Source organism: Providencia sp. Je.9.19 (assembly GCF_051129765.1).
Classification (GTDB): domain Bacteria; phylum Pseudomonadota; class Gammaproteobacteria; order Enterobacterales; family Enterobacteriaceae; genus Providencia.
This window is the reverse complement of record NZ_JBCPSS010000001.1, coordinates 346,029-461,371: the sequence shown is the minus strand read 5'-3', so window position 1 is coordinate 461,371 and position 115,343 is coordinate 346,029. Positions and strand designations below refer to the sequence as shown.

At 37.5% G+C, this 115,343-nt stretch carries 108 protein-coding genes, 3 tRNA genes, 1 pseudogene and 1 other annotated feature (2 of these 113 cut by a window edge); of the genes and pseudogenes, 47 read left to right on the top strand and 65 right to left on the bottom strand.

Annotated features, from left to right (window positions below; genetic code table 11):
• A protein-coding gene (locus AAZR93_RS02270; RefSeq protein WP_294110712.1) for a PLP-dependent aminotransferase family protein crosses the window boundary here: on the bottom strand, nucleotides 1-1,361 show its 5' portion. Its footprint begins 64 nt before the window's first position; the window shows 1,361 of its 1,425 coding nt (coding positions 1-1,361); its start codon is at nucleotides 1,359-1,361; its stop codon lies off the left edge, out of view.
• Between the two features lie 250 nt (nucleotides 1,362-1,611).
• On the opposite strand from AAZR93_RS02270, the gene AAZR93_RS02265 reads away from it, so the two are divergent.
• The 5 genes from AAZR93_RS02265 to zinT all read left to right on the top strand — a co-directional run bounded on the left by AAZR93_RS02265 (nucleotide 1,612) and on the right by zinT (nucleotide 5,962).
• The gene (locus tag AAZR93_RS02265; RefSeq protein WP_336431056.1) at nucleotides 1,612-2,949 is read left to right on the top strand and encodes a cytochrome ubiquinol oxidase subunit I; all 1,338 of its coding nucleotides are present in this window, start codon (nucleotides 1,612-1,614) and stop codon (nucleotides 2,947-2,949) included.
• On the top strand, nucleotides 2,939-3,949 hold the full coding sequence (gene cydB, locus AAZR93_RS02260; RefSeq protein ID WP_434718846.1) for a cytochrome d ubiquinol oxidase subunit II: 1,011 nt from the start codon (nucleotides 2,939-2,941) through the stop codon (nucleotides 3,947-3,949). Before AAZR93_RS02265 ends, cydB begins: the two co-directional genes overlap by 11 nt.
• Nucleotides 3,906-4,085: a DUF2474 domain-containing protein gene (locus AAZR93_RS02255; RefSeq protein ID WP_434718845.1), complete on the top strand. Its 180-nt coding sequence runs from the start codon at nucleotides 3,906-3,908 to the stop codon at nucleotides 4,083-4,085. Before cydB ends, AAZR93_RS02255 begins: the two co-directional genes overlap by 44 nt.
• Before the next feature lie 162 nt (nucleotides 4,086-4,247).
• Nucleotides 4,248-5,087 (top strand): siderophore-interacting protein, encoded by an 840-nt coding sequence (locus AAZR93_RS02250; protein ID WP_434718844.1) that lies wholly within the window; start codon nucleotides 4,248-4,250, stop codon nucleotides 5,085-5,087.
• 221 nt (nucleotides 5,088-5,308) lie between these two features.
• Entirely contained in the window at nucleotides 5,309-5,962 is a 654-nt protein-coding gene (gene zinT / locus AAZR93_RS02245; RefSeq protein ID WP_434718843.1) for a metal-binding protein ZinT, read from the top strand.
• A gap of 92 nt (nucleotides 5,963-6,054) precedes the next feature.
• On the opposite strand, the gene phoH is transcribed toward zinT, so the two are convergent.
• From phoH to AAZR93_RS02225, 4 genes are all read right to left on the bottom strand, one after another.
• A complete protein-coding gene (phoH, locus tag AAZR93_RS02240; protein WP_294110722.1) occupies nucleotides 6,055-6,840 on the bottom strand; it encodes a phosphate starvation-inducible protein PhoH in 786 nt (261 codons plus the stop codon).
• 588 nt (nucleotides 6,841-7,428) lie between these two features.
• Entirely contained in the window at nucleotides 7,429-8,412 is a 984-nt protein-coding gene (locus AAZR93_RS02235; RefSeq protein WP_434718842.1) for an endonuclease, read from the bottom strand.
• A gap of 293 nt (nucleotides 8,413-8,705) precedes the next feature.
• Entirely contained in the window at nucleotides 8,706-9,176 is a 471-nt protein-coding gene (locus tag AAZR93_RS02230; RefSeq protein ID WP_336431058.1) for a threonine/serine exporter, read from the bottom strand.
• Nucleotides 9,167-9,976: a threonine/serine ThrE exporter family protein gene (locus tag AAZR93_RS02225; RefSeq protein ID WP_434719618.1), complete on the bottom strand. Its 810-nt coding sequence runs from the start codon at nucleotides 9,974-9,976 to the stop codon at nucleotides 9,167-9,169. The genes AAZR93_RS02230 and AAZR93_RS02225 overlap by 10 nt, the downstream gene beginning before the upstream one ends.
• Before the next feature lie 197 nt (nucleotides 9,977-10,173).
• Between AAZR93_RS02225 and AAZR93_RS02220 the strand changes: the two genes are divergently transcribed.
• Nucleotides 10,174-10,803 carry a TetR/AcrR family transcriptional regulator gene (locus tag AAZR93_RS02220; protein ID WP_434718841.1) on the top strand — a complete coding sequence of 210 codons (630 nt, stop codon included), beginning with the start codon at nucleotides 10,174-10,176 and terminating at the stop codon, nucleotides 10,801-10,803.
• Nucleotides 10,804-10,811: 8 nt separating this feature from the next.
• Here the strand turns inward: AAZR93_RS02220 and AAZR93_RS02215 are convergent, their stop codons facing one another.
• Nucleotides 10,812-11,213 carry a hypothetical protein gene (locus AAZR93_RS02215; RefSeq protein ID WP_434718840.1) on the bottom strand — a complete coding sequence of 134 codons (402 nt, stop codon included), beginning with the start codon at nucleotides 11,211-11,213 and terminating at the stop codon, nucleotides 10,812-10,814.
• A 238-nt stretch (nucleotides 11,214-11,451) separates the two neighbouring features.
• On the opposite strand from AAZR93_RS02215, the gene AAZR93_RS02210 reads away from it, so the two are divergent.
• A complete protein-coding gene (locus AAZR93_RS02210; RefSeq protein WP_434718839.1) occupies nucleotides 11,452-11,745 on the top strand; it encodes a DUF5339 domain-containing protein in 294 nt (97 codons plus the stop codon).
• A 75-nt stretch (nucleotides 11,746-11,820) separates the two neighbouring features.
• Here the strand turns inward: AAZR93_RS02210 and AAZR93_RS02205 are convergent, their stop codons facing one another.
• The 6 genes from AAZR93_RS02205 to AAZR93_RS02180 form a co-directional block, all read right to left on the bottom strand.
• The gene (locus AAZR93_RS02205) at nucleotides 11,821-12,258 is read right to left on the bottom strand and encodes a universal stress protein (protein ID WP_294110732.1); all 438 of its coding nucleotides are present in this window, start codon (nucleotides 12,256-12,258) and stop codon (nucleotides 11,821-11,823) included.
• 171 nt (nucleotides 12,259-12,429) lie between these two features.
• A complete protein-coding gene (locus AAZR93_RS02200; RefSeq protein ID WP_294110736.1) occupies nucleotides 12,430-12,768 on the bottom strand; it encodes a hypothetical protein in 339 nt (112 codons plus the stop codon).
• A 140-nt stretch (nucleotides 12,769-12,908) separates the two neighbouring features.
• The gene (locus tag AAZR93_RS02195; protein WP_294110738.1) at nucleotides 12,909-13,337 is read right to left on the bottom strand and encodes a universal stress protein; all 429 of its coding nucleotides are present in this window, start codon (nucleotides 13,335-13,337) and stop codon (nucleotides 12,909-12,911) included.
• Nucleotides 13,338-13,496: 159 nt separating this feature from the next.
• Nucleotides 13,497-13,946, bottom strand: coding sequence for a glyoxalase (locus AAZR93_RS02190; protein ID WP_294110941.1), 450 nt, complete (start codon nucleotides 13,944-13,946; stop codon nucleotides 13,497-13,499).
• Nucleotides 13,947-13,962: 16 nt separating this feature from the next.
• Nucleotides 13,963-14,877, bottom strand: a complete 915-nt coding sequence (locus tag AAZR93_RS02185) for a Gfo/Idh/MocA family protein (protein ID WP_434718838.1) — start codon at nucleotides 14,875-14,877, stop codon at nucleotides 13,963-13,965.
• 372 nt (nucleotides 14,878-15,249) lie between these two features.
• Nucleotides 15,250-16,044, bottom strand: a complete 795-nt coding sequence (locus AAZR93_RS02180) for a YaeF family permuted papain-like enzyme (protein ID WP_336431059.1) — start codon at nucleotides 16,042-16,044, stop codon at nucleotides 15,250-15,252.
• A gap of 362 nt (nucleotides 16,045-16,406) precedes the next feature.
• Between AAZR93_RS02180 and AAZR93_RS02175 the strand changes: the two genes are divergently transcribed.
• Nucleotides 16,407-19,661 carry a M66 family metalloprotease gene (locus tag AAZR93_RS02175; RefSeq protein WP_434718837.1) on the top strand — a complete coding sequence of 1,085 codons (3,255 nt, stop codon included), beginning with the start codon at nucleotides 16,407-16,409 and terminating at the stop codon, nucleotides 19,659-19,661.
• A 56-nt stretch (nucleotides 19,662-19,717) separates the two neighbouring features.
• Here the strand turns inward: AAZR93_RS02175 and AAZR93_RS02170 are convergent, their stop codons facing one another.
• Entirely contained in the window at nucleotides 19,718-20,128 is a 411-nt protein-coding gene (locus tag AAZR93_RS02170) for a hypothetical protein (RefSeq protein WP_294110852.1), read from the bottom strand.
• A 212-nt stretch (nucleotides 20,129-20,340) separates the two neighbouring features.
• Here AAZR93_RS02170 and AAZR93_RS02165 point away from each other — a divergent pair, with 212 nt between their 5' ends.
• The 4 genes from AAZR93_RS02165 to ttcA all read left to right on the top strand — a co-directional run bounded on the left by AAZR93_RS02165 (nucleotide 20,341) and on the right by ttcA (nucleotide 24,167).
• Nucleotides 20,341-21,036: an aspartate/glutamate racemase family protein gene (locus AAZR93_RS02165; RefSeq protein ID WP_434718836.1), complete on the top strand. Its 696-nt coding sequence runs from the start codon at nucleotides 20,341-20,343 to the stop codon at nucleotides 21,034-21,036.
• 347 nt (nucleotides 21,037-21,383) lie between these two features.
• Nucleotides 21,384-21,626, top strand: a complete 243-nt coding sequence (locus AAZR93_RS02160; protein ID WP_434718835.1) for a helix-turn-helix domain-containing protein — start codon at nucleotides 21,384-21,386, stop codon at nucleotides 21,624-21,626.
• Between the two features lie 355 nt (nucleotides 21,627-21,981).
• On the top strand, nucleotides 21,982-22,623 hold the full coding sequence (gene catA / locus AAZR93_RS02155) for a type A chloramphenicol O-acetyltransferase (RefSeq protein ID WP_294349912.1): 642 nt from the start codon (nucleotides 21,982-21,984) through the stop codon (nucleotides 22,621-22,623).
• A gap of 629 nt (nucleotides 22,624-23,252) precedes the next feature.
• A complete protein-coding gene (gene ttcA, locus AAZR93_RS02150) occupies nucleotides 23,253-24,167 on the top strand; it encodes a tRNA 2-thiocytidine(32) synthetase TtcA (RefSeq protein WP_294110857.1) in 915 nt (304 codons plus the stop codon).
• Between the two features lie 318 nt (nucleotides 24,168-24,485).
• Here ttcA and zntB read toward each other — a convergent pair whose 3' ends face one another.
• Both zntB and AAZR93_RS02140 read right to left on the bottom strand, forming a co-directional pair.
• The gene (gene zntB / locus AAZR93_RS02145) at nucleotides 24,486-25,469 is read right to left on the bottom strand and encodes a zinc transporter ZntB (protein WP_294110859.1); all 984 of its coding nucleotides are present in this window, start codon (nucleotides 25,467-25,469) and stop codon (nucleotides 24,486-24,488) included.
• 389 nt (nucleotides 25,470-25,858) lie between these two features.
• Nucleotides 25,859-27,478 carry a peptide ABC transporter substrate-binding protein gene (locus AAZR93_RS02140; protein WP_434718834.1) on the bottom strand — a complete coding sequence of 540 codons (1,620 nt, stop codon included), beginning with the start codon at nucleotides 27,476-27,478 and terminating at the stop codon, nucleotides 25,859-25,861.
• 771 nt (nucleotides 27,479-28,249) lie between these two features.
• Here AAZR93_RS02140 and tpx point away from each other — a divergent pair.
• Nucleotides 28,250-28,753, top strand: coding sequence for a thiol peroxidase (tpx, locus tag AAZR93_RS02135; RefSeq protein ID WP_434718833.1), 504 nt, complete (start codon nucleotides 28,250-28,252; stop codon nucleotides 28,751-28,753).
• A 92-nt stretch (nucleotides 28,754-28,845) separates the two neighbouring features.
• On the opposite strand, the gene AAZR93_RS02130 is transcribed toward tpx, so the two are convergent.
• From AAZR93_RS02130 to pspA, 8 genes are all read right to left on the bottom strand, one after another.
• A complete protein-coding gene (locus AAZR93_RS02130; protein ID WP_336431075.1) occupies nucleotides 28,846-29,220 on the bottom strand; it encodes an ATP-binding protein in 375 nt (124 codons plus the stop codon).
• Nucleotides 29,221-29,514: 294 nt separating this feature from the next.
• Nucleotides 29,515-29,946 carry a hypothetical protein gene (locus AAZR93_RS02125; RefSeq protein ID WP_294110866.1) on the bottom strand — a complete coding sequence of 144 codons (432 nt, stop codon included), beginning with the start codon at nucleotides 29,944-29,946 and terminating at the stop codon, nucleotides 29,515-29,517.
• A gap of 5 nt (nucleotides 29,947-29,951) precedes the next feature.
• Nucleotides 29,952-31,511, bottom strand: coding sequence for a transcriptional regulator TyrR (gene tyrR / locus AAZR93_RS02120; protein ID WP_294110868.1), 1,560 nt, complete (start codon nucleotides 31,509-31,511; stop codon nucleotides 29,952-29,954).
• Between the two features lie 238 nt (nucleotides 31,512-31,749).
• Nucleotides 31,750-32,805: a YcjF family protein gene (locus tag AAZR93_RS02115; protein WP_434718832.1), complete on the bottom strand. Its 1,056-nt coding sequence runs from the start codon at nucleotides 32,803-32,805 to the stop codon at nucleotides 31,750-31,752.
• Complete coding sequence (locus AAZR93_RS02110; protein WP_434718831.1) at nucleotides 32,802-34,199, bottom strand: YcjX family protein; 1,398 nt, start codon at nucleotides 34,197-34,199, stop codon at nucleotides 32,802-32,804. Before AAZR93_RS02110 ends, AAZR93_RS02115 begins: the two co-directional genes overlap by 4 nt.
• A gap of 414 nt (nucleotides 34,200-34,613) precedes the next feature.
• Nucleotides 34,614-34,970 (bottom strand): envelope stress response membrane protein PspC, encoded by a 357-nt coding sequence (gene pspC, locus AAZR93_RS02105; protein WP_294110876.1) that lies wholly within the window; start codon nucleotides 34,968-34,970, stop codon nucleotides 34,614-34,616.
• On the bottom strand, nucleotides 34,970-35,200 hold the full coding sequence (pspB, locus tag AAZR93_RS02100) for an envelope stress response membrane protein PspB (RefSeq protein ID WP_294110877.1): 231 nt from the start codon (nucleotides 35,198-35,200) through the stop codon (nucleotides 34,970-34,972). The genes pspC and pspB overlap by 1 nt, the downstream gene beginning before the upstream one ends.
• Before the next feature lie 86 nt (nucleotides 35,201-35,286).
• Nucleotides 35,287-35,952: a phage shock protein PspA gene (gene pspA / locus AAZR93_RS02095; RefSeq protein WP_294110881.1), complete on the bottom strand. Its 666-nt coding sequence runs from the start codon at nucleotides 35,950-35,952 to the stop codon at nucleotides 35,287-35,289.
• 254 nt (nucleotides 35,953-36,206) lie between these two features.
• Between pspA and pspF the strand changes: the two genes are divergently transcribed.
• The 6 genes from pspF (at nucleotide 36,207) to sapF (ending at nucleotide 42,951) form a co-directional block, all read left to right on the top strand.
• Nucleotides 36,207-37,202: a phage shock protein operon transcriptional activator gene (gene pspF / locus AAZR93_RS02090; RefSeq protein ID WP_294110883.1), complete on the top strand. Its 996-nt coding sequence runs from the start codon at nucleotides 36,207-36,209 to the stop codon at nucleotides 37,200-37,202.
• Between the two features lie 426 nt (nucleotides 37,203-37,628).
• Nucleotides 37,629-39,314, top strand: a complete 1,686-nt coding sequence (gene sapA / locus AAZR93_RS02085) for an ABC transporter substrate-binding protein SapA (protein WP_434718830.1) — start codon at nucleotides 37,629-37,631, stop codon at nucleotides 39,312-39,314.
• Nucleotides 39,311-40,276, top strand: coding sequence for a putrescine export ABC transporter permease SapB (gene sapB / locus AAZR93_RS02080; protein ID WP_294110886.1), 966 nt, complete (start codon nucleotides 39,311-39,313; stop codon nucleotides 40,274-40,276). Before sapA ends, sapB begins: the two co-directional genes overlap by 4 nt.
• Entirely contained in the window at nucleotides 40,263-41,153 is an 891-nt protein-coding gene (gene sapC / locus AAZR93_RS02075; RefSeq protein WP_294110888.1) for a putrescine export ABC transporter permease SapC, read from the top strand. Before sapB ends, sapC begins: the two co-directional genes overlap by 14 nt.
• The gene (gene sapD / locus AAZR93_RS02070; protein ID WP_336431078.1) at nucleotides 41,153-42,148 is read left to right on the top strand and encodes a putrescine export ABC transporter ATP-binding protein SapD; all 996 of its coding nucleotides are present in this window, start codon (nucleotides 41,153-41,155) and stop codon (nucleotides 42,146-42,148) included. Before sapC ends, sapD begins: the two co-directional genes overlap by 1 nt.
• On the top strand, nucleotides 42,145-42,951 hold the full coding sequence (gene sapF, locus AAZR93_RS02065) for a putrescine export ABC transporter ATP-binding protein SapF (protein ID WP_294110890.1): 807 nt from the start codon (nucleotides 42,145-42,147) through the stop codon (nucleotides 42,949-42,951). The genes sapD and sapF overlap by 4 nt, the downstream gene beginning before the upstream one ends.
• 35 nt (nucleotides 42,952-42,986) lie before the next feature.
• On the opposite strand, the gene AAZR93_RS02060 is transcribed toward sapF, so the two are convergent.
• Entirely contained in the window at nucleotides 42,987-43,799 is an 813-nt protein-coding gene (locus AAZR93_RS02060; protein ID WP_434718829.1) for a DUF817 domain-containing protein, read from the bottom strand.
• Between the two features lie 368 nt (nucleotides 43,800-44,167).
• Between AAZR93_RS02060 and gstA the strand changes: the two genes are divergently transcribed.
• Nucleotides 44,168-44,773, top strand: a complete 606-nt coding sequence (gene gstA, locus AAZR93_RS02055; protein ID WP_294110894.1) for a glutathione transferase GstA — start codon at nucleotides 44,168-44,170, stop codon at nucleotides 44,771-44,773.
• A gap of 75 nt (nucleotides 44,774-44,848) precedes the next feature.
• Here the strand turns inward: gstA and pdxY are convergent, their stop codons facing one another.
• From pdxY to anmK, 4 genes are all read right to left on the bottom strand, one after another.
• On the bottom strand, nucleotides 44,849-45,712 hold the full coding sequence (pdxY, locus tag AAZR93_RS02050) for a pyridoxal kinase PdxY (RefSeq protein WP_434718828.1): 864 nt from the start codon (nucleotides 45,710-45,712) through the stop codon (nucleotides 44,849-44,851).
• Nucleotides 45,713-45,815: 103 nt separating this feature from the next.
• Entirely contained in the window at nucleotides 45,816-47,090 is a 1,275-nt protein-coding gene (gene tyrS, locus AAZR93_RS02045; protein ID WP_434718827.1) for a tyrosine--tRNA ligase, read from the bottom strand.
• A gap of 155 nt (nucleotides 47,091-47,245) precedes the next feature.
• Entirely contained in the window at nucleotides 47,246-47,899 is a 654-nt protein-coding gene (gene pdxH / locus AAZR93_RS02040) for a pyridoxamine 5'-phosphate oxidase (protein WP_294110900.1), read from the bottom strand.
• A 34-nt stretch (nucleotides 47,900-47,933) separates the two neighbouring features.
• Complete coding sequence (gene anmK, locus AAZR93_RS02035) at nucleotides 47,934-49,055, bottom strand: anhydro-N-acetylmuramic acid kinase (protein WP_294110902.1); 1,122 nt, start codon at nucleotides 49,053-49,055, stop codon at nucleotides 47,934-47,936.
• Between the two features lie 521 nt (nucleotides 49,056-49,576).
• On the opposite strand from anmK, the gene AAZR93_RS02030 reads away from it, so the two are divergent.
• On the top strand, nucleotides 49,577-50,044 hold the full coding sequence (locus AAZR93_RS02030; protein ID WP_294110904.1) for a glycine zipper 2TM domain-containing protein: 468 nt from the start codon (nucleotides 49,577-49,579) through the stop codon (nucleotides 50,042-50,044).
• Nucleotides 50,045-50,545: 501 nt separating this feature from the next.
• Here AAZR93_RS02030 and slyA read toward each other — a convergent pair.
• Both slyA and AAZR93_RS02020 read right to left on the bottom strand, forming a co-directional pair.
• Nucleotides 50,546-50,980 carry a transcriptional regulator SlyA gene (gene slyA, locus AAZR93_RS02025; RefSeq protein WP_294110908.1) on the bottom strand — a complete coding sequence of 145 codons (435 nt, stop codon included), beginning with the start codon at nucleotides 50,978-50,980 and terminating at the stop codon, nucleotides 50,546-50,548.
• 537 nt (nucleotides 50,981-51,517) lie between these two features.
• Nucleotides 51,518-51,757, bottom strand: coding sequence for a DUF1289 domain-containing protein (locus tag AAZR93_RS02020; protein WP_294110910.1), 240 nt, complete (start codon nucleotides 51,755-51,757; stop codon nucleotides 51,518-51,520).
• A 172-nt stretch (nucleotides 51,758-51,929) separates the two neighbouring features.
• On the opposite strand from AAZR93_RS02020, the gene gloA reads away from it, so the two are divergent.
• Both gloA and rnt read left to right on the top strand, forming a co-directional pair.
• Complete coding sequence (gloA, locus tag AAZR93_RS02015; RefSeq protein ID WP_294110912.1) at nucleotides 51,930-52,337, top strand: lactoylglutathione lyase; 408 nt, start codon at nucleotides 51,930-51,932, stop codon at nucleotides 52,335-52,337.
• 125 nt (nucleotides 52,338-52,462) lie between these two features.
• A complete protein-coding gene (gene rnt / locus AAZR93_RS02010; protein ID WP_294110914.1) occupies nucleotides 52,463-53,113 on the top strand; it encodes a ribonuclease T in 651 nt (216 codons plus the stop codon).
• 77 nt (nucleotides 53,114-53,190) lie between these two features.
• Here rnt and AAZR93_RS02005 read toward each other — a convergent pair whose 3' ends face one another.
• Nucleotides 53,191-53,538 (bottom strand): Grx4 family monothiol glutaredoxin, encoded by a 348-nt coding sequence (locus AAZR93_RS02005; RefSeq protein WP_294110916.1) that lies wholly within the window; start codon nucleotides 53,536-53,538, stop codon nucleotides 53,191-53,193.
• A gap of 665 nt (nucleotides 53,539-54,203) precedes the next feature.
• Here AAZR93_RS02005 and sodB point away from each other — a divergent pair.
• Both sodB and purR read left to right on the top strand, forming a co-directional pair.
• Nucleotides 54,204-54,782, top strand: a complete 579-nt coding sequence (sodB, locus tag AAZR93_RS02000) for a superoxide dismutase [Fe] (RefSeq protein WP_294110918.1) — start codon at nucleotides 54,204-54,206, stop codon at nucleotides 54,780-54,782.
• Nucleotides 54,783-55,213: 431 nt separating this feature from the next.
• Entirely contained in the window at nucleotides 55,214-56,239 is a 1,026-nt protein-coding gene (gene purR / locus AAZR93_RS01995) for an HTH-type transcriptional repressor PurR (RefSeq protein WP_434718826.1), read from the top strand.
• A 1-nt stretch (nucleotide 56,240) separates the two neighbouring features.
• Here purR and punR read toward each other — a convergent pair whose 3' ends face one another.
• Nucleotides 56,241-57,146, bottom strand: coding sequence for a DNA-binding transcriptional activator PunR (gene punR / locus AAZR93_RS01990; RefSeq protein WP_294110921.1), 906 nt, complete (start codon nucleotides 57,144-57,146; stop codon nucleotides 56,241-56,243).
• Between the two features lie 123 nt (nucleotides 57,147-57,269).
• On the opposite strand from punR, the gene punC reads away from it, so the two are divergent.
• The 3 genes from punC (at nucleotide 57,270) to AAZR93_RS01975 (ending at nucleotide 59,927) form a co-directional block, all read left to right on the top strand.
• Nucleotides 57,270-58,493 (top strand): purine nucleoside transporter PunC, encoded by a 1,224-nt coding sequence (gene punC / locus AAZR93_RS01985; protein ID WP_434718825.1) that lies wholly within the window; start codon nucleotides 57,270-57,272, stop codon nucleotides 58,491-58,493.
• Nucleotides 58,494-58,871: 378 nt separating this feature from the next.
• Nucleotides 58,872-59,627 carry a helix-turn-helix transcriptional regulator gene (locus AAZR93_RS01980; RefSeq protein ID WP_434718824.1) on the top strand — a complete coding sequence of 252 codons (756 nt, stop codon included), beginning with the start codon at nucleotides 58,872-58,874 and terminating at the stop codon, nucleotides 59,625-59,627.
• Between the two features lie 24 nt (nucleotides 59,628-59,651).
• The gene (locus AAZR93_RS01975) at nucleotides 59,652-59,927 is read left to right on the top strand and encodes a putative quinol monooxygenase (protein WP_294110927.1); all 276 of its coding nucleotides are present in this window, start codon (nucleotides 59,652-59,654) and stop codon (nucleotides 59,925-59,927) included.
• A 177-nt stretch (nucleotides 59,928-60,104) separates the two neighbouring features.
• On the opposite strand, the gene AAZR93_RS01970 is transcribed toward AAZR93_RS01975, so the two are convergent.
• Complete coding sequence (locus AAZR93_RS01970) at nucleotides 60,105-60,773, bottom strand: riboflavin synthase subunit alpha (RefSeq protein WP_294110929.1); 669 nt, start codon at nucleotides 60,771-60,773, stop codon at nucleotides 60,105-60,107.
• Between the two features lie 418 nt (nucleotides 60,774-61,191).
• On the opposite strand from AAZR93_RS01970, the gene AAZR93_RS01965 reads away from it, so the two are divergent.
• The 6 genes from AAZR93_RS01965 to AAZR93_RS01940 all read left to right on the top strand — a co-directional run bounded on the left by AAZR93_RS01965 (nucleotide 61,192) and on the right by AAZR93_RS01940 (nucleotide 65,520).
• A complete protein-coding gene (locus AAZR93_RS01965; protein ID WP_434718823.1) occupies nucleotides 61,192-62,565 on the top strand; it encodes an MATE family efflux transporter in 1,374 nt (457 codons plus the stop codon).
• A 175-nt stretch (nucleotides 62,566-62,740) separates the two neighbouring features.
• Nucleotides 62,741-62,817 (top strand) — tRNA-Val (locus AAZR93_RS01960).
• Between the two features lie 48 nt (nucleotides 62,818-62,865).
• Nucleotides 62,866-62,942: transfer RNA gene (locus tag AAZR93_RS01955), tRNA-Val, on the top strand.
• 42 nt (nucleotides 62,943-62,984) lie between these two features.
• Nucleotides 62,985-63,061: transfer RNA gene (locus AAZR93_RS01950), tRNA-Val, on the top strand.
• A gap of 396 nt (nucleotides 63,062-63,457) precedes the next feature.
• Complete coding sequence (pykF, locus tag AAZR93_RS01945; RefSeq protein WP_294107362.1) at nucleotides 63,458-64,870, top strand: pyruvate kinase PykF; 1,413 nt, start codon at nucleotides 63,458-63,460, stop codon at nucleotides 64,868-64,870.
• Nucleotides 64,871-65,283: 413 nt separating this feature from the next.
• Complete coding sequence (locus AAZR93_RS01940) at nucleotides 65,284-65,520, top strand: major outer membrane lipoprotein (RefSeq protein ID WP_294107364.1); 237 nt, start codon at nucleotides 65,284-65,286, stop codon at nucleotides 65,518-65,520.
• A 107-nt stretch (nucleotides 65,521-65,627) separates the two neighbouring features.
• On the opposite strand, the gene AAZR93_RS01935 is transcribed toward AAZR93_RS01940, so the two are convergent.
• The 9 genes from AAZR93_RS01935 to ydiJ form a co-directional block, all read right to left on the bottom strand.
• Nucleotides 65,628-66,689, bottom strand: a complete 1,062-nt coding sequence (locus AAZR93_RS01935) for a L,D-transpeptidase family protein (RefSeq protein WP_294107366.1) — start codon at nucleotides 66,687-66,689, stop codon at nucleotides 65,628-65,630.
• A gap of 277 nt (nucleotides 66,690-66,966) precedes the next feature.
• Nucleotides 66,967-67,383, bottom strand: a complete 417-nt coding sequence (sufE, locus tag AAZR93_RS01930) for a cysteine desulfuration protein SufE (RefSeq protein ID WP_434718822.1) — start codon at nucleotides 67,381-67,383, stop codon at nucleotides 66,967-66,969.
• Nucleotides 67,384-67,421: 38 nt separating this feature from the next.
• The gene (gene sufS / locus AAZR93_RS01925) at nucleotides 67,422-68,663 is read right to left on the bottom strand and encodes a cysteine desulfurase SufS (protein WP_294107370.1); all 1,242 of its coding nucleotides are present in this window, start codon (nucleotides 68,661-68,663) and stop codon (nucleotides 67,422-67,424) included.
• Between the two features lie 7 nt (nucleotides 68,664-68,670).
• Nucleotides 68,671-69,978, bottom strand: coding sequence for a Fe-S cluster assembly protein SufD (gene sufD / locus AAZR93_RS01920; protein ID WP_294107372.1), 1,308 nt, complete (start codon nucleotides 69,976-69,978; stop codon nucleotides 68,671-68,673).
• Entirely contained in the window at nucleotides 69,953-70,699 is a 747-nt protein-coding gene (gene sufC / locus AAZR93_RS01915; RefSeq protein ID WP_336430817.1) for a Fe-S cluster assembly ATPase SufC, read from the bottom strand. The genes sufD and sufC overlap by 26 nt, the downstream gene beginning before the upstream one ends.
• Nucleotides 70,700-70,744: 45 nt before the next feature.
• Nucleotides 70,745-72,244 (bottom strand): Fe-S cluster assembly protein SufB, encoded by a 1,500-nt coding sequence (gene sufB, locus AAZR93_RS01910; protein ID WP_336430818.1) that lies wholly within the window; start codon nucleotides 72,242-72,244, stop codon nucleotides 70,745-70,747.
• Between the two features lie 15 nt (nucleotides 72,245-72,259).
• Nucleotides 72,260-72,628 carry a Fe-S cluster assembly scaffold SufA gene (sufA, locus tag AAZR93_RS01905; protein ID WP_434718821.1) on the bottom strand — a complete coding sequence of 123 codons (369 nt, stop codon included), beginning with the start codon at nucleotides 72,626-72,628 and terminating at the stop codon, nucleotides 72,260-72,262.
• A 391-nt stretch (nucleotides 72,629-73,019) separates the two neighbouring features.
• On the bottom strand, nucleotides 73,020-73,436 hold the full coding sequence (locus AAZR93_RS01900) for a hotdog fold thioesterase (RefSeq protein ID WP_294107380.1): 417 nt from the start codon (nucleotides 73,434-73,436) through the stop codon (nucleotides 73,020-73,022).
• On the bottom strand, nucleotides 73,414-76,488 hold the full coding sequence (gene ydiJ / locus AAZR93_RS01895) for a D-2-hydroxyglutarate dehydrogenase YdiJ (protein ID WP_434718820.1): 3,075 nt from the start codon (nucleotides 76,486-76,488) through the stop codon (nucleotides 73,414-73,416). Before ydiJ ends, AAZR93_RS01900 begins: the two co-directional genes overlap by 23 nt.
• A gap of 305 nt (nucleotides 76,489-76,793) precedes the next feature.
• Here ydiJ and ydiK point away from each other — a divergent pair, with 305 nt between their 5' ends.
• Nucleotides 76,794-77,909, top strand: coding sequence for an AI-2E family transporter YdiK (gene ydiK, locus AAZR93_RS01890; RefSeq protein WP_294107384.1), 1,116 nt, complete (start codon nucleotides 76,794-76,796; stop codon nucleotides 77,907-77,909).
• Nucleotides 77,910-78,627: 718 nt separating this feature from the next.
• On the opposite strand, the gene ppsA is transcribed toward ydiK, so the two are convergent.
• Nucleotides 78,628-81,006, bottom strand: coding sequence for a phosphoenolpyruvate synthase (gene ppsA / locus AAZR93_RS01885; RefSeq protein WP_434718819.1), 2,379 nt, complete (start codon nucleotides 81,004-81,006; stop codon nucleotides 78,628-78,630).
• 275 nt (nucleotides 81,007-81,281) lie between these two features.
• Here ppsA and ppsR point away from each other — a divergent pair, with 275 nt between their 5' ends.
• From ppsR to AAZR93_RS01845, 8 genes are all read left to right on the top strand, one after another.
• A complete protein-coding gene (ppsR, locus tag AAZR93_RS01880; RefSeq protein ID WP_294107388.1) occupies nucleotides 81,282-82,142 on the top strand; it encodes a posphoenolpyruvate synthetase regulatory kinase/phosphorylase PpsR in 861 nt (286 codons plus the stop codon).
• Nucleotides 82,143-82,269: 127 nt separating this feature from the next.
• Nucleotides 82,270-83,319, top strand: coding sequence for a 3-deoxy-7-phosphoheptulonate synthase (locus AAZR93_RS01875; protein ID WP_294107390.1), 1,050 nt, complete (start codon nucleotides 82,270-82,272; stop codon nucleotides 83,317-83,319).
• A 528-nt stretch (nucleotides 83,320-83,847) separates the two neighbouring features.
• A complete protein-coding gene (locus AAZR93_RS01870; protein WP_434718818.1) occupies nucleotides 83,848-85,995 on the top strand; it encodes a TonB-dependent hemoglobin/transferrin/lactoferrin family receptor in 2,148 nt (715 codons plus the stop codon).
• A 212-nt stretch (nucleotides 85,996-86,207) separates the two neighbouring features.
• On the top strand, nucleotides 86,208-87,257 hold the full coding sequence (locus tag AAZR93_RS01865; RefSeq protein ID WP_434718817.1) for a hemin-degrading factor: 1,050 nt from the start codon (nucleotides 86,208-86,210) through the stop codon (nucleotides 87,255-87,257).
• A gap of 17 nt (nucleotides 87,258-87,274) precedes the next feature.
• Nucleotides 87,275-88,108 (top strand): heme/hemin ABC transporter substrate-binding protein, encoded by an 834-nt coding sequence (locus tag AAZR93_RS01860; protein WP_434718816.1) that lies wholly within the window; start codon nucleotides 87,275-87,277, stop codon nucleotides 88,106-88,108.
• Nucleotides 88,105-89,106, top strand: a complete 1,002-nt coding sequence (locus AAZR93_RS01855) for a FecCD family ABC transporter permease (RefSeq protein ID WP_294107398.1) — start codon at nucleotides 88,105-88,107, stop codon at nucleotides 89,104-89,106. The genes AAZR93_RS01860 and AAZR93_RS01855 overlap by 4 nt, the downstream gene beginning before the upstream one ends.
• A gap of 4 nt (nucleotides 89,107-89,110) precedes the next feature.
• Nucleotides 89,111-89,932, top strand: a complete 822-nt coding sequence (locus tag AAZR93_RS01850; protein ID WP_434718815.1) for a heme ABC transporter ATP-binding protein — start codon at nucleotides 89,111-89,113, stop codon at nucleotides 89,930-89,932.
• A 606-nt stretch (nucleotides 89,933-90,538) separates the two neighbouring features.
• Nucleotides 90,539-90,904: a helix-turn-helix domain-containing protein gene (locus tag AAZR93_RS01845; protein WP_294107403.1), complete on the top strand. Its 366-nt coding sequence runs from the start codon at nucleotides 90,539-90,541 to the stop codon at nucleotides 90,902-90,904.
• 101 nt (nucleotides 90,905-91,005) lie between these two features.
• On the opposite strand, the gene AAZR93_RS01840 is transcribed toward AAZR93_RS01845, so the two are convergent.
• From AAZR93_RS01840 to btuC, 11 genes are all read right to left on the bottom strand, one after another.
• Nucleotides 91,006-92,022 (bottom strand): lipoate--protein ligase, encoded by a 1,017-nt coding sequence (locus AAZR93_RS01840; RefSeq protein WP_434718814.1) that lies wholly within the window; start codon nucleotides 92,020-92,022, stop codon nucleotides 91,006-91,008.
• Nucleotides 92,023-92,096: 74 nt separating this feature from the next.
• On the bottom strand, nucleotides 92,097-92,585 hold the full coding sequence (locus tag AAZR93_RS01835; RefSeq protein WP_294107407.1) for a C40 family peptidase: 489 nt from the start codon (nucleotides 92,583-92,585) through the stop codon (nucleotides 92,097-92,099).
• Between the two features lie 95 nt (nucleotides 92,586-92,680).
• Nucleotides 92,681-93,088 carry a 4-amino-4-deoxy-L-arabinose-phosphoundecaprenol flippase subunit ArnF gene (gene arnF, locus AAZR93_RS01830; RefSeq protein ID WP_294107409.1) on the bottom strand — a complete coding sequence of 136 codons (408 nt, stop codon included), beginning with the start codon at nucleotides 93,086-93,088 and terminating at the stop codon, nucleotides 92,681-92,683.
• On the bottom strand, nucleotides 93,085-93,432 hold the full coding sequence (gene arnE / locus AAZR93_RS01825; RefSeq protein ID WP_336430820.1) for a 4-amino-4-deoxy-L-arabinose-phosphoundecaprenol flippase subunit ArnE: 348 nt from the start codon (nucleotides 93,430-93,432) through the stop codon (nucleotides 93,085-93,087). The genes arnF and arnE overlap by 4 nt, the downstream gene beginning before the upstream one ends.
• Nucleotides 93,429-95,087, bottom strand: coding sequence for a lipid IV(A) 4-amino-4-deoxy-L-arabinosyltransferase (gene arnT, locus AAZR93_RS01820; protein WP_336430821.1), 1,659 nt, complete (start codon nucleotides 95,085-95,087; stop codon nucleotides 93,429-93,431). The genes arnE and arnT overlap by 4 nt, the downstream gene beginning before the upstream one ends.
• A 7-nt stretch (nucleotides 95,088-95,094) precedes the next feature.
• A complete protein-coding gene (gene arnD, locus AAZR93_RS01815; protein WP_434718813.1) occupies nucleotides 95,095-95,988 on the bottom strand; it encodes a 4-deoxy-4-formamido-L-arabinose-phosphoundecaprenol deformylase in 894 nt (297 codons plus the stop codon).
• Entirely contained in the window at nucleotides 95,988-97,973 is a 1,986-nt protein-coding gene (gene arnA, locus AAZR93_RS01810) for a bifunctional UDP-4-amino-4-deoxy-L-arabinose formyltransferase/UDP-glucuronic acid oxidase ArnA (RefSeq protein WP_294107417.1), read from the bottom strand. Before arnA ends, arnD begins: the two co-directional genes overlap by 1 nt.
• Nucleotides 97,973-98,965, bottom strand: a complete 993-nt coding sequence (gene arnC, locus AAZR93_RS01805; protein WP_294107419.1) for an undecaprenyl-phosphate 4-deoxy-4-formamido-L-arabinose transferase — start codon at nucleotides 98,963-98,965, stop codon at nucleotides 97,973-97,975. Before arnC ends, arnA begins: the two co-directional genes overlap by 1 nt.
• On the bottom strand, nucleotides 98,965-100,110 hold the full coding sequence (gene arnB, locus AAZR93_RS01800; RefSeq protein WP_434718812.1) for a UDP-4-amino-4-deoxy-L-arabinose aminotransferase: 1,146 nt from the start codon (nucleotides 100,108-100,110) through the stop codon (nucleotides 98,965-98,967). The genes arnC and arnB overlap by 1 nt, the downstream gene beginning before the upstream one ends.
• Nucleotides 100,111-100,237: 127 nt before the next feature.
• Complete coding sequence (locus AAZR93_RS01795) at nucleotides 100,238-101,020, bottom strand: vitamin B12 ABC transporter ATP-binding protein BtuD (protein ID WP_434718811.1); 783 nt, start codon at nucleotides 101,018-101,020, stop codon at nucleotides 100,238-100,240.
• A gap of 3 nt (nucleotides 101,021-101,023) precedes the next feature.
• Nucleotides 101,024-102,025, bottom strand: coding sequence for a vitamin B12 ABC transporter permease BtuC (btuC, locus tag AAZR93_RS01790; protein ID WP_294107425.1), 1,002 nt, complete (start codon nucleotides 102,023-102,025; stop codon nucleotides 101,024-101,026).
• A 121-nt stretch (nucleotides 102,026-102,146) separates the two neighbouring features.
• Here btuC and AAZR93_RS01785 point away from each other — a divergent pair, with 121 nt between their 5' ends.
• From AAZR93_RS01785 to AAZR93_RS01775, 3 genes and pseudogenes are all read left to right on the top strand, one after another.
• Nucleotides 102,147-103,334 (top strand): hypothetical protein, encoded by a 1,188-nt coding sequence (locus AAZR93_RS01785; protein ID WP_434718810.1) that lies wholly within the window; start codon nucleotides 102,147-102,149, stop codon nucleotides 103,332-103,334.
• Between the two features lie 193 nt (nucleotides 103,335-103,527).
• Nucleotides 103,528-105,087: pseudogene (locus AAZR93_RS01780) on the top strand (replication endonuclease); the annotation flags it as partial.
• Nucleotides 105,084-105,302, top strand: a complete 219-nt coding sequence (locus tag AAZR93_RS01775) for a hypothetical protein (RefSeq protein WP_434718809.1) — start codon at nucleotides 105,084-105,086, stop codon at nucleotides 105,300-105,302. The pseudogene AAZR93_RS01780 and the gene AAZR93_RS01775, both read left to right, overlap by 4 nt.
• A 32-nt stretch (nucleotides 105,303-105,334) precedes the next feature.
• On the opposite strand, the gene AAZR93_RS01770 is transcribed toward AAZR93_RS01775, so the two are convergent.
• The 4 genes from AAZR93_RS01770 to AAZR93_RS01755 all read right to left on the bottom strand — a co-directional run bounded on the left by AAZR93_RS01770 (nucleotide 105,335) and on the right by AAZR93_RS01755 (nucleotide 109,623).
• Complete coding sequence (locus tag AAZR93_RS01770; RefSeq protein ID WP_434718808.1) at nucleotides 105,335-106,747, bottom strand: KAP family P-loop NTPase fold protein; 1,413 nt, start codon at nucleotides 106,745-106,747, stop codon at nucleotides 105,335-105,337.
• Nucleotides 106,748-107,420: 673 nt separating this feature from the next.
• Nucleotides 107,421-107,846 (bottom strand): arsenate reductase (glutaredoxin), encoded by a 426-nt coding sequence (gene arsC / locus AAZR93_RS01765; RefSeq protein WP_434718807.1) that lies wholly within the window; start codon nucleotides 107,844-107,846, stop codon nucleotides 107,421-107,423.
• A gap of 10 nt (nucleotides 107,847-107,856) precedes the next feature.
• Nucleotides 107,857-109,146 (bottom strand): arsenic transporter, encoded by a 1,290-nt coding sequence (locus AAZR93_RS01760; RefSeq protein WP_434719617.1) that lies wholly within the window; start codon nucleotides 109,144-109,146, stop codon nucleotides 107,857-107,859.
• Between the two features lie 138 nt (nucleotides 109,147-109,284).
• Nucleotides 109,285-109,623, bottom strand: a complete 339-nt coding sequence (locus tag AAZR93_RS01755) for a metalloregulator ArsR/SmtB family transcription factor (protein WP_434718806.1) — start codon at nucleotides 109,621-109,623, stop codon at nucleotides 109,285-109,287.
• A 163-nt stretch (nucleotides 109,624-109,786) separates the two neighbouring features.
• Between AAZR93_RS01755 and AAZR93_RS01750 the strand changes: the two genes are divergently transcribed.
• Nucleotides 109,787-109,966: an ogr/Delta-like zinc finger family protein gene (locus AAZR93_RS01750; RefSeq protein ID WP_434719616.1), complete on the top strand. Its 180-nt coding sequence runs from the start codon at nucleotides 109,787-109,789 to the stop codon at nucleotides 109,964-109,966.
• A gap of 188 nt (nucleotides 109,967-110,154) precedes the next feature.
• On the opposite strand, the gene ihfA is transcribed toward AAZR93_RS01750, so the two are convergent.
• The 7 genes from ihfA to infC all read right to left on the bottom strand — a co-directional run.
• On the bottom strand, nucleotides 110,155-110,451 hold the full coding sequence (ihfA, locus tag AAZR93_RS01745) for an integration host factor subunit alpha (protein WP_294107444.1): 297 nt from the start codon (nucleotides 110,449-110,451) through the stop codon (nucleotides 110,155-110,157).
• Between the two features lie 4 nt (nucleotides 110,452-110,455).
• Nucleotides 110,456-112,843, bottom strand: coding sequence for a phenylalanine--tRNA ligase subunit beta (gene pheT / locus AAZR93_RS01740; protein WP_434718805.1), 2,388 nt, complete (start codon nucleotides 112,841-112,843; stop codon nucleotides 110,456-110,458).
• Nucleotides 112,844-112,857: 14 nt separating this feature from the next.
• Nucleotides 112,858-113,841: a phenylalanine--tRNA ligase subunit alpha gene (gene pheS / locus AAZR93_RS01735; RefSeq protein ID WP_294107448.1), complete on the bottom strand. Its 984-nt coding sequence runs from the start codon at nucleotides 113,839-113,841 to the stop codon at nucleotides 112,858-112,860.
• A gap of 120 nt (nucleotides 113,842-113,961) precedes the next feature.
• Nucleotides 113,962-114,086, bottom strand: a sequence feature (Phe leader region).
• Entirely contained in the window at nucleotides 114,036-114,080 is a 45-nt protein-coding gene (locus AAZR93_RS01730; protein WP_434719615.1) for a hypothetical protein, read from the bottom strand. It overlaps the preceding feature by 45 nt.
• An 89-nt stretch (nucleotides 114,087-114,175) precedes the next feature.
• Nucleotides 114,176-114,532, bottom strand: coding sequence for a 50S ribosomal protein L20 (rplT, locus tag AAZR93_RS01725; RefSeq protein WP_067398290.1), 357 nt, complete (start codon nucleotides 114,530-114,532; stop codon nucleotides 114,176-114,178).
• A gap of 43 nt (nucleotides 114,533-114,575) precedes the next feature.
• Nucleotides 114,576-114,773 (bottom strand): 50S ribosomal protein L35, encoded by a 198-nt coding sequence (gene rpmI, locus AAZR93_RS01720; protein ID WP_294107462.1) that lies wholly within the window; start codon nucleotides 114,771-114,773, stop codon nucleotides 114,576-114,578.
• Between the two features lie 91 nt (nucleotides 114,774-114,864).
• Nucleotides 114,865-115,343 carry the 3' portion of a translation initiation factor IF-3 gene (gene infC / locus AAZR93_RS01715; RefSeq protein WP_294107862.1) on the bottom strand. Its footprint extends 61 nt past the window's final position, so 479 of the gene's 540 nt are visible here — the last part of the coding sequence; the start codon falls outside the window, past its right edge — the gene reads right to left on this strand; its stop codon occupies nucleotides 114,865-114,867.

The following is a 115,343-nucleotide window of genomic DNA, read 5'->3' as shown; positions in this document are numbered from 1 at the left end:
ATACGCTCATTCCAGGTAAAAGATACATTAAGACGAAATGCATGATTAAACTGTTCACTCGTAGAAAACATGCTTCCCGGCGCAATACTAATACCTTCTTTAAGTGCAAGTTGATATAAACGAAGTGCATTAAAGGGCGGTTCAAATTCTAACCAAAGAAAATACCCCCCTTTTGGCGTGTTCACCTTGACGGACGAAGGTAAATATTTCGCTATTGCACCCAACATTTGATGTTGACGTTGCTCCATTGTTTGGCGCAATTTTCGCAAATGATTATCGTATCCACCTTGCGTTAAATATTCAGCAATCGCAAGTTGTGTTGGCACGCTAGCTGATACGGTACTCATCATCTGTAAATGTTGAATTTTAGATGCATGATGCCCAGCAGCAACCCAACCTACTCGATAACCAGGTGCTAAACATTTTGAAAATGAAGAACAATGAAAAAAATTACCCTTGCTATCTAATGCTTTCGCAGGGATTGGCTGTTTATTACCGAAATAAAGCTCGCCATAAACATCATCTTCAATTAATGAAATTTGACGTTTATTTAAAATATCCACCAGTCGTTTTTTATTAGATTGTGGCATAGTGCCACCTAATGGATTTTGAAAGTGAGTCATTAACCAACATGCTTTAATCGGGTACTTATCAACAATATCCTCTAATGCGTCAAGATCGATACCAAATAAAGGATCTGTTTTGATTGCAATCGCTTTAAGTTTCAAACGTTCAATGGCTTGTAATGAGCCATAAAATGCAGGTGATTCAATAACAACCCAATCACCAGGCTGCGTCACTGATTGTAAGCTCAATACTAACGATTCCATTGCACCCGCAGTGATAACAATTTCATCAGGGGCGACATGAATACCTTGCATAGCATAACGTTGAGCTATATTACGTCGTAATTGTTCATTTCCCGGTGGTAAATTAGCCGTGGTATTAAATTTTGCTAATCGCCTTGCTACCGACGCCAGCGATTTTGCTAATTTAGGGTCATCTAATAGAGCAGGTTCTGGAAAAGCAGAGCCAAAAGCAATGATATCAGGATCTTTACAAGCCTGTAATACGCCAAAAATAGAAGCATTAATCTCTACATTCTCATTCAGATGTAGCCCTTTACCACCTTTTGCCGCAGCAAATGCATTATTACGGTTCGCGACGTAATAGCCCGATTGTGGACGCGCAACAACCCATCCTTGGCTTTCAAGGAGTTGATACGCTTGTACAACGGTCATTAAACTCAGACCCGATTGTTTTACGCTTTCCCTAAGAGAAGGCAATCTGTCCCCAACTTGCCAGATATTGTCTTCAATTTGTTGACGAATTTGTGCTGCTAATTGTTCATATCTCGTCATCGTCGCCCCAACTGTTATAGTTAATGTCTCAATAATTGTTACTATTATAGTTTATCGTCTCATGTTCTACTAATCCACACTTTCACCTGACTTTTTTTAACTATAAGCACAAAACGTTTTGAATGAGGCTGTGCTTTTTTAACAGCCTAACGAATGCAATGAACCTTTATGCTAGGGATGAGCGACGGCATTGCTAACGCAAACATTTTAAATGCCGCGTGCACATTACCAATACCTTTCAGGGGTCAATATGTTTGGACTTAGTGCGCTGGAGCTAGCCCGTATACAATTCGCTTTTACGGTCTCGTTCCATATTATATTCCCAGCTATTACCATTGGGCTTGCTAGCTATTTAGCAGTGCTTCAAGGTTTATGGCTAAAAACTCGTGATACTGACTATATAAAACTGTTCCATTTTTGGTCAAAAGTTTTCGCTGTAAATTTCGGAATGGGTGTTGTTTCTGGATTGGTCATGGCATACCAATTTGGCACCAATTGGAGTTTCTTTTCCGATTTTGCAGGCAGTGTAACCGGACCATTATTAACCTATGAAGTTCTCACCGCCTTCTTCTTAGAAGCTGGTTTTCTCGGTGTAATGCTATTTGGCATGAATCGCGTTGGCGAAAAACTTCATTTCTTTGCAACCTGTATGGTGGCACTCGGAACGATAATTTCAACATTCTGGATATTGGCATCAAACAGTTTTATGCAAACACCACAAGGATTTGAAATTATTGATAATCGCATCGTTCCTGTAGATTGGATTGCGGTTATTTTTAACCCTTCATTCCCTTATCGCTTGCTGCACATGACAACAGCTGCATTCTTAGCTGCCGCCTTTTTTATTGGTGCATCCGCTGCATGGCACTTGCTAAAAGGCAACAAATCATCAGCAATGAAAAAAATGTTCTCCATGTCATTATGGCTGATCCTTGTATTAGCACCATTACAAGCACTTATTGGTGATTTCCATGGCCTTAATACCCTAAAACATCAGCCCGTAAAAGTCGCTGCGATGGAAGGACATTGGGAAAATAAACCGGGTGAAGCAACACCGCTGATCCTATTTGGTATTCCAAATCAACAAACGGAAACCACAGACTACGCCATTAAAATACCTTATCTTGCTAGCCTTATTTTAACCCATAGTATTGATAAACAAGTACCTGCGTTAAAAGAATATGCGCCAGAAGATAGACCAAATGTATTTATGGTGTTCTGGTCTTTCCGCGTAATGGTCGGTCTTGGTCTATTAATGATAGCTGCTGGTGTGTGGAGTGTTTGGCTGCGTTATCGTAAAAATCTATATGAATCGAAAACATTTTTACGTTTTATGTTTGTCATGGCGCCATCTGGACTCATCGCTATCCTAGCAGGTTGGTTTACGACTGAAATAGGAAGGCAACCTTGGGTAGTCTATGGATTACAACGGACCTCTGATGCGGTAAGTGCTCATGGGGAAATGCACATGAGCATTAGCCTAATCGCTTTCTTTGTGGTTTATGGCGGTGTTTTTGGAATTGGCTACATGTACATGATGAAATTAATTCGTAAAGGTATCGCGGAGGATCAACCCCATGGGCATTGATTTACCACTTATTTGGTTTGTCATTATCGTATTTAGTATGTTGATGTATATCGTCATGGATGGATTCGATTTAGGCATTGGTATTCTCTACCCTGCACTAAAAGATAGTCAAGACCGTGACTTAATGATGAATAGCGTTGCGCCAGTGTGGGATGGCAATGAAACCTGGCTAGTTCTTGGCGGTGCTGCCTTATTTGGCGCTTTTCCATTGGCCTATGCAATTGTACTAGATGCGCTATCAATTCCCCTCACTTTCATGTTACTAGCGCTGATTTTCCGTGGCGTAGCATTTGAATTTCGCTTCAGAGCTGATGAATCTCATCGTCGTCATTGGTACCATGCTTTTATTTGGGGTTCGATTATTGCCACTTTTATGCAAGGGATCGTTGTTGGCGCATTCATTCAGGGATTCCATGTCGAAAACCGCGTATTTATGGGTGGATATTTTGATTGGTTCTCACCATTCCCATTATTTTGTGGTTTAGGTTTAGTTGTCGCTTATGCCCTACTTGCTTGTGGTTGGCTGATTATGAAAACTGAGGGGCATTTACGCCGTACAATGTACCGTGTTTTACGCCCATTAACCTTATTCATGGTTACAGTGATCGCGGCAATTAGTTTATGGACCCCCATTGTCAATGAGGCGGTGTTTGAACGTTGGTTTTCATTGCCTAATCTGTTTTTCTTCTTACCAGTTCCATTATTGGTTATAACTTGTACATGGCTAATATTCAAAAGCGCAAAGCGTCAACAACATGATAGCATTCCTTTTTTAACCGCATTACTATTGATTTTCCTTGGTTTTACAGGTTTAGGTATTAGTATTTGGCCAAATCTTATTCCACCAGCAATTAGTTTCCGTGATGCAGCAGGGCCATCAGAAAGCCTAGGCTTTATGCTAGTCGGCGCATTATTTATTATTCCTGTTATTTTGGTTTACACCTATTGGAGTTACTATGTCTTCAGAGGAAAAATTACCCCAGATCAAGGCTACCACTGATAATCTAGTCATCTCCCCCTGGTGGAAGAAACTGGGCTGGATGGTGGCAATTTGGCTAGGCAGTGTATTAGCACTATTTGCATTTTCTTCCGCATTTAGATTACTGATGACCGCCGCTGGAATGAAAGTAAAATAAATATTCCTGATAAATACCGCACTCATAAAAGGTGCGGTATTTTTATCTGAAAATACATATAGTTCTTTTTTAATTTGAATGGTTATACTATTTCAATTCATGATATGATAATGATAACAATTACCATATAATAATATTATCATTTGAAAAAGGAGACCGTCCGTGGCTACAGAAAACCCCGTCGAAAAAAATATATACCGCCCGGCGCCACCACAGCTCATTCAAGTTAAATCCATTATTGATGTAAGCCCTTCAATCCGCAGCATTACCTTCACGGGTGAAAAATTAGCAAACTATCCGACAGATTGTGAAGGTGGACACCTTAAAATTTTTCTTGCCCCCGATTTAAAAAGCAAACCGACATTACCTGTCTTAACAGAAAAAGGTCGCAGTTGGCCAGAAAATGAACCTCGCCCTCTCGTACGCACTTATACCGTTCGGGCCATTCGTCCACAAGTTAGTGAAATTGATATTGAATTTGCAATGCATGATGGCGCTACTGGCCCTGCATATCTTTTTGCCCGTGATGCTAAACCGGGAAATTGGATGGGAATAAGCAATCCTGGTGGGCCAGATCCACTATTACCGATTAAATCTCAATATTTTATGGCTGGCGACTCAAGTTCTTTACCTGCTATCGCATCGTTACTAGAGAAAATGCCTGCTAGTGCACAAGGAAAAGTTGTTTTACGTCTCGACAGTCAAGGAGATGTACGTGAATTAACCAAACCTGCCGCTGTTGAAGTGATTTGGATTTGTGGCAATATCAGTAAAACAGCTGAGCTAATTAGTACATTTAAATCATGGGATATTCCCACTAGTGATGCTGCATTTTGGATCGCAGGTGAAGACCAAATTATTCGTGAGTTACGCCGTTTTATTCGGCGCGAAAAAGGGTTTGGTCGTGACGATATTTACGCTATTCCATACTGGCGCCATGGTTATGATGAAGAAGGTTATCACAACCAACGTCATGAAGTTATGGATAACCCTGACGACTAGCCTACATCAATTTAACGTATCAATTAATCGGCCGTGTTTATCTCGGTCGATTATCTTTCATTATCTTCTAACTCTATTTTAATCCAAATCTATTCTTCCCTATTTTAATTCAATAGCCATTTCATCAATAAAAAACTTTCCTTATACGCAATTGTTATGTTATAACGTTTCAATTAATTATCAACATAACAAAATCATTTCAATAGACGGGGAAAATATCAGTGCCTAAAAATAAACTGTTAAATATCACACTAAGTGTCTCTCTAGCCCTTGGTAGTTTTAGTGTATTTGGTCATGGATCACATAGTCATACACATCCTCAATCTGAAAAGGCGATACAGGCATCGAAAGGAATTTTTGAAGAAAGTGATGTAAAGGATAGGCAATTAAGTGACTGGCAAGGTGTCTGGGAGTCAGTCAACCCATTACTACTTAATGGAAAACTTGACCCTGTTTTAGAACTCAAAGCAAAAAATAATAAAGACAAAAGCGTTGAGGAATATCGTCAATATTATAAGCAAGGTTATGCAACAGATATCAGTAATATCGGCATTGAAAATAACGTCATTGAATTTACCGAGAACGGTGTAGTAAATTCATGCCATTATACTTATTCAGGGTATAAAATACTTAATTATATCTCTGGTAAAAAAGGGGTGCGCTACCTATTTGAATGCCAAGATGCAAATTCAAAAGCGCCTAAATATATTCAATTTAGCGATCATATTATTGAGCCTCAGCAATCAGGTCATTTCCATCTTTATATGGGAAATGAATCACAAGAAAAATTATTAAATCAGCTTGATAATTGGCCAACTTACTACCCCTACTCTCTTACGGATGAACAAATTGTTCATGAGATGCTATATCATTAATTAAGCAACACCCCATAATAAATATGCCCCTATTTATTTACTAGGGGCATATAAAAGTAAAACGCTGCTGTAGTAGATTAGATCGTTATAAATTAGTTGTTATAAGCTAATAACGCCTTATGACAAAGTTGCGATCTGACGCAATCATCAATAGTGAAGTTCACCATTGATACCATTTCATCACTGCTAAAACGTTGCAATGCATCAGCAAGCCCCGATGATACACCTTCAGGTAAATCACATTGAGTCACATCGCCGTTTACAATTACCGTTACGTTCTCTCCCAATCGAGTTAAAAACATTTTCATTTGGGTCACAGTGACGTTTTGTGCTTCATCTAAAATCACTATCGCATTTTCAAACGTTCGCCCTCGCATATAGGCAAAGGGAGAAATTTCTACTTTAGCAATTTCAGGGCGTAAACAATATTGTAAAAATGAAGTTCCTAATCTTTTCACCAGAACGTCATATACAGGGCGAAAATAAGGTGCAAATTTTTCGGCCATATCCCCCGGTAAAAAACCGAGATCTTCTTCGGCCTGCAAAACGGGTCTCGTGACAATAATTTTACTGATGTCCTTATTAATCAGTGCATCTGCCGCCAATGCGGTACTGATATAAGTTTTACCACAACCAGCTTCACCATTTGCAAAGATCAGCTGCTTATGTTTAATCGAATTAATATAGAGCTTTTGCGCTTCATTCCGTGGAATTATTGGGCTACCATCACGGCGTTCTTTTGCCATACCAATAGGCTCAATGCCTGTGAAATCAGCAAAAGAAGTGACGTTATTCATATCAAACCTACCTGAACGTTCTTTACGTGATGTACGTTTTGTTTCGCGACGTGCCTTTATTGCAGCTTTTTGTCTACTCATAATATTAATCCTTTCATGTATCAGTGATAGTCAATTCAAATGGTGAACGATTAAAAACACTGAGGAGCTCCCTTCAAGCTCATGATGTAAGACATAGAGTTTAAAAAAACCAGTTTGCAGATAATAAAAAAACCGGTTAACAATCTCACCATGACAATTCCATGATGGAGTGATAACCGGTCTTGCTTGTTAGCTAACAAATACCTAGTTTCCATTAGTTTCTCCTTGAAGGTGATACCCGTAAACTAAAGAATCTGTATGACATTACTATGACAAAATAAATTTTTTTATCACAAAATACTGGCTTAACGATTATTTAACTGAAACATAAGCCACAGTACGCATTGATTATAAATATAGCGCAATATATTTTTTTAATGCAACATTTTTTTAACAAAAAACATTATTTATGTTCATATAAAGCTTAATCGTTCAAATAAAATACATAAATAATAGCTAGATTAAAAAATGTCTATTGTTTGACAGCGCTATGAAGTAAATAAAAGATAACAAATCGAATACCTAAGCTGATTAATGCGCCTAGGTAATTTTATCTATTACCTACTTATATTTTTTATAACGTCACTATTAACGCGGCTTACAATTACCTGCTAATTGATATCCTGCTTTTTGTGCCGCTAATTCGTTATCAAATAATACCGCATTTTTCTCAGCTGTTGTTTTAAAGCCACCACAATGAGACAAATGGTATTTTTTTGAGTTTTGATTTCCTTTCACTTGATTATTTTGTGGACTAACTTTATTAAGTTGAGTTGTCTTAGGCTTTGCAGTCACTAACGTATTTTTCACGCCTTCACCACTATTTTTATGCCCAATTGACCATATTTTATCGCCTGTTACAAAGCCATTATGATGCCCCATAACTTTTGCAATGCGCTCATCTCGCAGCGTTTCCCATTGATTAACAGGATATTGATTATTCCATGCCATTAATAATTGCTGTTGTTGCCGTGACATAGATAAATTATAGCGATCATGCATATAAAAATAGACCCGTGCGACTTGCCCTTTCACTTCATCACGTGGCTCAAATACTTTTTCTTTAAAATCAACTCGACTACGACACATTCCATACGGATACGATACATTCGCCGCTAATTGTGCAAAACTAAAATTACTGCGATCACCATTAACCTCTCCGATTGAAGGTGCCAGATTATACATATCCGCCTCCATTTGACGGAAAGTCTCATCAGTAGATACACAATTTTTACGTCCACCATTTTGCCAACACTGTCTTTGATGACCGAATACCCACGCAGGGACAATATGTTCCCATTCTATTCGTTGAGCACGGCTTTGCTGTTTACGTACCTGATAACCACAAGACGCTAAATCGACATGTCCGCCACTTTTTCCGACCCACTCCCACTGACAGCCACAATACAAAGTACCTTCCCCTTGATTATGTTGATCAAAATACACTTTAGTTTTACTTAAAACTTTAGCGTCAGTGAACGAACTCGGGGCTGCATTCAAAGAAAATGAAAATAAAAACAATAAGATAGATAGCCCCGTATTGAGGCATTTAAGCAAACTCAGCTGTTTCAAAATAACACCATTAATCAGAAAAAAAGCACATAATTAAGTTGAAGCGTTACATTTTCATATAACAATACAACGACTGCCATAAGATAAACGCTATTTTTATGAAATATAAGCTTTTTTGATATTAATGGATACTCAATTTTATTAAATAAAATACACTCTCAGAATATGTCCATCTTAAATAGAAAAAGTAAATAAGCATTGTAAATAGAATACATAACAGCCTAACTAAAAATAAAACAAGACCGTAAGACTTCTAAATGTTTAATATAAATTGATGTTTATAAGCATAAAAATCATACGCTTGGTCTTTTACGATATATCCACAAACCCGGAAGCGATATTCCAATTGATAGCGCTCCTACAATAAACGAGGCATTCAAAAAGTTAGTGACTAATGTTTCAACAAGTTCAGGGCTATAGCCAAAATGTGATATTTTAACCACAGAAATCATTGCTACATAGGCACTTATCCCTGGAAACATAGGTATAACAGCAGCGACGGTAAAAACTTTTGGGTGCGCAAGCCACCATCGAGACCACTGAATACCAATCATTCCAACGAGAATTGCTGACAAAAAACTCGCCCACTCAATGTGCAACCCTAAGGTCATTAGCACCATTCTTGAACCGTGGCCAATCGCACCGAGCAACGCGCAATATTTTAAGGCTCTAATTGGCACATTAAATACCATAGCAAAACCAACTGCGGGTATTGCTGCCAAGAACATATCAGCCAATAATGCAAAAATGAAATTCATGCCCATTCCCTTAAATTCCACACAACCATAGCCAATACAACCCCAATACAAGTTGATAATGTTAATAAGCTCGCCATTGCCCAGCGCGCTAATCCAGTATTAACATGGCCTTTAAACATGTCAGCGACTGCATTAATTAAAGGAAAACCCGGTACTAGTAGCAGTACACTTGCAGCCATTGAAATCGTTTCTGTTAATACAAAATAAGGAATTTTCAATAATAAGCCGGATACCGATGTCGCAACAAAAGCGGTAATACAAAAATTAATTAATGGATTCATTTGGTGAGATGTTAAAACTTGCCTTATATACATAGCACAACTACTTGCAATAAAGGTAATCAAGGCGCTCTCCCAACCGCCACCATTTAACTGACTAAAACAAGCGCAAGATAAGCCAACCATTAATACCATAAGCCAACGTGGATACCGCAACGGCTTAATTGATGCTAATTTCTTTTTTAATTGTTTCCGGTCAAGCAAATGATGCTCAACTAAAATAACCGCATGCTGTACTTCAGTAACCACATGCATATTAATACCGCGATCAATAATACGACGAGTAGAAGTTAAACAGCGCCCGTCAATAATCGTCGTTAATACGAGTGAGTTAGATGAAATTGCACTATCAACTTGGCTCGCGCCTAATGCAATCCCCAAACGCGTGGTTAGTTGCTCAACCAGCATACTCTCAGCACCATGCTGCAGTAGAAGCAGGCCGCATTCAATGCACAGTCGAGTGATTTCTCTTTGTACATCAGTAACAATATCATTCGCTCTTTCCGGCTCTAATACACATTCCTTCATCATACCCCCCAAAGTTAACAAAATTCTGATATTCTCTTAAACATGTTAGTCTCTATATGTATCATAGAACTAAATAACAGCTTAGATGATGATCTCTTTCAGGTAAATTAATCAATTAAGCGACTATTTCTAAACTATTTTGCTAGACTAAGCAGCACTATTTTCTTCATAAATTAGCATGCTAGGATAAATATTCCATGAGTAGCCTATTAACCGCCAAAACCCCTAAAGGTCAGCGCCGAAATAAAGCATTAATCACTGCCGCCGCTGAAGTGTTTCTACAATATGGGTTTGAGGGGACGACTCTGGATATGATTATTGAACGTGCAGGAGGTTCACGCTCAACGTTATATAAAAATTTTGGGGATAAAGAAGGGTTATTTGCTGCCGTTATTGCGCATATGATAGATGAAATTTTTGATGAGCCAGAAACTAAAGCGCCTATTTCAAAAAATATTGAAAGCGTACTCTCCTTTTATGGTTCCCGATTTTTACTCAATGTTATTAAACCCCAATCTATCGGCCTTTATCGCCTTATTCTTGGCGAATATAACCGGTTCCCAGAAATAAGCCATGCTTTCTTCGAACAAGGCCCAGTCAAGAGCTATCGATTATTAACACAAAAGCTTGCCACACTACCCGATGTCAATATTGATGAAAATACATTATTAAGTATTTCATCTCGATATTTAGAAATGCTTAAAGCAGATGTATTTATTACCACTTTTTGCGTTGCCGATTTTACGCCTAGCGATGAATTTATCGAACAGCAAATAGCCTTATCTGTTGATATCATCGCCAGCTATATTCGCAAAATAAGCAGTTAATAATTTATTTATGAAAGTAACTTTCTAGCACGCTCCTGCGCCATTAATGCATCGGTTTCAAGAAAAACCTCTGGCCCATATAATGCAGATAACATAGGAGCAAGACGTTCCATTTCGTCCTTATCACTCCCATCTGGCTGTAAAGTCACTACCATCGCTCGGCAATATTCCATCATTGGCTCTTTCGCCTGTTTTAACCAACGGCGTACATACTTCATTCCCTCCATATCTTCAGCTGACGGTTTACCTTTTGGAGCAACGGGTGGATAAACAAGGGCAAACTGTTCTCTTTTTGATAATAAAAGATCTATTTCTTCTAACCATAAACGTGTTTCATCCATAGAAGATGGGAAAGAATTTAATGTACATATAGGCCAATTATCCGTATTGACAATAACTTTATTCGACATGATAAATCCTAAAATCATAAAAGTGTACTACAATGTACACTTTTATGATTTCAATAGTCAATAATCATTCTCATTTAAAATTTGCAATTTATGCTATTTGTGACTTTCTTTTTAGACAGAAGATTCTCAATATGTTGTAAATATTCATCACATAAAACATTAATAATGCCTTGATGATGCGTTTTTTTATACAGAATGTTATTCTGACCCTATTGTGTCTTTATAAAGTGAAAATATTATGAATAAAATTTTTCCTGTGGTATTTGGATTAATCATGGCAGTAACCGCATTTAATGCAAGTGCGGGTAAAACATGTGATACCTATTTTCAAGAAATGAATGAACTCGTCAAACAAGCTGAAGAGCAATACAAGAATGAACCTAATGCAGGAGAGCAGATTACGATGATGAAATCGCAGTTAGAAGAAGCGAAGAAAACATTAGCAAGCTATCCTGAAGATGCTCAAGAACAAGCATGTAGTCAAGCTCTTAAAGCTATTGCACAAGCTAAAGATGCGGTAGAAACAAAATAACCATGCTCTGTAAAAAACAAAATCTATCAATAAATACAGCCTGATATTTCAGGCTGTATTATAAAATGGATTATTTTAACGAACAACTAGTACTGATATTTTCGCGTACGAAACAATACCTGATGCATTTGACCCTAATAAATGGGTCGAAAAGCTCGGATTTCGTGAACCGACAACGATTAAATCTGCATTAATATTTTCTGCTTCCGACAACACTTTATCTCTTGGTGAGCCAATTTCAACTCTGTAGGAAATTTTATCTGATGGGTAATCAATTTTATCGATAATTTCTTGTAATTGCTCTTCAGAACGCTCAATTGCCTTTTTTGCAAAAGAGGCTAGTAGATCGTAATGATAGCTATAACTCATCGAAAATCTTGAAACATCAGGTATTGAATGGAATAAATGAATTGTGGCATCAGAAATTTTCGCTAAATAAATAGCATGCTTAAGTGCATTATCTGTTAACACATCTTCCGATATATCCACGGGAACCAAAATAGTTTTATACATATGATACCCTCTTTATTAGATTTTCTTTCTTTTCAAACCGTGACGTTATTAGTTTTACGATTCGACAGTTTAAGAATGGCTGGTGAATGTTTGTTATTTTCTCTAAAAGTATAAACCTAAGCTTATAAAAATGTCGTGAGCATTCCAACGTTATTTCAATACGCCTCAAGCTTAACTTTCTTCCAAATGCCATTTATGTAATAAGCGATGAATAAATGGAGTGACTATCAGACCGATACTAATGATAAAAACGCTTTGTAGGAACAAGCCATAAATTGCGATAAAAAAACGTCCACCACGGGTAATTGGGGCTGGTTCTATTGCTTGTCCACTTAACATTGATAACGCATTCAACATCGACTCTACAATTGAATGCCCTTCTATAAAGTAAAAACCAAAAATACCCGGCAATAGACCAAGGAAAAAAACCAAAAGTGCGATAAGATAAAAACGTAACACTCGAAGAATAAAATACTCAACTCGTATTAATTCTTTTGAAAATTTTTCCATAAATAACCTAATAACACGTTATTACTCATACAATTGTTCGATCAAGCTATACAACAATGAATATGCAACTACACATACGCACATTTATGATACTAGAAAAGAACCTACATCATAAATCGATATAGGCCCTATTTAATCTGTTAGCGTACGACTAAAACCGATGTTTCTGCGTAACGTACGATCCCAGCAGCAGTTGAGCCTAAAAGATGAGTTGTAATATTTGGTCGACGAGAGCCAATCACAATAATATCTGCATTAATATCTTTAGCTGTATTAATGACTTCATCACGAGGTGAGCCAAATGTAATGGTATAACTCACATCTTCATGAGGTAAATTAATTGAATCCATTAACATTTTCATATCTTCTTCCGCTTTCACCGTTGCTCTATCTTTTATTTCCATATAGCCAAGAGCATAGGCATTAATAATTGCTGAAGATATTGGTAATACGTGGATCAAGTGAATTTTAGCACTCGATTGTTTTGCTAAATTAACCGCGTGACGAACAGCTTTACTCGTTAGCTCTTCTTCGGTTAAATCTATAGGGACCAGAATCGTTTTATACATAACCCCTCCTAAAAAATTAAAAAATAATGTTAACGATAAAATTATAAACAATTAGCTGTGAATGTCTCTCGTTCAAAAAGATAAATGAGATCTCTAGCCACAAAATATTAATTATTGAACAGTTTTTATCTTTATTTTTAATATCAATAACTCAACTGGTTATTCTCTTAGCCATGGTGTAACCGTCAACCCAACGAGCATACCTTCAGGGCTTAATAATCGGGTTACCGTTTGCCCCCAAGGCTCAATTCTATTTTGAACCAATAATAAATACCCCTTATCAGTTAGATTCTGAGTCATCCTTGCGAGATCAGAAACTTCAAATTCAATCCAACTTTGTGGGATTGTTAACTCTTCAGGCCATTCATCACGCAAAAAACAAGATTGTGCAGCTTGGTTTAATGGCCAAAGAGCAAAATGTTTAACGCCACCTAATGTATCTTGCTCACAAACTAGATAGTCACTATTTTCTTCCATTGGTTTCAATGGTAAACCAAGTGTTTTAAGATAAAAATCGCTACTATTTTGGGTATTTAACGTCACAGGACCAAAACCGGCGACAAATAATACATCAGAGTTATCTTGTAGATTAAACATTGAATATTCCATTTTAGTTAGGAAGTTATTAATTTTTATCAAACATTTTTTCAATAATTCTTTGAGCGGCAATCGCGTTTTCACCACTGGTACACGGCTGAGATTGGTGACTGACAGACTCAATAAAATGACGAATTGCACCATCAAATCCACGCTGTACCAATATCGAATCCCAACTTGATGGGTATTTATCATTAATACCCCGAAGGTTTTCACTACGCCACTGATTCATGTTAGTTATTTGATAAATAGCATCTTCATCCACGGCAATGACTTGCTCTTGCTGACTACCCGCCTTTCGGTGCATCGATGTTGTTACCCAACCATTTTCCGTTTGGAAATGATGTTCTGCATAAAACAATTCGCCTTGCTCAGTCGTTTTTACCCCACCGCTAATTAATTTCAACTCAGTCCCAGCTATCCATAGAACCGTATCAACGACATGTAAATAATCATCGAGCAAAGTAAAGCGCGCATCTTTAGGCCCTACACTGTCACTTCGATGCTTATCCATCCTCAAAGAGGAAAACAGTGTCATATTTTGTTTTAACGAAACATAAAAAGGCGCAAATCGACGGTTAAATCCCACCATTAACATACGCTTTTGTTTTATTGCTAATTCAATAAGTTGCTCTGATTGTTCAATATTATCAGTAAGCGGTTTATCGACATAAACATGAAGTCCCATTTCTAATAGCAACTTAACAATTTCGAAATGAGTGGTCGTTGCGCTATGAACAAATATGGCATCACATTGGCTAGCAAGACTTTTAATCTCTGCAAATAGTGGGATCCTATAGCTATCACAAACTAGTTTTGCTTTGGATTGATTCGGGGAATAGGCGCCAACGAACTCCCAATCATCTTCTTTACAAAGAATAGGCAAATATGCTTTTTGAGCGATTGAGCCTAAACCGACAACACCGATGCGCAATTTTCTCATGTTATGGAACTCTTCTAATATATTGATAAGGAAATTATTGAATATATTTATATAAATAAAAAATATTTTTTCTAAATGTATGGCGATAACAGAAGAATAATGAGGAAAGATATAATTTAACACCTTGTTTTTAATGGCTTTAGTAACCTAGAAACAATCTTTAGGTCAAAAAAAACAGTATAAAAAAGGGGTTGATTTCTTAAATGAGAATGGTTATCTTTTACCTCATGGAATACCTGAGTAAATTACTCAAGAATTTCATAAACGACATTGCTCACATTGCTTCCAGTTTAGCAGGCCAACTTTATAAGTTGGCCTTTTTTTTATTCTCAATATTATTAAACGATTACCAAATATTACGAATTTAATCGCCTATTTATTACGTATTGCGCTCGCAAAACTCCATGATTTTAAATGACCAACATAGGTTAATCTATGTGTCGGTTCAAATGTAGGCACATCCCCAGTACGCATATGCAAAATATCAGCCGGTGTTATCCATGATGAATTACCTTCAAACAAAGGCATTCCTGCATATTTATAAGCATCTAGGACAAACTGCGAACAAAAGAATCCATTCGCTTGGTCTATATCATCACCTAATTGAACAGTAGCAAGTGCTTTTAAGCAAAAATTTCTAACCGTTTCACCAATTAGAGGTAACTCACAAATTCGTTTCGTGAGCATCCATGGCGCGATCATAACAATACCTTTATAATTATATTTATTACCATCATTTTGTACGGAAAACTCACGTAGCTTGTCAGCATGCAAAGACGTTAATCCTGACTGTCTTAAGACCACCATATTATTCGAGTCACCAATTGCTTTATCTAATGGTATAATTCGAACACCACTGCCAACTGATTCAGCAACCTCTCCTAACCCTAAATAGATTGATGCATGGCTCACACCACTCACACTGAATAAACGTATCCCCCAAGAATTAAGACCCGTCGCAGACGATAACAAAATATCGCCAGGCAACATATCAGAAACTGAGAGTACTTCAACTGAGTCTTTTATAGGAATTGTATTTGCTTGCTGCATACTGAATTTTAGGCGATTTGTTTCTGCATCTGATTTAAATTGAGTTGAGCATCCCGCTAAAAAAAAGAATCCAAAGTACAACAGCCAGATTTTAAAGTTCATCCCTAAATTACTCATCTAATTACACCAATTATATTTAATTTGATTGTATACGGATTTTATCTGCTCATTCCCGTAATGACTACCATTAATTTACTCACTATCAATATGAGTAAAAATACCTTTTTCTATAAAAAACTCGAATTGTCTAGCTTTAGTCTAATAGACAAGAAAACGCTCAGCTCAAGTGATAATTCCAATTAATTTCGCTATAAATTAGAGAAAACTAAATTTTCAGACTAATTTTTACTAATTTAAATATAATTAATATTAAATTAATACTAGATTAACTAATGGTGAAATAATTAACTCACCTAATAAATATAGTTAATGTTTCAATTATAAAACCCAATAAATAAATTGCAAAAGGAAAAATACATATGGACATAACCAATCTAAATAGGGAATTCATACATCAGGAAAACTCAGTAAATATAAATAATAAAAACATAATAGATGGTAGTGATGTTTCCATTAGTTTTAACTCTCTTCCCAATATAACTGAGACTTGGCATATTATGAATGAATATAATCATAATATGGGCGAAAACCATACAAGTTATCATATTAGTAAAACACAAGCAGACAAAATAAATCATACTAAAAATATTTATTTCAATGAAAACAGCTTTCCAAGTGACTTACAAGGCGAACTAAAAGGCAATGTATTTTATGCACAAAGCAGTATTATCCCAGCAATAAACAATATCAAAGATGATATTCATCCTAATTTGGTCACTGGACGTAAAACTTTATTATTATTTAAACCCCATGATATTATTCAAAGTGATACGGAAATTAAATTAAACGTTTATGATAATAAAAATAATCTGCTACATTCAAGTGTTATGCTCTCCCCGGAATATTTACCTAAAATTGCGGGAGTAGAACCATATTATACTAATATTTCACCCGAATATTTTGAGCGGCCAATATCATCAGATATATGCATTGATGGAAAAAATGAGTTAGAGCAAATAATAAACGATAAAATAAAGTTGAAAGAAATAATTAAAATGAATGAAACTGATATAACTCACATTGTTTTTTCTGATGTTATATTAAAAAAACCATTTATTTTAAACTCTGACCCTGATCTTTCGAATAAGTCAGTTGCATTAACATCTTTCATTAATGATGAAATAGAAATTAATTATGGTATAAAAAAAATATTACTACCCCCTAATGAAACAATCCATTTTGTTTGTGATAACTCTGGACAATGGGTGACTTATCAAGATGTATTATTATCAAAGCAACATTTCTCTTCATTATTAGCTAGTTCAAAATCATCAGTTAAGCCGTCATTACATATAAATGAAAAAGCGGAAATTAAAAAAATATCAATAAATAATTATTATTTAAACTATCTGATTTCAGAGAATGACACAATAAAAATATCAATTGATAATTCCAACTGGGTTAAAAATATAACTTTAACAACAAATAGAGACTTTAGTTCTAAAAAAATTATATTTACCTCAAAATCACAATCTGTAAGTGAAATACTCCATGACAATAAAATCACTCACTTAAAATATAGTGATGAGATATTATTTGAATGTAACTCGAATGGTAAATGGTTAAAAATGGAGCCTAATATTAATGAGCCTTCTATTATTCTAGATATTGCATACCCCGAAAAATTCTCTTTAACGTTAGATACAAATGAAAAAATAAAAAATTTTGCTACTATTAATAAAACTTTTATTGATTTATTAAATAAGAATAACTCTATTAAAGTTGCCACTAGCAATTATAACTGGGCAAAAAATTTCTCATTAACAGAAAATGACTCTTTTCATAACAAGAAAATATTATTTACATCTACCGCAGCCTATACTAGCACTATAAAATATGGGAATAAAAATATAAATCTGAAAAGAAATGAAAGTGTGCTTTTTATTTATGACTACTATCATAAATGGATGACCATTAATGATTATTCAATAATGCGTGAGTTAGCGAATATTCAATATATTGAACATGGTTGGAGTACAACCCTACCTGCTAACATTATTAAGCCTGGTATTAAATTTGAATTTAACTCTCAAAATAAAAAAGGAATACTTAAGAATATTCAAATAGATGCACCACATGAATTATTAATGAATACTATTGATATTGGAATGCTAACCCCTCCAAGAAATAATTTTAAATTTCAAGATAATCCAGAACTTAATCGTCAATATTTTCAAACTATTCCTGTTAGCCAACTTATAGTTTCGCGTTTTGAACCACTCCATATTACCAAAGTAGTAATGCCTGATGGCTCAATATTCACTGAAAAATCAAGTGGAGATGGTGGTTATCATTCTGGAAACATGAGAGAATCTATTGGTAAAAACTTTATTTCTGATGGAATTAATCTTGCCAATTATGGGATAAATAGCTCTTCTTCCTTTTCAGAAACATTCTTACCTACATCTCAAATTACACTCCATAATTCAATTGGTTCATATAAAAATGGAATTATTGTACATGGTCTATCAGGCGGAGGCGGTAAAGCGACATTAGAAGACTCGGATGGCAATGAGTTTAGTCATGAAATCGGTCACAACTTTAATTTAGGTCATTATGAAGGGGGATTCAATGGTGGTATCCATTCAGCTCCAGATAAGCGAAATTCAACCTGGGGTTGGGATTCTCTCTACAATAACTTTATACCTAATTTTGAAGTTAAAAAAACAGACAAAGCAACATATCTTGAAGTAAAAAAAAACAATAGCCAAGCCCAACCACCTTATAGAGGTCGGTCTTTTAACCGTGACGCCATGTCAGGAGGCAAACCTTATGACTTTAAATATAATCGCTATACACTCTATACGCCATATACTCTTGCTTCCATTCAAAAAGATATGACTAAAAGACATATCTTTAGCATAGATTCTAATACCGGCTTTAAAAAATGGAATTATAAAACTGCTCAGATGGACGATAGTAGTTTCGATATCACTGATCTTGACAGCCTAGATATGCATTTCAAAAATGGAGTAGATATACAAAAAAATGATCTTGAAAAACTTTTAAGTAAAAGCAATTTAATCCGTATCACCATCGGTAATGGTTATCATACCTCAAATATTTACATTCCAAATGCAAATGAAAGTAATAAAAATTCAGTGATAAAAATAAATTCCTATGCAAGCTGGGATAGCCAAATACATTTGACTAATGGTATTCAAAAAACATTAAAACAAAATGACCAACTTTTTTATATTTCTAACGGCTTTTCATGGCAGGAAATTAATGAATACCGTACTTATAAAAAGCCGGATAAACAAGGTATTCCTATTGTTACATTATTAGGTTATTACGACCCTGAAAATAAAATAGATAGTTATATTTATCCTTCCCTATATGGGTCTTATGGCATGACATATAACCCTAATAAAAATGCTAAAAATAAAAATGTATACATCGATGTTACTTATCATGATAACACTCATAGTCAACATCAACTTATAGGATATCGGAAAGATAAAAATTTAATGAATAAATTTCATATTAATTTGGAGCGAGATCGTAAACCCACCAAAGCAAATCTTTATATTGATGGAAAAATAATTTATAGCCGCGATATTGAAATAAAGGAAAATAGACTCCCTACAACGATCAATGGAATTATTGTATAAAATACGTCCACAACATGCCCTATGGTCAATGTTGTGGACCATTGATTAACTCCAATTTATTCAATTGGTGATGCAGGTGTTGAACATTTTTCATCCCATATTTGATTAACTTGTGTAGGAAGTAAAATTTCATGGCCACCTTCCACAAACGGAATGGATATATCGGATCGCCCATTATCATTGGTGTATGCTTTAATAATAAAACGCTTAAAACCATCAGGTTTATCGCCTTTATATCTGAATACTTCACCACAAACGTATCCAACCTTTCCATTATCGCTTGTGTATTTTGAAAAATGATATTCAATATTTTTAAACTCAGCGGCTTGTGGATATGCAAGAACATCATTCACATTTTTTTTTACTTGCTCAATCAAACTTAATGAAGGCGGCTTCATATATAATGCACCTAACAGAAATGCGGCACCAAAAATAAGTATTGCTATGATTATTTTAAAAAAATTCATTCAAATCACCACTATAATCGTACATGAAATATCAAATTCTAATAACAGATAATAGCTTTATATTCATCAAAATCCACCTTTAAAAATAATTTATAACAATAACTATTAACAAAAGAAATTCACAGTCTGTTTAGCCTATTCTTCATGTTGACTCTGAATAAATAGACTCAGTATAGTAAGATAAAATTCAGACTAAATTGGACGGTTAAAAAATGAAGACTATTGGGTTAATTGGTGGAATGAGCTGGGAATCAACTCTACTTTATTATCAGCAAATTAATGAAGGTATCAAAAAACATTTAGGTGGCTTACATTCCGCTAAAATTGCTATGTATAGTGTTGATTTTGCAGAGATAGAGCATTTTCAAGCTACGGGCCAATGGGAACAAGCAGCCGACTATTTAGCTAAGGCAGGAATAAATGTAAAATTAGCAGGTGCTGATTTCTTAGTACTTTGTACAAATACCATGCACAAAGTTGCTGAGCAAATTGAAAATCAAACAAAACTACCTTTACTTCATATTGCAGATGCAACTGGTGAATGTATAGTGAATGAAGGTTTTAAAAAGGTAGGTTTATTGGGTACAGCATTTACAATGGAACAATCATTCTACAAAGACAGACTCATAGATAAATTCAGTTTGACTGTAATAACACCAAATTCTAAAGATAGAAAAATAGTTCACGACATTATTTACCAAGAACTCTGCTTAGGTGTGATAAATGAGCAGTCTAAAAAAGAATATCTGCGTATTATAACGGAACTTATCAGCCAAGGTGCTGAAGGTATTATCCTTGGCTGTACAGAGATAACGCTACTTGTTGATAAAAATGACGTTGATATTTGTTTATTTGATACAACAGCTATCCATGCCCAAAAAGCAGTCGAGGTTGCATTAAGTCTCTAAACTATTACATTATAACTATCTAAAAATTAAGGCTAATTATTGATTTCCCCTATTAGTAATAGCCTTAAATTCAATTTATTAGTGGTGATTAATTGCTAACTCAAATTTAATTTCTATTTTTTATCTTATTAGATTGCTTAATTATTCAAATTCACTAAATTAAAATTTATTGATTACTCATGAAGTGTATTATTAGGGTTTTATCCTGTAAGGTTCAAATACTTAATACTTTATTATATTTTAGCTATCAATGTACCTTAATCTTGCATTTACAGATTTTTTACCATTGAATATAAAATTTAATCGGTGATAATTTACACTATAACTTTGCCTCAGAATTGGATATTATGAACGGAAAAAGATTAAATAATGAAACATTAGGACAATTTATAAAAAAGAATAGAATTGCTCTTAATATGACAACAAAAGATGTTGCAAGTGCTGCATCTATTCCTGAAAGTACATATATTCAATACGAAAATGGTACTGTATCAGTATTTATTGATCATCTCGTGATTTTTACAAGAATATTCAATGTTGAGCTAAGAACTTTTTTCGATATATATATCAACCCAGAAAAACACGGCTAAAACATAGCTTGTTATTTTTAGTTAAATAAATCAGCAATAAGATGAGTTTTTATTGCTGATTTTTTAACATACATCAAATTGAAAATGAAATTATGATAACCGAAAATTATTTTTTATTAATTAATAACTTAACAGTTTTTTAAAATCGACTATTTTCATATTACCATTATGGTACTTATCATTAACCTCAATGTTTTCATGCTATTATCCTCTATTTTACTAGACAAAATTCAAGACCTTACGTACACTAAATTTTCACTTAAAAAATGATAAGGAGTCCTAATGGTATTTTCTAAAGCAGAAAGAGCACCCTTCTAATAAATTTATTTTTTTATTAATTAGAAGGGATTAAACAATGCAATACATTAAATTTAATATTGAAACTTGGCAACGCAAAGAACATTTTCAATTATTTGAAGACCAACTAAACTGTGGATTTAGCTTAACCACAAAGATAGATATAACTCACTTAAAAAAATTCATACAATCTAAAGGTTATGGATTTTATCCTACTATCATTTATCTACTATCTAAAACCGTAAATAGATACGCTGAATTTCGGCTAGCAAAAAAAGATACTGAGCTAATTTTATGGGATATTGTTAGTCCAAACTTTACTATTTTTCATCAAGATACAGAGACCTTTTCATCTTTATGGTGCGAATACTCTGATGATATTGATATTTTTATGATGAATTATAATCAACAAATATCACTTTATAGTGACGACCTAAGCTTGTCACCACAACCAAAACAGATCGATAATATTTTCTACGTATCATCTCTACCATGGTTAACTTTCGATAGCTTCAATCTAAATATCGCGGATATTACAAAAAATTATGCCCCGATTTTTACGATGGGAAAATTTTTTTTAGACAATGAAAAATATTTATTACCGCTAGCGATCCAAGTTCACCATGCAGTGTGTGATGGCTTCCATGTAGCGCGATTTATTAATCAGCTACAGCTATTCTGCAATGAATTAACCGATTAATATTTAACTTATAAAGGGCTGGAGACGTCAACCTATCCCTCCCTTTTTTTGAAATATGAATTACATAAACAAAACCCATGACATAAAAAATATATCTCCCACTATCTCATTTTGGATGACATACTCCAACGGAGTGATTACCATTTTAATGGTACTGACAAGCGTCAGGGAGAATATATCAACTGTGTTTATTATTGGCATTATCTTTCCTTTTTCTATAAAAAAATAAAATATATTATGAGTAAATTCAATAAGATAAACAAAGTCCTTTGAAGGTTTATTAACTTATTACATTCTCTATAAAATGTATTTTGTCTATTTTTATTGGTGATACTCGTACAATTCACCGATCAAGTTTATTTGCTAAGCAATGCTCTGTTTCTTTTTACTTACTAGTATCGTAACCCCCTATGCTTCTGCTATTATATGTCCCCTTTTCAGGTATTTTCACCGAAAATAATTTTTAGTTTTTCATCTGTGAATTGTTCGATTACAGCGCTACTTCCAATTACAGCGTTCTATAGAGCTAAAGAGAACTACTGTACAACTACCGATAACAATTAAAACCTAAAAATACATTATTTTCAGAAACTTAAACAATAACTGACGACATTACCGAACAATAGAAAATGAATACTCAAAAAGAACAATATAGCTTTAATAAATTACAAAAAAGAATACGCCGTGATGTAGGTCAGGCTATTGCTGACTTTAACATGATTGAAGAGGGTGACCGCATCATGGTTTGCCTATCCGGCGGAAAAGATAGCTATACGTTACTTTCAATTCTACAAAGTTTGCAAAAAAGTGCGCCAATTTCATTCTCTTTAATTGCCGTTAATTTAGATCAAAAACAACCGGGATTTCCTGAGCATATTTTGCCTGAATATCTCAATACACAAGGTGTCGAATATAAAATTGTTGAAGAAAACACCTACAGTATCGTAAAAGAAATCATACCTGAAGGTAAAACCACCTGTTCTTTATGTTCACGTCTACGCCGTGGTATTCTATATCGTACAGCAAGTGAGCTCGGCGCCACAAAAATTGCACTTGGCCACCATCGCGATGATATATTACAAACAATTTTTTTAAATATGTTTTATGGTGGCAAACTAAAAGGAATGCCACCTAAATTAATGAGTGATGATGGAAAACATATTGTTATTCGCCCTCTTGCTTATTGCCGCGAAAAAGATATTGAACGCTTTGCTGAAGCAAAAGAATTTCCAATTATTCCTTGCAACCTATGTGGTTCACAACCTAACTTACAGCGCCAAGTTATTAAGGAAATGCTGAGAGATTGGGACAAAAGTCACCCTGGACGCATTGAAACTATGTTCCGTGCGACTCAAAATATCGTTCCATCACATTTATGCGATACTGAATTGTTTGATTTTAAAAATATTTCACATGGTGATGACATTATCAATGGTGGCGACCTTGCGTTTGATCGTGAAGAATTTCCAGTGCAAGCCGTAATCGATGAGGATGATAAGCCTAATTTTAATGCTGAACGTCTCAATGTAGTTGAAATAAAATAGCTTTCTAGCCATTCGCACTACTCTAGGTCTCACTAATAGCTTCTTATCTAGAAGCTATTATGAGTCAACAATACCACTTTTAATTGCTGATAATTATTCTCAAATTTCAGGCAAAAAAAAGCCGACATAATTTTGTCGGCATTACAGTGGTCAATTATTCTGTATAAAAACTCAATATGAGAAAAACTACAATTATGGAGCACAACGTTCATCGCTCAACGTTGCATTCACCTGCGGAACTAATAATGCACTAAAACTCTATTAGTTTTATTGATTTATCTCAAACTAGTTCCGTTTACCAAAAATAACTCGTCTTTTTTAGAGCCAACGACTTTTTCTTAGCCACCAAAATACAGTACCAATAAGACAGGCTAATAAAATACAAAAAGCACTAAAAGCAAATCTAAATTCACCACCAGGAATACCGCCTAAATTCACGCCAAATAATCCAGTCAAAAAAGTAGTCGGTAGAAAGATCATCGCCATTAATGACATCGTATAAATTCGTCGATTCATCATTTCTGTCATCATATTCGTGATTTCATCGGACATAATCGCCGTTCTAGCAATAAAACCATCTAAATCTTCAATACAGCGACCTAATCTATCTGAAATTTCTTGTAGTCGACGTCGGTCATCATCATCAAGCCATAATAGTTTTTCAGCCGTTAATCGCGACAACATATCTCTTTGAGGTGCCATATAACGGCGCACAACGATAATCTGTTTTCTCAACAGCGCTAATTCCCCTCTTTCCGGAATTTCGCCACGTAATATGTAATCTTCCATCTCGATTAAACGTTCGTGCAATGAATCAGTAAAATCACTAATTTCATCTGTAATTGCATCAGTGACCTCCACTAACCAATCACCCGTACTCTGAGCACCAATACCTTCTTTTAAATCGCCAATAACACTATCTAAGGAATTAACTTTTCGATGTCGACTAGATACAATTAAACGACTATTGATAAAAACGCGAAAGGCGACTAATTGCTCAGGGCGTTGCCCCATATTCGTATTCAGTGTTTGTAATGTAAGTAACACACCATCACCAACACGGATAATACGCCAGCGACCTGAATGACCTGAAAGCGCAGATTTAACCTGTTCGTTAAATAAATCTGATTGTTGTATCCATTGAAAACTATCTTGGTTTTTATAATCGTAGTGTAACCAAAATGGAGATTGCTGCGTTGCGCTCGCATTCACATCAATGGGAAGTAATCCACCGTCACCATTTAACTGAAATGCATGTACAGGATTTGAGTTTTGAAATAAAGAACCATAAACCAACGCCATGCAAATATCCCTTTTTATTAACAATAAGTTATTAATAATAGAATAAAAGAAAGATTGCAATATTTTCAACAAAAGGTTTTTTATCAATGCCTTTTTTTTGTGCTAAAAATAAGCGTTAACTGGCTGTTGAGTTAATAAATACACAGCAAAATCGTTAAAATCGCCATTTTTGCTAAAAATAATCACACTTTTTGACACAAACGAACAATAAAACTCAGAATAATTTCCTTATCATTCATATTGTAGTGTTTATTCCTTTTAGATTCTCCTTCCTTCTCTCCAGTGGGAGGAGCTTTTTTATCCTTATATCCTTATTTATCAAAATATTACTTTCTTTTTATTCTTTATTATAAAAATCAGCCCATACAAATATGGACTGAGTAGCACCATTAATGTTGAATAATATAAAAACTATGACTATAAGCAACATCCTCTGGATTCCCAATCGGATACCCTTTCAGCCATGGCTTAATTAAGCGTGCATTTGTATATTGGTAAATAGGTGCAATAGGTGCATTTTTTGCAATAATAGCTTCGGCTTGATTATAGTAGCGATTACGTAGACCTTCATTCGTTTCAATACTTGCGGAAGAAATCACTTGGTCATATTGCTGGCTATTATACTTAGGAATATTGCCAGTATGTTTAGATGTCAATAATGATAGAAATGTAGAAGGCTCATTAAAATCGCCAATCCACGATGCACGAATCACATCAAAGTTTCCCGTATTGCGGCTATCTATATACGTTTTCCATTCTTGATTAACGAGTTTAACCTGAACACCAAGCTTTTTTTTCCACATAGATGCAACTGCAATAGCAATTTTTTGATGGTTCTCCGAACTATTATACAATAATGTTAATTCTAAAGGATTCTGTTCACTATAGCCTGCCGCTTTTAATAACGCTTTGGCTTGCTGATCTGATTCTTTCTGTGAAAACTGAGAGCCTTTTAGCTGAGGTTTAAATCCATCAGTTACATCTGGTGTAAAATAATAAGCGGGTTTTTCACCCGTACCCAAAACTTTAGCCGCAATTAACTGACGATCAATCGTCATCGACAATGCTTTACGTACCCGTACATCATTAGTCGGCGCACGCTGAGTATTAAAGGCATAATAATATGTACCTAACTGATCCGGCGTAAACACTTCGTTAGGAATATCTTTCAATAATTTTTTATATCGTTGTTTCGGAAATGATTCCGTAATATCTAAGTCACCAGCTAAATAACGGTTAGTCGCTTGAGATTCTTGATTAATAGGAACAAATATCACCTTAGTAATAACTGTATTCTTATGATCCCAATATTGACGATTGGGCGTTAAAACAATTTTTTCGTTTACAACACGATCGGAAAGTTCAAATGCGCCATTACCAACTAAATTACCGACCTTAATCCAATCAGCGCCAAACTTCTCAATGGTTTCACGGTGAACTGGAAATAGACTAAAGTTTGCCGTCAATGAAGGAAAATATGGCACAGGTTTATTTAAAACAATTTTTAATGTGTATTTATCAATAGCTTCTACACCTAGATTTTCTGCAGGTGTCTTACCATCAATGATTTCTTGTGCATTATTGATACCTGCAAGTGCGGCAAACCATGCAAACGGTGACGTGTTCGTTGGTGTAACAAGCCGACGCCAACTATATACAAAGTCATCTGCTGTAACTAATTCACCATTAGACCAACGGGCATCAGGGCGTAATTTGAAGATCCATACCTTATTATCTGTTGTAGTCCAGCTCAATGCTGCACCAGGAATCGGTTTACCTTGACTATCCTGATTAACTAAACCTTCAAATAAATCACGCATCACCTGTGCTTCTGTTAAGCCTACTGACTTAATAGGGTCTAATGACGCTGGTTCATCTTTGATATGACGAGTGACTTGCTGAACAACTGCCAATCGGGTGCCTTCGGGGACAATAGCGCCAATCGCAGGTGTAGTACCAATAATTGATGCCAATAATACAGCTAATGAGGTAAAAGTGTGTTTATGCATTTTATTTTTCTATATTGTTTTTGTTGTCAAGAGTCAGCTAAATATTCGACACATAAACATGAAGAAAATCAGCTAAGTAAGAAATAATAAAATTATAATTATCTAGCGACAAAATTTGACCAAATACCCAGCCTCGCGATCAAACTATAATTTATCTCTTTAGCATCATATGCTTTCGTTTATTAAAAATCCATATACGCCGCCTAATTTTTGGCTCACATAAACAAACATAAATAAAAAATTAAATAAATAGAATTCAATGTATTACATGCGATAAAAATAATAACCTCTTGTATCCATATCCTCATTTTTTGACGTACTTATTCGATTAAGTGAATTGAATGCAAAGAAACTAATACATAGGAAGACTCATTTTGTTACACTAGCTCTTAGAGTGCGACACAATAGCAACATAAGCATAAACACTAATTATCCTTAGGTACTGTGGCTCCAGACGATACCTAATGGTGTAATAGTTAATATGTATTAGCTATTCACATTGTCATGATTTACGTTATATAAATTATTGATGTAAGCGTTGTTCTTCCTAAGCATCTTGAGTTGCTGATTTATTAGGGGTCAGGTGACAACGCTCTATGTGAATTATTTTTAAGTGTAAGAATCGTATTAAAAGCACTCAGTTTGGTCAATCATAAATGTAAACTACGCAGTAATACTACTTAATCTGAATAAATCCCTATAATCGCAAAGGTTTTATTCAATCAAAGGGTTAAGTTGTTAATTACTCAACTTAGAACGGGAGAAAAATTCATGTCACAAACAGTTAAGTTAAAAGGAAATGACATCACAGTTAATGGTGTTTTTTTACAGCCTAGCGCACAAGCTAAATCATTTACTTTAGTCGCTAAAGATCTCTCTGAAGCAACACTTGAAAGCTTTCAAGGGAAACGTAAGATTTTAAATATTTTCCCAAGTGTCGATACAGGTGTGTGCGCTGCATCAGTTCGTAAATTCAATCAATTGGCAAGTGAATTAACCAATACGGTTGTACTATGTATTTCTGCTGATTTACCATTTGCTCAAGCACGTTTTTGTGGCGCTGAAGGTCTTGATAACGTAGTCACTTTATCTACATTCCGCAGCCCATCGTTTGCAGATGATTACGGTGTCGCAATTTCAAGTGGCCCATTGAAAGGTTTAACCGCTCGCTCTGTTGTAGTACTTGATGAAAACAACAAAGTGATTTATAGCCAACTAGTTCCAGAAATTACTGAAGAGCCTGATTATGACGCAGCTCTCAATAGTGTGAAATAATACAATACTTAGTGTATGACGATATTTAAAGTCATTCACATTTAAAATAAAACAAAGTAGCAGTTCAATAATTGTCTGCTACTTTTTTATTATCAATCTATATGGGCCCAGTATAATGGATGATGATTTTTTGCATTAACTACATTAGCAAACAGTTTATTTTCACTCATCATGCTAATAAGTGAATGAGAGAGTGTACCTAATATTTTTAATGCTTGATCCTGTGTTACAGGGCAACAAGAAGTCAATATATCAATGATTAAATCTCTTGGTTTTCGGCCATTTTTAACCAATGCTTCCCAAGTAAACCGATTTTTTTTAGTTAAATATTTTACAGCCGCTTTATTCATTAAATAAAGTTCAGCAGCAGATGCCGCAGATTCAAACATATCACTTTTATAATGACGCTGATTCATGTATTCACGTAATTTCAGGTTTACAATAAAATTAATAGTGAATTGATCCATTGCAACTCCTTGTGGGCTCATCGCCAACTTTACGATATTGATTTTAATTTATTGAAATATATACCATTCATGATCTGCGTGCTTTTTATTAAATGACAATTAAATACATTCTCCCTCTTCTCATATAGCTATAGCAGAAAAAATAGGCTATTAGCAACAATCTTATTAGGGTTTTGTCGGTTATCTACAAGAAATTAATACGTAAAGAGGATAGAAAGGCTAAGTGGCATTCTCATATTTCATAGTACCTATAGCCTTGTTGAATAAATTAAATATATTTAAACGATATCAAAATTAATCAGGGAAATATCTGATCTCTAGACGTGTTCCTTTTTTATCTTGATTAAATTCTAGATGTGTTTCACCACCAGCAAATACTTGTTCTATATTTAATTTCTCAATGCCATCCCAATTATAATTAACTGAGATGCAATTATCATTGCTGCATTTGGTTTCTAAATTTTTATTTAAAACTAGCTTACTACTAAGAAAAGATTGGTCGTCTTGTCCTAGCAAACTTCTGTATTTTTCATAAGCTTGAAGCAGTGATGCATTTTTAAAATAACATTCTGTCAGTGCACCATTTTCATAAACATCCGCCATTTCTTGTTTTTGGCTCTTACACACTTTATCCAGCTCATGAGAGGGCTGACTATTTTGTGCCATAGAATAAAAACTAAAACTGAAAGCTAAAATAGTAATGCCAAATTGAATTTTTTTTCTCATTTTATTTACTCTTGCTCTTTTTTTGCACTTAATCCATATTCTCTTAATTTATTTGCTATAGCGGTATGGGATATATCAAGGCGCTTAGCAAGCTTACGAGTACTTGGATAATCTCGATATAAACGTGATAAAACAGAAGCTTCATATCGCTTAGTTATTTCATCTAAAGAACCATTTAATGAGTCAAGAGCAACATTCGGTACATTACCAACATCCGGTAATTGAATATCATCAGCCTCAAATAAATTTCCCTCTAACTGACTTAATCCTTGATAAAGTACATTACGTAATTGCCTAACATTACCGGGCCAATAGTAACGATTTAGAGATTCAAGGAGTGATGAAGCAAGTTTTGGTTCTGATATATTTAACTCTTTAGAAAAGCTTGAAACAAAGACTTTTGTCAGTGGAAGAATATCTTCTTTGCGTGAGCGTAACGGTGGAATTGTTAATGTTAATACATTAAGGCGATAATAAAGATCTTCCCTAAATTTTTTCTCAGCAACTAACTCTGGTAAGTTTTTTTGTGTTGCACAAATAACCCGCACATTAACTTTAACTTCACGCTCTTCCCCTACCCGTCTAAAAGTACCATCATTAAGAAAACGCAGTAATTTTATTTGCATTTGGGATGACATTTCAGCAATTTCATCAAGTAAAACGGTTCCACCATTTGCTTGCTCAAAAAAACCTTTTTTTCCCTCAACAGCATTCGGGTATGCTCCGGCTGCATAACCAAATAACTCGCTCTCAACGACATCATCAGGCATTGAGGCGCAGTTAAGGCCAAGGAACGGCGCATTGCCGCGTGAGCTATGTAAATGGCATGCTTTAGCTAATATATCTTTACCTGTCCCTGTTTCTCCGACTAACAATAAAGGCTCATCTAACAAGGCCACGCGCTTTGCTCGTTCAACAACCTGAGCCATCACGGGGCTAACAGCCACTATTTGTTCAAAACCATTATTATCAGCCTCAACAACTTGTTTACGCTGCTTTTCTAAAATAGCTGCTGACTTCAATAATAGAACAGCGCCAGTACAATGCGATTTACCATTTTCATCAGCCAAAATAATCGGTGTAACTTGCATTAAGTAATCGAAACCTTTTATCACTATTTTTTCCGTATATGGTTCTGGTGATTCACGTTCAAACCAACGCAGTAACCCATGGCTAGTGACCAGCTGTGAAAATGTTTTTTGTCTTATTTTAGCTTCATCATAACCAAATAATTGCAGTGTCATTGGATTAACCAGTTCAATGCTTAATTTATTATCAATAGACAAAACAGGTTCTGGAAATGAATTAAGTAACGCCCATACTGCTTTATGTTCCCGCTCTGATGGCATGAAAAAAATCCGTCGGACATCAATTACACCATTGATCCGACGGATTTCAGCCATTAACGTACTAAAAACTTCAAAGTCAACGGGGGTAAAATTAAGGTATATCTTGCGCTCGACGGATATTTCGATGCCTTTTAGGTCGATATTTTGTAGCACTAAAAGATCCAATAATTCACGGGTTAGACCGATACGGTCTTGGCAAGTAACTTCGAGGCGCATGGGCATAAACCTTTCAAGAAAGAATATTGATTGGAGGCATTTTAGCGCCAAATAGAGTTGGAATACAGTAGTTGTGTCACATATTGTTGACAGTTTGTATTACGGGAGCTAACGAGATGCTTAAACTGATAACTTGTGATGATTTCACGAGTTAGAGCTGAAATAAAATTCAGGATCTATACGAAATAGAGCAGGATGAGAAAAACTGTCAACTCACCCTGCCAATCTCTTTTACATCTTATGATTTTTCTTTTTTACTTGGGATGGCATTTTTTAACTGTCCAATTAGTTGGCGACGAAAATCGGCTAACCGAGGTTTATCTTCAATCCACGGCAGTGGACGACAAAGCTCCATCGCCTTAATACCCAAGCGCGCTGTTAGCAGACCCGCACCAATACCTTGGGCTGCACGAGTTGATAAACGCGCAGTAATATCTTGAGACAGCCAATCCATTCCCACTTCGCGAATAAGCTCTGAAGCACCTGCAAAAGCGATGTTAATCAAGACCATACGGAATAATCGAATGCGGCTATAATAGCCTAATTCAATTCCATATATCGCGGCAATACGATTAATTAAACGAATATTACGCCAAGCAATAAATGCCATATCAACCATCGCTAATGGGCTAACCGCAATCATTAGTGCCGATTCAGCGGCTGAACGACTAATTTCTTTTCGTGCATGTTCATCAAGAACAGGCTGAACTAATTTACTATATAACTCAACTACTTCACGGTCATTATGGGTATCAAGTACCGTTGTATGCCAACGTTGAATAGCGGGATGCTCCACAGAAAGTGCTGATTGTTTAGCCAATTTTTCACAAAAAGCTTTACCTTGACCCATGCCATGGCTATGAAGCAATTCACGCGCAAAATCACGCTCTTGTGCTCGTTCTCTTAATCGATATAATCGTCGCCACTCGCCTACAATCGAACCAACGCCAGCCACAATAATTAATCCACCCGCAGCCGCGGTACCTAATGCAGTCCAATCTTGCGTTATCCACGATTGATGGATCCAAATACCTAATTGAGCAACAACGCTAACCCCAAAAATTGCAGCGGATGTGGTGACTAATTTACGCCAAAAGCTACGTTTAGGCTTTAATGCATCATTAATTAAGCTTTCAACTTCGCCATCTTGGTTATCTTGTTCAGCCTCAATATCCACCGGAATAAATTTTTCGAGTGTTTGTTCATCAAAAATTTGTGCTTTTTTGAGTATATCTTGCTGTTTTGCCTCATCAAGGTCTGCAAAATCAATTCGCTGTTTTAGTGGCTCACTCATTTCAATTTATCTCCCAATAAAAACTCAAGGGCACTATCCATACGAATGTGTGGTAATGGCTGATCAAGTGAAATTCGACGAGGTCTAAAGTTTTCAAACTGAAAACCTTGCTGCTGCCAAAAATGTGCATTGGGTAAACGTTTAGGCACTTCTCCTGGGTAAAACGTGATCGGTTGTCCATCAATTAAACGTTCACCTTTTAGCGCCGGCAGTTTTTCACCTTTATAATCAACAAGACCACTTTCTGTTGCTTGTATTGACGCCAACCCTACGCAATCCATACTAATCCCTTCAAATGCGGCATTTTGCCAGGCTTCTTGGACTAGCTGTTGCAATAAAGAAACTAAATTTGCATGTTGATCCGAAGTCACATGGTCTGACTTGCTTGCGGCAAACAAGAGTTTATCAATACAAGGCGAAAACATACGTCTTAGTAAAGTTCGTTTACCGTAATGAAAACTACGCATGAGCTGAGTCAATGCCATTCTCATGTCATTAAACGCATCTGGGCCACTATTTAAAGGCTGTAAGCAATCTACTAAAACAATTTGACGGTCGAAACGTTGGAAATGATCTTTATAAAAACCTTTAACCACATGTTCACAATAATATTGATAACGACGTTGTAGCGCACCAATATTGGTATTTTTACCCGCCTGAGCCAGTTTTTTTTCACCGTACTTTTCGATATCTGGCCAAGGAAAAAACTGTAATGCTGGCGCACCCGCGAGCTCACCTGGTAAAACAAATCGACCGGGTTGAATAAAATGTTGCCCTTGTGATTTACACTCTTGCAAATATTCAGTATATGCATTTGATATATCAGCTAAAAGGCTTTCATCTACAGGTGCTAATGGATCACATTTTTTACATAACTGTAGCCACTCATTGGCTAAATGTGCCCTTTTCCCCTTCAATAAAACGTTCATTTGACTCGACCAAGCCAAATAACTTAAATCAAGCATCGGTAAATCTAATAACCACTCGCCCGGATAATCCACAATTTCTACGTATAAAGCTGAATTATCAACAAAGTGACGAATGAAAGAATCATCCGAACGGTAATGTAACTTCAATCTAATTTCACTAACGCCACGAGTTGGTGTTGGCCATTGAGGCGGCGAGCCATAAAGTGAAGCAATACCTTCATCATAAGCAAAACGAGGCACCGATAAATCACGATGAGGAATACGTTTTACACCTAATATTCGTTTATCCCTTGCCGCTGAAAATAAAGGCAGACGAGCGCCTGTATTCACATTAAGAAGTTGGTTAACAAGGGATGTGATAAATGCCGTTTTTCCGCTACGACTAAGTCCTGTTACTGCAAGTCTTACATGGCGATCCACACCGCGATTCACCAAATCAGTCAATTCATTCTGTAGTCGTTTCATGATCGTCCCATTTTTCAATACTTTTATCATTCAATATAGCGACTTACTGAACTATTTCTATCACTTAAATCAGATTGATTTATTTTGTAGCTATAAATATTTTTCAATATTGGCTTTTTATGAACAAAATAATTAGCAATATATCTTTTATCTTATCATTCGCTTAGTCAGCCGATTTAACAACCATTTACTACCAATAATCTTTAAAATTTTTCCGAAAATCCCACCTGGTCCATAAGTAATTAATAGTGTTAATACCCATTTTAGACTCTTGCTAATAACTATTTTTTTCGTATGTTGCTTGAGCTTGTTTTTTGCATTTATTAACATTATTCACAGTCCCAATTGGACAATAAAAACATAGGGAATACGGTATAAAACCCTATTCCCATAAATGTGATGGTGATACTATTTTTACAGATTACGGAATTTACTATTTACCGTATAAGTATCAGAGGTGACATAACGTTCGATTTGTCGAAGTTTCATTTCCCCTGATTTTAGTTGTGAATCTATTTGATTTAGTAAACTACTCACTTCTGGCCCAATATCTTGTTCAGCACGATAACCGCTCGGGGCTGTCTCCACAACAAAACACATAATGATGTACACTATTAATGTAAGGCCAAAACTCATAAAAAGCGCTAACACCGCTAACGCTCGAACTAAAGCAACTGGTACATCTAAATATTCTGCGATACCTGAACAAACACCGCCAAAAACGCGTCTATCTGTTAAGCGATACAGTTTGCGGTTGCGCAAATTAGTCATTATCTTTGCCTCCAGTTAGGATGTTCCGCATCTAAAATATCTTCTAATGTTTTGATACGTTGCTGCATACGAGATGACTGCTCAGCTAATTGCATCAAACGTTGTACTTCATGATCGGTAAGCTGGCTCCCCTGCCCACTGTTTCTTTTGCTGTAATGCAGCCACAGCCAAATAGGCAGAATAAATATGACAAATATGATTAATACGAGAGACAGAAAAAAATAGCCCATCACATTTCCTTATACTTATGGTTAGTTAATCCATTGCACTGGCGCAATGTTTACACTGCGCCTTGTGAATCAAAGTTAAGATATTATTACTGGTCTTTATTTATTTTAGCTTTAAGTGCAGCTAACTGCGCGCTAATTTCATCATCCGCTTTTAATTCTGCAAATTGTTGATCCAGTGATTTTTGTTTACCAATACCAAAACTTTGTGCTTCCCCTTCCATATGGTCAATGCGACGCTCAAACTGCTCGAAACGTGCCATTGCTTCATCTAGCTTACCACTATCTAACTGACGGCGAACATTACGGCTTGATTGCGCCGCTTCAAAACGTACAGTCATCGACTGTTGTTTAGCTCGAGTCTCTTGTAATTTACTTTCTAACTCAGATATCTCGCCTTTTAAGCGCGTTAATGTTTCATCAACAATAATCAGCTCATGTTTAAGCGTATCAACCATTGCGCTGACTTTTTGTTTTTCAATCAAAGCCGCACGCGCTAAATCTTCTTTATCTTTAACTAAAGCTAACTCCGCTTTTTCTTGCCATTGAGCAACTTGCTTTTCGCCCATTTCAATGCGGCGTTCTAAACCTTTTTTCTCTGCTAAAGTACGTGCAGATGTAGAACGTATTTCAACTAGCATATCTTCCATTTCCTGAATCATCAGGCGGATCATTTTTTGCGGATCTTCTGCTTTATCTAGCAGTGATGCGATATTTGCATTAATGATGTCGGCAAAACGTGAAAAAATTCCCATTATTTATGTCCTCTTGATGGATTTTATCATTCTGTAGAGCCTCAACCTGATTTTGGTTTCCAACCAATACCCGATGCTCCATAAATTACATTCTAACGATTAACAATAATTATATAGCAATCACTGTGCCAACTTTTTAAAAAACAAAGCAACACCTTGATTATAAATATAAAAAAATATAATTTCCGATTATACTTAATCTGAACTATAGTTTACATCAAGGTGAAAAATACCAATAATTGGCGAAATAAACCATGAAAAACACTAACGATACCATTCTTGGTATTTCAAGTAACTTCCTTGATGTCCTTGAGCGAACTTCAGAGCTTGCACAACTAAATAAACCCATTTTAGTCATTGGCGAACGAGGTACAGGTAAAGAGTTAATTGCAGATAGGCTTCATTATCTATCCCCACGCTGGCAAGAAGCTTTTATCTCTCTTAATTGCAGCGGACTCAATGAGAACTTACTGGATTCCGAATTATTTGGTCATGAGGCGGGTTCATTTACTGGCGCACAAAAACGCCATCAGGGTCGCTTTGAGCGTGCAGATAAAGGAACTTTATTTCTTGATGAGCTCGCGACGGCTCCAATGTCTGTTCAAGAAAAATTATTGCGCGTAATAGAATATGGTGAATTAGAACGTGTTGGCGGTAGCCAATCATTACGCGTAGATGTGAGACTGATTTGTGCAACTAATGCCAATTTACCGGAACTCGCAAAGCAAGGTCATTTTCGTGCAGATCTACTCGATAGATTAGCGTTTGAAGTGATCCGTATTCCCCCACTCCGAGAGCGACTACCTGATATTCTTTTATTGGCTGAACATTTCGCTATTTTGATGTGCGGGGAACTAAAACGCTCTCATTTTAGTGGATTTTCATACCAAGCTAAACAAGCTCTCGAACAATACCAATGGCCCGGCAATGTGAGGGAATTAAAAAACGTGGTAGAGCGCTCAGTTTACCGCCATAACAATGCTGATACGCTTGTTGATACCATTATTTTTGACCCATTTGGTGAAAAACTAGCACCACTCACCGAGACGTTAGATTTAAATCAAATAACTAACACTATTTATCCTTCACTCCCTTGCGATCTACGTCAATGGCAACAAGATTCAGAAAAACAACTCATTCAAAATGCATTATCACAAAGTCATTTTAATCAACGCAAGGCCGCTCAATTGCTGTCCTTAAGTTACGATCAATTAAGAGGGTTGATTAAGAAACATCAAATTAAGTTATAATGAATTGATATAATTAATAAAACAGAATAGTTGATTAAAATTTTAGGCTTGGCTAATTATAATTATTAATAAACATTAAGCTTAGATGCCACTGAAAATAAGATAAAAAAAAGCCAGCACCCATGCTGGCTATAAATAAAACACTGTAAGCAATGTGAGCGATATCATGCCCCGTCTTCAAAAGCTTTCACTTAAGAGACAAAACGAATGATAATCGTTATCAGTGCTGTTTGCAAAATATTTTAATGCTATCTTCTTGTTATAAGACAAAATTTATTAAAAATTAAATAATTTAATTTAAAATCATAATGTTATGATATTTATCTTCAGTAGATTAGTATAATAATTAAGCATGAATTTTGCTTATACCCTGTCACTGCATTTTTACGCTACAATAGAGCAATTCCGGTTAACAATATCAGTATTATGCGCCTATTAACTCTTTGGTTTTTATTTACAGTTTCTCTCTCGGCTTATGCCCTCAATACGGATATAAGCTACAAGGACACTATTGCCAATGATGTCCCGGCAGACATTCGCCAAAAAGGCTTTATTTACTGTGTAAATGGCGTCGTGACGACCTTCAATCCGCAACTTGTCAGCAGCGGATTAATTATCGATCCATTAGCTGCACAAATTTATGACCGCTTACTTGATGTTGACCCTTTTACTTATCGTTTAACGCCAGAGCTTGCTTCTCGTTGGGAAGTGCTTGATAACGGCGCAACCTATCGCGTATATCTCAGAAAAGACATTAAATTCCAAACTACGCCTTGGTTTACGCCAACACGCAATATGAATGCGGATGATGTTGTGTTCAGTTTTGCACGTATGTTTGAAGTTAATAATCCTTACCATTTTATCAATGGAGGGCGTTATCCCTATTTTGATAGTCTGCAATTTGCAGATAGCGTACAAAGTATTCGTAAAATTAATAATTTCACGGTGGAATTTCGCTTAAACTCACCTGATGCCTCATTTTTATGGCATTTAGCAACTCACTATGCGCCTATTCTTTCTGCGGAATATGCTGATTACCTATCAGGACTTAATCGTCAAGAAATGATTGATTGGCGTCCAGTGGGTACCGGGCCATTTTACTTGGATGATTATCAAGCAGGTCAATTTGTTCGTTTGCTTAAAAATAGTCAGTATTGGAAAGGCGAACCTCGAATGGAAGAGGTCGTCATCGATATGGGTGCCGGCGGTACCGGTCGAATCTCTAAATTACTTACTGGTGAATGTGATGTCTTAGCTTATCCTGCCGCTAGCCAATTAAAAGTATTGCGTGATGACCCTCGATTACGTATTTCAATGCGCTCAGGAATGAATATCGCTTACCTCGCCTTCAATACCAGTAAACCTCCGCTTGATCAGCTGAAGGTTCGCCAAGCTATTGCTTATGCAATCAATAATGAGCGATTAATGCAATCTATCTATTATGGGACTGCTGAAACTGCGGCATCAATACTACCACGCGCATCTTGGGCTTATGATAATCAAGCAAAAATTACTGACTATAATCCTGAGCTGTCCAAACAAATGCTCAAAGACATGGGGTTAGAGAATTTAAAACTCGACTTGTGGGTTCCGATTGCATCTCAATCATACAACCCTAGCCCATTGAAAATGGCCGAACTTATTCAGGCTGATTTGGCACAAGTGGGTATTGTGATGAATATCCGTTCAGTTGAAGGGCGCTTCCAAGAAAACCAATTAATGGATAGATCCCATGATATGACGCTTGCGGGTTGGACGACGGACAGTAATGACCCTGATAGTTTTTTCCGCCCATTATTAAGCTGTGCCGCGATTGGTTCTCAAACAAATTTGAGTCATTGGTGCGATCCAAACTTTGATTCAGTACTGCACAATGCCCTACTAACGCAACAGCTTTCTGATCGTATTGACTATTATCACCAAGCACAAAAGATTCTTGGTGAAGAATTACCTATCTTACCTTTAGCTTACTCATTACGTTTGCAGGCTTATCGATACGATATGAAAGGACTTGTGATCAGTGCGTTTGGAAATGCCTCTTTCGCGGGTGTTTATCGTGAGATGGAAAAAATCAGCACACCAAAACGCAAAAAACAGGAGCCGCAGCCATGATTATTTACTCTCTTCGGCGTCTGTTATTATTACTTGTCACTATGTTTTTTTTATCATTAGTTAGTTTTAGTTTAAGCTACTTCACACCAAATGCGCCTTTAAGTGGCGCATCGCTATTTGATGCTTATTTATTCTATTTTGATGGATTATTGCATTTTGATTTTGGCGTATCGAGTATTAATGGTGAACCAATATCTGAACAATTAAAAGACACATTCCCAGCTACAATGGAGCTGTGTATATTAGCTTTTATTTTCGCCTTAGCTGTCGGTATTCCACTGGGTATGATAGCTGCGTTTTGGCGTAATAAGCCGATTGATATAGCGATTAGTACCTTCGCTTTATTAGGTTTTTCAATACCTGTATTTGTTCTGGCTTTAATATTAACGTTATTTTTTTCATTGCACCTTGGCTGGCTACCCGTATCAGGAAGAATTGATTTACTATATAACTTAAAATCCGTGACTGGTTTTGCCTTGATTGACGCATGGATTTCAGACTCACCATATCGTAACGAGATGATTATTAACGTATTAGAACACATGATATTACCCGTTTTAACTCTCGCATTAGCACCAACAACGGAAGTTATCCGATTAGTCAGAAACAGCACCGAAGAAACCGCCAGCGCTAACTATATTAAAGCTGCCGCGACACGGGGCTTATCACGAATGAAAATAATACGTCGTCATATTTTCCATAATGCCATCCCACCAATTATTCCTAAGTTAGGTTTACAATTTTCGACTATGCTAACATTGACGATGGTTACTGAATTAGTCTTTAACTGGCCTGGGCTTGGCCGTTGGCTTGTTACTGCGGTACGCCAAGAAGATTACTCTGCAATTTCTGCGGGTGTAATGTTAATTGGTGCGTTAGTCATTGCAGTCAATGTTCTTTCCGATATTTTAGGTGCGATGATGGACCCCTTGAAACATAAGGATTGGTATGTCCTCAGATAATTATTATCGTGAACAAAAAATGCCATCCCCAACTCGGGTGGTCTGGAATATTTTTTCATCCGATATCCTTTCAATGGTCGGTTTCTTTGGTGTATTACTTTTATTAATATTATGCTTTGTAGGTGTTTACCTCGCACCTTACGCCCTTGACCAACAGTTTTTAGGGTATCAGCTCACACCACCGTCATGGTCGCACTATGGTGATGTCGCATTCTTCTTTGGGACTGATGATCTTGGCCGTGATATTTTAAGCCGTTTACTTATTGGAACAAAATCAACTTTTGGCTCTGCGCTACTAGTCACTTTTATCGCAACCATTATTGGCTTGGTTCTCGGTTGTCTAGCCGGAATGACTCGCGGACTTAAATCCGCGATATTTAATCATGTCCTTGATACATTACTTTCAATCCCCTCACTGCTACTTGCTATTATTGTTGTTGCATTTATGGGGGCAAGCTTAGAAAATGCCATGCTCGCTATTTGTTTAGCATTAATCCCGCGTATGGTTAGAACGATTTATGTAGCAGTACATGATGAACTCGATAAAGAATATATTGTGGCTGCACGCCTTGATGGTGCGTCAAATATCTTTATTTTGTGGTATACCGTACTCCCTAATATCACCCCCATTTTAGTCACCGAACTAACTCGCGCGCTGTCAATTGCAATACTAGATATTGCTGCTTTAGGCTTTCTAGACTTAGGTGCGCAGCTTCCTTCTTCTGAATGGGGAGCGATGCTAGGCGACACACTAGAATTAATTTATGTCGCACCTTGGACCGTTATTTTACCTGGTGTCGCCATTATGATAAGTGTTTTATTCGTCAACCTACTTGGCGATGGTTTACATCGTGCAATCAATGCAGGGGTTGAATAATGCCACTTCTAGATATTCGTAATTTAACTATTGAGTTTATGACAGCCAATGGGCCGGTTAAAGCGGTTGACCGTGTATCGATGACTTTATCCGAAGGTGAAGTCCGCGGGCTTGTCGGCGAATCAGGTTCGGGCAAAAGCCTTATCGCTAAAGCAATTTGCGATGTAACAAAAGACAATATTCGCGTAACGGCAGATCGCTTCCGTTTTCAAGATATCGATTTGTTAAAACTGAGTCCACGTAAGCGACGTAAGTTGATTGGACACAACATCTCCATGATCTTTCAAGAACCGCAGTCTTGTCTCGATCCTGCTGCCGATATTGGAAAACAATTAATTCAATCAATTCCAGGTTGGACATATAAAGGCCGGTGGTGGCAGCGATTTAATTGGCGTAAACGCCGTGCTATTGAGCTGTTACATCGGGTCGGTATCAAAGATCATAAAGATATCATGCGGAGTTACCCCTATGAGCTCACTGATGGCGAGTGCCAAAAAGTCATGATAGCTATTGCCATCGCTAATCAACCACGATTATTGATTGCTGATGAGCCCACTAATGCCATGGAATCCACTACGCAAGCTCAAATTTTTCGTTTATTAGATAAACTGAATCAGAATAATAATATGACTATCTTACTTATCAGTCATGATATGCAAATGATGTCAAAAATTGTTGACCGCATCAATGTGCTTTATTGTGGTCAAACTGTTGAAAGCGCAACGCCTGAAGATATTCTTCAACGCCCTCGCCATCCTTATACACAAGCCCTGATCCGTTCTATCCCTGATTTTGAAAGCCCTATCCCTCATAAAGGGAGATTAAATACGTTACCTGGCGCCATCCCATCCCTTGAGCATTTGCCTATTGGTTGCCGCCTTGGCCCTCGCTGTCCTTACGCACAGCGAACTTGTATTGTTGCGCCACCGCTGCGTAATATTAAAAACCATCTTGTCGCATGCCACTATCCACTTAATACAGAGGAGCCGTCATGATGGAAACCTTACTTGAAGTACGTAATTTGACAAAAACCTTCCGTTTCCGAGAAGGATTATTTCATCGTCATTCACTACAAGCTGTTAAACCATTAAGTTTTAATCTACAGGCAGGTCAAACGCTAGCCATTATTGGTGCTAATGGCTCAGGAAAATCAACATTAGCTCGTATGCTATCTGGCGTAACAGAGCCCACCAGCGGTGAAATATCAATCCAAGGACATCGCTTAAGTTTTGGTGATTATGGCTATCGTAGCCAACGAATTCGCATGATATTTCAAGATCCGAGCACATCTCTTAATCCACGTCAGCGCATTGGTCAGACGTTAGAACTCCCCTTAAAGCTCAATACTGATTTAACTGGCATTGAGCGAGAAAGGCGTATCATACAGACACTGCGTCAAGTTGGATTACTACCCGATCACGCTGAATATTATCCACATATGTTAGCTTCTGGACAAAAACAGCGTGTAGCCCTTGCCCGCGCACTTATTTTGCAACCTGAGATAATCATTGCGGATGAAGCACTCGCTTCATTAGATATGTCAATGCGCTCACAAATCATTAATTTAATGTTAGATTTACAAGCTAAACAGGATATTGCTTTTATTTATGTAACACAGCATCTAGGCATGATGAAGCATATTAGTGATAAAATGCTAGTCATGGACAAAGGTGAAGTGGTCGAGCGTGGTAATACTGCGGAAGTTTTAGCGGCTCCTTTGCACGATGTGACCCGCAAACTTATCGAAAGCCACTTCGGAGAACCCCTTTCCATTGATGCATGGCGACAAGATATTTAATCCCTACTCATCTTTATTTTTGTCACCTAAGGCCTTTAACGCGCTATCGTCACATTCGCTTTGATATGTTTCAGGTGTACAACAATGGTGAATGTGACAATAACAAGTAACGACCATGCGCCCCATTTTCCTGCGTGAACCATTGACCAAGCTCCTATCTGATTAGGGTATTGCCAAACACCAAAGAAAGTACCGAAATTTTCCGCAAGCCATATAAAGAAGCCTATCAGCATAAATGCTAATAATAGTGGCATTCTGCGCTCTTTATCGAGTGGTGTATAAAACACCATGCTACGTGCATACAAACCAAAAATAAAAGCTGCTAAGTACCACCGATAATCATCTAAATAATGGTGACTAAAAAAATTAATATAAATTGCTAATGCAACTAATGTTGCCATCCAATATGGCGGATAGTGCTCAATGCGAACCTTAAAAAAGCGCCAAGATTGTATAATGTAACTACCGACCGCTGCATACATAAATCCCGTAAATAACGGCACTCCCCACAATTTAGTATAGGCTTCATCTGGATATTGCCACGAAGCAATAGAAGCTGACGTTTTAAATAATTCCATCATAAAACCAACTAAATGAAAAACACAAATAGCCTTAAGTTCATCCCACGTCTCTAATTTTGACCAAACAAGTAAAGCTTGGAATGTAACAGCGAAAGCTAGCAACACATCATAGCGCGGAAGCCCTAATATTCCTTTTGCGGGTACTAAGAACAATGTTAAGAAAAAAAATCCAGCGAACAAGCATGAACGCGCATTAATAATGCCAAAGAACCAAAATTCTAAAATAAAACGTTTAAGTCCGGTGCTATTATTTGGCTTATGAGCCATTAAAATGTGGTCTAGTTTGCTGAGAAAATTTAATTTTTGGCACAGGCTTATCATTTAACTCACTCACTTATTATTTCATGGCTGCTATATAACATCTTGGTTACTATATAGAGTAAGCTGCAAATTTTAGCAGAGAATTTTTATTTGTAAGTAAGGTAACTATCTTAAAAGATGGAATATTCCCCACTTTATACAGAAAAAAACAAATGTAATTCCATTGCAATACACTTAAGTGATATATAATCTATTCATACCATAAATTTCTCTCGCACCCGATGACAATCTCATAACACAAAGTAGTGATATACTGTAAAGAGTATTAGGCTATTTATTATCTGGTATCCATTACATTACGTAGGAGTTTTATGATGAAATTGTATTACGCTCCAGGAGCTTGCTCTCTTTCTCCTCACATTATTTTGCGCGAAGCTGGGCTAGATTTCAGCATTGAACGCGTTAATCTTAAAGAAAAAAAGACCGAGAAAGGTGAAGATTTCTTAGTAATCAATCCCAAAGGTCAGGTTCCTACCTTAGTACTTGATAATGGTGACCAATTAACTGAAGGCGCAGTCATTGTTCAGTATATTGCGGACCAAAAACCAGATAGAAATCTGATAGCGCTTCCAGGTTCAATGAAACGTTATCATCAATTAGAAGCATTAAACTTTATTTCTACTGAATTACATAAAAATTATGGCGCGCTATTTTCACCAAATAGCCCTGATGAAACTAAAGAAATGGCTAAAACAACATTATTAAAGAAATTTAAATATGTTGATGACGTACTGGCAAAACAGGCATTTTTTGCGGGTGATAACTTTAGTGTCGCTGATGCTTATTTATTTACAGTCTCTAATTGGGCGAAAATAGTAGGTGTAGATTTAAGCCAACTAACTCACCTTACAAGTTACCTTGCTAAAATCGCAAAACGCCCGAAAGTTCAAGAAGCACTAGAAGCTGAAGGCTTGATTTAGATTTTAAGCCACCAAAATAAATACAGCGCCTATATTCGGCGCTGTTACTAAAATAATCAAATCAAAAAATAATAGTTAATCTAATTGCGTTGCACAAAATTTATGCTCTGGATTAACCATTTTGTCTTGTGCAGCGACGAGTTGTAGCTCGTACTCACCCATTTCTTTTGTTTTAATCATGACTTCATATACAGCAGCAGCTACATGTTCTAGTGCTTTATCTAAAGGTTCCCCTTTCAATAAATTTACTAACATAAGACCACTAGTCAAATCACCAACACCTACTGGCTGTTTTTCACCAAAATCAACAAGTGGACGACTCACATGCCAACTTTGTTTTTCAGTCACTAAAATCATTTCAAAACGATCAGCACGATAACCTGCTCGGCTGAGGTGCTTCACTAAAACTATTTTAGGGCCTTTTTGACATAATTCACGAGCTGCCATCACGGCTTGCTCAACGGAATTAATATCTTGTCCAGCTAATGTCTCTAACTCCAATAAATTTGGCGCAATAACATCACTAGCTTTCAATGCTTGATTACAAAAGAATTCAGCAACACCTGGTGCGACAATACAACCCTTTTCAGGATGACCCATAACAGGATCACAAAAGTAAATTGCCTGAGGATTCGCTGTTTTAACTTTTTGCACAATCGCCAGAATGTCATTTCCCTGCTCAGGCGAGCCAATATAACCACTTAATACTGCATCACAAATTTCTAATTTATGAATTTGAGCAAGTCCATTAACAATATCAGTCAGATGTTGTGCAGGAAATACACTGCCTGTCCATTGTGGGTATTGTGTATGATTTGAAAATTGCACGGTATTAAGAGGCCATACATCTACACCCATACGGCACATTGGGAATACAGCAGCACTATTTCCTGCACGACCGAAAACAACGTGGGATTGTATTGATAATACGCTTTTCATTGAGAACCCAGAGAATTGTTATATCGAATGAAGAGAAATCAGTGATTAGCCATTGCTAATAGCCCGGAAAACTCCGGGCTGATATGACAAAGGTTAGTCAGAGCTATTTCCAATTAATTAAGCAGTCGTTTTTCTTACCGCGACGAACTAATGTATAGCGACCAAACAAACGGTCTGCATCAGTAAAAACATACATTGGATCAATTTGCTTCTGACCATTAACGGCAACTGCATTTGAGCTAATAGCCGTTCTTGCTTGTCCGCGTGATGGCGCCAACTCTGAATCAACGAGCGCTTGTTGTAAATCTGCGCCGTCTTCTAATGTGATAGAAGGCATACCATCTTGTGCTAATTGTTCAACATCTGCTTCTGTTAAATCTGAAACTGCACCTGAGAACAAACTATCAGTAATACGTCTTGCTGCTGCTAAGCCTTCATCACCATGAACAAGTTTAGTCACCATTTCAGCAAGAACATATTGTGCGCGTGGCGCCTTACCACTATTTTTATCTTCTTCTTCAAGTGCATCTATTTCACTCAACTCCATGAAAGTGAAGAACTTCAAGAATCGATAAACATCAGAGTCCGCAGTATTAATCCAGAACTGATAAAATTTATATGGACTTGTTTTCTTAGGGTCAAGCCAAACAGCGCCGCCTTCGGTCTTACCAAATTTAGTACCGTCTGACTTAGTTATCAGAGGAACAGTCATACCAAATACTTGGTTTTGGTGTAAGCGTCGAGTTAAATCAATACCAGAGGTGATATTTCCCCATTGATCTGAGCCGCCAATTTGCAGCTCTACGCCATGTTCTTTATTAAGGGTTGCGAAGTCATAACCTTGTAGTAAGTTATAAGCGAATTCAGTAAAAGAAATACCAACATCATCACGATTCAGTCGTTGTTTAACTGATTCTCTGTTGATCATTTGGTTGACAGAAAAATGCTTACCGATATCACGTAAAAATGTCAGTACGTCCATCTTACCAAACCAATCATAGTTATTAGCAAGCTTCGCACTGTTATCGCCACAATCAAAACTTAAAAAAGGCGAGACTTGATTACGGATTTTATCTACCCACTCTTGAACGGTTTCTGCAGTATTTAATTTACGCTCAGTCGCTTTAAAACTCGGATCGCCAATTAGGCCCGTTGCGCCACCGACCAACGCCACAGGCTTATGCCCGGCTAGTTGAAAACGTTTTAAACACAGCAAAGGAACCAGATGTCCCAAGTGCAAGCTGTCAGCGGTAGGATCGAAACCGCAATAGAGGGAGATAGGGCCCTGCGCCAGTCTCTCTGCTAACGCATTTTCATCTGTTACCTGGGCAACGAGGCCCCGCTCTTGCAATTGTTTTATCAGGTTATTGCTAGACATCAATGACTCCATCGGTTGAATTTTGTCTATCTATTTAAGTTACTGACAAGTTCAGAAGTTATGTCATGAGCTTGTCAGTATGATTTTTCAGTTTTTTTAAACGTAGCTATAGCATAAAGCGCATATCAATTAAGTACCAGCTAAAAAACCACTTATTAGGGGGCTAATCTGTCAATTTTCCAGCCATCTGCTTCGCGTTGGTACAAAAAGCGATCATGGAGCCGATGTGCTCCACCCTGCCAAAATTCAACGCTATTAAAAACCACGCGAAAGCCACCCCAAAAACTCGGTAATGGTACTTCGCCATTTTTAAATTTCTGCTTTAATTCTAGAAACTTACCTTCAAGAATACCGCGAGCCGAAATTTTGGATGATTGTTGTGATGCCCACGCAGCAATTTGACTATCTTTTGGTCGACTATGAAAATACTTAACAACTTCTATCGGATTTAAACGCTCAGCAACACCAGTAAAATTGACCTGACGCTCTAGCGGATACCAAGGAAAATGCAGACTAATTTTATTATTTTTTTCTAAATGCTGCGCTTTTCGGCTTCCCATATTAGTATAAAAAACTAAGCCTTTTTCATCAAAATGCTTCAACAGCACAATACGTTGATAAGGCTGCCCAGTTTCATCAACCGTCGCAACACTCATTGCCGTTGGATCGCTTAAACGTGCTTCACAAGCTTGTTTCAACCAATATTCAAACAACGTCAGAGGATCAAGAGGTAAATCATTACGTCTTAATCCCCCTTTGGTATACTCACGGCGCACTGATGCAAGATCTATTTCCTCGACTTCATTCATATTCGTCTCCTTTGCTACAGATATTTTATCAATATTATTTCGTATCAATATTAATCGGATATATGGCACCTAATACCGTTTCTTGGCTTGCACCAGTAACAGAAGCAAGATTACCCGATAATCCCGAAATTGTCCGTGCGGCAAGCCAAGCGAATGCTAATGCTTCCATATCATCACCACTAAGCCCAAACTTATCACTGGAAGCCACTTCGATACCAGGTAACAATGCCGCTAACCTTTGCATTAAAAAATTATTTCTAGCGCCACCACCGCAAACAATTAAACGCTCGCACCCACCGCATAATAGAACTTGATCCGCAATTGATACTGCGGTTAATTCACATAATGTGGTTTGAACATCCTGTGCGGATACTAACGGAAAATTTGATAAGTGTTGATCTAACCATTGCATGTTGAAATATTCGCGCCCAGTACTTTTTGGCGCAGAACGTCTAAAATAGACGTCATTGAGCATTGCTTTCAATAGTGCAACATTAATATGCCCATGACTTGCCCATGTCCCGTCTTCATCATAAGCTTTCTGTTTGTGACGCCAAACCCATGTATCCATTAACATATTTCCAGGTCCTGTATCATAGCCCTTGACATAGGCGCCTGGAAGTAATGCTGTAATATTCGCAATACCGCCAATATTCAAAACAATTCGCTTTTCTATTGGATGCCCGAGAACCGCTAAATGGAATGCAGGCACTAATGGTGCCCCTTGCCCGCCATATGCCATATCTCTACGACGAAAATCGCCAACAGTAGTGATCCCTGTTAATGCGGCAACACGATTATTATCACCAAGTTGCATTGTAAAAGGCTGTTCACTATCAGGTTCATGCCAAACTGTTTGTCCATGGCAACCTATAGCGATAACATCTTCCGCAGGTAATCCCGTTGTTGTTAATAGTTGATTAATTGCCTCCGCATACAGCGTACCAAGCTCTCGATCAATTTTTCCTATTTCAGATAATGTGGCTTCTTGGCCTTGGCAAATATTTAAAATTCTCTTTTTCAATTCAACTGGAAATGCAACACTCAGACTTGATTGTTCTGCCACAAACTTATCACTAATCGCTGCAAGAACAACATCGACACCGTCTAAACTGGTTCCTGACATAACCCCTATGTAACGACCCGACTTAATCATTATTCTTGTTCCTTCAAAGTGCACATTAACATCGTGAATTTAAACCATAAAAGATTGTGCTTTGCTGGTATGTTTTGTCAACAATTCCATTCAATTTCTAGGGCTAACTCGCAGGATTCGATTATAATTAGTCAAACACATAAAATATTTGGATAAAATAAGTCCAAAACGACGTTTTTTTATACATTACGATTTATCATTTATAATCTGAGATACATTGATAACATTAATGAGAAGTGACTTGAATCGATGCGAAGGAAACATTAGATCCTATAATTAACGAGAAGTGATATTCATATAATGATTTAACTATAGTATATTTAACAATGCGTGCCTTAGTCAGTGAAATATCTTCAATTTTGAGATAGTTTACCTAGTGTTTATCTTTTATTTAAATGAATATAAGTAATCTCAATATCGATTCTTAATACGTTTTTTAATATACGTTGTTGTGTTTATAGCGAAAATAAATATACGATGCTATGTTAGTGCCACAGATAGCAAATCTCATAGGAGTTATTATGCTTAAGAAAGTTTTTGTAGGTGTTGCTGCAGTTGCTGCATTATCAGGCTGTGTCAATACTAGTACGCTTTCTGGTGATACTATTTCGGCTCAGGATGCGAAACAAGTACAGACTGTTACTTATGGTACGATTCTGAATGCGCGCCCTGTCACCATTCAAGCGGGTGAAGATGGTAATATCATTGGTGCAATTGGTGGTGCTGTTCTTGGTGGCTTATTAGGTAATACCATCGGCGGCGGTACTGGTAATACACTTGCAACTGCTGCAGGTGCGATTGCAGGTGGTATGGCTGGCCAGCAAGCACAAGGTGCTTTAAATAAAAGCCAGGGTGTTCAGTTGGAAATCCGCTTAGACAGCGGTAAAAATATTGTTGTCGTTCAAAAACAAGATCCAACTGCTTTCCGTAATGGTCAGCGTGTGATGATTGCAAATAGCGGTAATACTGTAACAGTATCACCTCGCTAATTAATGAACGCCAAAGCCATATTATAATTAAGTATGTTCACCGACACTGATGTCGGTGAACATGGCTTATTAGTAACGTTAGTCATTATTATTTAACTAGCGATATTTATTAAGTATCTGCTCTTTTTTCATGTTATTTCCCTCTTATAATAACGATACTCTCTCAATCAAGTAGAAATAATTGCACAAATTGCGCATATAAAAAAGTAGGTACTTGGTATTTAAATAATACTATTATTACTTTTCTCCTTAAATTGTTTATCTATATTAAAACGTTTATTCTTACCACTACGCTGTAGATTAGTATCTCAACCCTAATTTTTCATCTAACATATACAGCTTAGAACAATAAGCTTCTCAAAATACAAAACACTGTAAATTATAATCAGCCTAATAGTAATCAATATGCATTATAATATATGAAAATAATTATAATTTCCATTATTGCATTTTTAATTATTCCATTTATAAATAACAAAACATTATTTACATACAAAATAGTTAAGAATTATTTTGTAAATTTGTTATATTTTTCTCTAACCGTAAAAGTAAAACGGATAATTGACTCAATTCATCTGGCGTAATGTTATTCAGAATTTCAACTCTTGTATTATTAATAACTTGATCCACTGTTTTAATAAATGGCTCGGATTCATCGGTTAATTTAATCCTTTTTGCTCGTCTATCATTAGCGCATGTGTGACGTGATATTAATTTTTTCTCTTCTAGTTGATCGAGCGTTCTTACAAGTGATGGTTGTTCTATTCCAATCGCCTTCGCTAACTGAATCTGCGATTGCTCTGGTGGTAACTGACTAATGTTATGTAATGTAACCCAGTGAGTTTGTGTTAACTTAAGAGGCTTTAAACGATGATCTATCAAAGCTCTCCACATACGAACTACACGTGATAGTTCAGATCCGATTTGTGATTCCAATTTACCCTCCTTTATATAATTATAATGTATAAAAAATATACCCAACTCATATTATTTTTTAAATTATATATTAATTTCCCTTTATACTTACAACATTTTATTGATGTTATACCTAGTAAATACCTATATATAGTTACTATTAATCACTTTCTAAGTGACCTGCATCTAATTATGGTTGTTTTATTTTCATAACAAATCCAACCATACTGAAAAAGATAACCTATCAATTATCTTATTAATAAGAATAGCCTTACTCTTCTTTCGAATCTATCTATTTTAACCCTTATAGTAATTACATCTAACAATAAAAAAAGCAATAGCCAATAAATCCTTATAAAACAAAAGAATATAGTTGCTCTTAAAATTATGTTATTTACAGTTAGCTTTAATTAATCCCATAACCATTTTGAATAAATAAAATTTCATTGAAAGATTACTAAAGCAATTAATTTATATTAAATGATCAGTTATTAATTAATTTCAATGTACAATTGATATTAACTACAAAAAAAATAACTCATTACTTTGCGCAATACTTTAAAATAGTTGTTGTTGTGGAGTAACCTCATCGTCTTGCGTTACTTTTTTACTTGCTGCCCTTAGATAACGTTGGCGGCATAGACGTATAATGTTCCGCTTTTCTGCATCGGCAAATTTTAACCAGCCAAAGCGCTCATCACGAGTACGATAACAGCCTCGGCAATAGCCCTGCTCATTAGTTTGGCAAATACCACGGCATGGGCTAGGTATTTCAAAAAACTCGAGTTGTTCTGCCATCTTTATGCCCCCAATGAGAATTGTAAATGTATGATATACTCTTTAAAATCAATATATACACTGTTTGCCTAAAAAATAAACTGCAATCGTTGGATTTAACCCTATCTGCACGTTATATTATTAGTAGGTAAATCGATTCAGGTTTATGAAATGAATTTTAAGGAGTTTTTTTATGCGCTTACTTCATACCATGCTACGCGTAACTAACATGCAACGTTCTCTTGATTTTTATACTAAAGTACTTGGGATGCGTCTTCTAAGAACCAGTGAAAATGAAGAATATAAATATTCTTTAGCTTTTGTTGGCTATAGTGATGAAAGCGAAGGTGCAGTCATAGAACTCACGTATAATTGGGGTGTTGACAGTTATGATATGGGCAACGCTTATGGCCATATTGCTTTAGGTGTTGATGATGTAGCGCAAACTTGCGACAACATCCGTAAAGCTGGCGGTAATGTCACACGCGAAGCGGGCCCAGTAAAAGGCGGTACAACAATCATCGCCTTTGTTGAAGACCCTGATAACTATAAAATCGAGCTCATTGAAAATAAAAGTGCAAGCAAAGGATTAGGCCACTAAGGCTCCTATCTTTTAAATTTAGGTAGTGAATTTAACTACCTAAATTTTCTGCTGAGTTTACCTGCAAAATTTTACTGGTTTTGGCATAATATAAGCCAACCAGAAACTCTAAAATGAAAGTCCTAATGTCTGAAAAAAAAAATATGAATACCCTGGTTAGCCGTTTCAGGGGCTACTACCCTGTTGTAATCGATGTAGAAACAGGTGGATTTAACGCAAAAACAGATGGATTGTTAGAAATTGCCGCCATTACATTAAAAATGGATAAAGACGGTTGGCTAGCAATTGATGAAACTCTACATTTTCATGTTGACCCATTTGAAGGTGCAAATTTAGAACCGGCTGCTCTCGCTTTTACAGGTATTGATCCAACAAACCCTCTACGCGGTGCAGTAAGTGAATACGATGCGCTTCATGCTATTTTTAAAGTTGTGCGTAAAGGTATAAAAAATACTGATTGTAATCGCGCTATTATCGTGGCTCATAATGCAAATTTTGACCATAGCTTTGTCATGAACGCTGCTGAGCGGGCAAGTTTAAAGCGTAACCCTTTTCACCCGTTCGCTACTTTTGATACCGCAGCTTTAAGTGGATTGGTTTTCGGTCAAACTATTCTCGCGAAAGCTTGTTCCACTGCCGGTATTCCTTTTGATGGCAAACAAGCTCACGGCGCACTATATGATACGAATCGTACTGCTTTATTATTTTGCGAAATCGTGAATAAATGGAAAAAAATGGGTGGATGGCCTTTGGTCGAAGAAACTCAACAACCCTAAATTAAAAAGCCGGATTAGCATGAACACATACTAATCCGGCTTTTACATATAAGCATTTTAATAAAAATAACAATGCGTTACTCGGCGTTCGCCTCATCAGCTGAACGATACTTATCTGCTGTTTCTTTAATCAACGTTTGAAGCTCACCACGTTGAGCCATTTCCATAATAATATCGCAACCACCGACCAATTCGCCATCAACCCACAGTTGAGGAAAAGTTGGCCAGTTTGCATATTTTGGCAACTCTGCACGAATATCTGGATTTTGCAGGATATCCACATAAGCAAATCGTTCACCACAAGAAGACAGTGCTTGTACTGCTTGTGCAGAAAAACCACAGCTCGGAAGTTTAGGAGAGCCTTTCATATATAATAAGATTGGGTTTTCTTTAATTTGGCGCTCGAGTCTTTCAATTGTCGTCATTTTTTACTTCCTTAAAACAAGGGTGCTGGTTTTGCAGTCAATCGCCAGTTCAATGCTAGATCCCACATGAACCTGCCTAGCTGACATAATATATTAGTCGGTAATAATAACCGGAATATCGAAAACGTTATACACAAAATAGTTCGAGATACATGTAGGTAGCAAACGAAAATCACCGATAGACATAAAAAATTACGGCATTTCAATAACATAACGACCAACATGTTGGTGTATCACGGGTGTATTGTTTCATATAATATGCCAGTTTTATAGAGGGATTACCATAACATGCAAAAAGATAACGCACCAATAGACTATATTGAGCCGCGCTCAAAAAATAATGCCCTCAAATTTACCTCTAGCCTATAGCAATAGATTAAATAATAAACTATTTAAATATTATTTTACTCTTAACTCACACTAAAAAATGCGTAACCATGTATTAGACACACGTGAATAGTACTTAGTTTTATTAATTCTATTAGCATAATAATAACACTTATTTTTTATAAGGTTTATCGTGCTATCATTAATATATTACATATCCTATAGCAATAAATAAAAATCATATTTATCAGCTATAAATGAAAGATAGTCGATGATTTCCGCTCGCATTGTGAGCAAACACCCAAGCAAGTTGATTCAAAGTAACTAAGGAGTAAGCAATGTCATTTGAACTACCCGCTCTACCATATGAAAAAGATGCTTTAGAGCCTTATATCTCATCTGAAACATTAGAGTACCACTATGGTAAGCATCACAATACCTATGTTGTTAATCTGAATAATCTGATTAAAGGCACTAACTTCGAAGGTAAATCATTAGAAGATATAATTAAAACATCTGAAGCAGGCATATTCAACAATGCTGCTCAAGTTTGGAATCATACCTTTTATTGGCACTGCCTTGCACCTAACGCAGGTGGAGAACCAACAGGTAAAGTCGCCGATGCTATCAATAAAGCGTTTGGATCTTTTGCTCAATTCAAAGAACAATTCACGGACTCTGCAATTAAAAACTTTGGTGCAGGTTGGACTTGGTTAGTGAAAAAAGCAGATGGTAGTTTAGCTATCGTCAATACTTCCAATGCAGCAACACCGGTATCTGGTGACGATAAGCCTATACTGACTGTTGATATTTGGGAACATGCTTATTACATTGACTATCGTAATGCACGCCCTAAATACTTAGAAAATTTCTGGTCTTTAGTAAACTGGAAATTTGTTGAAGAAAATTTAGCATAATTCAAATTGTTAATATGATTAAGGGCGAGTTATTTTCTCGCCCTTAATCTTTTCATCCAATGAGGATGTGAATATAATCAGAACAGATGTACCGCAAACACAATAATTACGGCTAGCGAACCTAATGCTGCAAATAATCCAAATTTAAAATCTGTATCCATGAGTTCCTCTCATCTTAAAGCAATTAAGCAAGTAAAATAACCATAATAACGATAAGGTTAATTAAGTATACACTGCCAAAATTGTAAAACCAGTGTCTATGTCACATGTTATAACATCAATTATTTCTTTCGTTTTTGAGCTAGATCAGACAAAATCGACAACAAACCGCTAATTTATTGCCAGCAATAGATCTATGCATCAATATGCAGGTAATTTTTTAACAAGAATTCTTAACAAGACCTAATGTTGGTCAGGAGTTTTCCCCACCCATGGCAACGATTAAAGATGTGGCGAAACGCGCTGGCGTCTCCACCACAACCGTATCCCATGTTATTAATAAAACGCGCTTTGTAGCTGAAGATACAAAAGCTGCAGTATGGGCTGCTATAAAAGAACTCAATTATTCACCTAGCGCGGTTGCCCGTAGTTTGAAGGTTAACCATACAAAATCAATTGGGTTGTTAGCCACATCAAGTGAAACACCTTATTTTGCTGAAGTCATTGAATCGGTAGAAAACTGTTGTTATGAAAAAGGCTACACACTGATCCTATGTAATTCCTATAATGATTATCGAAAACAATCAGCTTATTTGCAGATGTTGGCACAAAAGCGAGTGGATGGGCTATTAGTGATGTGCTCAGAGTATCCAGATACGCTTTTAAGCACTTTGGAAGATTATAGAAACATTCCTATGGTTGTGATGGACTGGGGTGCTTCTCGTGGCGACTTTACTGATAGCATTATTGATAACTCTTTCCATGGTGGTTATCTTGCTGGTCGTTATCTGATTGATAGAGGCCATCGTGATATTGGTATTATTCCTGGCTCTTTGGAACGAAATACAGGTATTGGTCGTTTAACTGGTTTCCAAAAAGCAATGGAAGAAGCGAAAATAACACTCAAAGATGAATGGGTCGTTCAAGGCGATTTTGAACCTGAGTCTGGCTATAAAGCCATGATGCAAATTCTTAGCCATAAACAGAAGCCAACTGCTGTATTTTGTGGTGGTGATATTATGGCTATGGGTGCTATCTGCGCCGCAGATGAAATGGGTTTACGTGTACCTCAAGATATTTCAATTATCGGCTACGATAATGTTCGTAATGCGCGTTATTTTACACCTGCATTAACCACAATCCATCAGCCCAAAGAGCGTTTAGGGCAAATGGCATTTTCTATGCTGCTCGATCGCATTGTCAATAAGCGCGAAGATGCTCAAACTATTGAAGTCCACCCTCGCCTTGTTGAACGTCGTTCTGTTGCCGATGGTCCATTTATCGACTACCGCCGCTAAATTAGGGTGCTAACCATTCAGCGTTGAGTGTTTCACTATCACCAAGATAATCAAGCAACCAACTCAACGCTGGAGATGTATTCTTTTCCACCCAAGTCAAACAACATGGGCTAGGAGGAAAAGGTTGAGTCAACGCTAACTCGACTAATTTATCATCCGCACACAGTGGAGCCACTCGGTGCTCAGGCATCATCCCAACACATAACCCATTAAGTACGCAAGCCACACCATTTTCCCAGTTAGGTACAACTAATCGACGCTGGTTATCCAGTGCCCACGTATCACGCTTTGGCAAATTACGAGATGTATCTTCTAAACATAAACTCGGATATGGCCGCATTTCATCATCCGTTAATTTATTATTGAGTTGTGCAAGTGGATGTTTAGGCTCTGCTACACATAACCAAGACATGAATCCCATATCACGAAAACTATAACGTTCACCAATAGGTGATGCTCTTGTAGCGCCAATAGCAACATCAACCCGGCCGTCAGCAAGCGCATCCCACACACCGTTAAATACTTCAGGATGAATATAAAGTTCAATGTCAGGAAAATGTCGATAAAAATCAAGAATGAGTTGCTCAGTACGCTGTGGCTTTACGATACAATCCACTGCAATACTAAATTGACCACGCCAACCATTTGCAACTTGTTGGCACTGATGGCGTGTATCTATCATTTTTTTGATAACAGATCGGCTTTGTTTAATAAAAATGACGCCGGCCTCCGTCAATACAACGTCACGATGTCGGCGTTCAAATAAAGGTACAGCCAGCCATTCTTCAACTTGTTTTACGGTATAACTAATCGCTGAAGGTACGCGGTGAAGCTCCTCAGCGGCGCCGCTAAAGCTTCCTGTACGAGCGACTGCATCAATGACTTCGAGTGCATGGGCTGACCACATATCATTTCCTTTCAAATTTTTTGATGACAAGATCCAAATATTACCGTTTCACAATGTAAAAAAATAGCCTATACAATAAGGTAACTGTTAACATTTTTTTAAATTTTGAATAAGTAAACAATTATGACGAATACTGTAACGAGAAATTCCCCTGGATTTATCATTTACCTTGCGGGTTTAAGCATGTTGGGCTTTTTAGCTATCGATATGTATCTACCCGCATTTGGTGCCATGCAAACCTCGTTAAATACTACCGAAGGCTCCATCAGCGCTTCACTCAGCATATTTTTAGCTGGGTTTGCTTTTGCTCAACTTCTCTGGGGTCCTCTATCTGACAAACTCGGTCGTAAGCCGATTTTAATTGTTGGGCTATCACTGTTTATTATTAGTTGTTTAGGTATGGTCTGGGTTACAGACGCTACTCAATTATTGATATTACGTTTCTTACAAGCAGTAGGGGTATGCTCCACTGCTGTGCTTTGGCAAGCTTTAGTCATCGACCGCTATGATGCAGCAAGTACACAAAAAATTTTTGCATCTATCATGCCTTTAGTTGCGTTATCCCCAGCTCTCGCACCATTATTAGGCGCTTGGGTACTCGAACATCAGTCATGGGAGTTCATTTTTGTCGTACTGATGATTGTTGGTATCTTATTACTGATTCCAACATTGCTATTAAAGAAAATCACGCCCAAAGCAACCATAGATGAAAATAGTTCTCAAGCTAAAGTTTCCTTCATGAATATACTTAGCTCACGCATTTTCAGTGGTAATGTTTTAATCTATGCTTCATGCAGCGCTGGTTTCTTCGCATGGCTGACAGGCTCACCTTTTATTTTACGTAATATGGGTTTCAATCCCGCAGATATTGGCTTAAGTTATATCCCACAAACCCTTGCATTCATTATTGGTGGTTATGGATGTCGTTTTGTCTTAACCAAAGTTCGCACAGAGACTCTTTTCCTTTTATTACTGATTGGTTATGCCATAAGCATGTCTATCCTGTTTATTATGGCAATTTATATGACGCCAACTTTAACAATGATCCTAATCCCATTTTGCTTTATGGCAGCAATGAACGGAGCGTCATATCCAATTGCAGTTTCTAAAGCATTAAATACCTTTCCAAATGCGAGCGGTAAAGCAGCCGCATTACAAAATGCTTTGCAACTTGGTTTATGTTTTCTCGCTAGCTTGTTGGTATCAATGTTAACTTTTGATCCATTACTTGCAACAACAGGCGTGATGGCAGCTACGATTGTTCCAATGATTATTGGTTATTTCATGCAGTATTTCGCTGTAGATACGCAAAAGTCGCCGAAACAAACTGAATGCCAAGCAAAATAAATAAGCTAACGCATTAATTACTCCCATACACATAAAGGGTAAGTCATTATTTAATAATAATTGGCTTATCCTTTTAGTTTTAACCTCAAGCATATAGACTAAATCGGGTATTTATAAATTCTAACACTTATAAATTACAGTGGATAAGTATTACTACATAGTTGATTTTATTAATTTACATCCTAATAATTTCAACCTATTAAATTCTATTGATATTATAGATTGTATCATCAATATCAGAACCTGATTTTGAAAGGTTATCCCCTTAAAAAGTCACAGTTTTATTTTTTTACCTGCTGCAACTCATATTTTCTTTAGTTAATTTTTTTATCGAAACACGTTATACTAAAATTTCTGAATAATGAGTGTATAAGCGCTATGTTAAAACAGTATTACCCACCAGAAGAATTAAGCACTTTTATAAGCTCAATTCTCATTATCAAGAAATTTACTGCCCCAATTAAAATATTTCCTGGTACTGGCGCTGAAATCTGGATTTCATCACAAAATCTTAATATAGCAACTGACGCCCATACAACCATCAATCCATTTCAATTAGTCATTCCTAGAATTAACACTTTTACAGTAATTCCCAATAATGCAAAGGTGATGGTCTTACGTGTCAGGCATGATGCTCTGCGATTTTTACTTCCGCAAAGAACAGTAACCTATACAGACACACCAACAGCACTTTGTAATATCTGGAGTGATAATTGGTTTGAAGCGCTCGCTAGCGGCTCATTTAAAGAGTTACGCGATTGTTTTATTGCTACAAAAGCGAGTAAAAAAATACATTTTACGGATAATATTTTGGATATTCTTTACCGAAATCCAACTAAGAAGATTACAGATATTGCCGATGAACTAGGCTATAGCGCTCGTTTTGTACAAAAAGAGTTTCTAAAAGAATATGGGATCACACCAAAACGTTACCAAATCAATTGCCGATTAGAGCATGTTTTAAAAAATATGGTGAAGGAACAAGATACCTATCGTTGGTTCGAAACTGGCTATTATGACCAATCGCACTTTTACCGTGATTTTAAAAGATACTATACTATGACGCCGTCGGCATTTTTAAAGTCAAACTATTCGTTTTTTTACAATACAAAAACTAAGTACCCTTTAAGATAGTTCTTAATAAATAAGGAGAACGGAATGAGTATTGTAGTGTATGCCCAAATTACAATTGAAAAAACGGATGGGTGTTTAACGAAAAAAATCATTCGCGATTTAGCTAAACTAAGTCGTCGAGAGAAAGGATGCATCCAGTACGATTTAATGGCTAAAGAAAATGGCTACATTGTTCTTCAAGAATGGGAAAATAACCAAGCATTAGAGTTACATAAGAATAGTGAGAATTTCAAGCGTTTAATCGAAGCCATTGCCCTTGATAACGCCAGTTTTTCACTAAACTTTAGTGATAAGCTGTAATTTAACGATAATATACTGCCTAATTTAGGGTTGTACCCACGGGTAATAAACTGCCATAAAATAAATCGTAATAAAAACTAAATACTGATTATTCAAATTAGGCTATAGCGATATAATTAAAAGCTATAGCCTTTTTAAGTCAAAATATCTTGTTTTATAGCAAAATGCTTAAAGTTTTTATTCTGCTAAATTTGCATTTTCCGTTGTTTCTCTCGCCTTCTGTAAAATCATTTCTTGTTCTTTTTGATGCAATACACGTTCAACAGTATCAACGATTGCTTGCGTTTGTGGGTCTATCTCAATATTAATCTTATCCCCTAAACGTTTTTTACCTAAGGTTGTTCTCGCTAATGTTTCAGGAATTAAATGAACACAAAAACGATTATTAATCACATCACCAACAGTCAAACTGATCCCATCAATTGCAACAAAGCCTTTGTGTAAAATATATTTCATCAATGATTTATCATAAATCGATAGCCATATTTGATGATTATCTTCAGATGTGAAAATTTTACTTACTTCCGCAGTCGTAACAATATGACCAGAAACAACGTGCCCACCGATTTCATCGCCGTATTTTGCAGCTCTTTCAATGTTAACAACATCACCGGGTTGCAATGCACCTAAGTTAGTCAGTCGTAACGTTTCTTTGATTAAATCAAAACTAACATTTTCACCATCTATCTTTGTCACCGTCAGGCAACAACCATTGTGTGCCACTGATGCTCCCGTTTCTAGCCCAACAAGTAACTCGGGAGTGAATTTCATTACATGAGTACGAAAATTTGCTCTTTCAGTGATCTCGATAATTGGGGCTGTACCTTGAACAATGCCTGTAAACATAATAAATCTCAGTGTAGTGAATTTATGTACTAAGTTTACCTAAGAATTTTCAGAGATCTATCTTATTTGAGCGGTTAAACGCACATTGCTCCAATATATTAATTTAAATTATATCTTCTCAGAAAAACATAATTCTATATTCTGCTAAACATCTGTATTGGATTAAATTAATAAAAGAGATAGAATACAGAGACTGAATTAACTGATTGATTTATAGTAAATCATTTATTTCCCCTATTATTCTTATACGCAAAATAATTTGAGATTGCAGGTAGTCAATAAGCTAAGCGATACCTATGCTAAACGTTAGAGCACATAGCAATCTATGTACTCTAAATGGTGGCATATTAGCAATTGTGCCAAACATCTTGAATTATAGCGGGTATATTCTTATTTAATTTATTGTAAAGGTGTATGCGTGCAGAAATATCTTACAGAAGCGCGTAGCTTGTTGGCTCTCGGTATTCCGATTTTCTTTGCCCAATTTTCTCAAACTGCGATGGGGTTTGTTGATACGATTATGGCAGGAAGTGTTAGTGAAACCGAAATGTCAGCAGTTGCGGTCGGATTTTCAATCTGGCTGCCAGCTATTCTTTTTGGTCAAGGGCTATTAATGGCACTAACCCCAATTATTGCACAAATGAATGGGTCAGGCCGCCGACATTTAATTAGTGACCAAGTACAACAAGGCTTATGGTTAGCTTTCTTTTTATCACTTGGTGTGATGCTTCTTCTTTATAACAGTCAGCTAATTCTCGGAAATATGCCTCATATCGATCCTGAATTGGCAGATAAATCGGTGCGTTTTCTGCATGCCATTATGTGGGGTGCTCCAGGTTATTTATTTTTTCAAGTTTATCGTAGCCAATGTGAAGGTCTCTCTAAAACCAAACCCGGTATGGTAATTGGTTTTCTTGGCTTGATGGTTAATATACCGATTAACTATATCTTTATTTATGGTCATTTTGGTGCACCGGCTCTAGGTGGTGTAGGTTGTGGTGTCGCAACAGCTTCAGTCTATTGGGCAATGTGCATGATGATGCGGTGGTATGTAAAACACACCCCTTCACAACGAGATATTCGTCCAACTAAATCCTTTGCTTCGCCAAATCCACTAATTTTAAAACGCATTATTGTTCTTGGCACACCAATCGGACTTGCGTTGTTTTTTGAAGTTACATTATTTGCGGTTGTTGCTTTATTGGTTGCCCCTCTTGGGGTTGTCGCTGTTGCCGGTCATCAGGTTGCATTGAACTTTAGCTCGATCATGTTTATGTTCCCGTTATCTTTGGGTATCGCCGCGACTATCCGTGTTGGCTATAACCTTGGGCGACAATCTACTGAAGCCGCAAAAGTTTCATCATATACAGGCCTTGTGGTGGGTTTAATGGTGGCTTGTTGTACTGCAATTTTAACGGCTACATTCCGCGAACCTATTGCAATGATGTATAACAAAAATCCTGAGGTTGTGGTACTTGCATCTAGTTTGATGCTCTTTGCTGCTATTTATCAATTATCGGACTCTGTGCAAGTTATTGGAGCAGGAATTTTACGTGGTTATAAAGATACACGTTCAATCTTCTTCATCACTTTTACCGCATATTGGATTTTAGGATTACCTTCTGGTTATATTTTAGCGCTGACAGATCTTGTCACACCAGCAATGGGACCTAAAGGTTTTTGGATTGGCTTTATTATCGGATTAAGTGCAGCAGCTATCGGTATGTTCATCCGTATTCTATGGATACATAAACAATCTGAAAGCTTAGTTTTATTAAGGTCAACTCGTTAATTGGCGGTAAATTAAGCATTTTATTGTCTAGGGAAGTGTATTTATCACCAGATAGTTTTAAATACGAACAAACTATCACGAAAATACATTTTCCCCTTGCCAGATTGACTCTGTGACGTTAATATTCGTCCCCGTTGTCACCCAGATTATTGTTATGAACCATAGGGTTTGAAGCGCGTCCGTAGCTCAGTTGGTTAGAGCACCACCTTGACATGGTGGGGGTCGGTAGTTCGAGTCTACTCGGACGCACCATTTAACAATAATAAGTGTACCACCGGATTTAAAGTAAAAATCTTCAGTGCGTCCGTAGCTCAGTTGGTTAGAGCACCACCTTGACATGGTGGGGGTCGGTAGTTCGAGTCTACTCGGACGCACCATTTCAATATAATAAATATTGAAACTAATCATTGTTCCTCAGTGCGTCCGTAGCTCAGTTGGTTAGAGCACCACCTTGACATGGTGGGGGTCGGTAGTTCGAGTCTACTCGGACGCACCATTCGTTTATTCCCTTATAAATTACCCTTTTTATTTGCTTATATTTTTAGCCTGTTTTGTTGCGCAACAAATTTATTTCCGCAAAATCACACGGTTACTTGATCTGAAATAGATCTTTAATCAATTTCATAAAATTTGATTTGTATCACAGTTTTTTGTTGTCTATAATACTCATCGCTGCTGAATGGTTTCATCATTATTAAATCAGTATGTTAGCTTTGATAAAAATGTCTGCTACACTATAATTAGAATCTAAATGAGACATTTTTGAAATAAATATGCATTAAACACCAGACTGTCGCCTATCCTTATAAATGAGTTGCGCAACAAGTTCTATCTTGCGCTTTAAGTGTCGGCGGCAATACCGATTTCCTTTATAACCTTTAGATAGACTGCCATGAAAAAAACTAAAATTGTTTGTACCATCGGTCCAAAAACCGAATCAGAAGAAAAATTGACTCAACTTTTAGACGCAGGCATGAATGTTATGCGCCTAAATTTCTCCCACGGTGACTTTGAAGAACATGGTCAACGTATCAAAAATCTTCGCTCAGTCTGTGCAAAAACAGGTAAACAAGCGGCTATCTTACTCGATACTAAAGGCCCAGAAATCCGTACCATGAAATTGGAAGGCGGAAATGATGTTGCTCTTGTTGCCGGTCAAACTTTTGCTTTCACAACGGACACCTCTGTAATTGGTAATAAAGACAAAGTTGCAGTGACTTATGCAGGCTTAACCACTGACCTTAAAGTGGGTGATACTGTTTTAGTCGATGACGGCTTGATTGGTATGAAAGTTATCAAAGTCACCGCCACTGATGTCATTTGTGAAGTATTAAACAATGGTGATTTGGGTGAGAAAAAAGGTGTTAACTTACCGGGTGTCTCAATTGGTTTACCTGCACTTGCAGAAAAAGATAAAGAAGACTTAGTCTTTGGTTGTGAGCAAGGCGTTGATTTTGTAGCCGCTTCATTTATTCGTAAACGTTCTGATGTTGAAGAGATTCGCGCTCATCTTAAAAAACATGGTGGCGAAAATATTCAAATTATCTCTAAAATTGAGAACCAAGAAGGTTTAAACAATTTTGATGAAATCTTAGAAGCTTCAGATGGCATCATGGTTGCACGTGGTGATTTAGGTGTTGAAATTCCAGTAGAAGAAGTTATTTTCGCTCAAAAAATGATGATCGAAAAATGTGTTGCTGCACGTAAAGTAGTTATTACTGCGACACAAATGCTTGACTCTATGATCAAAAATCCACGCCCTACTCGTGCTGAAGCTGGTGACGTTGCTAATGCCATTTTAGATGGTACAGATGCAGTAATGCTTTCAGGTGAAAGTGCTAAAGGTAAATACCCAATTGAAGCTGTGACTATCATGGCAACAATCTGTGAACGTACTGACCGTGTAATGCCAACTCGCATTGATAGCCAAAAACCAAGCCAACGCCTGCGTGTAACGGAAGCGGTTTGTCGTGGTGCTGTTGAAATCACTGAGAAATTAGATGCACCTCTAATTGTTGTTGCTACCTTTGGTGGTAAATCGGCGAAATCTATTCGTAAATATTTCCCAACTGCACCTATTTTGGCTTTAACCACAAACGAAGAAACTGCACGCCAGTTATTATTAGTGAAAGGTGTTATCCCAATGATTGTTGGTGGTTTCACATCGACTGATGATTTCTATCGCGAAGGTAAACGTGCGGCACTTGAAAGTGGCCTTGCAGTTGCTGGTGATGCGGTAGTTATGGTTTCAGGTGCGTTAGTACAAAGTGGTACAACGAATACTTCATCTGTTCACGTTCTATAATTAACACAATAAAATAATCAAAGCCCCGTGATTAATAAAATAGTCACGGGGCTTCTTTATTTATATTTGACATTAAATGTTGCTTTAAACTAACTATCCACTTTCCAACAGAATAGATACAAATAGTGATAGATTATTTAAGTTTGATATCACAAAATGATTTCACCTTGGTTAAATAATAACCTTTCTTAATTTAATTTTAAGTTTTTCCTCTTTTTCCTACTGCTAAATATAAAGTATTTCTAGCAAATATTTAAATTACGTACTAGCATAAGACTAAGTGAGTGCCATACCCTAATTTTCATTAGGTTGTTTTAAAGGGATATTGATAGTTTTAAGATTTTTGCTTAGAATTATTAGTTGGTAGCTTACTTTTTATATTTTCAATATAAATCAATCTAGAGGGTAAAATAATGATTCGTACTAAAATTGTACTGGGCTCTATCGTATTAGCTTCAGCATTACTAGCGGGTTGTTCTAACAGCACTGACGTGCAAAAGCTCTCTTCAGACGTACAAACTCTGAATGGTAAAGTTGATCAACTAAGCAACGATGTTCAGTCACTACGTTCTGACGTTCAAACAGCTCAAGAAGAAGCAGCACGTGCAAACCAACGTCTAGACAACCAAGTCCGTACTTACAAAAAATAAGTCGAACTCGTTTTAGCTAGAAAGAAGCTTCTTCAAAGCTAATATTTATGAGGGCCTATATTAAATAGGCCCTTAATTTTTGTGCTAGTTAAGCTAACGATATAAAACTATTGATATGATTTATACTTTGAAGGTAATAGCGCGCCGATTTTTTCTTCGTAAACAGGCTGTGGCTGTGAAATAGAAAATGGCTCGATCGGTGTTAAATCAGGATAGTTTTTAATCTCATCATTCGTAGGCTCAGTTGTACCTTGATCATTATTTACTCTCACAGGCATCCCAGAACGCCTTTTAAGCTCTTTTTCTACTAATCCCCTGTCAATACCTTCATTCTCTAAAAAACGCTGGAAATCAGCAGAGATCTTGATTGGCATCGTTTGTGGATCATCACTGTCTTTTCTCGAAAGTGGCTGATGTACCTCAATATAGAGACTTCCATCTGCTTCTTTAGAATATTTCACGGGCTGATCAATAACTTGGACTCGAGTTCCTTTTGGTACAGTCTTAAATAGTGCTTCAATATCATCTGGTCTTAAACGAATACAACCTGAACTTACACGCATTCCAATACCAAAGTCAGCATTAGTTCCATGGATTAAATATTCACCACGGCCATAAGAAAGACGTAATGCATAAAGCCCCATTGGATTCTTAGGGCCAGCAGGAACAACCGCCGGTAATGTAATACCCTCTTTGGCATAATTTTTGCGGATATTAGCAGTCGGTGTCCATGTTGGGTCTTTAATTGATTGACTAACTGACGTAACCATTTCTGGTGTATCACGCCCTAATTGGCCGATCCCAATAGGATAAACAATGACTTCTTCGCTATTTTCCGGATAATAATATAATCTCAGCTCAGCTAAGTTAATCACGATACCTGTTCTCGGCGTCGATGGTAATAACATCTGTGCAGGAATAATCAGCTCTTTACCTGCTTCAGGCAAATAAGGATCAGTTCCTGGGTTGGCTTCTAACATACCCAGCAGACCAATCTCATACTCAGTCGCTATTGCTTCTAAAGAACGCCCATCGTTTGGTACAACATAAGATAAGTTTTCCCCGATTAGGCGCGTATTGCTATCTGGTAATGGATATTCTTTTGCATGTGCCGGAGCCATTAATGCACTCATGACAAGCAAACTTGCCACCGTCAAAGCTGTCTTCATACCTACCTACTCCAAAGAAAATAGTGTCGTTACATTAATTTAGTAACCATTGAACCCCAAGATAGTTGAACATAATAGCAACTATTTTTCCTATCTTTAATACTTAATAAATATTTTAGTTAGCTAATAATATTCAACCTAGTATTTTTACGCAATAAAATGATAATTCTTAGTAACAAAGACAATGAACTAAAGGTAGGTAAGATAAACATTAAGATTGAGAGGGAATTGAAAATAAAATCAAAGAGGGAAACAAAAGTTGTTTCCCAACAATATATTATACGAGTTCGTTAGCGCGAGCCAAAATAGTGCGGATCATGGCATTTAGCCCCTGAGTACGTGATGGAGTTAAGTGTTGCTCAAGTGCTAATTGATGAAAAAATGATTTCACATCAACGTCTAGAATTTGTTGTGCCGTTTTATTTTGAAAAAGAATAATCACTATCGCGACTAACCCTTTAACAATACTTGCATCGCTATCACCTGCAAATAAAATCGTCTCATCGGACTGCTTTTGCATATCAATCCACACCTGGCTTTGGCAACCAGCAATAAGATTACTATCGCATCTTTGTGTTGCCGTTAACTCAGGCAAAGACCCGCCCAGCTCAATCATATACAGATAGCGCTCTTCCCAATTGTGGCAGCGTGCAAAATTACGTAACAGTTTTTGTTCATCGGGTAACGCAGGCATACTTCTTTCCTTCACTAAAATCTAAACATTCATAATGTCTAGCCTAACAATTTTTTTACGCGTTGTAATGCATTGAATAAAGAATCTATTTCTTCTTTAGTGGTATAAATTCCCACCGAAGCACGACACATCGCCGGAACATTATAGCGCTCCATGAGGGGCAAAGCGCAATGATGACCAGTACGAATAGCAATACCGTATTGATCTAAAAAGGAACCAACATCATAAGCATGGTGCTGACCTAAATTGAAGGCAAGAACACCTTCACGCTGATCATTACCATATAATATTATTGATGGTACATCTTTAAGTTTTTCAGAAGCATAAGCCATGACATTAGCTTCATGAGCAAACGCATCTTCCACTCCCAAAGCAGTTAAGTAATCAAATGCAGCACCTAACCCAATAATTGCACTAACATTGGGTGTCCCTGCTTCAAAACGCCACGGGGCATCTGCAAAAGTAATACCTTTGGTCAAACTGACTTGTCGGATCATCGCGCCGCCGCCTTCCCAAGGTGGCATGGCATCTAGCAGCGCTTTTTTACCATATAAAATACCAATTCCTGTGGGACCATAAAGCTTGTGACCAGAAAAAGCATAAAAATCACAATCTAGCGTTTGTACATTTACCTGTTGATGCATTGCACCCTGCGCACCATCAATTAACACCTTTAATTGTGTATTTTTTTTAGATAATGCAATTGCACGTGCATGCTTGATAATATCTTGTACAGGATTAACGGTACCTAATACATTAGAAATATGAGTGAAACTCAATAAACGGGTACGCTCATCAATTAAATCATTGAGTTTCCCCGTTTCAAGTTTGCCACAATCAGAAACGGGTAAAACACGAATTTCAAAACCAATAGATTCAGATAACATAAACCAAGGAACAATATTCGCATGATGCTCCATTTGGGTGATAATAATATTATCCCCCTCATGTAAATACTGACGTCCAAAGCTATTAGCAACTAAATTGATCGCTTCAGTCGTTCCTTTAACAAAAACAATTTCTTCACTCGAAGCAGCATGAATGAAATTCGCCGCTTTCTGGCGAACTTCTTCCATCATTGTCGTTGCATTAGCACTTAACGTATGAATTCCACGGTGAACCGCCGCATATTGATGTAAAGTAAATTCACTTTCTCTTTCAACTACCTGCAATGGCTTTTGTGCACTAGCAGCACTGTCTAGATAGACTAGTGGGTGGTTGTTCACAGATTGAGATAAAGCAGGAAAATCCTGCCTTACAGCGGTTACATTAAATGACATAGTGGTCTTAAACCTCCGCTAAGCGTTGGCGAATGTTCTTCATCACCGCTTGCTTTAATTCTTCAGATGCAATGGATTCTGTTAATTCTGCTGCAAATGCGATGATGATCATATGCTTAGCCGATTTTCCATCAATACCTCTTGAACGCAAATAAAACAACTGCTCATCATCAATACGCCCGACCGTTGCCCCATGCCCACATTTTACATCGTCCGCATAGATTTCAAGTTGAGGTTTAGTATCGATCTCTGCTTTTTCGCCTAATAACAAAGTATTATTACTCATTTGACCATCTGTTTTAAGTGCAGCTGGTGCAACTTTAATCATGCCATTAAAGACTGCTTTACTGCTGTCCATCGCAATGACTTTATGAGATTGGCGGCTATTACAGTGATCTTTGTTATGTTCAAGATATGTACGTGTATCAGCTATCTCATTACCCTTTGGTAATAATAAGCTATTGAGTTCAAGTTCACTATTTTCACCATCAAGGCGAGCACTTGTATGACTACGAGAAAGCAGTGAGCCCAGTAAAAAACTGGTACTTTTTACCTGACAGTCACGACCCACAATAATATCATTATGCGCAAAATGCTGTGACTGGCCATTCTCTATATTGAGCTTATAGTGGTCAAATTGTGCATTATCACCCACTTCAACCGTAAGACGCCCACCTGTCATGTGAGTGTTTTCATTTAAGCTCACAAAGTGTTCAATGACCTGAGCTTTACTATTTGCACCTACCGTTATGTGATAACGGTATTGACTCGTATTCACGGCCTGTTCATCACTATTACCACTTGATATATTTAATAAATAAAGTGGTTTTTCAGCAATTTCATTTGCTGCAAGATGGATCACGAGTGGCTGTATTGCTAAGCTTTCAGTCAAATGCAAAAATATTTCGCTATTGATAGCATCCGGCAACAAGTCTTGATTATCCAATAAGGCAACTTGGAATGGACCGACATCAATTGAGCTAAGCGCCGAGCTATATCGACCATCAATTAATACAATACGATATGCATCAATCTGTAATGCAAGTGCTTCACACTCTTGCTCGATAAGACTCGCTTCACTAAAACAATATTCTGTTTTTAACAGCTTATCTAATGGCGTGTAGTGCCAATCTTCATGACGAAAAACAGGTAAACCTATTTTTTGCGCTATATCCCAATGGATTTTAGCATGTTGAGAATTTGCACCTAAGCGTTGTTCGAACAACGCGGTAAAACGTGCCATTGCTTTCTCATTAAGAGCAACAACTTTAGCACGTTTTTCTGCTTTATCACTGTTGGTCAATAAGCCAGCCATAACCCTGCTCCTCCAGTTTTTTCGCTAAACTGAAATCACCTGACTTGATGATTTTTCCTTGATAAAGCACGTGAACAAAATCAGGTTTTACATAATCTAAAATACGCTGATAGTGAGTCACAATAATAAATGAACGTTCAGGCGTGCGCAGTGAATTGACACCATTAGCAACCACTTTTAATGCATCGATATCGAGACCTGAGTCAGTTTCATCTAATATGCATAATTGAGGCTCAAGTGCCGCCATTTGCAAAATATCATTACGTTTCTTTTCACCACCAGAGAAGCCGACGTTGACTGAACGAGTCAGTAAATCTTGTGGCATATCAAGTAATTCAATTTTATCTTCAATAAAATCTTGAAAATCAAAACGATCTAATGCTTCTTGTTGACGATATTCTCTCACTGCATTGACCGCAGTTTGCAAAAAGAATTGATTACTAACACCCGGTATTTCTACTGGATATTGAAAAGCTAAAAAGATACCTTCACCTGCACGTTCTTCAGGATCTAATTCAAATAGGTTTTTACCTTTGAACGTCACTTCGCCGCTATCGATTTCATACTCTTCACGACCCGCAAGTGTTGCCGATAAAGTACTTTTACCTGAACCATTAGGTCCCATAATTGCATGAACTTCACCCGGCTTAACTTCTAGGGATAGTCCTTTTAATATTTCATTACCTTCTACACTAACGTGCAAATTTTTAACACTTAACATATCAACATGCCTTTAGCGCTTTAGCGCATATAAACTTGGTTTTGATCAACCCACACTATGTTCTAAACTGATAGCCAGTAATTTTTGTGCTTCGACCGCAAATTCTAATGGCAGTTCTGAGAACACATCTTTACAGAACCCATTAACAATCATAGAAATAGCATTATCTTCACTAATTCCACGCTGTAAGCAGTAAAATAACTGGTCTTCCCCTATACGTGAAGTCGTTGCTTCATGTTCGAGATGAGCAGTATTATTTTTCACTTCCACATAAGGAAATGTGTGAGCGCCGCATTGTGTACCAATCAACATCGAGTCACATTGCGTAAAATTACGAGCATTATGAGCACTAGGTAGTATTTTGACTAAACCACGATAAGTATTTTGGCTTTTACCGGCAGAAATCCCTTTAGAAATAATCGTTGAGCGGGTGTTTTTCCCGATGTGGATCATTTTTGTACCAGTATCTGCTTGTTGATTACCGTTAGTCAGTGCAACAGAGAAAAATTCACCTACAGAGTTATCACCTTTTAAGATAACACTTGGGTATTTCCATGTAATCGCAGAGCCTGTTTCAGACTGTGTCCACGACATTTTGGAGTTTTCACCTTCACAGAGTGCACGCTTGGTTACAAAATTGAGTATCCCCCCAGCTTCGCTATCACCACCAGAAAACCAATTTTGTACGGTTGAGTATTTGACTTCCGCATCTTTATGAATGATGACTTCAACTACCGCAGCATGAAGCTGATAACTATCACGAACTGGTGCTGAACACCCTTCGATATAACTGACATAACTACCTTCATCAGCGATAAGAATTGTGCGTTCGAATTGGCCAGTTTTGGCAGCATTAATTCGGAAATAAGTTGATAACTCCATCGGACAATGCACACCTTTTGGGATATAAACAAAAGTGCCATCTGAAGCTACCGCTGCATTGAGTGCAGCAAAAAAATTGTCATAACTAGACACGACTGTACCAAGATACTTTTGCACCAGTTCTGGATACTCATGAATGGCTTCACCAAAAGAACAAAAAATAATGCCGTGTTTGGCGAGGTCTTCACGATAAGTCGTAGAAACCGATACTGAATCAAAAATAGCGTCTACCGCGACTGCTTTACCTTCACGTACAGGTACACCAAGTTGATTAAATGCTTCTTCAATTTCAGCAGTCAAATAGTTATTCGTTTCAGTTACACCCGTTGCTTGAGTTGCACCAGATTGTGAACCACAAGTATCATCGCAAGAACCACACGAAGGTGCAGAATAATAACTGTAATCTTGATAATCTAAATTAGGATAATTGGCTTTTAACCAATGTGGCTCTTCCATTCCTTTCCAATGATTAAAAGCATCAAGGCGGAATTTTAGCATCCACTCGGGTTCGTTGCGTTTTGCTGAAATAGCACGGACCACATCTTCATTGAGTCCTTTTGCCATTTCATCTGTCGCGACTTGTGTAAAAAAGCCTTCTTTATAGCGCTGGTCATCAAGCCAACTTTGGACATCATCGCCAATTTCTACATTGCTCTGTGACATAATAGATTTCACATGTTAAACGCCGAAGCTTTCACCACACCCACAGGCATGTTGCGCTTTCGGGTTATTAAATTTGAAAATTTGATTTAGCCCTTCTTGGACATAATCAACGACTGTGCCATCAATAAATGGCATTGCTTCTTTTGGCACATAAAGATGCGCACCATTGAGTTCAAATAGTAGGTGTTTATCTGTTGGGTTTTCGATCATTTCAAATACATAACCAAAACCTGCACAGCCAGACTGTTTAACGCCGAGTGAAAGCCCTTTTGTATTAGGGTTTTGCACCATCAGTTTTTTAATTTGTTTTGCAGCGCTATCGGTCAGGTTAACACCCTGCCAATTGTTTTCATCAAATGAAAATGTCTCTACACCGTCAGTCATATTGACCCCACATTTATCATGGCTTTTCAGCCTGTTATCAAGAGATTAACTCTGTCTACCCTATGGTAATGATTACCGATAGTACTTCAACCATTTGTTTTAAGAGGTTATAGCTATCACGGTTCTTTTTTTATACATTATGAGCTCGTTTTTTGAACAAATACAGTTAAATAAAGTGGTAACCAATTAAAAATTAAAGGATAAATAAAGTTGACTTTTTATTTCAATTTTGTACTAAGAAATACACTTAAATGACACAAATTAATAAAGGTGCATTAATTATACAACTTAATTAACGCAATAAAAATTTAAAATGTGATTAACTTAGAATGAGACTTAGAATAAAACAAACGGAATGCCCTCAAGCTATTTAAACTTGAGGGCGATATTATTACTCAGAAATCACAGCGGTGGTCAAACGAGAAGTACAGCAAAGTTGTCCTTTTTCATTATAAATATCAATATTCCACACTTGTTGGCGTCGCCCTAAATGAATCGGTCGACAAATCCCTTTCACAACCCCTTCTCGTGCAGAACGAATATGATTTGCATTAATTTCAAGTCCGACAACTTGCTGTTCACCTTCACTGCATAAATAGCCCGCGATAGACCCTAAAGACTCGGCTAATACCACTGAAGCACCACCATGCAGCAGCCCAAAAGGTTGCTTAGTGCGCTCATCAACAGGCATTGTTCCTTCAAGAAAATCGTCGCCAAATGCGGTTATTTCTATGCCAAGATGGCCTAACATACAGCCTTTTGCCATTTCTGACATTTGTTGCAAGTTAAACTGACGTCTCCAAATCATTAAATATCTCCAACAGCGCCTGAATTGGGTGCTTTATAATAGTATTTTCCATACGTTTTACCTGGCTACGGCATGAATATCCAGAACTTAAACAACGTTCTTTAGGAAGTTTATCTAATGCAGGCTTCCATGATAAATTATAGATCCCTTTTGAATTTTCAATATTGGCGATTTCATGGCCATAAGTACCCGCCATTCCACAACATCCAACACTGACATTAGTTAGCTTTTGTCCATAACGAGCAAATAATGTAGCCCACTGATTTGCACTATTTGGCAATGCAGTAGACTCTGTGCAATGCCCCAAAAAATACCAAGGTTGCCCAGCTATTTCACTGGTATTCTCGGGTTCTGGTAAAGTTATTAACCATTCGTGCGCAAGCATAACAGTGAATTGACACTGTTCTTTACCTAAAATCTCTTGGTATTCATCGCGATAACACAGTACCAATGCGGGATCGACGCCCACCATAGGAAGCTGTAGCTTTGCGACTCGATTAAGAAAATCGGCTGTCTTACCTGCTGTTTTAGCAAACTTTGCCAGAAAACCCTTAATATGTTGAGCTTTACCATTTGGCGAAAAGGGTAATAATACGGGTTTCAAACCAATTTTTTCAATTAGTCTAACAAAATCAGCCACCACTTTGGCATCGTAATAACTAGTAAAAGGATCTTGTACCACTAAAACATACGGCTCTCTTTGTGATGGCGTCATCTTCTCGAGCTGTTCGAGTGTCACCGCGGTTGCTGAATGCCCTGATAATTCTTGTTTTAAAGTAGGTTGCGAAAATAACGGCAAATCGACCATGCCAATCGTACGCTCACTCAATTTTTGAATAACGGATTGACGTAAAAAGAAATTAAAGATAGCAGGTGCTTTTGACAATAATGGCGCGCTTGCTTCAACATTCGCAACAATGTGATCGCGTATTGGCCTTAAATAACGCCCATGGTACAGCGCTAAAAATTTAGCTCTAAATGATGGCACATCAATTTTAATTGGGCACTGAGTTGAGCACGCTTTACAGGCTAAACAACCCGCCATCGAGGCTTTAACTTCATGAGAGAAATCATAATCTCCCTGTTTTGCTCGCCAAGAATTGCGAGTTTTATCGATTAAGCCACGTAACGAAGGTTTATTTTGTTTAATGCCTTTTTCGAGATTTTCAGGTGTAACTCCTTGCTCTGACAATAAACGAAGCCATTCTCGCACTAATGTTGCTCGCCCTTTTGGTGAATGAATACGCTCACCGCTAATTTTCATTGATGGGCACATTGGGCTTGTAGCATCAAAATTAAAGCACAACCCATTACCATTACAGTCCATGGCACCGCGAAACTCTTGACGCATTTGAATTGGAATCTGCCTATCAAAAGTTCCGCGCTTAATTGCATCAACTTGCTTCATTGGTGCATCAAGTCCAGCCGGTGGGCAAATTTTACCTGGATTTAAACGATTGTCTGGGTCAAATGCGGCTTTTATTTTACGTAGCTCGCCATACAATTCCTCACCAAAAAACTCAGGACTATATTGTGCTCTAAAACCCTTGCCATGTTCGCCCCATAAAAGTCCACCATATTTAGCCGTTAATGCCACAATTTCATCTGAAATTTGTTTCATTAAAACTTCTTGTTTTGGGTCGCACATATCAAGCGCAGGACGTACATGCAGTACCCCTGCATCCACATGCCCAAACATACCATAATTCAGCTGATGACTATCTAATAATGCTCTAAATTCAACAATATAATCAGCAAGATGCTCTGGTGGGACACAGGTATCCTCGACAAAAGGAATCGGTTTTGCCGCCCCTTTGCTATTACCTAAGAGACCAACTGCTTTTTTACGCATATTATAGATACGCGTAATATCGTCGAGGTCATGACAAGTCTGATAACCAATGATCCCTGCTTCATTATTTGCCATTAGGTCATCGAGGCGTAAACATAGGCTATCGGTTAATTGATCAATTTCAACGACATCATCACCACTGAATTCAACAATATTCAAACCTAACATTTCTTTGTTAGGAACATCGGTAATCAACGAATTAACCGAATGCCATACAATATCTTCACGAGCTAAATTCAACACTTTAGAATCAACAGTTTCAACAGAAAGTGCTTTAGCATTCACCATAAAAGGCGCATTACGCAGGGCTGATTCAAATGAATCATATTTAACATTTACTAATCGGCGGGCTTTTGGTATTGGCGTAATATCAAGTGTTGCTTCCGTTATAAAAGCTAGCGATCCTTCTGAGCCGGTTAGAATACGGGTAAGATCAAATTCAGTAAGTGCATCATTAAAAACATGTCGTAAATCGTATCCCGTTAGAAAACGATTTAACTTAGGAAACTTTGCTTCAATCAGAGGCCGTTGTACTAAACAACGTTCTAACACTGTTTTATAGATACGGCCAACAACTGAATCCTCTGACGCAATCGTTTGGGCGAGTGCAATTGGCATAGCCCGTGTATCAATGCAGTCGCCTCCCAATATCATCGCTTTAACACCGAGTACGTGGTCAGACGTTTTACCGTAAACTAAAGAACCTTGCCCTGAAGCATCCGTATTAATCATCCCACCCAAAGTTGCACGATTACTGGTCGAAAGTTCTGGCGAGAAAAAATAACCATAAGGCTTTAGAAACTGATTCAACTGGTCTTTTATTACCCCAGCCTCAACTTTTACCCAACCCTGTTCAGGGTTTATCTCTAAGATTCTATTCATATAACGCGACATATCAACCACAATCCCTTCCGTCAAGGATTGTCCATTGGTTCCTGTCCCGCCACCGCGAGGAGTAAAACTTAACTCTCTGAATTTATCTTGCCCTGCTACTCGGGTGATAATCTGTACATCTGCACTAGAACGAGGAAAAACAACCGCTTGTGGTAACAACTGGTAAATACTATTATCTGTCGCCATCGATAAACGCTCAGCATAGCTTGTACCACTATCGCCAGTGAAACCCTGCTCTTGCAATTGATGCAAAAATTCGATAACTAATTTACTTAGGTGAGGTGCTTCAGATATACGCGGGATCATTATTACGATGACTCTTATTTGTTTAGTGTTCGCATTACTCGTTATGTACTATCTTTAATAATTCTAAGTAGACTTTATTTTAACTAGCACAACTTTTTTATAAGTAGCACAATGGTACCTAGGTATATAAAAAACACCCTTGTGGCCCCGTAAAGCCCATAAAGAAAGTACAACCGCCGACGACATTGTCAGTGATAAACCATATCACAATATTCTTTTTTTTAACCGTGAAAAATAATTACGTTATTTTCACCTAAAAAAGCAATACACCTGCAGAATTTTCATTTGTTAAGGATTAATCATTAATGGAAAAATCGCAAAAACGTTTGGATCTTCCCAAACTAATCTTTGGCCTGCTATCGATAATTTTAATGATAGCAGCCTGTTTTTGGGTTCTTAGCCCTTTTATTCTTGGTTTTGTTTGGGCGGGTATGATGGTCATAGCCACTTGGCCTTTACTCCTAAAAATTGAAGCGCGGTTGTGGCATAAACGTTGGTTAGCAGCATTAACAATGGTTTCATTAATATTGCTATTATTTGTCATCCCACTGGGTATTCTTATTGGTAGTATTATCCAAAATAGTTCCCCTTTACTTGATATCGCAAAGTCACCTGCAAGTTTAACGCTACCTAATTTAGAATGGTTAAACGAAATCCCAATGGTGGGTAAAAAAGCCTACTATGCGTGGCACAGCCTAGTAGCTAGTGGCGGAAATGCCCTATTAGCAAAAGTACAACCTTATTTAGGACAAGCTGCCGGATGGTTTGCCATACAGGCTATTAATGCGGGGCGCTTTATTTTCCACCTGATGTTAATGCTTTTGTTTAGTGGTTTGCTGTATCTCAAAGGTGAAGCCGTCATGTTAGCTATTCGCCATTTTGCTATTCGTTTAGCTGGTATTCGTGGTGATGCGGCGGTGATATTAGCTGCGCAATCTATTCGTGCAGTTGCTCTTGGTGTCGTCGTGACAGCACTCGTTCAAGCCATTGTCGGCGGGATAGGATTAGCACTTTCAGGTATAAGTTTTGCGGCCATCCTAACGGTTTTACTCTTTATTTGTTGTGTCGCTCAATTAGGCCCTCTTCTTATTATGATCCCATCCGTTATTTGGCTCTTTTGGACAGGCGATAACACATGGGGAATTATACTCACGGTTTGGGCTGCTGTTGTGGCAACAATGGATGGTGTATTAAGGCCATGGCTAATTAAAATGGGCGCCGACTTACCGATGGTTCTCATTCTTGTTGGTGTTATTGGTGGTATACTCTCATTCGGTATGATTGGTTTATTTATTGGGCCCGTCGTACTTGCTGTATCCTATAGCTTACTTAATGCATGGATGAATGAAGTTGCAGTTCCAAATGAAAACTTAGCTGAAACAGAAAAGTTTCTTGAACAAGAATTTTTGATTAAGAAATAGTTTTTAATTAATCTATAAGAGCATGTTTGATATTAAACATGCTTTTTTATTACATAACTTTCATGATATAATTCTCATTAATATTTAGAAACAATATTTAACATTCTAAAATTAGTTTTTATCTTAATGTGTGATACCATTAAACAACTGGATGCAATTCCTGTTAAGTATAATGAGTAATATATATTAAGAGTGTTCTTAGTGATTAAGCAATATGATTAGATTATTATCAACTTATTGAATTTACTTTGAATTAAATGAATATCTGGGTCATGCTTTCTTTATAAAGCTTGGCTGTATCAACAAAATTGCTGTGTGTAGTCTTTGCCTGTCAGCCCATGATAGGCTTTTTTTTTATCTGCTATTTAATATGAATAATATTCATATTCATTATAAATAACTATTCAAACTACTTTTATTAACCTCTCACCTTATTACACAACATGCGAGTAATTGCACTTAATTAAATCCCCCACCTAACCACAATTAATTAATCAGGATTTGATTGCTCTCATTTCAAAAAACTCTCTATTTGTGTATTAACCTAAACACAACTCTATTTATATTAACTCCAGATAGTCCCTAATTAATATTTGAGACTAGAGTCTAAAAATAATTGATAGCTAATACCTATTTCATCAATTGATATTTTTAATTAATAAAAATGGCCAACAAAGTATTTCTATGTTGACCATTTTCGCTTAACTAAATACCTAGCTTATTGGTTTTCTGCAATCATCAGCCATGTTTGTACTACAGTATCAGGATTCAATGATAAACTATCAATACCTTCATCTACTAACCACTGAGCAAAATCAGGATGATCGGATGGACCTTGACCACAGATGCCGACATATTTGTTTTGTGCCTTAGCCGCTTTAATCGCCATGGACAACAGTGCTTTAACGGCGTCATTTCGTTCATCAAATAGCTCAGATACAACGCCAGAGTCCCTATCCAACCCCAAAGTTAACTGGGTCATGTCATTAGAGCCAATCGAGAAGCCATCAAAGTGCTCAAGGAATTGATCGGCAAGTAATGCATTAGACGGTATCTCGCACATCATAATGAGTTTTAAGCCTTTTTCACCACGTTTTAAATCATGCTTCGCTAGCTCAGCAACAACTGCTTCGGCCTGTGCTACGGTACGAACAAATGGAACCATAATTTCAACATTTGTCAGTCCCATATCATTTCGAACACGCTTAACAGCTTCACACTCAAGCGCGAAACACGCACGGAAACTATCTGAAACATAGCGACCCGCACCACGGAAGCCTAACATTGGGTTTTCTTCTTCTGGCTCATAAATAGCGCCACCCACTAGATTGGCATATTCATTAGATTTAAAGTCAGATAAACGAACAATAACTCGTTTAGGCCAGAAAGCAGCGGCTAATGTTGAAATACCTTCAGTCAATTTTCCAATATAGAACTCTATCGGATCATCATACCCCGCCATCATAGCTCGTATTTCATTTTGTATTTCAGGAGTTTGTGAATCGAACTCTAAAAGTGCTCTTGGGTGAACGCCGATCATCCGATTGATAATAAACTCAAGTCTTGCCAAACCTACACCTTCATTAGGTAAGCATGCAAAGTCAAAAGCACGATCTGGATTACCTACATTCATCATGATTTTCACGTCAATACTTGGCATGTCGCTCACTTCAGAACTGTGGATCTCAAACTCTAGTTTATTTTCATACACAAAGCCCGTGTCACCTTCTGAACAAGAAACTGTGACTTGTTGGCCCTCCTTCAAGCATTCGGTCGCATCACCACAGCCAACGACGGCGGGAATACCTAACTCACGAGCAATAATTGCAGCATGACAAGTTCGCCCACCACGGTTAGTTACAATTGCTGCTGCTTTTTTCATGATAGGTTCCCAATCAGGGTCCGTCATGTCAGTAACTAAAACATCACCCGGTTGTATTCTATCCATTTCACTTAAATTATGAATGACTTTTACACTACCAGCCCCAATACGATGGCCGATAGCACGTCCTTCAACAAGCACTTGCCCTTGTTCTTTTAGTAGATAGCGCTCCATGACTTGTTGGTTAGAACGTACCGTTTCTGGTCTTGCTTGTACAATATAAAGACGACCATTATGACCATCTTTCGCCCATTCGATATCCATAGGGCGACCATAATGTTTTTCAATCTGTAATGCTTGGCGTGATAGTTCTTCTACTTCAAGGTCAGTCAAAGAGAAACGATTGCATAATGCTTCTGGTACATCTTCAATCTGCACTTGTTTACCATGCTCTTTACTGTTGGCATAAACCATTTGTAATTTTTTCGAGCCAAGGGTACGGCGAACAATAGCCGGACGATTATTCTGTAAAGTTGGTTTATGTACGTAAAATTCATCAGGGTTGACTGCACCTTGAACCACCATCTCACCTAAGCCATAAGCTGAAGTGATGAAAACGACTTGATCGAAACCAGATTCAGTATCAATGGTGAACATCACGCCTGCTGAGGCTAAATCTGAGCGCACCATTCGCTGTACACCCGCTGAAAGCGCAACGCCTCGGTGGTCATAACCTTGGTGAACGCGATAAGAGATGGCTCGGTCATTAAACAACGAAGCAAAGACATGTTTAATCGCAATTAAAACAGCATCGATTCCTTGAACATTCAGAAAGGTTTCCTGCTGCCCAGCAAATGAAGCATCCGGCATATCCTCAGCGGTTGCAGATGAACGAACTGCAAACGATGCTTCAGACTCACCTTCTGAAAGCTGTTGATAAGCGACACGAATATCTTGTTCCAATTCCTTGGTCAACGGAGTATCAATTACCCATTGGCGGATCTGATCCCCTGCGATAGCCAGTTGGTTCACATCATCAATATCCGTTTCGTCTAACAGATTATAGATGCGTTGGTTAACACCACTCTGCTCAAGAAAATCATTAAACGCCTGTGCGGTTGTCGCAAAACCGTTTGGTACGGATACACCAAGATCAGATAAGTTGGTAATCATTTCACCGAGTGAGGCGTTTTTCCCACCAACACGGTCAACATCATTCATCCCTAATTGGTTATACCAAAGTACATTACACGGAGTGAGGCCATTTGTGGACATTGAAAGCGATCCTTTTTATAGCAATTTAGTGACAGAGTACAAATCGTAAGAAATCTCATTGGCGAAAACTCGCCTCGGAAAATAGACTAGCACAGACGCTATGAGAAGATGGACAGGTGAATCGTTCCATCTAACAAGAAAACTTTTTTGTTCTAAAAAACATTCAAATTATGGCTATACTTTCCGCTATAAACTATTTTTTAAACTTTAATCAAATATAATATATTTCTAAAATTAGAGATAAATACATTAAAATTCATTAAAAGAAGAAATCTATGAGCGAATTGAACCCTATGAATAAAAGTACAGCCTCGGTACAACGAACCGTTTTCTTCATTTCTGATGGCACTGCAATTACTGCTGAGACATTAGGTCATGCGGTGTTATCACAGTTTCCGCTCGCTTTTATGTCGTATACGCTACCTTTTGTAACCTCTGAAGCACGGGCGCAAGAAATAAAATTAAAAATTAATACTATTTATGAAGAGACACAAATGCGCCCATTAGTGTTTTATTCCATTATTTCACCTGCGGTTAAAGCCATCATCACTCAGAGTTCTGGGTTTTGTCAGGACATCGTGCAAAGCCTTGTGGCCCCAATTCAACAAGAAATAGGCCTAGAGCCTGAACCCAAGCTCAATCGAACTCATGGCTTATCAATGCAAAACATGACCCAATATGATGCGCGCATTGCTGCTATTGAATATACCCTCGCACATGATGATGGCATTTCGCTACGTAATCTCGACCAAGCACAAGTTATTTTGATAGGCGTTTCTCGTTGTGGAAAAACACCAACAAGTTTATATTTAGCGATGCAATTTGGTATTCAAGCTGCCAATTATCCCTTCACCGCAGATGATATGGATAACTTGCAGCTGCCTACTGCGCTACGTGCTTACACTCATAAACTATTCGGTTTGACCATTAGTCCAGAAAGATTAGCAGCTATTCGCGAAGAGCGTCGTGAAAACAGCCGCTATGCTTCATTACGCCAATGCCGTATTGAAATTGCAGAAGTTGAAGCCTTATTTAGACAAAATAAGATCAATTATTTAAATACTACCAATTATTCTGTAGAAGAAATCTCCGCTAAAGTGATTGATAGTATGGGATTACAACGACGTATTTTTTAATACGTGCAAAGAAAATATAAAAAATAATTAATTCAATCTCAGTTGGAGGTTGAAATTGAGCCACTTTCGTTTATTGTGATCCTTATCACTGATATGGCTCAGCCTATTAAAGTTTTGAGAAAGAAAAATGCAAAAAACAGATGAATTACGTACTCAGCGTGTAGGTAGCTTAATTACGCCACAAACACTTGCTGAAGAGTTTCCTATATCCCAAAAAGTAGCCGAAAACGTGACAGCGTCACGAAAAAGAATTGAAAATATTCTCTCCGGCCAAGATCCCCGTTTACTGGTTATCGTAGGCCCTTGCTCAATACACGATATCGATGCGGCAATTGAGTATGCAAGTAAGCTAAATGTACTGCGTGAACGCTACCAAGATCGCTTGGAAATCGTGATGCGTACTTATTTTGAAAAACCGCGCACCGTCATTGGTTGGAAAGGATTAATATCTGATCCTAATTTAGATAACTCATGTCAGGTCAATACGGGCATTCGATTAGCTCGAAAATTACTGATAGAAGTTAATCAGCTAGGGCTTGCCACCGCCACTGAATTTCTCGATATGGTCACTGGGCAATATATTGCTGACCTTATTAGTTGGGGAGCGATTGGCGCACGAACCACCGAAAGCCAAATTCATCGTGAAATGGCGTCAGCCCTTTCTTGCCCTGTCGGCTTTAAAAATGGTACTGATGGTAATATCAATATCGCGATTGATGCCATTCGTGCAGCTAAAGCTCAACATATGTTTTTATCTCCCGATAAAAATGGCCAAATGACGATTTACCAAACCAAAGGTAATCCTCATGGTCACATTATTATGCGCGGGGGTAAGCAACCAAACTACAGTGCCGGCGATCTTGCCGCTGCATGTGACAAATTACGTAAATTTGAACTTGCAGAGCACTTAGTGGTTGATTTTAGCCACGGTAATTGCCAAAAAATACATCGTCGTCAATTAGAAGTGGCTCGCGATATCGCTGAACAAATTAAAGATGGGTCAACCGCAATCAGCGGCATTATGGCCGAGAGTTTCTTGGTTGAAGGTACTCAAAAAATCATACCAAACCAATCACTTGTCTATGGACAATCAATCACTGATCCATGCCTTGGTTGGGAAGATACCGAACAACTCATCGAAATTTTAGCTCAAGCTATTGACTATCGATTTAAATAATCCTCGAAATATAGACTTTTTGGCGTAGGCTTTTCATAAAGCTTATTGCCAAAATAGTCACCTCCCCCTCATTCCAACGAATATAAACTCAACTAATATATCAAAAACAATATTATTGACTAATAATTTATTATAAATATATAAAATATTTCAAAAATGTCTTGATATCCTACCTCAGCTTAACGATAATTATTCTCACTAAGAAAAATGTAATTCTTTAAGGTCTGCATGCCATTAGATACAGCAATACATTCGTTTATTTATAATAAAACATCAATCACAACAGTAAAAACTCAGTGGATAAATACCCATAAGCTGCTCAATATAAATAATAAAATAAAAATATTACATCAAAGTGATGCTATACCAACTCACGCAAACTCAAGCTAGTAAATTAATTTTAACAAAATAATATGAACGACTAATAATTTAGATAGTTAATCTGCATAAAAACACATTATTCGGCAAGCCACCCAGAACTCAATTCAGGCAGCCAGCTTTAATTTATACATAAGGAAAGGACTTCCTATGGCTAGTAACCTGATGCCCTCATCAACCACTATTATTCTTCATGAAAAAAAGTTTACTATTTCTACTCTTGCTATCGCACTTGCAATAGCCGGTTTCAGTAGCGCTCCCTTAGCTCAAAATATAAATAGTGACATCCTACATGTATCCGCACTCCCGCCTAGCACTAAAAGCATTGCAGTTGCTGAACAAGTTGATGTTATTGATGCTCAAGCGCCTGAATACCAAGCTGCTAGTTCCGCCCTTGATCTATTAAAAGGTCAGCCTGGCGTATTTGTTTCCGGTTCAGGTAGTACTTATGGCCAAAGTATTCATATGCGAGGATACGATTCACGGGGAGTTAAAATTACCGTTGATAATATCACACAAGATTTTAATTCCGGCTTATACGATGCGACCTTTATTGACCCATCACTAATTAAAAAAGTTTATGTACATAAAGGCGCTTCTTCATTGCATCACGGCGGGGGGGCATTGGCTGGAGTCGTTTCAATGAAAACACTAAATGCAGCTGATATTTTGAAACCTGGACAAAATATGGGGGGGCGTGTTTTCAGTGGTATTAACCGTAACGATCACAGCTATTATGCAGGAGGCACATTATTAGGCCGAACAGACACTGTTGACGCCTTATTTAGTTATACCCAAAGGACAAAACAACTCAGGAGTTCTCCAGAGTTACCTCCTTTTGATAATAATGAGAAAATTCACAACTGGATGTTAAAAACCTTGTGGTTTGCCCATCCATCTTATCGCCTTGGGTTACAATTAAAAGAGTATCAAAATCATGGTATTAGTTTAAAACAACCAACAGTAATTGATACCAAACAACCTAAGTTTAAAAATACCGCCCATGAAAGAAACAGTCATCAAAAAGATATTTTGATACATCAGCACTTTACACCCAAAAACAACTTAAATTGGCAAGCAGATTGGGATATTTATTACACCGACCTCGCTTTAAGCCAACTTGATTTAATCAAAGTAAAATCAACAAAACAATACGGTACCGAAAAACGTAATCAGTACACTTATGGCACTAAATTCACCAATAGTTTTAATCTTCCTATGCACAGTTGGGTAAACCATTATATTCAAAGTGGATTTGAATATTACCAACAAAAACAAAAGCCGAATGAACATACTATCAGTTATCCGCCAGCTGAATTATCAAATGCATCAGTTTGGCTAGCAAATGACATCACATTGCATCACTTACCAGTTACTTTTTCAGTAGGCACCCGCTTTACACAATATAAAGCATCCCGTGAAAATTTTGATGAAAATAAGCACAATAACTGGTCTTCACGTTTTGCACTTAGTGCAACACCTACTCATTGGCTAAATATTTATTCTTCATATTCAGAGGGTTATCGTACACCTCGTATGGCTGAGCTCTATAACAACTCAAACCATTTTAAAGCTTTTATTTTTAGCTCAGAGTTTAGACCATCACCTGACTTAAAACCCGAAACTAATAAAACACTAGAAGCAGGGCTAAAATTTAGTTTTGATGATCTTGCCTTCACTGGAGATTCTTTGCAGTTCGGTTCTACTTATTTTAAAACTAAAGCGAAAAACTATATTGCAGTCGAAGGACGTTACACCAAAGAATACAATTGGACGCAAGGTATCTACCAATGGTTCCCTCGTGAAATATATTTCACCAATATCCCATCAGCCACAATTTATGGGGTTGATAGTTTTATTCATTATAAAACTTATTGGTTCGATTTAAATATCAGTCATAACAGAACTATTGGTGAAGAAGATGATACTCATTATTCCCTTTCATCAGTTCGACCTGAAACTTACCTTGTTAGATTAAATGCACCAATAGCAGCCACTGGACTCAACCTAGGTTGGGTTGGTGAGTTTTCGGCAAAAACAGCACTTGAAGGCAATTCAACCTATAAATTAGCGCAGCATAAATCAGATAAAGGCTTAGATCGTTATCACAAAGAAGTCATTCAATACCCAGGATACCAACTACATGATTTTTATATAAATTATCAAGCAGATCAATTTATTGAAGGGTTGAGTTCAACTTTAGCATTAAAAAATGCCTTTGATACACAATACGTTTCATCAATGGGGGTACCACAAGAAGGTAGAAACTTCTATTTCAGTATGAATTATAAGTGGTAACCAACAAAATTGCTGACGCGTTGTTATGGATAAGTTGTTATCAAAAAAGTGATATCAGATGACTACGATAATAAAACAAAAACTTCATCGTCAGTATTTAGCTAATAACCAAGAATATTAAAGGCTTGCAGTACCCTACATTCATACAAGTGTTATTAATACCAAGTAACCTGCGAATTAACAATAACTATATTAATACTAAGGAAATAATAGTGAATACAATACTCTTTGAACGCTACCAACAAGCAAAAAAAGAAAATAAAGGAAAATATACTCGAAATTTGGCAGATCTCCTTAATGTTTCTGAGGCAGTAATTTTGCATAGTCGTGTTGGTAAAGATGGTTCCCAACGATTATCAGCAAACATCCCTGACTTGCTCCAAGCACTATCAACGATTGGTGAGGTTAAAGCAATTACACGTAATGAATTCGCCATTAGTCAGCAAATAGGTCAATACGATAATGCCAAGTTTAGCTCGCATGCAGGCTTATTTTTAAACCCTAGAGGATTAGACCTTAGAATGTTTTTTGCACAATGGGATAGTGTATTTGCATTAAATGAAAATATTAGTAATGGAGAACATCACAGCATTCAGTTTTTCGATAAACACGGAGATGCACTACATAAAGTCTATGCAACTGAACACACTGATATGTCTGCATGGAATGCGCTGATCAAACAGTATGCTACAGAGCATAATCCTGAATTAATAATTAACAAAGTACAACCATTCTCAGAACAGCCTATTAATGAAGTATTAGCACAACAACTCGAACAACAATGGCGTAGCATGACCGACGTTCACCAATTTTTTATTTTGTTGAAAAATAACAATCTAAGTCGCCAACAAGTCTTTCGTGCAGTCAGTGATGAGCTTGCTTGGCAAGTTCCAATCAATTCACTTTCTCAATTACTATCAATTGCTCATGAGCAACAAAATGAAATTATGCTTTTTGTTGGCAACCGTGGTTGTGTGCAAATATTTACCGGTTTAATTGAACGTTTATCCCCTCTTTTTGAAGAAGACTCCGGTATCAACTGGCTGAATGTTTTCAACTCAAATTTCACCTTACATATGATCGAAAATGGTGTAACCGAATGTTGGGTAACCCAAAAACCCACTCAAGATGGTTTTGTAACCAGCTTAGAAGTTTTTGATAGAAATGGTAATCAAATCATACAAATGTATGGCCAGCGTACCGAAGGTGAGCCTGAGCAAAAAATATGGCGCGATCAAATTCTCTCATTACCGAAAATTTAATTAATTAGGTAAATAATATGAAAAAATGGCTTTTAATGGTAGGGATCATGGTAGTCATCACGATAACAACACTGAATGCACAAGCATCAGACCGTATTGTTACTTTGGGTGGTGATGTGACTGAAATTGTGTTTGCCTTAGGTTCTGGCTCTCAAGTCGTGGCTCGTGACAGCACCAGCCGACATCCTGAAGCTGCATTCAAGCTACCGGACGTTGGTTACATGAGAATGCTTAACGCTGAAGGTGTGCTCTCTATGCATCCTACTTTAGTGATCGCCAGTGCTCTCGCTAAACCATCAATGGCATTATCACAAATTGAAAAAAATGGTGTACGAGTAATCAAAGTTACTGGTGTCCCTACCTTAAAAGCCATTCCTGACAAAATTTCAACAATAGCCTCTGCGCTTGGTAAAACTGAGCAAGGAAAAGAACTAATACAACGTTTTAACCAAGAACTTAGCAAGGTAAATACCACTAGTATTAATAAAAAAATCATGTTCATTATGAGTCATAGCGGCGTTTTACCTCTTGCGGCAGGAAAACAAACCGCAGCTGACAGTATGATCCTCGCTCTTGGCGCACAAAATGCATTAAACGAGTTTAACCATTATCGCCCTCTTTCACCTGAAGGGGTAATAGCAAGTCAACCTGACTTAATTATTGTTGGTAAAGAGAGCATTAAATCACTGGGTGGAATAGATAAAATTTGGTTGTTACCCGGTATAGCAATGACAACCGCAGCTAAAAATAAAGCCTTATTGGTAGTCGATGATATGGGCATGCTCAGCTTTAGTTTAGGCACACCCGCCGTCATGAATCAGATACGTGAAGCGTTAGAGAAATTGCCATGAATCTAACTAAATACCCTATTCGAAGTGTTATTGCGATGCTATTCGCTCTTATCGGGATTGTGATAATAGTTTCTAATACTGGCGCAATGGATCTCTCGTTTAAAGTTTTGTGGTCGCGCCCTATTAGCGATCCGCTATGGCAAATTTGGCTCAATATCCGACTACCTCGTATTGTATTAGCCATTCTTGTTGGGCTCGCCCTCGCCGTATCGGGCACGATAATGCAAGGGCTATTTCGTAATTCACTCGCAGATCCGAGCTTACTCGGCATCAGTAGTGGTGCCGCATTTAGTGTCGCTATATTTATAGTATTTTCCATTTCGCTACCCGATACATTACAAAACTACGGCTACATAGGTGCCGCTTTCATCGGAAGCTTATTCGTTTCAATACTCATTTTCAGCTTGAACCGTTATTCCAATGGAAATTTAACAACGTTATTACTTGCTGGAATTGCCATCAATGCTTTAGCTATGTCATTAATTGGCGTGCTAAGTTATATCAGTGATGATCAGCAATTACGGACATTTAGCCTTTGGATGATGGGAACCTTAGTTAATGGAGATTGGTCACTAATTACTGTCGCCGCCACCGTTATTTTATTGACTTGTTTTATTTGCCTCTGGCAGAGCAACAAACTCAATATCCTTCAATTGGGTGATGAAGATGCTCATTATTTAGGCCTAAACGTTGCACAAACTAAATTTATTTTATTGTTTTTAAGTGCATTGCTTATTGGTTGTGCTGTTGCCATGAGTGGTGTTATTGGCTTTATCGGATTGGTCATACCTCACTTGGTCCGTATGACGTTAGGCGCTGACCACAGATGGTTAATCGTGGGCTCTGCACTCGCAGGTGCCATTTTATTATTAATGGCGGACACTCTAGCCCGAACATTAGTCACGCCAGCTGAAATTCCTGTTGGACTCATTACAGGGTTGATTGGCGCACCTTACTTTTTATGGCTAATCTTACGTAAAGCAAATAGGAGGCATTAACTTCATGTCGTTAATTCAACAAGCTATTATTAAAACTCAGCGACATACCTCCCACCTGTTAGAAGCACACAACCTTAGTTACAAAATCAATAATAAGCTATTAATTGATGATATTAGCTTCACCCTTGGCACCCATGAAATAGTCGCCATTATCGGCCCCAATGGCGCAGGAAAATCTAGCTTACTAAAACTATTGACCGGCTTTGTGACACCAACCACTGGTGAATGCTTACTTGATGGATATTCTTTATTAGATTGGCAAGTAAATCAATTAGCTCAAAAGCGTGCCGTCATGAAGCAACATAGCCATATCGCATTTGATTTTACTGTTGAAGATATTATTTCAATGGGAAGAATTCCTCATGGCACACTAAATAAACAGCAAGCGATTGAAGAATCGATGCAACAAACGGATTGTACCCATTTACGCTATTGCGAATACCGCCAACTTTCAGGTGGGGAGCAGCAACGAGTACAACTCACCCGTTCACTTGCACAGATTTGGCAGCCAGTTAATGTGCCTGTTTGCTTATTTCTTGACGAACCCACTTCTGCATTAGATCTTCATCACCAACAGCATACATTGCGGCTATTACGTCGATTAACTCGTGAACGCCCTTTAGGTGTATGTTGTGTTTTACATGATCTCAATCTAGCAGCGCTTTACGCTGATCGGGTATATATACTGCACCAAGGTAAAAAAGTCAGTGAAGGTAGCGTATCTAGCGTTTTAACCACTGAAAATTTAACACGCTGGTATAAAGCCGACTTAACGGTTATTCCACACCCTGAAACTTTAAAGCCTCATATTTGTTTACGCCAATAAATGCGTTTTTTGATTATCTGAATAATATCACTCATCTCTACGTACTATAAATTGATTAAATAGTAATCAATTTATAGTGCAACTTATAGTGCAATTGGTGTATAACTCTCAAAATCTCATCAATACTAATACTATCAATAATTAATCACTCTGTTTAAATCTATTATTATTAACTATTACACCACTTAATTGATTATTTTCAGCATTTAACTTCAAATCACTCATTTCGGAATTTCCTGTTGATTATTGTTATTTCCGCCACTTCATATCAAATTTAAGTTAAATTAATTTTTCAATAGTTTACTTGGTTAATAAAATCGAACAGCTTCAACAATATATTTGAATATTATTTAAATTGATAAAATTATTAATAAATTCATCATGAGATATTAGGTTAATGCATTGATTTCAATGAACTTTAAACATTCATCACTGTATGTTTAAATTGTCTGTTTTTTTAAAACCTATCGTAACAATAGTTATTCTCACTAAAAAACCGCACGTTTAGCCTATCGATATATCGGAAAAACAGGAAGAATAGACCCTAATTTCCAGAGCTATTATTAGTAATTAATGAACAATAACCTACGATAGTAGGAGGTAAATATGTCAGAAAGTGTAGTCAACGAGATTATTAAATGGCTAGAAAGCCAGTTGCAGCGCAATGAAGGCATCAAAATTGATACGATAGCCGACAAAAGCGGATATTCAAAATGGCATTTGCAGCGTGTTTTCAAAGAGATGAAAGGATGCACGCTAGGTGAATATGTTCGTAAGCGTCGTTTATTAGAAGCAGCTAAATCCTTACGTGAAGGCAATTTGCCTATCCTTGATATTGCATTGCAATACGGTTTTAGCTCTCAAGCAACTTTTACGCGGATCTTCAAAAAACATTTTGATACAACACCTGCAAAATTTCGTCAAATAGGTGAAATGCCTGAGTGTAAAGCGTTTATGACCTGTAGCTGCTAATCACCAAGTAAATTGAATTGTAAGAATACCATTCCTTCCTATTAGTTTTTTATTTTCAAATATTGAAGTCTATGTCTGAGCCGATTAAATCGGCTCTTTTTTTAGCTCAGTTCATGAACTAACCAGTGTTCTAAATCCGCTAATTGTTCAGTTAAATCTGGCCACTGCTGAGTCATTTGTTGAATTAATGTTCTAATAGTATTAGCTTGGTAAACTCGACCTGTAAGCTGGTTACTCATCCACTCAAGTGGTGATGGGTCTAGACTATCAGTATAAAATTGGCAACGGGTGATAACCCCTTTTTCAATATCAAAGTGAAACTCAATACCACCCCATGAAAAACGTGTATCTGAATAATGAGAAAATGCAGGAGCTTGCCCAAAATTCCATTCCCAGCTACTTTGCTTGGCAAAAGTTTCTGCAAAATTAGGTAGGTCAGGCAATTTGTCAGGTGAAATATATTCAGCGACAACTGTTTCACCGTAATGACTGAAAAAACTATTAATTATGCCTTCGCACACTTTTTCATGACTGATATCCGATACCAGCTCGCATAGGTTAGCAACTCTAGAACGAACAGAAGTGATCCCTTTAGCCTGTAACTTTTTCGGATCTGGGTTCAAATAGTTAGCCAGTCGATTTAAATCGGTATTAATGAGTAACGTGCCATGATGAAAACCTCTATCACGAGTTTCCCTATATGCTGATCCCGATATTTTTCTGGGCCCATTGTCGGTATTTAAAACTAAGTCATTTCGACCTGAAACCTGAGCATCAATTCCAACTTGAGCTAATCCGTTTACAATAATTTGTGTAGAAATAGTTTTATCGTATTCAGGTTTTCCTGCCATAAAAGTAAAGCAGGTATTACCCAAATCTTGAAATACAGCACCACCGCCACTACTTCGGCGTGCCAGACGCACATTATCTTCTTCCATACGGCGTGTATTACATTCTTTCCAAGGGTTTTGCGCGCGACCAATAACCACGGTATCCGCATTACGCCATAAGAACATCACTCGTTGGTCCGCAGACATTTGACGAAAAATAGTTTCTTCAACCGCAAGGTTAAACCAAGGATCGAAGGATTCTGAGATGAGTAAACGTAACGTTGACATTAGGCTATCCTAGAAACAAAATTTACGTCTAAGATAGCATAATCATTGAAGAAATAATGGTGAAAACACAGAAATTAGATACGTCTTGCTTGCCAAAACACTTTTCGCCAATAGACATTTTCGAGTGATGAACGAATAACACCTTTACTAGTTGATGCATGAATAAATGTATTATCTGTATCGTAAATACCAACATGCAGGCCATTTTCACCTGAACCCGTTTTGAAAAAAACTAAATCTCCAGGCATTAAATCTGATTTTTCTATTCGAGTACCAAGCTGAGTTTGATCAACTGTAGTTCGCGGTAATTGAATGGCGAAGCGATCATTAAAAGTACGATAGACAAAACCCGAGCAATCCACACCGTTTTGGCTCATTCCACCATAATGGTAAGGTGTGCCATACCATTGTTGTAACTGATCTTTTAACTGCGCTATCGTCATAATTGGATCAGAGAGCTGTGTTTTTAAAGGGGGCGCAGGCGTTCGTTTAACTGATGTTGATGAACATCCGATTAGCACCAAACAAAGCAGCAATGGAAGGTGTTGTATTTTCATTATCATAGCGCACCCTAACAAGTTACAGTTAAAACATATGCTTAATCTAACATCATAATGAGCAATGCATGAAAAATATACAATTAATCGATAAATGCATCTTACTTAATATTTTTTGTTTGCTGAACTGTCGGACGGCTAATGAGCCATACCCCAAGCAAAATGAATCCAATTCCGGCTGCTTTAAGCCATGTCGCAGGTTCATTAAACCAAGGTAATACTACTGCCAGAATATAAACAAAAACATAACTCAGGCTAATTAGCGGATAGGCTTTATTTAGTGCAATAAATTTAAGTGCAAATAACCAACATAGCATCGATAAGGCATAGCATACTAAACCAACAAAAATAATGCTTAAGCTCACTGTATTTGCCAGAAGCCAATCAATTTGCAACCAATGCCAACCTAATGCGAACGAAGGTAACTCCATCACACCCGCTTTGAGACTCAATTGAGCGATTGTCACTAAAATCGCACTACCCAATACCCATAAGTAGCCTTTATTCATATACTGATACTCATTAGCAAAATGCCAAACATAATTGAAATAACACCTAACCAATGTTTAAACCCAGTTTGTTCATGATAAACAAACTGGCCAATCAATGTAACCAACACAAAATTGATACTTAGCATGGGATAAGCAATACTTAATGGCATACTTTCTAACAGTTTTAACCAAAAAAGCATCCCTAGCCCAAGCATCAATACCGCTAGCACCAACCAACGAATGGCTGATGCTGCTTTATTAGTGTTATCACCTTGCCAACAAACCACGGCTTGCTTTTGTGCAATTTGCCCGACACAGGTTAATACACTAACGAATAATAAAAGCGATAATTGCGTAATCATTGCTTATGATAAACCACAATGGCCATACGCGAATTTTGAATCACCTCATCTGGCTTAGGGATATCTGGTAGACCGTCCTTACGCTTAAGTAAGAACACTACGGTTACCTGCCCTTCTTTTCGTGCTTTTTCTAACCAAGCAGCAAAGTTTTCAGGCTTAACCAGTCGATGTTGGCTATCTGGATATTCAAGTCCATAAGTCAATTCGCCACTACTATTATAAAGGTAGATTTGTGAGTTTTGGGTTTCCCATGCTAATCCTGCCGCAACGCCAACATTACTCGCCATCAAATATCGGCTATTCATTAATAAATCATGATTTTGATGAATAAAGTTCTGCGGTAGTTTTGAATCAATCGTGTTGTTTGGTAAAGCGCTACCGATACATAAACTGACTGCTAATGAGCAAGATGCAGCCCATAACCAATATTTAGCATTCAATACAGTACACAGATAGCCAATAATTGCCCAGATGGAAAATGCAACCACCCCTAAAACCATTTTTGACCATTCGTCAGGTTCATATAAAGGTTTTTTAATCACTGAACTCACGACAATTACTGCGATCACTGCGGCGATACCAATGATAATATTAATGATCCCATTCGCTTTCAATGCAGCCATTTTTCCATTGCGAACACAATCAACACCAAATTTTGCCATCAATAACGCTAATGGTGCCATAAATGGCAGCATATAAGTCGGTAATTTTCCACGAGAAATACTAAAAAAGATAACCGGAACAATAAACCAACACAATAAAAAGAACATATCAGGGCTTGATTTACGCTCTTTCCAACCTTTAATTAATGCCCCAGGTAATAAGCCAGCCCAAGGAATAGCACCCAATATAATAATAGGGATGTAATACCAAAAAGGAGCTACGTGCTGCGCATCATCTGCTGTAAAACGCTTAACATGCTCGACCCAGAAAAAATAATTCCAGTAATCAGGCTCTTGCTGAGCTATCGCCAACGCCCAAGGCAAGCTAATTAAGATCGCAAAAATAATGGCTATTGGGCCATATTTTATCATTTCAAGGAAACGTTTTTGATAGAGGGTAATCGGGATCATCACAATGACGGGGATTGCCAAAGCTAAAAACCCTTTAGTCATAAATGCCATACCACAGGCAAGCCCCAAACAAGCCCATGCCGCTAGCTTGGTTTTAACTTCTCGTGCTTTCATCGCCCATAAACAGCAATACATACTTGCCGCTATCCACAGAGATAGCATCGGGTCAAGTACGCTATAGGTACCAACAGAAAAAACCAAAAACATAGAGATATAAATGAAGCTAGCAACAAAAGCGACATGATTATTTCTCCACATCATTTTAGCCATACGATAAACTAGTAAGGCACTGAGGAAAATACAAAATACAGAGCCAAAACGCACGGCAAAGTTAGTTTCACCAAAAATCATTTGGCTAATATTATTAATCCAATATCCTGCGACGGGTTTTTCAAAATAACGCACATCTAACATGTACGGAACAATCCAGTCTCCACGCTGTAGCATTTCACGGCTAATTTCTGCATAACGCGTTTCATCAGGTTGCCAAAGTAAACGGCTGTTCAACGGCAAAAAATAAGTCAGGATAAAAAAAAGAGCCAGCAGAGAGGCTCCTACTTTGCTCGCTCGGTTATTCAACATACGTCTGTTATTCCTCTTCTTGACAGCCCAGCCAGCCTTCTCGCCCAGGGAATGGTGCTCTCACCACTTTTCCTTTAGGCAGTGTATTGATGTCTTCTGGCAACAAATCACTCAATGTACAGAATTGGATTTCTTCTTGTGCGATTCGTTCCAACAATTGTGAAAATTGTTCTGATTTTGACATTCCTTCCACTTCAGTGTGGATTGTATAAACAGGAACGCCTTGATCATTTTTAATCGCCTGAAGGATATAATCATTAAATGCGTCGTCAGTAACAACCGTTCCCACGACCTCATCATATGTGGGTAATGTCACCGGAATTTGTACGGTACCAATCGAACCATCTTGCATAATAGGCCTGAATGGGTACTTTCCACGACAATCACTATTATAATCAAAATTAAACTGTTGTTTAACTTTAAGAACTCTTTCGTCCCCACGCCAGCCAGCAACTGCCGAGCAAGTTACCCGCTGCCCAATAGCTAAGGTTAATGCATCAACACCTAATTTAACTTGTTCTGTCAATTGGGCCTCACTCCACTTGGCAACTTTGGCTTGCCAACCTTGATGATCCCACGCATGTAAACCCACTTCATGCCCAGCATCTAATGTTTGTTTCATTAGATAACCTAAGTCTTTAGCAATTTTCTTCCCTGGCCACGCAGTACCCGCGAGTAAAATATCTAGGCCATAAAGAGATGCTGCATTAGACCTCAGCATTTTCCACAGGAATTTAGGACGCAAAAGGCGCCATAAATGGCGCCCCATATTATCGGGTCCTACACTGAAGAAAAAACTGGCCTGAATATTGTGCTCTTTCAGCACTTTGAGTAGCTGAGGTACCCCTTTCAATGTTCCTTGATAGGTATCTACATCTATTCTCAAGCCAACTTTTTTCATTAGTCTTTATCACTCAATTCTTCAACTGCACCTTGCAAGAAAAAGTCTAGTGTTTCTTCAATGGTATCTTTCATATCAATCGTTGGTACCCACTCAAGTAGGCGACGCGCATTTTCAACACTTGGTTTACGATGCTCAACATCTTGATAACCTTGACCATAATAACTACTGCTTTCAATTTCACGGAAGCCAGCAAATGGAGGGAATTTTGCTCTCTCAGGATGTTTTTCAAAGCTTTCCAGCAACATTTCAGCTAACTCACGAATACTCGCTTCATTAGTTGGGTTACCAATGTTGATGATTTGACCATCACATTTACCATCTTTATTCTCAATGATACGGAATAACGCTTCAATGCCATCTTTGATATCAGTAAAGCAGCGTTTTTGTGCACCACCATCGACTAACTTGATTGGTGAGCCTTCAACTAAGTTCAAGATCAACTGAGTAATTGCGCGAGAGCTACCAATACGAGCAGAGTTCAAGCTGTCTAAACGTGGTCCCATCCAGTTAAATGGACGGAATAGCGTAAATTTCAGACCTTCTTTTGCGCCATAGGCCCAAATAACTCGGTCAAGTAACTGTTTAGATACAGAATAAATCCAACGTTGTTTATTGATTGGACCTACAATTAAACGTGATTCGTCTTCATCAAACTCTTTATCATCACACATACCATAAACTTCTGAAGTCGATGGGAAGATGATACGTTTGTTATATTTCACGCAATAACGAACAATTTTCAGGTTTTCTTCAAAGTCTAATTCGAAAACACGCAGTGGATTACGGGTGTATTCAATAGGCGTTGCAATCGCTACTAACGGCAGAATAACGTCACATTTTTTAATGTGATATTCAATCCATTCAGTATGAATGCTTACATCACCTTCGATAAAATGAAAACGTGGGTTACCAATAAAACGTTCAATTGCAGATGAACCGATATCCATACCATAGATATCATAGTTATCATCTTTCAACAGACGCTCAGTTAGGTGGTTACCAATAAAGCCATTCACACCCAAGATCAAAACGCGTTTACGACGTTTGATTTGTGTAGTCGGTTTTTCACCAACACGAACATCTTTCACGATACCCATTTCATTTGCAAGGCGGTTACCTTGCATATATAGACCGGTTTCACTTTGACCACTAATAACTTCAATTGCACCTTGGCCACAAGCAATACGCAGTGGATTATTAGACAATACCGTACCGGCAACTCGACCTTGGTTATCATCTAATACGCTAGCACGCCAGATAGTCATCTTACGCGCACCTAAATAGGTAAACGCACCAGGATAAGGTTCAGTAACAGCACGAATAAGACAATTGATTTCTTTTGCTGAGCGATTCCAATCAATTTGTCCATCGTCAGCACAACGGCGACCAAAGTAACTTGCCTTACTTTCATCTTGAGCAACCGCTTTATAGCTACCCGCTTCGATTAATGGCAACGTTTTAGTCAACAGTACTTCTGCTGCTTCACGTGCTTTTGCATGAAGTGTTAGCCCGGTATCGGTATCGCTAATCGCAAATTTTTCTTGAGCAACGATATCGCCAGCATCAGCCTTCTTGACCATTTTATGCAGCGTCACACCCGTTTCGCTTTCACCATTTAATAGCGCCCAATTGATTGGTGCGCGACCACGGTATTTTGGCAGTAAAGAACCATGCAGGTTAAATGCGCCTTTTGGTGCAATTGACAGTAGTTCTTCGCTTAACATATCGCGGTAATAAAAAGAGAAGATAACATCAGGTTTCAACTCGCGAATACGTTCAATCCATAGTGGGTGATTAACGTCTTCAGGCGCATAAACAGGAAGTTCCATGTCTGCGCTTACACGTGCTACTGAAGAGTAAAAGTGGTTTTCATTAGGTGAGTCAGTGTGTGTAAATACTGCCTGAATATCAAAACCTGCTTCTTTAAGCGCCTTTAACCCTACACAGCCAATATCATGATAGGCAAAAACAATAGCTTTCATTAGTTTTCTTCCTGATTTTTGTCGGACTTAATATCTGCGCCGACGACTTTTTGAATAAAATAACGAGGTCTAGCACGTACATCATTGTAAATTCTACCGATGTATTCGCCTAATAAACCCATAGCAACAAACTGTGCGCCGATAAACATAAAGAGTACCGCAAACAGTGTAAATACGCCGTCTGCTGCCCATGCAGCGCCGAATAGCAGACGTAAAATAATTAATAATACAGCAAGTAAGAAACCGCCTGCGGCAATAACGCTGCCCACTACGCTCAGTAAACGCAACGGAGCTGTCGTTAAACAGGTTAGCAGGTCATACATTAAATTAATCAGTTTCATAAAACTGTATTTAGAATCACCAAATTCGCGCTCCGCATGAGCGACATCAATTTCAATGGTTCTACGTGCAAATGTATTCGCTAAAATAGGAATAAATGTGCTTCTTTCATGGCATTGCAACATCGCTTGAATAATATGACGACGATAAGCTCGTAACATACAACCATAGTCACCCATAGAGCGCCCTGTTGCTTTGGTTATCATCGCATTAATCATTTTTGATGCGGTTTTACGGAACCATGAGTCTTGACGATTTGCACGGCGCGTACCGACTACATCATAACCCTGCGCTGCCGTTTGAACTAAACGTGGAATTTCTTCCGGTGGATTTTGTAAGTCCGCATCAAGAGTGATAACTAAATCACCATCAGCCTGATTAAAACCCGCCATAATCGCTGAATGCTGGCCATAATTACGATTAAGAATAATAGCAATAATGTGATTCTCTGGATCTTCAGCGGCTTCTACTAACATTTTTGCTGAACGGTCACTGCTTCCATCATCTACTAAAATCAATTCATAAGATTGCGTGAGTTGTTTACACGACTTAATTGTGCGCTCTAATAACTGAGGCAAACTTTCTTCTTCATTATAAACAGGGATAACTACTGAGACTTTTTTAATCTCATCAAATTCATCTGCTATTGACACTATTTTGACTCCAAAAGAACTTTAGTAATCGCTTTAACAACCCGATCAACATCTTCATCTATCATATCAGGGAATAAAGGCAGCGAACAAAGAGTTGCGCTATTCCATTCTGATTCAGGTAATGAAAGTTCCGGGTATTTTTCGCGATAATATTTTTGCGTATGCGCTGCACGAAAATGTAAACCTGTGCCAATATCATGCGCTTTTAGTTTTTCCATAAATGTATCGCGATCAATACCACACTGCGATTTATCTACACGCACCATAAATAAATGATTAGCGTGTAAATGTGGGTAATCAGGAAATGAGAGCATTTCTAATGGTGAATTTTTCAACAACTCGCGATAACGTGCAGTCAGTTCAGCTCTGCGTTGATTCATTTGCTCAACACGCGATAACTGCACCACTGCTATCGCAGCATGAATATCGGATAAATTATATTTAAAACCAGGCTCAACGACTTCCGCCTGAGGCTTACGGCCTTGCATTTGTCTATCAAATGCATCAACCCCTAATCCATGAAATTTTAAAGTTCGAACTCGTTGTGCAAGTTCATCATTATCCGTAGTGACTAACCCACCTTCAGCACAAGTGACATTTTTAATCGCATGAAATGAAAAAATTGCAGTACCAGTCTCACCAATCCATTCATTTTTATAACGTGTGCCGACTGCATGAGCGGCATCTTCGAGTAAAAAGACACCTGCTTTTTCGGCAATTGCACGTAATGCATCTAAATCACAAGGCGCCCCAGCATAATGCACAGGAATAATAACTTTAGTTTTTGCTGTCAGTGCTTGTTCAACTGCATCGGGTTGGATCATTAAAGTATCACGATCGACATCAATCATTACCGGAGTCGCGCCTAGCAACTCAATCATATTAATTGTGGATACCCAAGTTTGCGAAGGTGTAATAACCTCATCTCCGGGACCAACACCTAGTGCCATCAAAACAACATGCATACCCGCTGTTGCAGAAGTTAATGCAATTGCATGCTTACAGCCATAACGCTTGCAAAAATCTTCTTCTAACTGATGATTCTGCGGCCCAGTAGTTATCCAGCCTGAACGTAGAACTTTCTCTACTGCCTTTACCTCTTCATCACCGATTGCAGGCTTTGAAAACGGAAGGAAATTGCTCATATTGTTATAGCCTAGTTTTCATTGATAATAGGATATTCTAGTTAATGATACTTTAACCGAACCTCAACACTCATCATCATTACAATAAGAAATTACATAAAAACGAGTGATTAAAACAATTTTTTAGTTAATCGTCAAAACTAATAATCTGCCATATCTTATTGGCGCTACTTTCACTTAATCTAATTTCTGACATAAAAATGTCGGATAAGTTACTGTCAGTCATTACGTCATCAGGTTTTCCTGATACCACCATCAATCCTTTTTTTATCATCCATATACGACTAGCATTTTTATAAGTGTGACTAAGATTATGTCCACTCATTATAACCGTTCCTAAGCAATGACAAAAATATTTAATCCATTTATCTAAGTTGGCTTGCTGAATAATATCTAAATTGTTCGTTGGCTCATCAAATAGTATAAATTTTCCACATAATTGATTACTATCCCAGACTTGTAAAAATACGGCGACGATCCGAACTCGTTGCCATTCCCCCCCCGAAAGTTGATTTATTGATTTATGTAGCAATGGTGTTAGCTGAAAATCCAAACAAAGAGAATCAACAATATTGACAGACAAGCTATCAGAAGAACGGCTTGTTGAGGGTAAAAATAAATCGAGGTATTGAAATACTTTTAATATTGGCAATGAATTTATCATTTGTGGCAAATATGCGCGTTGTCGCCCCAACTCTTGGACACTATAGACATTAATATCCTGATTATTGATTAGTACCTGTCCGTCAAAATCAAGGAAACCACTTAATGCAGCCAATAATGTACTTTTCCCCGCGCCATTGGCACCTAATAAATGAATTTGTTCGCCAGCAAATATCATCTCAGTAAGATTTACGATACGATTAGCAACCGACAAATTGTTTATCTCAATGATTCTTTTCATCTTCATTTTTTAACGCCATTGATGGTTACGGATAAGTAAAAAGATAAAGATAGGTGCGCCTAATGTTGCTGTTATAACACCAATAGGAATTTCAGCATTAGCCATCAATAAGCGAGATAACAAATCAGCGATTAATAATCCTAATGCGCCTGCAAGGGCACAACCTGGTAATAATATGCGATTATCAGTTAGCCCGCTCAAGCGTAATATATGGGGGATAACCAAACCAATAAAGCTAATCGCTCCCGCAATTGCAACACTAAATCCAATCAACACACCACTAACAATAATTAAGGCCAATCGCCATTTTTGAGGCGAAAAGCCAAGCTGATAAGCTTGCAATCTGCCGAGTGAAAGATAATTCAATGTTTTACCTTGGCAAATAGCCCACAACAAAAATGGAAGACTCACCATCACTAATCCAAACTGTCGCCAATCGACACCACTAAAACTACCCATCATCCAATAAAGTAATTGCCGCAAATCTAAGTTGCTGCTCATATAAACCATCCATGTCATACAAGCACCACTGATAACCCCTAAAGCGACACCGACTAAGAGCAAACTAGAGTTATTCAGGTGTTTACTGCGAGCAAAATAAAGTAGTACAGAAGTGAGCACTAAAGCACCGATAATCGCACTTGTGCTTATTAACCAATAATGGGTAATACCTGATGATAATAAGACGGTTAATACCACCGCGACCCCAGCACCGTTACTTATTCCTAATAGGCCAGGTTCAGCGAGAGGATTTTCAAATAGCGCCTGCATAATTGCACCTGTTACGGCAAGTGCTGCACCAATAGCGATAACTGCCAACATTCGAGGTAAACGAATTTGACCAATAAACATTTGAGCAGGCTCACTTGTCCATTGGTTTGGCCATAGCCATATTTCCCCAGCGCTTAGGGAAAGGATAACTATCATCAATAAAAAAATAGCCAGTAATATAACCACTCGTATGTCAGCATTTTTTTGTTGTTTTTTTAGTTTATTTATTAGATGAGCCATTTTGTAGTTTATCTGATTATCTTTTAAGTTAATAAACTAGTGTTTATTTATGAAAGTAGTGCTAATTCAATAATTTTATACTCGATTTTCAATGTGAAAATGACATTTAAAGGGTAATAATATGACTCTACCGCAGATTACTTCAGCATCATCTAGCTTACCAATAGCAACTTCTAATGTAACGAGAAACGTTCCAATTAAATTACAAGAAAATAAAGGATTTTTATTATCAATCACAAATATTATTCGTTCTTGCCAGCATTTTTTTAGTATTTCAAAACAAGATAAATGTGAATTACTGAGTAATAGAAAACTTAATACTAACGAACAAGAGCCTTCAGTTCCAGTTTCTATATATAAAACAAAGCAGGAACTAAAATTGGCAGAACAAAAGATTACACAGCAAAAGCCTTTTGAAACAGTTGAAAAACGTTTTCATTATAATCAACTTTCCAAAGAGCGAAACCACACTGAGCCTACCGCAAAGTACAGAATTTTTGATAATAATGAATTAGAAGCGCAGACTCCAGAGTCTTCATACCGAACGGATAGTCTTAAGCAGCAAAGTGAACAGCAAAAAATAGCAGCTAAAATTTCAAATTCAAACTTACAAACAATAAGTAACTACCAAGATTTATCAGAAGCAGAAAAAATAGCCTTTTCAAAATTTAATGAAATCATGGCTCAAGCTATAGCTACACCAGAATTCACTAATCAAGAGGGCATTTCACGCGTACCCGGCGTAAAGAAAAAAATTGACTTAATTTTAGATTCCATCTCTTCCGGTGTAGGTATTAGTAATGTACTTATAAATAAAAATAAGATCGCACTGAATGATTTAATTAGTGCGTCCAAAATAGTGCTAACGCAGGCTATAAATAAGTCCCAGAGTGAAACAAGCAAATTAGCTCAATTAATTGAGAAAATTAATGAAGCTACTGAGCAAGAAGAAGCAACCATTCAATACGTAACCAATAATCAACCAGTTAATAGCCAAGAAATTTTAAAGCGAGCAAAAATAAATAAATTAGCTAAAATACCTCCACTTAAAGAACTGCCACTAGCTATTCAAATCGCCATGCCACTCCTCCTTGAGTTAGTAAAAAATATTGAAACTAATCGCATGACACCAAACGGTATCGCAATTTCGTTTCATAGTATTATGTCGCCTCATAATCTTTCTGTGAATCAATCTACACCCCAAAAATTAGAGATAAGCAAAGCAGATATCGCCGCAATTAAGTCCGCTAACAAATATTTAGAGCTATTGATTCAAAGAGAATTAGACTTAAGCCAAGTACAAAAATAAGTTAATTAACTTATACCAAAACAAAAGACCACCTAAAAGAGCATCGTCAGCCCTGAGCGTTGGGGCTGACAAAATATATCAAAGAGTTACAGACATTATAATATGCTAATTCTCACCATTACCCCCCCAATTTAGCTAACGCCGATTATTGGTATCGCAAGCTATTCGCGCGGTATAGGCGCAGCGTTTATCCAATATGCAGTATTTACAAGGCATGGATATTGAAGATGTTGAAACCGGTGAACGTTTTGACCTGTTCGATAAAGTGATGGCGAGTGTGTCTAATCCTGAAATTCGTCGTATGGAATTAATGTCGCAAATGGCCGGCATTGAGCGTGTCGCAAAAGAGAGTGACGATATTGGCATGTTTATTACGCTGACCTGTCCGTCAAAATATCATCCCACTAAGCAGCGAAGAAAAGGTAAAGAGATTGACGCCGTACTCAATCACAAGTGGAAAGATGAAGCCTATACGCCAAAAGATGGGCAACAATATTTAGTGAAAATCTGGTCGCGTATTCGTTCTGCATTCAATGATAATAATATCGATGTTTATGGTATTCGTGTCGTAGAGCCGCATCACGATGGTACGCCCCACTGGCATATGCTGTTATTTGTTGATAAAGCCAGTCGAGCCAAAGCCGTTGATATTATGCGTAAACGCGCATTAAAAGAAGATGGCGACGAAGCCGGTGCACAGAAAAATCGTTTCGAATGCAAGCATATGAATCGTGGTGGCGCTGTGGGCTATATCGCTAAATATGTGGCTAAAAATATTGATGGCTACGCGCTCGATGGCGAGATAGACCATGAAACCGGTAAAGATTTAAAAAGCATGGCGGCAGCGGTCACCGCATGGGCTTCTACTTGGCGCATCCCTCAATTTCAATTCTATAAACTCCCCTCTAAAGGCGCTTATCGCGAATGTCGTCGTTTACCGCGTGGTGTCTCTATTTCAGACAAGCTCGGTGATATTGCCGAGTGTGTTCGCGCCGCTGCCGATGAAGGTGACTTTTTTAATTATGTAATGTCGCAAGGTGGGCCATGTATTCGCCGTAAAGAGGAAACGATACGTGTTGCCCGTGAGATCAGCGATGTGAATGTTTACGGTGAAGAGGTTCAAAAGGTTGTGGGGGTTTATAACCAACTCATCGCAAATAAGCCCACGCTTAAAACCCGTGAAAGGCAGTTCAAGATTGTGAAGAAAAACTCCGATGCTGCGGGCGATGGTCTTTTAAAAAGCGCCATCGGCGCGCCTCGGAGTCCTGTCAATAACTGTAGATCGCGGATCACATCCAATCTACCAGATGTGCAATTTTACGAGCCTGAGCTTGGCTCAAGGGAAGTATGCAACATAAAGGAATACGGTTTTGCGTTTGTTGAAACGGATGCAGAGAACGCGATAGGCAGCGAAATTTCACAAGGTAGGCAACAAAGGCAGATATCAAATATTGAATTAAGCGAGAGTGATAACGAAATTCGGTCGGAAATAGTTACTTTTGCTAATGAGGTTGGTATTAGGTTCGATATTCCACAGGTTGAAACCATGTTTATTAAAGGTATGGGGGTTAGTGATGGCCTCTATTACATGAAATTTGACGGTGAACGGTTGAGATTGAGTTTAAACGAGGATGGAAAAGCTCAGCAAAAACAGGAATTAGAAGCGCAAAAAGAGGCTATTAGTGAGAAGCATAGGCAAAGGTGTGCTGATGTGTTGGTAAGGGTTAATAAATTACGGGAGGAAAGTAAATGAGTGATGGAGTGATTATTTTTTTTATTGTTTGGGCGCTTGGTGTGTTGTTTTTTAGCAATGCCATTGTTTGGCATTATGAAAGACAGCCGGCAGATAGATTGCCGATGTGGGCAACTATTTTAATTATTATTTTCTGGTTTATTGCGTTGCCGTTGGCATTGTTAATTTTATCGGTAATGCGGATTGATTTTACATATTTCTCTGATGAGGATTAGTAAATATTAAGCCGCAATGCAGCGGCTTTAATTTATTCTATTTCAATATTTTCCATTTGCTCAAATAAATTTTCAAAAATCTCTATTTTCCATCCATCATATTTATATTTCAGAGCGCTGTCTGGGTGTTGGGTAAGTTTTATAATTTCAGATTCAACAATACTAAATTCCACTCTATGTTCTGGGAGACTAATTTCTGGATTAAAAAAATTATATACCTCTATATTATTTTTATAGTGATATGAAATAAGATCAAGTATATTGCTTTTAATATCATCTGATACCCCGTTTAATTTAATTAATTTAACAAAATCCCCTTTTATTTTATTTTTATGTAAAAAATTAACTAGCAATTCATAATCTTTCACTCTCAAAAATACCAATAATGATATTGAATAAGATTCAAAAATTAAGTTATCCTCAGATTTAACAATATATTTAGCATAACATAACCTTAACAAAGAAATACATCGTTCTGCTTCACGTAAAGAGAAATCATTATTAGTTAATAAATATGCCAAGCTATTTGCTATAGCTCTATTATCAACATAACACATAATATAACGTTTAAATATATCAAATGCTTCCGATGAAACTTCAGATTTTTTGTTACTTATCGTTATTTTACTCGGTTTCAGTATTGGTAATTTAAACCACATATGAACGAACTTATTAAGATAAACAGAAGTATTGATATTTCCGTATGTCACTTTTATTGTTTCTTCAAATTGACTTCTATTCATAACCAATAAAAAACAAAACCCCTTTGCATCAAAAAGGTGTTTAACTTTTTCAATTATTCCTAATGAAAAATCTGGTTTTGCTCTATCTAACTCATCAATAATGAATAGTGTTTTCTTTCCTGTAATTTGATAAATTTTCTCAAGAGCTGCTTTGAAATTTTCTACTTCTGAAATCTCCTTGCTAGCGCCCTCAATTTTTTCTTGTATATAATTTTCTAATGGTTCAGATAATGCGTCTGTTACTGAATCTTTAATTCCATCATACATATCATTAGATATTAATTTAGCTGATAAAAATCCAATAAGGGCTTTAGGTGTATGCTTGAACATACTCAGTGCCATCGCTTTACTTACATCTAGAAATTTTTGTTTAAATTTTTTATTGTTAGTATTTGTTTCTATCATTGAATAAATCGATGAAATCATTGCTAACAGAGGGTCTGACTGATAATCACTTTTAAATGCATCGAAGTAGATAACATTGATATTATCGGCTTCATGTTTTGCTATTTCACCTTCTACCATTCTAACAAATGATGTTTTACCATTTCCCCAGTCATCATCTAGTCCTAAAACAATACTGTCATCAGAGGCCATGGATACTATATTTTTAATTTGTTCGTATAACTTCTTTCTTCCAAAAATATCATTTTCGGGCGTAAATCCATCATCAAAATTAGGCTGTAAAGGTAAGATGCCCATTAATAAAATTCCTTTTTGTTATATCAATACAAATTTTAATGACTAAATATAAGCCAAATTATACGTGTGTCAAATTCCGCAATTTCTCGCCCAAATCCGCAAGATCAAAAAAGGATCGTTACCCACACCAAGCCCACCACTGGTGCGGTTCTGACGATCCCTTGCATCTGCATGAAAACCGACCTATTTAGTGGGCAGGCGTGGCGAGGCTACGATTGCGCGGCGAGATGTTTATTGTTAATTATCCGTCTGCAAAATCTCAGCCTCATAGCGGCGTTTAATTCAATTTTATATAACTAGATAGCAATTAATTCATCGCGCTTCGTAATGGCTTGTAGCGTGTTTAAATAGGTGTTTGGTGAGGGCTAATTTTCTGCCGATTCGTCTTGATGAAATAGGTTTGATATAATATCGCGGGGTCTTATTATTATTGGGGTCATCGATATCATCTACCTATAGGCGAAAAAATACCGCCACGATGGGCGGTATCATTAATCATATTGATAAGTTATTTCTGCTCGTCGTCCAAGTCCAATGAATACCGCTCAAACCGTATCAGCTCCTCCCCTAGCCAATCCAATAGGTATCCCACACTAGAGCATTAAGGGCTGATAATCTATATATCAATAAGTTAAAGATATAACAATATAAAAAGATGAGCTTCCTTTATGTATTAGTTTGTCTTATTTCTGTTTTTATCTACAACTCTCTGTCCATCTTCTTTACTAAATTCATTTAATTGTTCATTTGGCAAAATTTCTAATATTAGTTCTGATGGCCTGCATAGTTTTACACCTAACGGCGTTACCACAATCGGTCTATTGATCAGTATTGGATGTTGTAACATGAAATTAATCAGTTGTTCATCAATATAAACATCTTTTTCTAAACCTAATTGTTCATATGGTTCAACATTTTTTCGTAGTAACTCTCTTGTTGTGATTTTCATATCTGCAATAAGTTGAACTAATACATCTTTAGTTGGTGGGGTTTCTAGATAATAAATGATTTTAGGTTCTACGCCACTGTTACGAATAATTGCAAGCGCATTACGTGATGTGCCACAGTCTGGATTGTGATAAATAGTGATTTCATTCATTTGATTACCATTAATTTAAGATTGAAAGCCTAAGCACCAAAGCGATTAATGTTACTGCCAGTACAGGAACAGTCATAATGATGCCCGTTTTAAAATAATATCCCCACGTGATGGTCATCTTTTTTTGTGACAAAACATGTAGCCACAATAGCGTAGCCAAACTACCAATTGGTGTAATCTTAGGGCCTAAATCTGCACCAATAACATTGGCATAAACCATAGCCTGTTGGATTAACCCTGTAGCATTGCTACCTTCAATTGATAGAGCCCCGATTAATACTGTTGGCATATTATTCATAATTGAAGATAAAAAAGCAGTAATAAACCCAGTCCCTATTGTTGCTACCCATAGCCCTTTATCTGCAAGGTAATTGAGTATTTCAGAAAGATAATCGGTTAGCCCTGCATTTCTTAACCCATAAACAACCAAATACATGCCCAAAGAAAAAATGACTATCTGCCAAGGGGCACCACGTAGAACTTTTTTTGTATTAATTGTGTGGCCTCTAGCTGCAATTATCCAAAGGGTCAAAGCACCAATTGCAGCGATAGCACTAACAGGAATCCCTAAAGGTTCTAAGAGAAAAAAACCGACCAGTAATAGCACCAATACAAACCAACCCGCTTTAAAGGTCGTCATATCCTTAATTGCTAAAGTTGGGTCACTAAGTTTTGTAACATCATATTGCTTAGGTATATCTTTACGAAAAAACCAATGCAACATAGTTAATGTGGCGATAATCGCAGCGATATCGACAGGAACCATAATTGATGCATACTCAGTAAAACCGATATTAAAAAAATCAGCAGAAACAATATTAACTAAGTTAGAAACAATAAGCGGTAAGCTTGCCGTATCCGCAATAAATCCTGCTGCCATAACAAATGCCAACGTTGTGCCTTTGTTAAAGCCAAGTGCAAGCAACATAGCAATAACAATGGGTGTTAATATCAATGCAGCACCATCATTAGCAAATAAAGCCGCAACTGTTGCACCTAGTAGCACGATATAACTAAATAACAACCTTCCTTTACCGCCTCCCCATCTAGCTACATGTAATGCTGCCCATTCAAAAAAGCCACTTTCATCTAGAATTAAACTAATAATAATGACCGCAACAAATGTCGCCGTTGCATTCCAAACAATATTCCAAACTGTAGGAATATCTTGAAAACTAATTACACCAAAAATAAGAGCAAGTATCGCCCCTACTGTTGTGCTCCACCCAATACCAAGTCCTTTTGGCTGCCAAATGACAAAAGTGATCGTCAGAATAAAAATTAATGCAGCAATAAACATAACAACCTCGTTTAAAAGGAGCATATATGTTCCTTTTATTTTTCTAAAATTATACTTAATCTGCTAGCTAGATTAATCCTGAGATGCCAATTGACTCAATACATATATGTTTTTTCAAATATGTTAATTTAAAAAATTTTATTTAGAACAGCTATTAACCGACTCTTTTGTCTCTATAACAACCCTGAGCAAGTCTGATACTCTATTTTTCTCCGTAGCGTATGTTACATCTATGATACTTTTTACCCACGGCAATAATGTAGGAGACAATCTATAATGAACCCACTTACCATGTTTTGAATCAAGTAATAGACCAAACTCTCTGAGCATAGCTAAATGACGGGATGTTTTAGGCTGCGATAAATTTAACGCTGTATAAATGTCACAAACACATAGTTCACCTGATGCTTTTAAAATCAAGACAATATCTAATCTCGTTTGATCACCTAAAATTTTAAACAGTTGTAATGGTTCCATGTATACCTCTTAAATCTTTTTTATAAACTATACCAAAAAAACACATACGTCAAAACGTATATGTAAAATACGCAACTCAGTGCAAATAAAAAATCGTTATGGTTTTAATAATCGAATTAGCAAGCGTCTGACTTTCCCGTACAACTACCCTAATAATAACGTCATGTTAAGCAATTACACCGCACACTTCCGCTCTTCACTGCGAATTTCAACCAAAACCAAAGAACGTTATAACCAATGCCAAAACATCAATTGTGGTGCAACGTTTGTAAGTCATGAATCAGTAGCTCGATTTATTAGTAAGCCGGGGGAAGTCAAGCCAGTTAATCCGCATCTGAATTAATTTCAACAAGTGGCGTTGGCGCTATAATATTTAGCCCTGATTTTAGGGGCTAATGCTTAAGATGGGTTGCATCGTGGATGTGATGTGGATGGTGTCCTATAAATCCTTTTATAAAACATATGATGATACAAAAACAAAAGACCGCCTAAGCGGTCTTTTTCTATATCTATTGATATCAATAGATATGATTAGTCTTTTGGTGTTGCTTTTTCTACACGGCTTTTTAATTTTTGGCCAGGGCGGAATGTAACAACACGGCGTGCAGTAATTGGAATATCTTCCCCAGTTTTTGGGTTACGTCCGGGACGTTGACTTTTATCACGTAAATCAAAGTTACCGAATCCAGATAATTTTACCTGCTCACCATTTTCTAAAGAAAGGCGAACCTCTTCAAAGAAAGTTTCAACAAGGTCTTTAGCATCACGTTTGCTAACACCAAGTTTTTCAAACAAATTTTCCGACATTTCAGCTTTAGTAAGCGCCATAGGTTTAGTCCCTCAAGGAGGCTTGGAATCGCTGTTTTAACGCAGCAACGCACAGTTCAACGGTCGCGGTAATCTCTTCTTCTTCCATCGTACGCTGGGTATCTTGGAAGACTAGACTAATAGCAAGGCTCTTATAACCGTCTGCTATTCCTTCACCACAATACACATCAAATAAGTTTATGCCAACTATATGATTTATGCCAACTTTTTTACACTCTGCCAAAACTTCTGCAGCTGCTACATTTTCTGGTACAACAACAGCAATGTCACGACGATTCGATGGATAGCGTGAAATCACCTTAGCTTCAGGGACTACACGTTGTGTTATCGCATCACTACGAACCTCAAACACGACTGTACGACCATTTAAATCGAGTTTACGTTCTAATTCTGGGTGAACGACACCAATAAAGCCAATGTGTTCATTTTCCAGATAAATCCCAGCACTTTGCCCAGGATGTAACGATGGGTGTGCCTCAGATTTAAATGTAATTTGATTTAGTTTTCCAGTCAATTCAAAAACAGCTTCAAGATCACCTTTTAAATCAAAGAAGTCAACAACTTGTTTATCTAATGACCAATGTTCATCAAATCTATTGCCTGTAATCACGCCAGCCAACATAGGTTCCTGCCGTATTCCATATTCTGCTTGATTATCAGGAATAAAGCGTAGACCTGTCTCAAATAATCGAATTCTATTTTGTTGACGATTCTGATTATAGACCACAGTACCTAATAAGCCGGTCAATAATGACAAACGCATTGCAGACATATCAGCTGAAATTGGATTAGGCAAAATTAATGCATCTTGCTCAGGGTGAAGCAACGCTTGTATTTTAGGGTCAACAAAACTATAGGTAATAGCTTCTTGATAGCCCTTATCGACTAACATCGCTTTCATGCGTTTCAGTGGCAAGTTAGCTTCTTTATGCTTAGTCATGATCAGATCAGCGCGTAAAGGCACGTCTGGAATACTATTATATCCGTACACTCGCGCTACTTCTTCAACCAAATCTTCTTCGATTTGCATATCGAAACGCCAGCTTGGTGCGACTACATCCCAACAATTAGCAGATACAGTCACTTTACAGCCGAGACGCGTCAGAATATCCGTCACTAAATCATCAGCAATAAAATGACCAATTAACCGATCGAGTTTATGACGCGTCAATTTGATATTAGCAGCTTTAGGCAAATGCTCAATACTCGTTGCATCGATTATTTCACCAACTTCACCACCACAGATATCAACAATTAATGCCGTTGCACGTTCAAGCGCTTTAAATTGTAATTGTGAGTCAACACCACGCTCAAAACGGTGTGATGCATCAGTGTGCAAGCCATAATTACGTGCGCGTCCTGTAATCGATAGTGGGTCGAAATAAGCACATTCAAGAAGAATATTTTTTGTTTCGCTATTAACACCAGAGTGGTCACCACCAAAAATACCGGCAATACCTAATGCTTGCTTTTCATCAGCAATAACTAAAGTATCTGATTTTAGGGTCACTTCTGAACCATCTAATAATACAAGCTTTTCTTTATCTTTTGCCATACGTACTACGATAGCACCTGTTAAACGGTCCAAATCGTACGCATGCTGCGGTTGACCTAACTCAAGTAGGACAAAGTTTGTAATATCAACAACGGCATCAATAGAACGAACGCCGCCACGACGCAGCTTCTCTTTCATCCATAATGGAGTCGGAACTGACACATCAATGTTTTGAATAACACGACCTAAGAAGCGTGGACACGCTTTTGGTGCCTCAACACGAATAGGAAATGTCTCTTTCGTCGTAACTTGAGCGGTATTAATAACCGGCTCATTGAGTTCAAGTTTATTGATAACAGCAACATCGCGTGCAACCCCGATAATACTCAGGCAATCTGCACGATTTGGTGTAATGCTGATTTCAATCGCATTATCATCAAGTTTTAGATATTCACGAATATCCGTACCTATCTTCGCGTCAGCTGGTAATTCAATAATACCGCTGTGATCATCAGAAATACCTAGCTCAGAATATGAACATAACATGCCTTCTGACGGCTCACCACGCAACTTAGCCGCTTTAATTTTAAAATCACCAGGTAATACTGCACCCACAGTTGCTACTGCAACTTTTAAACCTAAACGACAATTTGGGGCACCACAAACGATGTCTAGCAAGCGATCGCCACCTACATTGACTTTAGTGACTCGTAATTTATCCGCATTAGGGTGTTGTCCACATTCAACTACTTCCCCTACAACTACGCCATTAAATTGCCCTGCTACTGATTCAACGCCATCAACTTCCAAACCTGCCATTGTGATTTGGTCTGATAAAGCTTCACTATTTATCGCCGGGTTTACCCATTCGCGTAACCATAGTTCACTGAATTTCATGAGATAAACCCGCCTTATTTAAACTGTTTGAGAAAACGAAGATCATTTTCGAAGAATGCGCGCAAGTCTGAAACGCCGTAACGCAACATAGTTAAACGTTCCATACCCATACCAAATGCAAATCCAGAGTAAACTTCTGGGTCGATTCCTACATTCCGTAATACATTTGGATGTACCATTCCGCAACCTAATACCTCAAGCCATTTACCATTTTTACCCATTACATCGACTTCAGCAGATGGCTCGGTGAATGGAAAATAAGATGGGCGAAAGCGTACTTGAACTTCTTCTTCAAAGAAATTATTTAGAAAATCGTGCAATGTTCCTTTGAGGTTGGTAAAGCTAATATCTTTATCAACAATCAGACCTTCTGTTTGATGGAACATTGGAGTATGTGTTTGATCATAATCATTACGGTATACGCGACCCGGCGCAATGATACGAATAGGTGGTTGCTGCCCAACCATTGTACGAATTTGCACACCTGATGTTTGGGTACGCAATAAACGTTTAGCATCAAACCAAAAAGTATCATGATCGGCACGCGCAGGGTGATGAGCTGGAATATTCAACGCATCAAAGTTATGGTAGTCATCTTCTATTTCAGGACCGGTCTCAACAGAGAAACCTAACTCACCAAAAAACTCTTCAATTCGCTGAATTGTACGAGTGACTGGATGTAATCCACCATTTTCCATACGGCGTCCCGGTAAAGAAACATCCACAGTTTCTGAAGATAAGCGCGCATTCAATATTTCAGCTTGCATTAAATCTTTACGGGCGTTCAGTGCATCTTGAACCTGAACTTTAGCTTCATTTATAACAGCCCCTGCTGCTGGACGTTCATCAGCAGGCAGATCACGCAACGTTTTCATCTGTAGTGTGAAGTGGCCGCTTTTGCCTAAAAATTCAACACGCACTGACTCTAACGTAGCAACATCTTGGGCTTGTTCAATGGCTGCTTTTGCCTGTGCAACCAATTCAGCGAGATGTGGCATTGTTTCCCCTTTATGACCACTCGGTCGTTTTGCTAGTTATTCATTATATTAAGTTCAACTCACCATTATAATAACAGATAAGTACTTAACTGATTTTACTGCATTTTCTTTGAAATCAAAAACAAAAAAGCCTCCATTAGGAGGCTTTAGCGTAACTTTTCGTTTCTTTTCTTACGCAGACAAGCCCCCGATACTCAGGTGCTAAAGTAAAAAAAGAAGCGAAAAGCAACGTTATACATATGAAAATTTCTCTAGTAAATCATTTTATTAAAGTATAATCACAAAAAATATAAATGAAAAGAGGAAGTTTCCTTCCTCTTTTTCAAGCAAACAATTACGCCAAAGCGCCTTTCGCTTTTTCAACAAGCGCAGCAAATGCGACTTTATCGAAAACTGCGATATCTGCTAGGATCTTACGGTCGATTTCAATTGAAGCTTTTTTCAAGCCATTGATGAAGCGGCTGTAAGACAGGCCGTTCTGACGAGCTGCAGCGTTAATACGCGCAATCCACAGTTGACGGAACTGACGTTTACGTTGACGGCGGTCACGGTAAGCGTATTGACCAGCTTTGATTACTGCCTGAAACGCGACACGGTAAACACGTGAACGTGCTCCGTAATAACCTTTCGCTTGCTTCAGAATTTTCTTGTGACGTGCACGGGCAACAACACCACGTTTTACGCGAGCCATATATATCTCCTATCGTCTTTTATCTTAATTAACCAATGTTTACTTATGCGTATGGCAGGCAAGCACTTACCAGACCCAAATCGCCCTTAGATACCATTCCTTTAGCACGCAAATGGCGTTTACGCTTAGTAGACTTCTTGGTCAAAATATGACGAAGGTTTGCATGCTTGCGCTTAAAGCCACCGCCTGCAGTTTTTTTAAAGCGCTTTGCTGCGCCACGTACAGTTTTTATCTTTGGCATTTCTAATTCCAACTTCGCATTGTGATTAACTACGAATTAACTAGGCGAATATCTTCTGCATTTCTACACAAGTTACTACTTGATGGCCTAATTATTTCTTCTTAGGTGCTAGTACCATGATCATTTGACGCCCTTCAATTCTTGAAGGAAATGATTCAACGACTACTAACTCTTCCAGATCAGCTTTGATGCGATTAAGCATTTCCATACCGATCTGTTGGTGAGCCATTTCACGACCACGAAAACGCAGTGTTACTTTAGCTTTATCACCATCTTCTATGAAGCGTATCAGGTTGCGTAGTTTGACCTGATAATCACCTTCATCTGTACCAGGGCGGAATTTAATTTCCTTCACCTGAACAACTTTTTGTTTCTTTTTCTGTTCTTTCTGAGACTTGCTCTTCTCATAAAGGAATTTGCCGTAATCCATAATACGACAAACTGGCGGTTCGGCATTAGGACTGATTTCTACAAGGTCTACACCTGATTCTTCAGCTTTTTCAATCGCTTCGCGAATGCTCATAATGCCTAGCTGTTCGCCGTCTAAACCGGTTAAACGGACTTCAGTAA

Excerpts from the sequence above, each read along its gene's own strand:
- catA (WP_294349912.1), top strand. The coding sequence starts at position 21,982 with ATGCAATACATTAAATTTAATATTGAAACTTGGCAACGCAAAGAACAT.
- sapC (WP_294110888.1), top strand. The coding sequence starts at position 40,263 with ATGTCCTCAGATAATTATTATCGTGAACAAAAAATGCCATCCCCAACT.
- pdxH (WP_294110900.1), bottom strand. The coding sequence starts at position 47,899 with ATGAATGAAGTCGAGGAAATAGATCTTGCATCAGTGCGCCGTGAGTAT.
- AAZR93_RS01970 (WP_294110929.1), bottom strand. The coding sequence starts at position 60,773 with ATGTTTACAGGCATTGTTCAAGGTACAGCCCCAATTATCGAGATCACT.
- tyrR (WP_294110868.1), bottom strand. The coding sequence starts at position 31,511 with ATGCGCCTCGAAGTTACTTGCCAAGACCGTATCGGTCTAACCCGTGAA.
- AAZR93_RS02220 (WP_434718841.1), top strand. The coding sequence starts at position 10,174 with ATGAGTAGCCTATTAACCGCCAAAACCCCTAAAGGTCAGCGCCGAAAT.
- AAZR93_RS02005 (WP_294110916.1), bottom strand. The coding sequence starts at position 53,538 with ATGACGACAATTGAAAGACTCGAGCGCCAAATTAAAGAAAACCCAATC.
- arnD (WP_434718813.1), bottom strand. The coding sequence starts at position 95,988 with ATGAAAAAAGTTGGCTTGAGAATAGATGTAGATACCTATCAAGGAACA.
- AAZR93_RS01855 (WP_294107398.1), top strand. The coding sequence starts at position 88,105 with ATGAATCTAACTAAATACCCTATTCGAAGTGTTATTGCGATGCTATTC.
- AAZR93_RS01775 (WP_434718809.1), top strand. The coding sequence starts at position 105,084 with ATGAGTGATGGAGTGATTATTTTTTTTATTGTTTGGGCGCTTGGTGTG.
- sufC (WP_336430817.1), bottom strand. The coding sequence starts at position 70,699 with ATGTTAAGTGTTAAAAATTTGCACGTTAGTGTAGAAGGTAATGAAATA.
- AAZR93_RS02210 (WP_434718839.1), top strand. The coding sequence starts at position 11,452 with ATGAATAAAATTTTTCCTGTGGTATTTGGATTAATCATGGCAGTAACC.
- AAZR93_RS01935 (WP_294107366.1), bottom strand. The coding sequence starts at position 66,689 with ATGAAGACAGCTTTGACGGTGGCAAGTTTGCTTGTCATGAGTGCATTA.
- AAZR93_RS01940 (WP_294107364.1), top strand. The coding sequence starts at position 65,284 with ATGATTCGTACTAAAATTGTACTGGGCTCTATCGTATTAGCTTCAGCA.
- AAZR93_RS01835 (WP_294107407.1), bottom strand. The coding sequence starts at position 92,585 with ATGATAATGAAAATACAACACCTTCCATTGCTGCTTTGTTTGGTGCTA.
- pheT (WP_434718805.1), bottom strand. The coding sequence starts at position 112,843 with ATGAAATTCAGTGAACTATGGTTACGCGAATGGGTAAACCCGGCGATA.
- AAZR93_RS01860 (WP_434718816.1), top strand. The coding sequence starts at position 87,275 with ATGAAAAAATGGCTTTTAATGGTAGGGATCATGGTAGTCATCACGATA.
- AAZR93_RS01845 (WP_294107403.1), top strand. The coding sequence starts at position 90,539 with ATGTCAGAAAGTGTAGTCAACGAGATTATTAAATGGCTAGAAAGCCAG.
- AAZR93_RS01975 (WP_294110927.1), top strand. The coding sequence starts at position 59,652 with ATGAGTATTGTAGTGTATGCCCAAATTACAATTGAAAAAACGGATGGG.
- pspF (WP_294110883.1), top strand. The coding sequence starts at position 36,207 with ATGAAAAACACTAACGATACCATTCTTGGTATTTCAAGTAACTTCCTT.
- arnB (WP_434718812.1), bottom strand. The coding sequence starts at position 100,110 with ATGAGCAATTTCCTTCCGTTTTCAAAGCCTGCAATCGGTGATGAAGAG.
- AAZR93_RS02185 (WP_434718838.1), bottom strand. The coding sequence starts at position 14,877 with ATGAGAAAATTGCGCATCGGTGTTGTCGGTTTAGGCTCAATCGCTCAA.
- AAZR93_RS01840 (WP_434718814.1), bottom strand. The coding sequence starts at position 92,022 with ATGTCAACGTTACGTTTACTCATCTCAGAATCCTTCGATCCTTGGTTT.
- anmK (WP_294110902.1), bottom strand. The coding sequence starts at position 49,055 with ATGATTAAGTCGGGTCGTTACATAGGGGTTATGTCAGGAACCAGTTTA.
- cydB (WP_434718846.1), top strand. The coding sequence starts at position 2,939 with ATGGGCATTGATTTACCACTTATTTGGTTTGTCATTATCGTATTTAGT.
- AAZR93_RS01980 (WP_434718824.1), top strand. The coding sequence starts at position 58,872 with ATGTTAAAACAGTATTACCCACCAGAAGAATTAAGCACTTTTATAAGC.
- ihfA (WP_294107444.1), bottom strand. The coding sequence starts at position 110,451 with ATGGCGCTTACTAAAGCTGAAATGTCGGAAAATTTGTTTGAAAAACTT.
- sufS (WP_294107370.1), bottom strand. The coding sequence starts at position 68,663 with ATGTCATTTAATGTAACCGCTGTAAGGCAGGATTTTCCTGCTTTATCT.
- AAZR93_RS02110 (WP_434718831.1), bottom strand. The coding sequence starts at position 34,199 with ATGAAACGACTACAGAATGAATTGACTGATTTGGTGAATCGCGGTGTG.
- AAZR93_RS02225 (WP_434719618.1), bottom strand. The coding sequence starts at position 9,976 with ATGAAGGAATGTGTATTAGAGCCGGAAAGAGCGAATGATATTGTTACT.
- AAZR93_RS01760 (WP_434719617.1), bottom strand. The coding sequence starts at position 109,146 with ATGTTTATTGCTGCATTAATTTTTATTCTGACGATCACTTTTGTCATT.
- AAZR93_RS02215 (WP_434718840.1), bottom strand. The coding sequence starts at position 11,213 with ATGTCGAATAAAGTTATTGTCAATACGGATAATTGGCCTATATGTACA.
- sapD (WP_336431078.1), top strand. The coding sequence starts at position 41,153 with ATGCCACTTCTAGATATTCGTAATTTAACTATTGAGTTTATGACAGCC.
- AAZR93_RS01870 (WP_434718818.1), top strand. The coding sequence starts at position 83,848 with ATGGCTAGTAACCTGATGCCCTCATCAACCACTATTATTCTTCATGAA.
- AAZR93_RS01900 (WP_294107380.1), bottom strand. The coding sequence starts at position 73,436 with ATGATTTGGAGACGTCAGTTTAACTTGCAACAAATGTCAGAAATGGCA.
- gloA (WP_294110912.1), top strand. The coding sequence starts at position 51,930 with ATGCGCTTACTTCATACCATGCTACGCGTAACTAACATGCAACGTTCT.
- sodB (WP_294110918.1), top strand. The coding sequence starts at position 54,204 with ATGTCATTTGAACTACCCGCTCTACCATATGAAAAAGATGCTTTAGAG.
- ttcA (WP_294110857.1), top strand. The coding sequence starts at position 23,253 with ATGAATACTCAAAAAGAACAATATAGCTTTAATAAATTACAAAAAAGA.
- AAZR93_RS02165 (WP_434718836.1), top strand. The coding sequence starts at position 20,341 with ATGAAGACTATTGGGTTAATTGGTGGAATGAGCTGGGAATCAACTCTA.
- AAZR93_RS01795 (WP_434718811.1), bottom strand. The coding sequence starts at position 101,020 with ATGAAGATGAAAAGAATCATTGAGATAAACAATTTGTCGGTTGCTAAT.
- punC (WP_434718825.1), top strand. The coding sequence starts at position 57,270 with ATGACGAATACTGTAACGAGAAATTCCCCTGGATTTATCATTTACCTT.
- AAZR93_RS02125 (WP_294110866.1), bottom strand. The coding sequence starts at position 29,946 with ATGAGAAAAAAAATTCAATTTGGCATTACTATTTTAGCTTTCAGTTTT.
- arnF (WP_294107409.1), bottom strand. The coding sequence starts at position 93,088 with ATGAATAAAGGCTACTTATGGGTATTGGGTAGTGCGATTTTAGTGACA.
- ydiK (WP_294107384.1), top strand. The coding sequence starts at position 76,794 with ATGGAAAAATCGCAAAAACGTTTGGATCTTCCCAAACTAATCTTTGGC.
- AAZR93_RS01850 (WP_434718815.1), top strand. The coding sequence starts at position 89,111 with ATGTCGTTAATTCAACAAGCTATTATTAAAACTCAGCGACATACCTCC.
- rplT (WP_067398290.1), bottom strand. The coding sequence starts at position 114,532 with ATGGCTCGCGTAAAACGTGGTGTTGTTGCCCGTGCACGTCACAAGAAA.
- pspA (WP_294110881.1), bottom strand. The coding sequence starts at position 35,952 with ATGGGAATTTTTTCACGTTTTGCCGACATCATTAATGCAAATATCGCA.
- btuC (WP_294107425.1), bottom strand. The coding sequence starts at position 102,025 with ATGGCTCATCTAATAAATAAACTAAAAAAACAACAAAAAAATGCTGAC.
- arsC (WP_434718807.1), bottom strand. The coding sequence starts at position 107,846 with ATGAATGAAATCACTATTTATCACAATCCAGACTGTGGCACATCACGT.
- tyrS (WP_434718827.1), bottom strand. The coding sequence starts at position 47,090 with ATGTCTAGCAATAACCTGATAAAACAATTGCAAGAGCGGGGCCTCGTT.
- rnt (WP_294110914.1), top strand. The coding sequence starts at position 52,463 with ATGTCTGAAAAAAAAAATATGAATACCCTGGTTAGCCGTTTCAGGGGC.
- AAZR93_RS02195 (WP_294110738.1), bottom strand. The coding sequence starts at position 13,337 with ATGTATAAAACGATTCTGGTCCCTATAGATTTAACCGAAGAAGAGCTA.
- AAZR93_RS02265 (WP_336431056.1), top strand. The coding sequence starts at position 1,612 with ATGTTTGGACTTAGTGCGCTGGAGCTAGCCCGTATACAATTCGCTTTT.
- pykF (WP_294107362.1), top strand. The coding sequence starts at position 63,458 with ATGAAAAAAACTAAAATTGTTTGTACCATCGGTCCAAAAACCGAATCA.
- arnT (WP_336430821.1), bottom strand. The coding sequence starts at position 95,087 with ATGTTGAATAACCGAGCGAGCAAAGTAGGAGCCTCTCTGCTGGCTCTT.
- tpx (WP_434718833.1), top strand. The coding sequence starts at position 28,250 with ATGTCACAAACAGTTAAGTTAAAAGGAAATGACATCACAGTTAATGGT.
- sapF (WP_294110890.1), top strand. The coding sequence starts at position 42,145 with ATGATGGAAACCTTACTTGAAGTACGTAATTTGACAAAAACCTTCCGT.
- pheS (WP_294107448.1), bottom strand. The coding sequence starts at position 113,841 with ATGCCACATCTCGCTGAATTGGTTGCACAGGCAAAAGCAGCCATTGAA.
- AAZR93_RS01755 (WP_434718806.1), bottom strand. The coding sequence starts at position 109,623 with ATGGAACCATTACAACTGTTTAAAATTTTAGGTGATCAAACGAGATTA.
- AAZR93_RS02140 (WP_434718834.1), bottom strand. The coding sequence starts at position 27,478 with ATGCATAAACACACTTTTACCTCATTAGCTGTATTATTGGCATCAATT.
- punR (WP_294110921.1), bottom strand. The coding sequence starts at position 57,146 with ATGTGGTCAGCCCATGCACTCGAAGTCATTGATGCAGTCGCTCGTACA.
- pspC (WP_294110876.1), bottom strand. The coding sequence starts at position 34,970 with ATGACTAATTTGCGCAACCGCAAACTGTATCGCTTAACAGATAGACGC.
- AAZR93_RS02130 (WP_336431075.1), bottom strand. The coding sequence starts at position 29,220 with ATGGATCAATTCACTATTAATTTTATTGTAAACCTGAAATTACGTGAA.
- arnA (WP_294107417.1), bottom strand. The coding sequence starts at position 97,973 with ATGAAAGCTATTGTTTTTGCCTATCATGATATTGGCTGTGTAGGGTTA.
- AAZR93_RS02175 (WP_434718837.1), top strand. The coding sequence starts at position 16,407 with ATGGACATAACCAATCTAAATAGGGAATTCATACATCAGGAAAACTCA.
- AAZR93_RS02030 (WP_294110904.1), top strand. The coding sequence starts at position 49,577 with ATGCTTAAGAAAGTTTTTGTAGGTGTTGCTGCAGTTGCTGCATTATCA.
- AAZR93_RS02060 (WP_434718829.1), bottom strand. The coding sequence starts at position 43,799 with ATGGCTCATAAGCCAAATAATAGCACCGGACTTAAACGTTTTATTTTA.
- AAZR93_RS02180 (WP_336431059.1), bottom strand. The coding sequence starts at position 16,044 with ATGAGTAATTTAGGGATGAACTTTAAAATCTGGCTGTTGTACTTTGGA.
- pspB (WP_294110877.1), bottom strand. The coding sequence starts at position 35,200 with ATGGGCTATTTTTTTCTGTCTCTCGTATTAATCATATTTGTCATATTT.
- pdxY (WP_434718828.1), bottom strand. The coding sequence starts at position 45,712 with ATGAAAAGCGTATTATCAATACAATCCCACGTTGTTTTCGGTCGTGCA.
- arnE (WP_336430820.1), bottom strand. The coding sequence starts at position 93,432 with ATGATTACGCAATTATCGCTTTTATTATTCGTTAGTGTATTAACCTGT.
- sufA (WP_434718821.1), bottom strand. The coding sequence starts at position 72,628 with ATGACTGACGGTGTAGAGACATTTTCATTTGATGAAAACAATTGGCAG.
- gstA (WP_294110894.1), top strand. The coding sequence starts at position 44,168 with ATGAAATTGTATTACGCTCCAGGAGCTTGCTCTCTTTCTCCTCACATT.
- AAZR93_RS01770 (WP_434718808.1), bottom strand. The coding sequence starts at position 106,747 with ATGGGCATCTTACCTTTACAGCCTAATTTTGATGATGGATTTACGCCC.
- sufD (WP_294107372.1), bottom strand. The coding sequence starts at position 69,978 with ATGGCTGGCTTATTGACCAACAGTGATAAAGCAGAAAAACGTGCTAAA.
- AAZR93_RS02205 (WP_294110732.1), bottom strand. The coding sequence starts at position 12,258 with ATGTATAAAACTATTTTGGTTCCCGTGGATATATCGGAAGATGTGTTA.
- AAZR93_RS02200 (WP_294110736.1), bottom strand. The coding sequence starts at position 12,768 with ATGGAAAAATTTTCAAAAGAATTAATACGAGTTGAGTATTTTATTCTT.
- zntB (WP_294110859.1), bottom strand. The coding sequence starts at position 25,469 with ATGGCGTTGGTTTATGGTTCTTTATTTCAAAACTCAAATCCTGTACAT.
- AAZR93_RS02020 (WP_294110910.1), bottom strand. The coding sequence starts at position 51,757 with ATGGCAGAACAACTCGAGTTTTTTGAAATACCTAGCCCATGCCGTGGT.
- purR (WP_434718826.1), top strand. The coding sequence starts at position 55,214 with ATGGCAACGATTAAAGATGTGGCGAAACGCGCTGGCGTCTCCACCACA.
- AAZR93_RS02170 (WP_294110852.1), bottom strand. The coding sequence starts at position 20,128 with ATGAATTTTTTTAAAATAATCATAGCAATACTTATTTTTGGTGCCGCA.
- AAZR93_RS02255 (WP_434718845.1), top strand. The coding sequence starts at position 3,906 with ATGTCTTCAGAGGAAAAATTACCCCAGATCAAGGCTACCACTGATAAT.
- sapA (WP_434718830.1), top strand. The coding sequence starts at position 37,629 with ATGCGCCTATTAACTCTTTGGTTTTTATTTACAGTTTCTCTCTCGGCT.
- AAZR93_RS02115 (WP_434718832.1), bottom strand. The coding sequence starts at position 32,805 with ATGAGTGAGCCACTAAAACAGCGAATTGATTTTGCAGACCTTGATGAG.
- AAZR93_RS02230 (WP_336431058.1), bottom strand. The coding sequence starts at position 9,176 with ATGGGCATGAATTTCATTTTTGCATTATTGGCTGATATGTTCTTGGCA.
- AAZR93_RS01785 (WP_434718810.1), top strand. The coding sequence starts at position 102,147 with ATGACTCTACCGCAGATTACTTCAGCATCATCTAGCTTACCAATAGCA.
- AAZR93_RS02160 (WP_434718835.1), top strand. The coding sequence starts at position 21,384 with ATGAACGGAAAAAGATTAAATAATGAAACATTAGGACAATTTATAAAA.
- AAZR93_RS02190 (WP_294110941.1), bottom strand. The coding sequence starts at position 13,946 with ATGGAATATTCAATGTTTAATCTACAAGATAACTCTGATGTATTATTT.
- ydiJ (WP_434718820.1), bottom strand. The coding sequence starts at position 76,488 with ATGATCCCGCGTATATCTGAAGCACCTCACCTAAGTAAATTAGTTATC.
- ppsA (WP_434718819.1), bottom strand. The coding sequence starts at position 81,006 with ATGTCCACAAATGGCCTCACTCCGTGTAATGTACTTTGGTATAACCAA.
- sapB (WP_294110886.1), top strand. The coding sequence starts at position 39,311 with ATGATTATTTACTCTCTTCGGCGTCTGTTATTATTACTTGTCACTATG.
- phoH (WP_294110722.1), bottom strand. The coding sequence starts at position 6,840 with ATGAGTAGACAAAAAGCTGCAATAAAGGCACGTCGCGAAACAAAACGT.
- sufB (WP_336430818.1), bottom strand. The coding sequence starts at position 72,244 with ATGTCACAGAGCAATGTAGAAATTGGCGATGATGTCCAAAGTTGGCTT.
- rpmI (WP_294107462.1), bottom strand. The coding sequence starts at position 114,773 with ATGCCAAAGATAAAAACTGTACGTGGCGCAGCAAAGCGCTTTAAAAAA.
- AAZR93_RS01875 (WP_294107390.1), top strand. The coding sequence starts at position 82,270 with ATGCAAAAAACAGATGAATTACGTACTCAGCGTGTAGGTAGCTTAATT.
- ppsR (WP_294107388.1), top strand. The coding sequence starts at position 81,282 with ATGAGCGAATTGAACCCTATGAATAAAAGTACAGCCTCGGTACAACGA.
- sufE (WP_434718822.1), bottom strand. The coding sequence starts at position 67,383 with ATGCCTGCGTTACCCGATGAACAAAAACTGTTACGTAATTTTGCACGC.
- AAZR93_RS01750 (WP_434719616.1), top strand. The coding sequence starts at position 109,787 with ATGTTAAGCAATTACACCGCACACTTCCGCTCTTCACTGCGAATTTCA.